Origin of the sequence: Pseudomonas triclosanedens, assembly GCF_026686735.1 — a bacterium.
GTDB lineage: Bacteria > Pseudomonadota > Gammaproteobacteria > Pseudomonadales > Pseudomonadaceae > Pseudomonas > Pseudomonas triclosanedens.
This window is the reverse complement of sequence record NZ_CP113432.1, coordinates 2456957-2572299: the sequence shown is the minus strand read 5'-3', so window position 1 is coordinate 2572299 and position 115343 is coordinate 2456957. Positions and strand designations below refer to the sequence as shown.

Genomic DNA, 115343 nt, shown 5'->3' with positions numbered 1-115343 from the left:
GTCGGTACCTTCCACTCCCGGCGGCTGCCAGACGCAGAACCACCAGTCATCCTCGGCCAGGTTCTGCTGCACGTTGGCCAGGGCGCGGCGGAAGCTCAGTGCCTCGTCGAAGGTTTCCTGGATCAGCGAGCGCCCGGCCGGCCCTTCCATCATCGCCGAAGCCACGTCCAGGGAGGCGATGATGCCGTACTGCGGCGAGGTGGAGATGTGCATCATGAAGGCTTCGTTGAAGCGTGCCCGGTCGAAGCGCCGCGCGCCGCCATCCTGGACATGGATCATCGACGCCTGACTGAACGCGGCCAGCATCTTGTGGGTAGAGTGCGTGGTGAACACCAGCGGGCCATTGTCCTGCCGGCTGGTCGCCATGCCGTAGCGGCCGGCGTAGAAATCGTGGAAGGCCGCATAGGCGTACCACGCCTCGTCGAAGTGCAGCACCTCGACGCTCTCGCCTAGCGCCTGCTTGATCATCTCGGCGTTGTAGCAAAGGCCGTCGTAGGTGGAGTTGGTCACCACCGCCAGCCTGACCTTCGGCTCGCGGCCGTGAGCCAACGGGCTGGCGGCAATCTTCGCGGCGATCGACTCGCGGCTGAATTCGGAGAGCGGGATAGGTCCGATGATGCCCAGCTCGTTGCGCTCCGGTGTGAGGTAGAGCGGAATCGCGCCGGTCATGATGATCGAGTGCAGCACGGACTTGTGGCAGTTGCGGTCCACCAGCACCAGGTCGTCGCGGCAGACCATCGAATGCCAGACGATCTTGTTCGCGGTAGAGGTGCCGTTGATGACGAAGTAGGTATGGTCCGCACCGAAATTGCGCGCGGCGCGTGCTTCCGCCTCGGCCAGCGGGCCGGTGTGGTCCAGCAGCGAACCGAGCTCAGGCACCGACACCGAGAGATCCGAACGCAGGGTGTTCTCGCCGAAGAACTGGTGGAACGCCTGCCCCACCGGGCTCTTGCGGTAGGCGACGCCACCACCGTGGCCGGGCGTATGCCAGGAATAGTTGGATTGCGCGGTGTGCTCCACCAGCGCGCGGAAGAATGGTGGCAGCAAGCCTTCCAGGTATCGTCGCGCTGCGCGGCTTACCTGGCGGGCGAGGAATGGCACGGTATCTTCGAAGAGATAGAGAATGCCGCGCAACTGGTGCAGGTCGGCCATCGATTCAGCCGGCGCGTTCTCGATAGTCATCTGCTCGCCAAGGGCGAAGATAGGCAACTGCGGGGCGCGAACCCGCGCCATCCGGATCAGTTCCACCACGTCCTGCAACAGGCGCTGGTTCTCCCCCGCCCCTTCGGCGGCCACCAGAATGCACGCCAGCCCGTGGTGGGTGGAGGCGACGATTCGTCCTTCGGCGGAACTTGCAGTGGAAAGGATGCTGAAACCGTCCTGCTCCAGCTCCCGGGCGATGTCGCGGACTCGGTCGCCGGCCACGGTATCGGCCTTGATGTCGCGGTGAACGATGAGGATGGGGAACTTGAGGTCTTTATACATTGTGAGCCCCTGAACGGACGAACTGCTGACGTCGATCCTTACCAGAGTATGGACTCACAGAATGTAGGGGAATGCTCTTGACTGACGCCTGTAAGAAAACGTCGCACCGCCGACAGGTCCGGCGCTGCCGCAGAAACGAAGAAGGCCCTTCGCAGGGCCTTCTTCGTCGAGCGGAGCCGATCACTCCTTGGGGGCGTCCATCTGTACCCAAAGCGACGGGCCGCCAGCGGACTTCTCGATCACTGCCAGGCGCGCCATATGGGCCGCCAGTTCTTCCTCGCTGGCACGGATCACCCGGGTCGCCGCGCGACCGGCGGCAAGGCGCCGGATCGCACTGGCCTGCGCGCGACCGCTGCCGTCGACATCCGCACCATTGCCAGCCAGCGACAGGCTGGTCTGGCCACCAGTCATCGCCAGATAGACGTCGGCGAGAATCTCGGCATCGAGCAGTGCGCCGTGCAGGTCGCGGCCGGAGTTATCGACGCCATAGCGCTTGCACAGGGCATCGAGATTGTTGCGCTGGCCCGGATGGCGCTCACGGGCCATCAGCAGGGTATCGAGGATCGAACAGTAGTCGCTGACCTCGGCGCGCTCCGACTGCCCCAGCAGGGCGAATTCGTTGTTGATGAAGCCGACGTCGAACGCCGCGTTGTGGATGATCAACTGGGCGCCGTTGATGAACTCGAAGAAGTCGTCGGCAACCTCGCGGAAACGCGGCTTGTCCTTCAGGAAGTCATTGGTGATGCCGTGGACAGCAATGGCGCCCTCGTCCACTTCGCGGTCCGGCTGCAGGTAAACGTGGAAGTGCCGACCGGTCAGGCGGCGGCCTTCCAGCTCGACGCAGCCGATCTCGATGATCCGGTGGCCATCGGTGACCGGCATGCCGGTCGTTTCGGTATCCAGTACGACGCTGCGCATTGTGTTTGAAACCTTCTTGCGGAAAGTTCGCCCGGCTCAGCCGGACGACTCTGATATCTGGATGGTCAGCGCGGCAGTTCGCTCACGCCACGGTTGGCGAGCATGTCCGCCCGCTCGTTGCCGGGATGGCCGGTATGCCCGCGCACCCAGCTCCACTCGACATTATGCCGGTTCACCTGCTCGTCCAGTGCCTGCCACAGGTCGGCATTCTTCACCGGCTGCTTGGCGGCGGTCTTCCAGCCACGCTTCTTCCAGTTGACCATCCACTCGGTGATACCCTGCATGACGTACTGCGAGTCGGTAACTATGCGCACATCACAACGCCGCTTGAGCGCGGCAAGGGCCATGATGGCTGCCATCAGTTCCATGCGATTGTTGGTGGTTTCCGGCTCGCCGCCCCACAGTTCGCGCTCGGCGCCCTTGTAGAACAGCACGGCTCCCCAGCCTCCGGGGCCAGGATTGCCCTTGCAGGCGCCGTCGGTGTAGATCTCGACTTTCTCTTCGCTCATATCGCTCGTGTTCAGGACTCGGAATCGCGGCGGCTGACCTTGGCCACCGGCAGCGGCACCAGTTGGCCGCGCGGCTCCCGACGGAGCTGGCGCAGCGGCCGCAGGCCTACCACCAGCTTGCGCGCCACAAGAAGATAGAAGCCCGCTCCCGAACCCTGCAGGACCGGCCCCCAGGACTCCATGCGGGCCAGGCGAGCCTGCCAGGCCGCCGACGCAAGCGGCGGACGATAGCACCCGTAGCGGCGTTTCTCCAGCGCGAATCCCAGCAGATTGAGCCAGTCGCAGACCCGCGCCGGCGAGATGCAGCGCGCGCGGCGCAGGGCATCACGGGCGAAGTAATGACGGATGCCCCAGGCGCTCCAGGGATTGACCCCGACCACCAGCAGATGCCCTCCCGGGCGCACGCTGCGCGCCGCTTCGCGCAACAGGCGGTGCGGCGAAAGGCAGAAGTCGAGGCCATGCTGCAGGAGCACGACATCGGCTGCGTGCTCGCCCAGCGGCCAGGCCGCTTCGTCGCAGGCTATCTCGACACCCGGCAATGGTGGTCCGAGGCGCACGCCGCGCTGGATGTTGCCGGTACTGGCCGGCAGTTCGGCGTGGGGGCCGTAGTGCACCAGATAACCACCGAAATAGCGTTCCAGTTCGTCGATCAGCAACTGCTGCTCTTCGGCGAGCATCATTCCGCCGATCGGCCCGGCGAGCCAGTCACGTGCCTGGGCGATCAGCTCAAGCCAATCCGCGTCGGCCTGGGCGAAAGGTTCCTGTTCGATCATCACTACCCCCTGCGGGAGCGCGCGACACAAAAGTACGTAATCGCACTACTATGCGCCAACGCCCACTACTTAGCGACTTTCCGGCCATGATACAGATAGACGCGCTACCCGCCTTTTCCGACAACTACCTCTGGCTGTTGCAGGATGTGACCCGTCTCCAGTGCGCGGTGGTCGACCCGGGCGATGCCGGCCCGGTACTGGCCTGGCTCGAGGCCCATCCTGGCTGGACGCTGACCGATATCCTGGTCACCCATCACCATGCCGATCACGTTGGCGGCGTCGCCCGGCTGAAGGCCGATACCGGCGCGCGGGTGCTCGGCCCGGCTGGCGAGAATATCCCCGCGCGCGATCTCGCCCTGGAAGACGGTGACCGCGTCGAAGTGCTCGGGCTGGGCTTCGAGATTCTCCACGTTCCAGGACATACCCTCGGCCACATTGCCTATTTCCATGACGCCGACCAGCCGCTGCTGTTCTGCGGCGATACCCTGTTCGCCGGAGGCTGCGGCCGCCTGTTCGAAGGAACGCCAGCGCAGATGTACGCGTCACTGAGCCGCCTGGCCGCGCTGCCCGGTCAGACCGGCGTTTACTGCACGCACGAGTACACCCTGAGCAACCTGCGCTTCGCCTGCGCGGTGGAGCCGAACAACCCGGAAGTACAGGCGCGCTTCGAGCAGGTCAGGCAATGGCGCGAACAAGGACGGATCAGCCTGCCCTCTTCCATCGCCCTGGAACGCGCGACAAACCCCTTCCTGCGGGTACAGGAAACATCCGTTAAGAAAATAGCCGACGAGCGGGATGGCCAGGAAATCCGCACTCCCGAAGAGGTTTTTGCGACTATTCGTCGCTGGAAGGATCAGTTCTGACGGTTGGCGAAATCTTGACCAGGGCTGGCGCGATTCCTAGAATCCCCGAAATTTTTGCCCCGGACACAGTCATCAGCCAATGCCGCCAAAGACCAGAAAGACCTCCGATCTAGACGCATTGGCTCGTGCCATCCGAGTCTCCGTGCTGCTGCTGGCAGCCGGTCTCGCCGGCTGCCAGTCGACCAAGCAGGTCGACAATGACGGCCCGGCCCGCAACGCCTCTCGCGCAGTCGATGTGCAGTTCAATCCGGCCTGGTCGGAGTCCCAGAACGACATCTGGGAACGCATGCGCTCCGGTTTCCAGTTGCAGGACCAGATCGACACCAATCCGCGCATCGAGCGCCAGCGCCTCTGGTTCATGAGCAACCAGTCGTTCCTGGAAAACGCCAGCGAGCGCGGCAGCCCTTACATGCACTACATCGTCGAGCGTCTGGAAGAGCGCGACATGCCGCTGGAGCTGGCCCTGCTTCCGGTGATCGAGAGCTCCTACAACCCGATGGCGGTATCCCGCGCCCAGGCTGTCGGCCTCTGGCAGTTCATCCCGAGCACCGGCACGCATTTCAATCTGCGCCAGACCAACCTGTACGATGGTCGTCGCGATATCACCGCATCGACCAACGCCGCCCTGACCTACCTGACCCGCCTGCATGACATGTTCAACGGCGACTGGCTGCTGGCCCTGGCCGCCTACAACGCCGGCGAAGGTACCGTCAGCCGCGCCATCGAGCGCAACCAGAAGCTCGGCCTGCCAACCGACTACTGGAACCTGCCGCTGCCGCAGGAAACCCAGGACTACGTGCCCAAACTGCTGGCTCTGTCGCAACTGGTGATGGCGCCCAATATCTACGGCATCAGCCTCAACCCGATCGCCAACGAGCCGTACTTCACCTCCATTCGAGTGAAACCGGGCCTTGACCTGTCGCGCGTCGCTGCCCTCGCCGACCTGGATGAAGACGAGCTCTACCAGCTCAACCCGGCATTCAAACGCCGTATCACCGTCGATGCCGCGAACCACCTACTCGTGCCGATGGACAAGGCCGACACCCTGCGCGCGAGCATCGCCACGCTCAAGCCCCAGGAAATCGTCGCCTCCCAGCAGTACCGCGTTCGCAAGGGCGACAGCCTGCACAGCATCGCCCAGCGCTACCGCCTGACCGTCGCCGAGCTGAAATCCGCCAACCGCCTGAGTGCAAACCGCCTGCGCAATGGCCAGGTACTGGTCATCCCCGGCCAGCCGGGTCGCCCGGTCATCGAGCCGGAGAGCCCGCGCCAACTGGCGCAGGTCGAGCGCTCTCCCGCACGCACCGCCAGCCGCACCTACACCGTGAAGAGCGGTGATAACCTCTGGCAGATCGCCAAGAAGAACAACGTCGATGTTGCCGATATCAAGCGCTGGAACGACCTGGGCAGCCACGGCGTCAAGCCGGGCCAGGTGCTCAAGCTGCAGGGCGGCACCACCGCGGCGACCCAGGTGGCATCGCGCAGCAAGAGCAAGCAGGACAATGTGACCTACTACAAGGTCAAGCAAGGCGACTCGATGTACCTGATCGCCAAGCGCTTCAACGTCGAAATGCAGCACATCAAGCGCTGGAACCCGCGCAGCGGCAAGGCCCTGAAGCCTGGCCAGACCCTGACGCTCTATCTCGACACCGCCAGCCGCTGATCCTCGCGTGGCGCCGGATGCAAATGATCCGGCGCCATGACTTCTTGCAGCACGGACAAGCTGCTACTGTACGGGACCACTCGCCCCGCCAGCCCAGGATCGGATCCTACGCCTGATGCGTCGCCTGCCCCTCCTGCTCCTCGGCCTCATCTTCGGCCTGCCCGCCTTCGCACAAATCACCGAAAGCCACGGCTATGCGCAATTCGGCGACCTGAAGTATCCCGCCAATTTCGATCACTTCGACTGGGTGGATCCCAGGGCGCCCAAGGGCGGCACGCTGCGGCTGATGGGAATGGGCAGCTTCGATACGCTCAACGCCTACACCTTCAAGGGCAGCCCGCCGATCAGTACCGCGGACTTCCTGCAGTACGGCGTCAACGAGCTGAACGAGCCGTTGATGGTCGGCACCGGCCTGTATGACCCGTCCGGTGACGAGCCGGCCTCCAGCTACGGCCTGATCGCCCGCAGCGTGGAGTACGCCGAGGATCGTAGCTGGGTGGTGTTCAACCTGCGCTCCGAGGCGCGCTTCCACGATGGCAAGCCGATCACCGCCTACGACGTGGCATTCTCCTACCGCACGCTGCTCAAGCGGGGGCACCCGATGTACCGCACGGCGCTGCAGGAAGTGCAGCGGGTCGACATCCTCTCATCCCAGCGCATCCGCTTCGTCTTCAAGCGCCGCAACAATCCGCTGCTGATCCTGCGCCTGGGTGAAATGCCGGTGCTGCCACAGCACTACTGGAAGGATCGAGACTTCCAGGCCACCACCTTCGAGCCGCCCCTGGGCAGCGGACCTTATCGGATCACAGCCGTAACGCCCGGCCGCAGCCTGGTATTCGAGCGGGTCAAGGATTGGTGGGGAGCGGACCTGCCGGTGAACCGTGGCAAGTACAATTTCGATCGCGTCGAAGTGGAGTTCTATCGGGACTCTGGCATTGCCTTCGAAGCCTTCAAGGCCGGCGAGTTCGATTTCTACATCGAGCACCAGGCGAAGAACTGGCGTAACGGCTATAGCTTCCCTGCGGTACGCCGCGGCGCGGTGATCCGCGCGGAAATTCCGCACCGGATTCCAACCCAGACCCAGGCGCTATTCATGAACACCCGTCGCGCCACGTTCGCCGATCGACGGTTGCGCGAGGCGCTGGGCATGATGTTCGATTTCCAGTGGACCAACCGTGCGCTGTTCAACGACGCCTATGTGCGTGCTGCCAGCTATTACCCCAACAGCAGTTTCTCCGCCAACGGCCTGCCGCAGGGCCAGGAGTGGCTGCTGCTCTCGCCCTACCGCAAACAGTTGCCGGAGGCATTGTTCAGCAAGCCCTTCGCGCTGCCGGTTACCGATGGTCGCGGCATTCCCCGTGAAACCCTGCGGCGCGCCCTGGGTCTATTGGCCGATGCCGGCTGGAAGCTCTCCGGCGACCGACTGCTGGACGCTTCGGGCAAGCCGCTACGCTTCGAAATTCTGCTGGTCAACCCCAGCCTGGAACGGATACTTCAGCCGTATCGGGAAAATCTTGCCAGCATTGGCATCGATGCACGCTTGCGCACCGTGGACCGCGCCCAGTACAAACAGCGTCTGGACCAGTTCGACTACGACATGATTCTGATGACCCTGCCCCAGACCCTGAGCCCCGGCCTCGAACAGTGGCAATACTTCCATTCCAGCCAGGTGGCGGTGAAGGGCAGCAAGAACTATGCGGGTATCGCCAATCCCGTGGTGGACGCGATGCTGGAAAAACTTCTCGGCGCTACCGACCGCGACCAGCAGGAAGCCGCCGCCCGCGCCCTCGACCGGGTGCTGCTGTGGCAGCACTACAGCATTCCCAACTGGTACCTGAACCGACATCGACTGGCGTACCGCAACCGCTTCGCCTTCGTCACCACGCCGCCCTACACGCTGGGCCTGCGTGCCTGGTGGCAGAAAAATCAGGAGAACTCCCTATGAAAAGCCCCCGACGCGCCGCGCTGCTCGCCGGCCTGTTGCTGGGACTGCTGGGCAGTGCACAGGCCGCGCCGCAGCACGCTATCACCCTCTACGACGAAGCACCGAAGTACCCCGCCAACTTCAAGCATTTCGACTTCGTCAACCCGGACGCGCCCAAGGGCGGCACTTTGCGGCTTTCCGATTTCGGCGGCTTCGACAGCCTCAACCCGTTCATTGCCAAGGGCAACTCTGCGCCACAGATCAACCTGATCTACGACACACTCACCTTCCACTCCCTCGACGAACCCTTCACCGAGTACGGCCTGCTCGCCGAGAAGATCGAGAAGGACCCGGAGCACCGTTTCGTTCGCTACTACCTCCGCCCCGAAGCGAAATTCCAGGACGGCACGCCGGTCACTGCCGAAGACGTGGTCTTCACCTTCGAGACCCTGATGAAGGACGGTGACCCGATGTACCGCAACTACTACGCGGACGTCGACAAGGTGGTAGCCGAAGACAAGCTGCGCGTGCGCTTCGACTTCAAGCACGGCAACAACCGCGAACTTCCGCTGATCCTCGGCCAGATCGCCATCCTGCCCATGCACTGGTGGGCAACCCGCGACTTCAACAAGACCAACATGGAGCCGCCGTTGGGCAGCGGCCCTTACCGCATCGCACGGGTGGATGCCGGCCGCTCGATCCGCTACGAGCGGGTCAAGGACTGGTGGGGCGACAAACTGGCGGTAAACCGCGGCTTCAATAATTTCGACGCGGTGGTGGTGGACTCCTACCGGGACCTCACCGTGGCGCTGGAAGCCTTCAAGGCCGGCCAGTTCGACTTCAACGACGAGCGCATCGCCAAGAACTGGGCGACCGCCTACGACTCCCCGGCGGTGCGCGACGGCCGCATCGTTCGCGAAGAGCCGGTGAACGGCAACCCCTGGGGGATGCAGGGCTTCGTCTTCAACATCCGTCGCCCGGTGTTCCAGGACCCGCGTGTGCGCGAAGCCATCACCCAGCTGTTCGACTTCGAGTGGACCAACAAGCAGTTGTTCTTCGGCTCCTACCTGCGCGACGGCAGCTACTTCGAGAACTCCGAGATGGCCGCCCACCAGTTGCCGGATGCGGAGGAGCTGAAAATCCTTGAGCCGCTGCGCGAAAAACTGCCGCCGGAAGTCTTCACCCAGGTCTACGTTCCGCCCACCAGCGATGGCAGCGGCATCATCCGGGAACAGAAGCGCAAGGCGTACCAACTGTTGCTGGATGCCGGCTACAAGATCGAGAACGACAAGATGGTCGACCCGGATGGCAAGCCGCTGAGCTTCGAGTTCATGCTCGCCCAGGCAGATTTCGAGCGTGTGCTGCTGCCGTTCAAGCGCAACCTCGCGGAACTGGGTATCGACATGCAGTTGCGCCGGGTGGACGTATCCCAGTACGTCAACCGCCTGCGCTCGCGGGACTACGACATGATCGTCAGCAGTTGGCCGCAGTCCAATTCGCCGGGCAACGAACAACGCGAATTCTGGCACTCCAGCAGCGCCGACAAGCCCGGCAGCCGCAACTTTATCGGCCTGCGCGATCCCGGCATCGACGCCCTGGTGGACTCGCTGATCAACGCCGACTCCCGCGACAGCCTGGTGCGCCACGCCCGTGCCCTGGACCGCGCACTGCTCTGGGGGCACTACGTCGTGCCCAACTGGTACCTGGGCAACTGGCGCATCGCCTACTGGAACCGCATCGCCCACCCGAAAAATCTGCCGCCCTACAGCTACGCGCTGATGACCTGGTGGCAGGCCCGCGACCAGGCAGTGCCGACCAAGACTGACGCCAAGGCCGCCGACACGGCGCCGGCAGACGAAGCCGTCGTCCAAGGGGCCCAGTGATGCTGGCCTACATCCTGCGGCGACTGCTGCTGATCATCCCCACCCTGTTCGGCATCCTGCTGATCAACTTCATCATCATCCAGGCCGCCCCCGGCGGTCCGGTGGAGCAGATGATCGCCAAGCTGGAAGGCTTCGACGCCGCAAGCGGCGGCGCCACCGGGCGCATCTCCGGCGGCGGCGGCGAAGTCGCCTCGGCCGGCACGCACTACCGCGGCGCGCAAGGTCTGGACCCAGAGCTGGTGAAGGAAATCGAGCGCATGTACGGCTTCGACAAGCCGGCGCCCGAACGCTTCTGGATCATGCTCAAGAACTACGTGCACCTGGACTTTGGCCAGAGCTTCTTCCGCGACGCCAAGGTCACCGATCTGATCGTCGAGAAGCTGCCGGTCTCCATCTCTCTCGGGCTATGGAGCACCCTGATCATGTACCTGGTGTCGATTCCGCTGGGCATCGCCAAGGCAGTGCGCCACGGCAGCCACTTCGATGTATGGACCAGTTCGGCAATCATCGTCGGCTACGCCATTCCCGCCTTCCTCTTCGCCATCCTGCTGGTGGTGCTGTTCGCCGGCGGCAGCTACTGGGACTGGTTCCCTTTGCGCGGACTGACATCCAACAACTTCGATGAGCTGTCCGTCGGCGGCAAGATCCGCGACTACTTCTGGCACCTGGCGTTACCGATCACCGCGCTGGTGATCGGCAACTTCGCCACCATCACCCTGCTGACCAAGAACAGCTTCCTCGACGAGATCGGCAAGCAGTACGTGGTCACCGCCCGCGCCAAAGGCCTGACCGAGCGCCGCGTGCTCTACGGCCACGTGTTCCGCAACGCCATGCTGCTGATCATTGCCGGCCTGCCGTCGGCACTGCTGGGGATTTTCTTCACTGGCTCACTGCTGATAGAAGTGATCTTCTCCCTCGACGGCCTCGGCCTGCTCAGCTTTGAAGCAGCGCTGAACCGCGACTACCCGGTGGTGTTCGGCACGCTGTTCATCTTCACCCTGTTCGGCTTGATCATGAAGCTGGTCAGCGATGTCCTCTATACGCTGGTCGATCCGCGCATCGACTTCGAGAACCGGGAGTAATCCGATGCGCCTGTCTCCCATCAATCAGCGCCGCTGGGCGCGCTTCAAGGCCAACAAGCGCGGCTGGTGGTCGCTCTGGCTGTTCCTCATCCTGTTCGTCGTAAGCCTTGGCGCCGAGCTGATCGCCAACGACAAGCCGCTCGCCATCCACTACGACGGCCAGTGGTACTTTCCAGTCGCCAAACGCTACCCCGAAACCACCTTCGGCGGCGAGTTTCCGATGGAGGCGAACTACAAGAGCCCCTACATGCGCGAACTGATCGCCGCGAAGAACGGCTGGACCTTGTGGCCGCCAATCGCCTACAGCTACGACACCATCAACTACGACCTGCGCGTCCCCGCACCGTCACCGCCCAGCGGCGAGAACTGGCTCGGCACCGATGACCAGGCGCGCGACGTACTCGCGCGAGTCATCTATGGCTTCCGCATATCGGTGCTGTTCGCCCTGATCCTCACAGTGCTCAGTTCGATTATCGGTGTCACCGTCGGCGCCCTGCAGGGCTTCTACGGTGGCTGGGTAGACCTGCTCGGCCAGCGCTTCCTGGAAATCTGGTCGGGCCTGCCGGTGCTCTACCTGCTGATCATCCTCGCCAGCTTCGTCCAACCCGGCTTCTGGTGGCTGCTGGGCATCATGTTGCTGTTCTCCTGGATGAGCCTGGTGGATGTAGTGCGTGCCGAATTCCTGCGCGGCCGCAACCTCGAATACGTCCGTGCCGCGCGCGCGCTGGGGATGCGCAATGGCGCGATCATGTTCCGCCACATCCTGCCCAACGCAATGATTTCCACGCTGACCTTCATGCCCTTCATCCTCACAGGAGCCATCGGCACCCTGACCTCGCTGGACTTCCTCGGCTTCGGCCTGCCCGCCGGTGCGCCGTCGCTGGGCGAGCTGGTCGCCCAGGGCAAGTCCAACCTGCAAGCCCCCTGGCTCGGCATCAGCGCCTTCATGGTGCTGGCAGTAATGCTCAGCCTGCTGGTGTTCATCGGCGAAGCCGCCCGTGATGCCTTCGACCCGAGGAAGTGAGATGACCCAAACCGACAACCTCATCGAAGTCCGCGACCTCTCGGTCGACTTCCTCTGCGGCAACGAGACGGTCCACGCGGTCGAGCGCATCAGCTTCGACATCCGCAAGGGCGAAACCCTGGCCCTGGTCGGCGAGAGCGGCTCCGGCAAATCGGTATCGGCCCACTCGATCCTGCGCCTGCTGCCCTACCCCACGGCCAGCCATCCCAGCGGCTGTATCCTGTACGCCGGCAAGGACCTTCTCAAGTTGCCGGAAAGCAAGCTGCGCGGCATCCGCGGCAACCGCATAGCGATGGTGTTCCAGGAGCCGATGACGTCGCTGAACCCGCTGCACACCATCGAGAAGCAGATCGGCGAGGTCCTCGCGCTGCACAAGGGCATGAACGCTGGCCAGGCTCGGGCACGTACCCTGGAATTGCTGGACCTGGTCGGCATACCCAATCCGGCCAGCCGCCTGAAGTCCTACCCCCACGAGCTCTCGGGTGGCCAGCGACAGCGGGTGATGATCGCGATGGCTCTGGCCTGCGAGCCGGAACTGCTGATCGCCGACGAACCGACCACCGCACTGGACGTCACCGTGCAGTTGAAGATCCTCGATCTGCTACGCGACTTGCAGCAGCGTCTGGGCATGGCACTGCTACTGATCACCCACGATCTCAACCTGGTTCGACGCATCGCCCATCGCGTCTGCGTCATGCAGCATGGGCACATCGTCGAACAGGCGGAGTGCGAAACACTGTTCCAGTCGCCACAGCACCCGTACACCCGCGAGCTTCTGGGTGCCGAGCCACGTGGCGGCCCTGCCGACAACCCACCCGGCCCGGTGCTGCTTGACGTGAATGACCTGCGCGTCTGGTTCCCGATCAAGAAAGGCGTATTCCGCCGCACTGTGGACCACATCAAGGCTGTGGACGGCATCGATTTCACCCTGCCCCGCGGGCAGACCCTGGGCATCGTCGGTGAGAGCGGCTCGGGCAAGTCCACTCTAGGCCTCGCTATCCTGCGACTGATCAACAGCCAGGGCGGCATCCGCTTCGAAGGCCAGGCGCTGGAAGACATGAGCCAGGCGGAAGTTCGCCCGCTACGCCGCGAGATGCAGGTGGTCTTCCAGGACCCGTTCGGCAGCCTCAGCCCACGTATGTCAGTCGGCCAGATCGTCGGCGAAGGGCTGGAAATCCACGGCATAGGCAACGCCGAGGAACGAGAGCAGGCGATTATCGACGCACTCCGGGAAGTCGGGCTCGACCCCGAAACCCGCCATCGCTACCCTCACGAGTTCTCGGGCGGTCAACGCCAACGCATCGCTATTGCCAGGGCATTGGTACTCAAACCCGCCCTGATCTTGCTGGATGAACCCACCTCGGCGCTGGATCGCACGGTGCAGCGCCAGGTCGTGGAGCTACTTCGTCACCTGCAGAGCAAGTACAACCTGACCTACCTGTTCATCAGCCACGACCTTGCAGTAGTCAAGGCGCTGAGCCACCAATTGATGGTGATTCGCCAGGGCAAGGTTGTCGAACAGGGCACGGCGGAGCAGGTCTTCTCCGCCCCGCAGCATGCCTATACGCAGCAACTGCTGGAGGCCGCCTTCATGGCTCCCGCAGAAGCTCACTGAGCCACCAGGAAGAGGAAGCGAACATGGGATTTCTCGCAGGCAAGCGCGTATTGATCGTAGGTGTCGCCAGCAAGCTGTCCATCGCCTCGGGCATTGCCGCTGCGATGCACCGCGAGGGAGCGGAACTGGCCTTCACCTACCAGAACGACAAGCTCAAGGGCCGTGTCGAGGAATTCGCCGCCGGCTGGGGCTCCAGCGCCGAGCTGTGCTTCCCCTGCGACGTGGCCAACGACGCGGACATCGCCGCAGTGTTCGCCGCACTGGGCAATAAATGGGACGGGCTGGACTGCATCGTTCACTCTGTTGGTTTCGCCCCGGGGGACCAGCTCGACGGTGACTTCACCGAGGTCACCACCCGCGACGGATTCAGGATCGCCCACGATATCAGCGCCTACAGCTTCATTGCTCTGGCCAAGGCTGGTCGGGAACTGATGCGCGGCCGCAACGGCAGCCTGCTTACCCTCTCCTATCTCGGCGCCGAGCGCACCATACCCAACTACAACGTGATGGGCATGGCCAAGGCCAGCCTTGAGGCCGGCGTGCGCTACCTGGCCGGCAGCCTCGGCCCGGAGGGTACTCGCGTCAACGCAATTTCCGCCGGCCCCATCCGCACCCTGGCCGCCTCGGGCATCAAGAGCTTCCGCAAGATGCTCACCGCCAACGAGCGACAAACACCGCTGCGCCGTAACGTCACTATCGAAGAAGTCGGCAATGCCGGCGCATTCCTCTGCTCGGACCTTGCCAGCGGTATCAGCGGCGAAATCCTGTACGTGGATGGTGGCTTCAATACCACAGCAATGGGGCCGCTGGAGGAAGACTGATCCACTTCCTCCCGGCTCCAATGAAAAAAGGCCGCATTCGCGGCCCTTTTTTTCACTACCCGGAAAGAACAAGGGCCGCTGAAGCGGCCCTGATTCCATTACTTGGCGTTGTCGAATTTCTCGATCTTCGCCTGCTCCTGCAAATGGCGACGGAAGGCAGAGAAATCGTCCTGGCCGCTGCGCGAGGCAAGGAAGCGCTGGTACATTGCTTTCTCTTCCTCGGTCATCTTGGCTTCAGGCTCGCTCACACCGCTCAGGCGAACCAGCACATAGTCGCCGTTAGCCAGAGCGACGCCGGACAACGTCGGCTTTTCGGCAGAGGCCGGATGCGCCATGCGGAACACATCCTGCAGCACAACCGGATCGACTCCCTCCTGGCCACGGGAAGCTGCTTCCACAACCTTCCAGTTCTGGCCATCCTGAGCCTGGTTCAGCGGAGTCTTGCCGTCACGCAGGTCGGCAAGCAGCGCTTCGCCACGAGCCTTGGCATCGGCAGCCGCGTGCTCCTGCTGCAGACGGGTACGGATGGCCGCACTCACCTGCTCCAGGCTTTCCTGTTCAGGCTTGCGATGCTCCTTGACGCGGAGCACGACGACGGTATCCGGGTCCAGTTCGATCGCACCGCTGTTGGCGCCGTCTTCCAGCACCTCGGTGCTGAATGCAGACTGAACCACCTGACGGTTGGCAGTGATGCCATCGCCACCTTCACGGCCGAACGGCTTGCTGGTCTGTACCTTGAGGCCCATGTCCTGAGCTGGCTGGGCCAGATCGGACGCCTCGTAGGCGGCGCTTTCCAGTTGCTTGGTCGCATCGACGAAGCGCTGCTCGACCAGTTGGGTCTTCACTTCCTTCTCGAGCTTGGCCTTCAGGCTGTCGAAGCTCGGGATATCCGGTGCTTCTACGCCCAGCAGCTTGATGAGGTGCCAGCCGTAAGGAGTCTTCACCGGAGCGGAAACTTCGCCCTTCTTCAGCGCGTACAACGCTTCTTCGAAGGCCGGGTCATAGACACCGCGACCGGCATAACCCAGATCGCCACCGCTGGCAGCCGAACCAACGTCGTTGGACTGCTCCTTGGCCAGCTTGGCAAAGTCCTCACCCTTGTCCAGGCGCGCCTTGATCTCGTCGATCTTGGCCTTGGCCTGGGCATCGGTCTGCTTGTCATTCACTTCGATGAGGATGTGCGCGGCGTCACGTTGCTCAGCGAGGCCGGCGATCTCTTTCTGATACAGGGCATCGAGATCTTCCTTCTTGACCTCGACCTGATCGAAGAAGCCCGACTTCTTAAGCTCGATGTAATCGATGACCACCTGCTCCGGAGTCATGAACTCGGTGCTGTGTGCGTCGTAATACGCCTTGATCTGGCTGTCCTCGACCTTGCTCTTGGACGGATCGGCCTTGAGGGTCAGCGTTGCGAAATCACGGGTCTGTTTTTCCAGACGTGCAAACGCCTTCAGCTCTTCATCGGTCACGAAGCCGGTGCCGGCGATACCGGCGCGAAGTTGGCCGATCAGCATTTCCTCCTGGAACATCTGGCGGAACTGCATGCGGCTATAGCCCATCTGGCGAATCACCTGGTCGAAGCGATCGGCGTTGAACTTGCCATCCACCTGGAACTCAGGGGTCTGCAGAATCAGTTGGTCCAGCGACTGCTGGGAAAAGGCGAATTTGTCATTCTGCGCAGCCTGCAGGATCAGCTTGCGCTCAACGAGTGACTTCAGCGCGGAATCCTTGAGCAGCTTGTCGTCCAGCATGGACGAATCGAAGTCCTTGCCCAGACGCTGCATCAGCTGGCGACGTTGCATGTCCACAGCCTGCTGCAACTCGTTCAAGCTGATGTCATCACCGTTGACCTGGGCAGCGACGTTCTCATGATGGGTCGCGCGAATGATCGCATCGAAGCCAGTCAACGCCATGAGCACGACGATGACGCCAATGATGGTCTTGGCGATCCAGCCTTGAGAATTGTCCCTGATGTTTTGCAGCATGCGGCCCCCACAAGCGGCCACGGCCCGCCGTCAATGGCGGCGCGGCGTGGAAGAAAGGCGGATATAAGAAAGGCGCATCCAAGGATGCGCCTTCTCGTAACTGTGGAGCTTGCGGGCCTAGGCCCGTGACCCCTGGCGAACACGGCAGGCTGAACACCTGACTTGCCGCCGCTCCGTAACCGATTCAGCCGAAGCTGAATCGGTACAGGTCAAGTCCAGAAAGACGCTTAGTTGACAGCATCCTTGAGGGCTTTACCGGCCTTGAAGCCCGGGATCTTAGCAGCAGCGATCTTGATCGGCTTGCCGGTTTGCGGGTTGCGACCGGTGCGAGCAGCACGCTCTTTAACGGCGAAGGTGCCGAAGCCTACCAGTACGACGGAGTCACCAGCCTTCAGGGCGCCAGTTACAGACTCGATCACCGCGTCCAGAGCGCGACCGGCAACAGCTTTCGGGATATCAGCAGATGCGGCGATAGCATCGATCAGTTCCGACTTGTTCACTCTAAGTCCCCTTATTTCTGTTGAGTATGTTTCTATGTGTTAGGTGTAAGCAAAAGCAGGTGTTGGTTTGCCAACTGACAAAGCAAGTGCCGCTTTATAACAAGGGCTCAAAAACAGTGTCAAGAAAGCCCCCCAACTAATGCGTGCTGATTCGCTCCTTGGAATCAGACTCGCGTTTCTCATCCTTTGCAACCATCTCGGGAGCCGCATCGGGCAAGGGCTCCGGCGCGTATTGCAGCGCAATTTGCAGGACCTCGTCAATCCATTTAACCGGTTTAATAACGAGATCAGCCTTAATATTATCCGGAATTTCCCTAAGATCCCGTACATTTTCCTCGGGAATGATCACAGTCTTGATTCCACCGCGATGCGCGGCCAGAAGTTTTTCCTTCAGGCCACCGATAGCCAGTACCTGCCCCCTCAGGGTGATCTCGCCAGTCATTGCGACATCTGCGCGCACCGGAATCTGGGTGATGGCGGAAACCAGCGCCGTACACATACCGATGCCAGCACTTGGGCCATCCTTAGGTGTGGCGCCTTCCGGGACGTGAATATGGATGTCGTGCTTCTCATGGAAGTCCGGCGCAATACCCAGACTCTTCGCGCGGCTACGCACCACGGTCAGCGCGGCGGTAATGGACTCCGCCATCACATCGCCCAGCGAGCCTGTCTTGGTCAGGGCACCCTTGCCAGGGACGATAGCCGACTCGATCGTCAACAATTCGCCGCCTACCTGAGTCCAGGCGAGGCCGGTAACCTGGCCGATCTGGTCCTGCTGCTCGGCCAGGCCGTAGCGGAACTTGCGCACACCCAAGTAGTTCTCCAGGGTCTCAGGAGTCACCTTGGCGTCGATTCGCTTGGCCTTGCCACCCTCCTTCACTGCCTTGCGGCAGACCTTGGCAATCTGTCGCTCAAGGCTACGCACACCGGCTTCCCGGGTGTAGTAGCGGATGATGTCACGAGTAGCCGCTTCTTCGAAGGTCAGCTCGCCCTTCTTGAGACCATTGGCGGCAGTCTGTTTCGGTACAAGATATTTCGAGGCAATGTTGACCTTCTCATCCTCGGTGTAGCCCGGCAGGCGAATCACTTCCATACGGTCCAGCAGTGCGGCCGGAATGTTCATGGAGTTCGCCGTGCAGAGGAACATCACGTCGGACAGATCGTAATCGACTTCAAGATAGTGGTCGTTGAAGTTGTGATTCTGCTCCGGATCAAGGACCTCGAGCAGCGCCGACGCGGGGTCGCCACGCATGTCGCTGCCCATCTTGTCGATCTCGTCGAGCAGGAACAGCGGGTTGCGCACGCCGACCTTGGTCATTTTCTGAATCAGACGACCGGGCATGGAACCGATATAGGTACGGCGGTGACCACGAATCTCGGCTTCGTCGCGCACGCCACCCAGCGCCATGCGCACGAACTTGCGATTGGTGGCGCGAGCGATGGACTCCGCCAACGAAGTCTTGCCCACCCCGGGGGGACCGACCAGGCAGAGCACCGGTCCCTTGAGCTTCTTCACGCGCTTCTGCACTGCGAGGTATTCGAGGATACGCTCCTTGACCTCCTCGAGGCCGTAGTGGTCCGCGTCGAGGATGTCCTCGGCCTTTTCCAGGTCGTGGCGTACCTTACTCTCAGCCTTCCACGGCACGTTCACCAACCAGTCAATGTAGGAACGTACGACGGTCGCCTCGGCGGACATGGGCGACATCTGCTTGAGCTTGTTCAGCTCAGCATTGGCCTTGGCCAGAGCTTCCTTGGTGAGACCAGCGGCGTCGATACGCTTTTTCAGCTCCTCGACTTCGTTATGGCCTTCGTCGATATCACCCAGTTCCTTCTGGATGGCCTTCATCTGCTCGTTGAGGTAATACTCACGCTGGCTGCGCTCCATCTGCTTCTTGACGCGGCCACGGATGCGCTTCTCGACCTGCAGCAGGTCGATCTCTGCATCCAGCATCGCCAGGACGTGCTCGACGCGGGCAGACAGCTCGGTGATCTCGAGGATCTCCTGCTTCTGCTCGATCTTCAGCGCCATGTGCGCCGCCATCGTGTCGACCAGGCGGCCCGGTTCATCGATGCTGTTCAGCGAGGACAGCACTTCAGCAGGAACCTTCTTGCCCAACTGCACGTACTGCTCGAACTGGCTCAGCAGGCTGCGGGTAAAGACTTCGGACTCACGCTCACCGACCGATACCTCGTCGATGATCGAAACTTCGGCGCGGCAGTAGGCCTCCTCCTCGATGAAGCGCTCTACCTGACCACGTTGCTCGCCCTCCACCAGCACTTTGACAGTGCCATCAGGCAGCTTGAGCAGTTGCAGGACGGTAGCCACAGTCCCCATGCGGTACAGGCCGTCTTCACCCGGATCGTCGTCAGCCGGATTCTTCTGCGCCAGCAACAGGATCTGCTTGTCGCTGGTCATGGCGGCCTCGAGGGCCTCGATGGATTTCTCACGCCCCACGAACAGCGGGATGACCATGTGCGGATACACCACTACGTCACGCAGGGGGAGCAGGGGCAACTCGACGAGTGTTTTCATGATATTCGGCTCTACAGCGGCACTTGGCCAAAACGATGGGATTGGACCCTTCGGCCTAAGATGGGGTTAGGACTGGGAAAAAACAAGCGCGGTAGATGGGAAGAAAAAAGGGGCCCGAGGGCCCCTTTCACATTCAGGCGTCAGGCGCAGCCTTGGCCGGCTGCTCTGTGTTCTCATAGATCAGCAGGGGCTGGGACGCCCCATCGATGACACTTTCGTCGATCACCACCTTGCTTACGTCAGTCTGCGAAGGAATTTCGTACATGGTGTCGAGCAGGATGCCTTCGAGTATGGAGCGCAGGCCGCGGGCACCAGTCTTGCGCTCCAGAGCCTTGCGAGCTACTGCCTTGAGGGCATCGGGGCGGAATTCTAGATCCACGCCTTCCATTTCGAAGAGCTTGGCATACTGCTTGGTCAAGGCATTCTTCGGTTCGGTGAGAATCTGCATCAGCGCAGCTTCGTCCAGCTCATCCAAGGTCGCAATGATCGGCAGACGACCGACGAACTCCGGAATCAGGCCGAACTTCACCAGATCTTCCGGTTCCACTTCGCGCAGCGCCTCGCCAACTTTCTTGCCCGCTTCCTGACTGCGAACCTCGGCATTGAAGCCGATGCCACCTTTGGTGGATCGGTTCTGGATGACCTTTTCCAGGCCGGCGAACGCACCACCACAGATGAACAGGATGTTACGGGTATCGACCTGCAGGAACTCCTGCTGCGGGTGCTTGCGACCACCCTGCGGCGGCACGGAAGCCACAGTACCCTCGATCAGCTTCAGCAGAGCCTGCTGAACGCCCTCACCGGACACGTCGCGGGTAATCGAAGGGTTATCCGACTTACGCGAGATCTTGTCGATTTCATCGATATAGACGATGCCCATCTGGGCCTTTTCGACGTCGTAATCACACTTCTGCAACAGCTTTTGAATGATGTTCTCGACGTCTTCGCCGACGTAGCCTGCCTCGGTAAGGGTGGTGGCATCGGCGATGGTGAAGGGAACATTGAGCAGGCGAGCCAGAGTCTCGGCGAGCAAGGTCTTGCCCGAGCCAGTCGGCCCGATCAGCAGGATATTGCTCTTGCCCAGCTCGACATCATCCTTGCGCTCGCGCTGATTCAGGCGTTTGTAGTGGTTGTATACCGCTACTGCCAGGGTTTTCTTGGCACGTTCCTGGCCGATCACGTACTGATCGAGGATCGTGCGGATCTCTTTCGGCGCCGGTAGCTTGTGCGCACTGCTCTCCGCCTGTGCTTCCTGCACCTCCTCACGGATGATGTCATTGCACAGGTCGACGCACTCGTCGCAGATAAAGACCGAGGGGCCGGCAATCAACTTGCGCACTTCGTGCTGGCTCTTGCCGCAGAAGGAGCAATACAGCAGCTTGCCGTTGTCCTCGCCGTTGCGGGTGTCAGTCATTCGATCGTTCCAATCGGGGATATACGTGAGGGACAAGATGAAGGCATTCGCGGGCATTTTCAAGCCCGCGAAGCGGCCGGATCACCGGCCGCAGTGTTGCGGAGAGACTCAGCTCGCGGAAGGGCGCTGAGTAAAGACCTGATCGATCAGACCATACTTGACCGCCTCATCGCCGCTCATGAAGCGATCGCGGTCGGTATCACGTGCAATAACGTCCAAGGGCTGGCCGGTGTGGTGTGCCAGCACCTGGTTCAAGCGTTCCTTGATGAAGAGGATTTCCTTGGCGTGGATCTCGATATCCGAAGCCTGGCCCTGGAAGCCGCCCAGCGGCTGGTGAATCATCATGCGCGAGTGCGGCAGGCAGTAGCGCTTGCCAGCGGCGCCGCCAGCCAGCAGCAACGCCCCCATACTGCACGCTTGACCAACGCAGATGGTGGACACGTCGGGCTTGATGAACTGCATGGTGTCATAGATCGACATGCCAGCAGTCACGGAGCCGCCCGGGGAGTTGATGTAGAGATGGATGTCCTTGTCCGGGTTTTCAGCCTCGAGGAACAGCAGCTGGGCAACCACCAGGTTGGCCATGTAATCCTCGACCTGGCCTACCAGGAAGATGATCCGCTCCTTCAGCAGGCGCGAATAGATGTCGTAGGAACGCTCACCGCGGGCGGACTGTTCCACCACCATCGGCACCAGACCACCGGCGGCCTGGATGTTCGGAACTTGCGGCATATATGAATTGTGCATGTCCGACGATCACTCCCTAATAAAAAGTCATGTCTCTATAGACGCACAAGCCAGCCCGAGGGCTGGCTTGTGACAATCGAACGAAGCGATTAATCAGGCCGCTTGCGGAGCTTCTGCAGGCTTGACCGCATCTTCGTAGGAAACCTGCTTGTCAGTCACATTGGCCTTCTGCAGGACAGTATCTACAACTTGTTCTTCCAGTACAACCGAGCGGACTTCGTTCAATTGCTGGTCATTTTTATAATACCAGGCAACGACTTGCTCGGGTTCCTGGTAGGCCGAAGCCATTTCTTCGATCATTTCGCGAACGCGCGCTTCGTCAGCCTTCAGCTCGTGCTGCTTGACCAGCTCGGCAACGATCAGACCCAGCACAACGCGGCGCTTGGCCTGCTCTTCAAACAGCTCTGCCGGCAGTTGGTCCGGCTTGATGTTGCCGCCGAACTGCTGGACAGCCTGTACACGCAGGCGGTTCACTTCGTTGCTGACCAGGGCCTTCGGGACTTCGATCGGATTGGACTCGACCAGACCTTCCATCACCTGATTCTTGACCTTGGACTTGATAGCCTGGCGCAGCTCGCGCTCCATGTTCTTGCGAACCTCGGTACGGAAACCTTCCAGGGTGCTTTCCTTCACGCCGAACAGAGCGAAGAATTCTTCGTTCAGTTCCGGCAGCTTGGGCTCGGCGACACTGTTGACGGTTACGGTGAACTCGGCAGCCTTGCCGGCCAGGTCCAGGTTCTGATAATCCTCGGGGAAGGTCACGTTCAGGACGCGCTCTTCACCGGCCTTGGCGCCGACCAGGCCTTCTTCGAAGCCCGGAATCATACGACCGGAGCCCAGCACCAGCAGTGTGCCCTTGGCGGACCCGCCAGCGAAGGCTTCGCCATCGATTTTGCCAACGAAGTCGATATTCACCTGATCGTCGTTCTGAGCGGCGCGGTCAACAGCCTCGAAACGAGTGTTCTGCTTGCGCAGAATTTCCAGCATGTTGTCGAGGTCGGCATCGGCGACTTCAGCCTGCAGGCGCTCGATCTTGATGCCGTCGAAGCCGGCAACCTGGAACTCGGGGAAGACTTCGAAAGTAGCGACGTACTCGAGGCCCTTCTCCTTTTCGAAGACCTTCGGCTCGACGGAAGGCGCGCCAGCCGGGTTCAGCTTCTGCTCGACCACAGCTTCGTAGAAGGTTTCCTGGATCAGGTCACCAAGGGCTTCCTGACGAGCGGCGGCTTCGTAACGCTGACGGATCACGCTCATCGGCACCTTGCCGGGACGGAAGCCAGGAACCTTGGCACGACGAGCGGTCTGCTGCAGACGCTTGTTGACTTCGGTCTCGATACGCTCGGCCGGCACGCCAACGGTCATGCGGCGCTCAAGAGCGGAGGTGCTTTCAACGGAAACTTGCATGGATATTCCTCGTGGCACAGACGTAAGCCGGTCCTTCCGGCTCCCAGAATCAAGGGCAAGCATTTTAGTAGCTAGAAATGCAGAAGTCACCCAGGCTGAAAGCTGCGAAAATTCACGGATGCGAGAACTAATGGAGAGAAGATGGTGCGGACGGAGAGACTCGAACTCTCACAGCTTGCGCCACTGGAACCTAAATCCAGCGTGTCTACCAATTTCACCACGTCCGCAGGGTACCGCAGAAACGAAAACGCCAGGCTCTGGGCCTGGCGCTTCGGAATATGGGGTGGACGATGGGAATCGAACCCACGACACCAGGAGCCACAATCCTGTGCTCTACCAACTGAGCTACGCCCACCATATTACATGCTTGCACCGAACGCCACTTGGCGCACCCGGCAGGACTCGAACCTGCGACCATCCGCTTAGAAGGCGGATGCTCTATCCAGCTGAGCTACGGGCGCTTTAGTGGCTGCAACCCTTGCTAAGCAGATCAGTGGAACCCACTGAACCGGTTCGCACCGCCTTCTGCTTTTGCTTCAGGCTGTGCTCGGCAAGCGGGGCGCATGTTATCGATGAGCCTCTACCCCGTCAACACCTTTTTCAAAAAAAATTCAAAGAGATAAAGGAGTTACGGCAAATCAGGGGGGCCTGCCTTTGCCTTATGAAGGCAGCATGCGAAAATGCGCGTCCTTTTTTCACCCGCCCCGATGGTTCCCCCCTGACATGACTGCAAAACTGATCGACGGCAAAGCGATCGCCGCCAGCCTCCGCCAGCAGATTGCCCAACGCGTCAACGAACGACGTCAGCAAGGACTGCGCATTCCCGGCCTGGCTGTGATCCTGGTCGGCAGCGATCCCGCCTCTCAGGTCTATGTCGCGCACAAGCGCAAGGACTGTGAAGAGGTCGGCTTCCTCTCCCAGGCGTACGACCTCCCCGCCAGCACCACCCAGGACGAGCTGCTGGCACTGATCGACCGCCTGAACGCCGATCCAGCCATCGACGGCATCCTTGTCCAGCTCCCCCTGCCCGCCCACCTCGATGCCTCGCAGTTACTTGAGCGCATCAGCCCGGACAAGGACGTTGACGGCTTCCACCCCTTCAACATCGGCCGCCTGGCCCAGCGCATCCCGCTGCTGCGCCCCTGCACCCCGAAGGGCATCATGACCCTTCTGCAAAGCACCGGCGTCGACCTGTACGGCATGGACGCAGTCGTCGTTGGCGCGTCCAACATCGTCGGCCGCCCGATGGCACTGGAGCTGCTGCTGGGCGGCTGCACCGTGACCGTGACCCACCGATTCACCCGCGACCTGGCCGATCATGTGCGGCGCGCCGACCTGGTGGTCGTGGCCGCCGGCAAGCCGGGCCTGGTCAAGGGCGAGTGGATCAAGGAAGGCGCCATCGTCATCGACGTGGGCATCAACCGCCAGGCCGACGGCAAGCTGGTGGGCGACGTGGAATACGACGTGGCCGCCGAACGCGCCAGCTGGATCACCCCGGTGCCGGGCGGCGTCGGCCCGATGACCCGCGCCTGCCTGCTGGAAAATACCCTGTACGCCGCCGAACACCTGCACCCCTGAGGTTTTGACGCGCAGGAAAAAGGCCGCTGATCAGCGGCCTTTTTCATTTCCCGGGGACGATTACTCGGCAAGACGCCAGGTAGTACCGCCCTTGCCATCTTCCAGCACTACACCCAGAGCGGTCAGCTCGTCGCGAATGCGGTCGGACTCTGCCCAGTTCTTCGCCGCGCGAGCATCCAGACGCGCCTGGATCAGAGCCTCGACCTGCGCTGCATCGACCTTGCCAGCCGCACCCGCCTGGAGGAACTCGTCGGCATCCAGTTGCAGCACACCCAGCAGAGCACCCAGCTCACGCACTCGCGCCGCCAGCGCGGCAGCCGCCGCCGGATCGCTTTCGCGCAGACGGTTGACCTCGCGGACCATCTCGAATAGTACGGCAACCGCTTCCGGCGTACCGAAGTCGTCGTCCATCGCCGCGCCGAAGCGCTCGACGAACGCTTCTCCGCCTTCGGCAGCCACCTGCGGCAGGCCGCGCAATGCAGTGTAGAAACGCTCCAGCGCGCCCTTGGCCTCCTTCAGGTTGTCTTCCGAATAGTTGATCGGGCTGCGGTAGTGACTGGAAACCAGCAGGAAGCGAACCACCTCCGGGTGGTACTTTTCCAGCACTTCACGAATGGTGAAGAAGTTGCCCAACGACTTGGACATCTTCTCGCCATCCACACGCACTGCGCCAGCGTGCATCCAGTTGGCCGCGTAGAGCTTGCCCGTGGCCGCCTCGCTCTGGGCGATCTCGTTCTCATGGTGCGGGAACACCAGATCAGGGCCGCCGCCGTGGATATCAAAAGTCTCGCCCAGGCAGCAGGTGGACATCACCGAGCACTCGATGTGCCAGCCTGGGCGTCCCGCACCCCAGGGCGACTCCCAGCTCGGCTCGCCCGGCTTGGCACCTTTCCAGAGCACGAAGTCCAGCGGGTCTTCCTTGGATTCGTCGACCTCGATTCGTGCCCCGATACGCAGGTCCTCGATCTTCTTACGCGACAATTTGCCGTAGCCAGCGAACTTGCCGACCCGGTAGTAAACGTCGCCATTGCCCGGCGCATAGGCATAACCCTTGTCGATCAGTGTCTGGATCATCTCATGCATACCGGCGATGTGGCCGGTGGCGCGCGGCTCGATATCCGGACGCAGAACCGACAGCCGCGCCTCATCCTCGTGCATCGCGGCGATCATGCGGGCGGTCAGGTCTTCGAACGATTCGCCGTTCTCCTGTGCGCGACGAATGATCTTGTCGTCGATGTCGGTAATGTTGCGTACGTAGGTCAGGTCATAACCACGATGGCGCAACCAGCGGGCGATGACGTCGAACGCCACCATCACGCGGGCATGCCCGATGTGGCAGAAGTCGTAGACAGTCATGCCGCACACATACATGCGCACCTGGTTGCCCACCAATGGCTTGAAGGCGTTCTTGGTCTTGGACAGCGTGCTGTAGATCTGCAAGTCAGCCATCCCTTACTGCCCCCAGGAATCGCGCAGGGTCACGGTACGATTGAACACCAGCGCGCCAGCCTTGGAGTCCTTGGAGTCGATGCAGAAGTAGCCTTCACGCTCGAACTGGAAGCGGTCGTCGGCACTGGCACTGGCCAGGGACGGCTCGGCGCGGCAACCCTTGAGCACCACCAGGGATTCCGGGTTGATGTTATCGAGGAAACTACCGCCCTCTTCCGCTTTTTCCGGATTGGCGGAACGGAACAGACGATCGTACAGACGCACCTCGCACTCTACGCTCTCGGCGGCCGGCACCCAGTGGATCACGCCCTTGACCTTACGGCCTTCGGGGTTCTTGCCCAGGGTGTTCTCGTCATAGCTGCAGCGCAGTTCGACGATGTTGCCGGCGGCGTCCTTGATCGCCTCGTCGGCGCGGATCACGTAGCTGCCGCGCAGGCGGACTTCGCCCCCCGGGATCAGGCGCTTGTAGCCGACCGGCGGGACTTCTTCGAAGTCGCTGGCGTCGATGTAGATCTCGCGGCTGAACGGCAGCACCCGCACGCCCATGTCCTGCTTGGGATGGCGCGGCAGTTCGAGGTTCTCGACCTGGCCTTCCGGGTAGTTGGTGATCACCACTTTCAGCGGTTTGAGCACGCACATGGCGCGGCCAGCGTTAGCATCCAGATCGTCACGGATGGCGAATTCCAGCATGCCAATGTCGACCACCCCGCCAGCGCGGTTCACGCCGATCATGTCGCAGAAGGCACGGATCGACGCCGGGGTGTAGCCACGGCGACGGTAGCCGGACAGGGTCGACATGCGCGGGTCGTCCCAGCCGCTCACGTGCTTTTCATCGACCAGTTGCTTGAGCTTGCGCTTGCTGGTGATGGTGTAGTTCAGGTTCAAGCGTGCAAATTCGTACTGGCGCGGCTGCGCCGGAACCGGCAGGTTGGCCAGGAACCACTCGTACAGCGGGCGATGATCCTCGAACTCCAGAGTGCAGATGGAGTGAGTGATGCCCTCGATGGCATCCGACTGACCGTGGGTGAAGTCGTAGCTGGGATAGATACACCACTTGTCGCCGGTCTGGTGGTGATGGGCGTGGCGAATGCGGTAGAGGATCGGATCGCGCAGGTTGATGTTCGGCGAGGCCATATCAATCTTCGCGCGCAGCGAGCGGGCGCCATCTGGGAACTCACCGGCCTTCATGCGAGCGAACAGGTCCAGGTTCTCTTCCACCGAGCGGTCGCGGAACGGGCTGTTCTTGCCCGGTTCGGTCAGGGAGCCGCGATAGGCACGCATTTCCTCGGCGTTCAGGTCGCAGACAAAGGCCTTGCCTGCCTTGATCAGATCCACGGCCCAGGCATGCAACTGGTCGAAATAGTTGGACGCATAGCGCACCGGGCCGACCCAGTCGAAGCCCAGCCATTTCACGTCGGCCTCGATGGCGTCGATGTATTCCTGGTCTTCCTTCGCCGGGTTGGTGTCGTCGAAGCGCAGATGGCAGTCACCGCCGAACTCCTTGGCCAGACCGAAGTTCAGACAGATGGACTTGGCGTGGCCGATGTGCAGGTAGCCGTTGGGCTCCGGCGGGAAGCGGGTAACGATTTTCTGGTGCTTGCCACTTTCCAGGTCGGCCGCAACGATCGGGCGCAGGAAGTTGGCGGCAACAGTGGCTTCTTTCGTATCGGCGGTAGGCTTGCTCATGGTGTCCTTGATCATGCTGGTGTTCGGCCAGGGTAGGCCAGCCAAACCAAAGCGCTTATCATAGCCGAAGCTGTCAACCCCCTGACAGGCCTTCGATTTTTCCAAAGAGCGGAATTCCCTGATGACTACCACCGTCAAACTTCAGACCAACTTCGGCGACATCACCCTTGAACTCTTCGACGACAAGGCGCCGGAAACCGTGGCCAACTTCAAGGAATATGTGAAGGCCGGCCACTACGACAACACCGTCTTCCACCGTGTCATCAACAACTTCATGATCCAGGGCGGCGGTTTCGAGCCGGGCATGAAGCAGAAGAGCACCAGAAAGCCGATCAAGAACGAAGCCAACAACGGCGTCGGCAACAAGGTCGGTACCGTCGCGATGGCCCGCACGATGGAACCGCACTCCGCCAGCGCGCAGTTCTTCATCAACGTCGCCGACAATGACTTCCTCAACCACAGCGAGCCGACCGTGCAGGGCTGGGGCTATTGCGTGTTCGGCCAGGTGAGCGATGGCATGGACGTGGTCAACAAGATCAAGGGCGTAGCCACCACCATGCGCTCGGGCCACCAGGACGTGCCGGCCGACGATGTGATCATCGAGAAAGCCGAAATCGTCGGCGAGTGAGTTGATGAGCGTCCTGTTCATCTCGGACCTGCATCTCGAAGTGGAACGCCCGGACATCACCCGGGCGTTCTTGCATTTCCTTGCTACCCGCGCCCGTTCGGCCGAAGCGCTATATATTCTCGGCGACTTCTTTGAAGCCTGGATCGGCGACGACGGCATGGACGAGTTCCAGCACTCCATCGCCCGCTCCTTGCGCGAGCTGGCCGACAGCGGCACACGCATATACCTGATGCACGGCAACCGCGACTTTCTGATCGGCAAGGCGTTCTGCCGCGAGGCCCGCTGCACACTACTGCGCGACCCCAGCCTGATCGACCTCGGCGGCGAGAAGATCCTGCTGATGCACGGCGACAGCTTGTGCACCCTCGATGCAGCCTACATGAAACTGCGACGCTGGCTGCGCAACCCGCTGTCGCTGTTCATCCTGCGCAACCTGCCGCTGGCCACCCGTCGCAAGCTGGCGCGCAAGCTGCGCAAGGAAAGCCGCACCCAGACACGAATGAAGGCCAGCGAGATCGTTGATGTCACGCCAGCCGAAGTCGAACGCATCATGCGCGACAAAGGCGTACGCATTCTGATCCACGGCCATACCCACCGCCCGGCGGTTCATGAGCTGGACATCGACGGCCGCTCGGCCCGTCGCATTGTGCTTGGCGACTGGGACCAGCAAGGCTGGGCGCTGGAAGCCGACGACAGAGGCATGCGGCAGGCACCCTTCCCTCTCTGAATCCCGGCCACCGCACCGGTGGCCTTCTGGTGCTAACCCACCCGCACTACCAGACGCGTCCTATTGACCAATACCGCCTCCTTGCGCAGCATTGCCGGTTTGCTCACTCAAGGAAGAAACATGCTGATCTCAAAGGGAAATCTCATCAAATTCGGCGCTGCCCCGCTGGCGCTGGCAGCTGCCGGCTTCATCCTGTTCAACGGGGTCTTCTTCTATAACGAAGCCGGCTACATGACCCACGTGCGAACCATCTTCGGCGACGAAAAGATCGTCGATGACGTCGGCTATGCCACCAAGTGGTTCGGCCGGGCCACCACTTGGAAGAAAGCCATCAGCGTGCAGTCCGTGCTGGTCATGGACGAGAACGACAACAATCCGGATAACGATGCCCTCGGCGCCACCATCGAAGCATTCCCCATCGTGTTTCTCGGCAACGTCGACGCCAAGGTGGAGTCGTCTGCGCGCTTCCGTCTGCCAGGCGGCGAGCAGTTCCTGAAAATGGCCCAGGAATACCGCAACCCTGACAACTTCATCCGCACAGCACTCGTACCGGCCATCAAGGAAACCCTGCAGGCCACCGCATCCCTGATGACCGCCGACGACTATTACGCCGGCGCCCGCAGCGAGTTCGCCGCCGAGTTCGAGAACCAGCTCAACGACGGCCTGTACCTCATCAAGCGCAAGGAAGTCCGCGGCCCGCGCGGCGCAGTCCCGCATCAGACCGCCATCCTGCAGGCAGGTACCGAACAGGGCAGCTTCGGCGACAACAACGCAAGTCAGTTCGTCACCGAGAAAGTCACCGATACCAAGGGCATCCCGGTGCGCAAGCAGCAGCAATTCCGCAAATTCGGCGTGGAAGTGGTCGAAGCGCGCATCACCAACGTCGACCCCAACCCGCAGTACAAGCAACGCATGGTCAAGGTCCAGCAGGCACTGGCCGAACTGGCCGTGGCGCGGCAGAACCGCCTGAAGGAAGAGGAAGAAAAGCTGCTGGTCACCGCCCGTGGTGAAAAGGAAGTGGAAGCCAAGCGCCAGGAAACCCTGCGCGACCAGATCGAGCGCACCACCCAGGCAGAGACCGATAAGCAATTGGCGGTGATCAACGCCGAGCGCGAGAAACAGCGCGCCGAGATCGAGAAACAGACCGCCGAGCTGCTGCGCGACAAGGCCACCGTCACTGCCCAGGCTACCAAGATAACCGCCGATGCCGAAGCTTACGCCCGCGAAGCGGTAATCAAGGCAGACGGTGCGCTGCAGCCCAAGCTTGACGCGCTGATCGCCATCAACAAGGTATGGGCAGAAGCCGCCGCCCAGGCGCCGGTGCCCAGCGTGATGATGGCCGGCAGCCCGACCGGCGCCAGCAGCCGACAGGACGAAATCGGTCAATTGATGGGCGTGCTGGCCACCAAGGCAGCACGTGATCTGGCACTGGACCTCAAGGTGAAGGACTGAGGCTGGCGAAGAGCAAAATAAAAAGCGCCCGTCAGGGCGCTTTTTCACTCCGGCGAGCGGCTCAGGCCGCCTGCTCCACCGGCACACCACTATGGAAGCGGAATTCACTGTCCGGCGACCGGATCAGGCCAGCCTCCACTTCGCGGATCTCCGCCACGCGTCGATCGATGTCGGCGCCATCGCCGTAGCGCCGCGCCAGGCTCAGATATCCCTGAAAATGCCGCGCCTCGGACTTCAGCAGAGAACCGTAGAACTTTGCCAGATCGGCATCCAGGTGATCCACCAGCGCCGCGAAACGCTCGCAGCTGCGGCATTCGATGAAGGCACCCACGATCAGCGTGTCCACCAGCTTCTGCGGCTCGTGATTACGCACCACCGCGCGCAGGCCGGAAGCATAGCGGCCCGCGGAGATCGGCCGCAGCGGGATACCGCGCTTCTTCAGGATCGTCAGGACCTGCTCGTGATGGCGCAGCTCCTCGCGCGCAAGGCGCGACATGAAGTTCACCAGATCCTCGTGGGCACTGTACTTGGCGATCAGGGCCAAAGCCGTGCTGGCGGCCTTGAACTCGTTGTTCTTGTGGTCGATCAGCATTACCGCCTGATCCCGCAGAGCGGCCTCCACCCACGCATCCGGCGTGGCACAACCGAGGAATTCCCTGATTTCAGACAGCATGTTCCACTCCAACGAAAAGCCACTCGGCGATACTCGCCACACCGGCGTCAGGCTGGCCGGTGTCGTCGAGGCGGAGCATTATACGAATGCCGCCGCGCGGAACCAGCTTCCGGCCTTGATATGCCTCAACGTCATCAAGGCGATATCCCGACTACAGTTGTTCCACATATAACAACGCGCACGAAGGGAGACGATCATGCAAGCCATCCGTAGCATCCTCGTAGTCGTGGACCCCGACCAGCCGGACGGTCTCGCCCTCAAACGGGCCAGACTGATCGCCAGCGTCACACAGTCCCACCTGCACCTGCTGGCCTGCGAGAAGCGCGGCGACTTCAGCGCTCAACTCGAAGAAACCACCGGAGCCCTGCTCCAGGAAGGTTTCAGCGCATCATGCCGGCAAGCCTGGAAAGACAGCCTGCACCACACCATCATTGCCGAGCAGCAAGCCGAGGGCTGCGGCCTGGTGATCAAGCAGCACAGCCCGGACAACCCACTGAAGAAGGCGCTGCTGACCCCGGATGACTGGAAGCTGCTGCGCTACTGCCCCGCCCCTGTGCTGCTGGTAAAGACCGAACAGCCCTGGGCCGGCCGCAACATTCTCGCCGCCGTGGATGTTGGCAACAATGACGCGGAGCACCGCACGCTGCATGCGGGAATCGTCAGCCATGCCTACGACATCGCCGGCCTGGCACATGGCCAGTTGCACGTGATCAGCGCCCACCCCTCGCCGATGCTTTCGGCCGCTGACCCGACCTTCCAGCTCAGCGAGACCATCGAAGCGAAGTACCGCGAGGCCTGCCGCGCCTTCCAGGCGGAATATGGCGTCGACGACGAGCACCTGCACATCGAGGAAGGCCCGGCGGACGTACTCATACCGAGCACCGCCCATCACCTCGACACGGCTGTGACGGTGATCGGCACCGTGGCGCGCACCGGCTTTTCCGGCGCTCTGATCGGCAATACCGCCGAAGTCGTGCTCGACGCGCTGGAAAGCGACATTCTGGTCCTCAAGCCGGACGACATCATCGCCCACCTTGAGGAACTGGTCGCCCAACGCTAGACGCACCTCCAAGAAAAAGCCGCCTCCAGGGCGGCTTTTTCAATGGCGGGTTGCTCAGATGCGCGTTTCCATGCCCTCGGCCAGGAATCGCGGTGCGATATAGCGCTCATAGTGCGCCTCGGAAAGGATGAAGAACTCCTTGTCGATCGCATCGCGCAGGTCCGGCAATGCCCAGCCACGGAATTCCGGCAGCAGCGCCAGGCCATATGCCTCCAGTTGGTTGATCATCCGCGAGCCACGGGCAATCAACTGATAGGCCCAGCAATACGGCGACTGATCGGGGACGAAGCGGATCTGCCGCTGCTCAAGCTGCACGCGCAGACGCTGCGGATCGAAGACCTCGACCTTGGCCATCATCACCTGCCCCAGCAGCAGTTCCAGGCGCGTCCACACCGAACGCTTCTCGTCGTCGCTGTAACCATTCCAGTTCACCACCTCGTGGTGGAAACGCTTGCAGCCACGGCAGACCAGGTCACCGTAGACCGTCGAGCAAAGGCCGACGCAGGGGGTTTTGATACGCTGAGAAGACATGGCGAACAGGTTACGGGCAAAGCCGGCATCTTAGCCCTTTGTCTAGGCAAGATCACCCTTTGAGGTGCGGTAAATCGGCTTACCAACACGGCCTTTTTCCATTAGAATTGCTCCGCCTTTTTGGCGTCATTGTCCGAAAGAAGCTGTTTTCAAAGCGTCACGAAGCACAGATTCCGGCAGCCGCGCGGCCTGGCGCACCCCTCAAGCGTCCAGGCCCACTCGTCCCAGGCCACACCGGCGTAAAACTTTGAAAACAGCTTCTGCCCGGAGATCGCCGGTGCCGTCGTAGGTCCGTGGATTACCGTCCACCATGCCTGACGAATGGATCGGAAGGGTCTCCTGGATACGCGTCCTCCGGGACCACTGATGAGGGAAAAACTGTGCTTGAAGCCTACCGCAAACACGTAGAAGAGCGTGCCGCCCAGGGCGTCGTGCCCCAGCCGCTGAACGCCGAACAGACCGCTGGTCTGGTCGAACTCCTGAAGAACCCGCCGGCCGGCGAAGAAGAATTCCTCCTCGATCTGATCACCAACCGCGTACCGCCGGGCGTCGACGAAGCCGCCTATGTGAAGGCCGGTTTCCTCTCCGCTATCGCCAAGGGCGAAGCCACCTCCCCGCTGCTGAACAAGACCCGCGCCGTCGAGCTGCTGGGCACCATGCAGGGCGGCTACAATATCGCCACGATGGTAGAGCTGCTGGACAGCGCAGAGCTGGCTGAAGTCGCCGCCGAGCAACTGAAGCACACCCTGCTGATGTTCGACGCCTTCCACGACGTCGCCGAACGCGCCAAGAAAGGCAACGCCGCCGCCAAGGCCGTGCTGCAGTCCTGGGCCGATGGCGAATGGTTCAAGGCCCGTCCGGCTGTCGCCGAGAAGCTGACCCTGACCGTGTTCAAGGTCCCCGGCGAAACCAACACCGACGACCTGTCCCCCGCTCCGGACGCCTGGTCGCGCCCCGACATCCCGCTGCACGCCCTGGCCATGCTGAAAATGGCCCGCGACGGCATCGAGCCGGTCCAGCCGGGCGTAGTCGGTCCGCTGAAGCAGATCGAAGCCGTCAAGGCCAAGGGCTTCCCGGTCGCCTACGTCGGTGACGTGGTCGGCACCGGTTCGTCCCGCAAGTCCGCCACCAACTCGGTGCTGTGGTTCTTCGGCGACGACATCCCCTACGTTCCGAACAAGCGTGCCGGCGGCTTCTGCTTCGGCACCAAGATCGCGCCGATCTTCTACAACACCATGGAAGACGCCGGCGCCCTGCCGATCGAATTCGATTGCACCAACCTGGCCATGGGCGACGTCATCGACGTGTACCCGTATGAAGGCAAGGTCGTGCGTCATGACAGCGGCGAAGTGGTCACCACCTTCGAGCTGAAGACCCCGGTTCTGCTGGACGAAGTCCGCGCCGGCGGCCGTATCCCGCTGATCGTTGGCCGTGGCCTGACCGAGAAGGCCCGCGCCGAACTCGGCCTGGGTGCTTCCGACCTGTTCAAGAAGCCGGAAGCGCCGGCCGACAGCGGCAAGGGCTTCACCCTCGCCCAGAAGATGGTTGGCCGCGCCTGCGGTCTGCCGGAAGGCCAGGGCGTGCGTCCGGGCACCTACTGCGAACCGAAGATGACCACCGTCGGTTCCCAGGACACCACCGGCCCGATGACCCGCGACGAGCTGAAAGACCTGGCTTGCCTGGGCTTCTCCGCCGACCTGGTGATGCAGTCCTTCTGCCACACCGCTGCCTATCCGAAGCCGATCGACGTCAAGACCCACCACACCCTGCCGGACTTCATCATGACCCGCGGTGGTGTTTCCCTGCGTCCGGGCGACGGCATCATCCACAGCTGGCTGAACCGCATGCTGCTGCCTGACACCGTCGGCACCGGCGGCGACTCGCACACCCGCTTCCCGATCGGCATCAGCTTCCCGGCCGGTTCCGGCCTGGTGGCCTTCGCCGCTGCCACCGGCGTCATGCCGCTGGACATGCCGGAATCGGTTCTGGTGCGCTTCAAGGGCAAGCTGCAACCGGGCATTACCCTGCGTGACCTGGTCCATGCGATCCCCTACTACGCCATCCAGGCCGGCCTGCTGACCGTCGAGAAGAAAGGCAAGAAGAACATCTTCTCCGGCCGCATTCTCGAGATCGAAGGTCTGAACGACCTGACCGTCGAGCAAGCCTTCGAGCTGTCCGACGCCTCCGCCGAGCGTTCGGCTGCCGGTTGCACCATCAAGCTGCCGGAAGAGGCTATCGCCGAGTACCTGAAGTCCAACATCACCCTGCTGCGCTGGATGATCGGCGAAGGCTACGGCGATGCCCGCACCCTGGAGCGCCGCGCCAAGGCGATGGAAGCCTGGCTGGCCAACCCGCAGTTGCTGGAAGCCGACAAGGATGCCGAATACGCTGCAGTCATCGAGATCGACCTGGCCGACGTCAAGGAGCCGGTACTCTGCGCGCCGAACGACCCGGACGACGCTCGCCTGCTGTCCAGCGTTCAAGGCCGCAAGATCGATGAAGTGTTCATCGGTTCCTGCATGACCAACATCGGTCACTTCCGCGCCGCCGGCAAGCTGCTGGACAAGGTCAAGGGTGGTATCCCGACCCGTCTGTGGCTGGCTCCGCCGACCAAGATGGACGCCCACCAGCTGACCGAGGAAGGCTACTACGGCATCTACGGCAAGGCTGGCGCGCGCATGGAAATGCCAGGCTGCTCGCTGTGCATGGGTAACCAGGCTCGCGTACAGACCGGCTCGACCGTGGTTTCCACCTCGACCCGTAACTTCCCGAACCGCCTGGGCGACGCGACCGATGTGTTCCTGGCATCGGCCGAACTGGCCGCCGTTTCCTCGATCATCGGCAAGCTGCCGACCGTCGAGGAATACATGGCCTACGCGAAGGACATCGACAGCATGTCTGCCGATATCTACCGCTACCTGAGCTTCGACCAGATCGCCGAGTTCCGCGAAGCCGCGGCCAACGCGAAGATCCCGGTCGTTCAGGCCTGAGTCTCCTAGCGTGACGAAAAGCCCCGCCCAGTGCGGGGCTTTTCTTTTCTGCGTTACCTGCAATAGAGCGCCCCACGCCCCACTCACGATGGCGCTAATACTTATTGACCGTTGCGCCACCGGGCCATGCAGCTATGGTGACAACAGGCCCTGCCGATATCCGTGCTCAGGTGCCCTTGATGGAACCCTCCAGAGGTGCGCTCCCTTCCTCTGCGCCCCGCCTTCGAGCGGGGCTTCTTTTTTCTGCCGCGACTGGCACATCCCTTGCTGAGCCCATGATCTCAGGCAGCCCAACGGTGGGCCCCTGACAGACAATGGCGTCGTATCCACCCGTCCACCGACGGTCCGTGGAGCGGCGCCTTTTGCATTCAGAGGTGGAAATGATCGACAGCACAAGCCCGGACAGCCTAGCCTGGGTTGCCGGCTCCGATGCCCCGGAAAGAACCGAGCTCAATCTAGGCTTCATGGCCCTCAGCGACTCTGCCTCGCTGATAGTCGCTGCCACCCAGGGCTTCGCCCAGCCCTACGGGCTGACCCTCAACCTACGGAGGCAAAGCTCCTGGGCCAGCCTGCGCGACCGCCTGCTCAGTGGCGAACTGGACGCCGCCCAGAGCCTTTACGGCATGATCTATGGCATCCAGCTCGGCCTTGGCGGCACACCTGCCACCGACATGGCCGTGCTCATGGGCCTGTGTCAGAACGGCCAGTCGATCAACCTCTCCGCACCGCTGCTGCGCGATGGCGTGACCTCTGTCGAGGCACTCCGGCATCACGTGATCCACAACGGTGCGCGACTCACCCTGGCCCACACCTTCCCCACCGGCACCCACGCACTGTGGTTGAACTACTGGCTGGCCGCCCACGGCATCCACCCACTGCACGACGTGCGCACGCTGGTGGTCCCGCCAGCGCAGATGGTGGAGCACCTCAAGGCCGGTCGTATCGACGGCTTCTGCGCAGGAGGCCCGTGGGGCGCGCTGGCGGTGGACGAGGGAATGGGGTTCACACTGGCGACCAGCCAGCAGATATGGCCGGATCACCCGGAAAAGGTGCTGGGCACCACACGCGGCTTCGTCGAGCAGTACCCCAACACCGCACGCGCGCTGGTGATGGCCATGCTGGATGCCAGCCGATTCATCGAGGCCAGCGAAGACAACCTGCGCAGCACCGCGCAGTTGATCAGCGGCCATGAGTACGTTGACGCGCCGCTCTCCTGCATCGAGCCCCGCCTTTTCGGCCGCTACCAGGACGGGCTCGGCCACGCCTGGCAGGATGCGCACCCGCTGCGCTTCTTCAATCACGGCCTGGCCAACATGCCCTGGCTGTCCGACGGCATGTGGTTCATGACCCAATTCCGTCGCTGGGGCCTGCTGCGCGACGACATCGACTACCTCGGCGTCGCCCGCCAGGTCCAGCAACTGGCGCTGTACCGGCAAGCCGCCGAGGCCGTGGGCGTGGCCGCGCCCGAAGCAGACCTGCGCAGTTCGGCACTGATCGACGGCCGCATCTGGGACGGCAGCGATCCCGCCGGCTATGCCCGCGGTTTCGAACTGAACGCCCTGGTAGAGCGAGGTTGAGCATGCTGCGCGTCCTGCTGATCAACGACACCCCGAAGAAAGTCGGGCGCCTCAAGGCCGCCCTGCTGGAAAGCGGCTTCGAGGTGGTCGATGAGTCCGGCCTGACCATCGACCTGGCGCAACGGGTGGAAGTCCTGCGTCCGGATGTGATCCTCATCGACACCGAGTCCCCCGGTCGCGACGTGATGGAGCAAGTGGTGCTGGTCAGCCGCGACCAGCCACGGCCCATCGTAATGTTCACCGACGAGCACGACCCGCAGGTGATGCGCCAGGCCATCCGCTCCGGGGTCAGCGCCTACATCGTCGAAGGCATCCAGGCGCAGCGCCTGCAGCCGATCCTCGACGTGGCTATGGCGCGCTTCGAGAGCGACCAGGCGCTGCGCGCGCAGCTCCAGGCCCGCGAACAGCAACTGGCCGAGCGCAAGCGGGTCGAGCTGGCCAAGGGACTGCTGATGAAGATGAAGGGCTGCACCGAAGAGGAGGCATATACCCTGATGCGGCGGCAGGCGATGGGACGTCAACAGAAGCTGGTGCAGGTGGCCGAGCAGATCATCGCCATGCACGACATGCTCGGGCAATGACGCGCCGCCGGCCATCTGCCAGCGGCGGCATACCGCGATCAGAACGCCAGTTGCGCTGCTGGCCCCCGCCGCCGAACACGCTGCGTATGCTGCCCGCGCCGCGACGCACCTTGCGCGGTCCCCCTCGCTTCCATTGCACGACCGTGGAAGTCCGCAGTGCGGCCTGCCGGCCAGGAACCCGCCGGCCGCGCCCGAACCCATCGCGAGCGAGACAGCATGATCGACCTATCTACCTGGAACCTCACCATCCCCAGCGAACCCCGCCCCACCGAAGTCCCCACCCAGCAATTGCAGAAGGGTTATCAGAGCCGCTACTTCAAGCGCGACGGCGACAGCATCGTCTTCTGGGTCCCCGTCGGTGGCTCCCACACCCAAGACAGTACCTTCCCGCGCACCGAGCTGCGCGAAACGTCACGCGATGGCAGCCTCTACAACTGGTACTACAGCGGTGGCGACAATGAACTGCGCGCCACCCTCAGCGTCGGCCGTGTGCCATCGCAGAACAAGATCATCATCGGCCAGATCCACAGCAAGTCGCCCACCAGCGGCGATGGCGAGCCACTGGTGAAGCTTCAGTACCACTACTATCCCAGGACCAGGACCGGCAGCATCGAAGCGCTGGTGCGCAACCACCCCGACGACAGCGCTAGCAAGAACATCCCACTGCTCACCGATGTCCGCCTGAACGAGCGCGTTACCTACAGCCTGCGCGTCACATCCTCCGGCCAGCTCGGCCTGCGCGCAGAGAGCGCCGATGGCGAAAAGCAGTATTACCGCCAGGCCCTGAGCAAGACCTGGAGCAAGCAATTGCTCTACTTCAAGGCTGGCGCCTACATCAGCGACAACAAGGGCGCCGACGACGAAGGCGGCCGCGTGACCTTCTATCACCTCAACGCAGCGCACTGAGGCTCCCATTCAGCCCGCCAATGGCACTGCGAAACCGGTGGCGGGCTTCGTACAATGACGCATTCATCGTCATTCGAGATCGCTATGGCCCGCCTGAAACTGGAATTCCCCGACGAACTCTTCATCTACAGCACCAAGCTGACCGTCCGCGTCACCGACATCAACGGCGCCAACCACCTGGGCAACGATTCGATGATCTCGATGATTTCTGAGGCCCGCGCGCGCTTCCTGTTCGATTACGGCATCCGCGAGACCGGCATCATCGTCACTGACCTCGCCACCACATACCGCGCCGAAGCGCACGCCCGCGACCAACTGCTGTTCGAGGTCGGCGTCATGGACTTCAACAAGTACGGCGGCGACATCATCTTCCGCATCACACGCCCAGCGGACGACACCCTCGTGGCAATGGCAAAATCCGGCTTCGTGTTCTTCGACTACAAAGCCGGTCAAGTCACCCCGATTCCCGACGCCTTCCGCGATACCTTCCCCAACGTCAACTGGGTCGCCTGAGCCATCCCGGCAGGCACGCCGACAACGCGCTATACCTCTGGAGCCGTGAACCCGATCGCTATCAGAGGAGATACACACCATGCCGTCCTTCCCTCGGGTGGGCGCGCTGTCCGGTTGTCTGTGCCTGCCACTTATGTCCCTTTCCGCGCCAACACCAGCTGCGGACTCCGATTCCCTGCAACGCGGCCGCTATCTGGTGCAGATCGCCGGCTGCAACGACTGCCACACCGCCGGCTACGCGATGGCGCCGGAGAAAGTCCCGGAGAGCGCCTGGCTCACCGGCGATCAACTGGGCTGGAGCGGCCCCTGGGGCACCACCTATCCCAGCAACCTGCGCCTGTACATGCAGGGCTACAGCGAGGAGCAGTGGCTGGCCAACGCGCGCCAGGCGAGCTTCCGGCCACCCATGCCCTCCCATGTGCTGCGCATCATGAGCGATGACGACCTGCGCGGTATCTACCGCTATCTTCGTCACCTTGGCCCGGCCGGCCAGATCGCCCCTGCCTACCTGCCGCCAGGGACCGTACCGCAAGGGCCGGTGGTGCTCTTTCCCTCCCCACCAACGCTCTGAGCCCACGCCCCAACGCAGCGCACGCGCCCCGCCGCTAGCGCTGCGTTGGGGCATCGCAAAACGGCTGGATCACGGTAATCCACTGAGTCCAAAAGACTTTTTACACTTGGCCCAGCGCTTGCTGTAGTCCAGCCGGTGGTAATCAACGGCGGTTACCCAACTACGACAAAGGCGTCGCATCCGCACCCGCACCTAGTGCGAGGGTGGAGCGACGCCTTTTTCGTTTGCCCCGGCGCAGGGGCCTTGCAGCACCGGCGGATGCCATATGGGCGCCCGACCGGGGTACTCAACCGTTGCTGATGAGGTGTTCCATGCAGACGAGCTTCTGGAAAGCCGGCCACGCGCCGACGCTCTTCGCCGCCTTCCTCTATTTCGACCTGAGCTTCATGGTCTGGTACGTGCTCGGCCCACTGGCCGTGCAGATCGCCACCGACCTCGAACTGTCCACCCAGCAGCGCGCGCTGATGGTGGCCACACCGATTCTTTCAGGCGCCGTACTGCGCTTCCTGATGGGCCTGCTGGCCGATCGCTGGTCGCCCAAGGCCGCCGGCATCCTCGGCCAGGTAGTCGTCATCTGCGCGCTGTCTGGAGCCTGGCAACTGGGAATCCAAACGCTGGAGCATGCCCTTCTGCTGGGCGTACTGCTGGGCATGGCCGGCGCCTCCTTCGCCGTAGCGCTGCCCCTGGCCTCGCAGTGGTACCCGCCGCAGCACCAGGGCAAGGCGATGGGTATCGCTGGCGCGGGAAACTCCGGCACAGTGCTCACCGCACTGTTCGCGCCCGGCATCGCCGCCGCATTCGGCTGGCAGAATGTATTCGGCTTCGCGCTGATCCCCTTGCTGGCGACCCTCCTGGTATTCGCCCTGTTCGCCCGCAATGCGCCGGGGTGCCCAGCGCCCAAATCCCTGGCCGACTATCTGAAGGCCCTTGGTGACCGCGACAGTTGGTGGTTCATGTTCTTCTACAGCGTGACCTTCGGCGGCTTCCTTGGCCTGGCCAGCACACTGCCCGGCTACTTCAACGACCAGTATGGGCTGGACCCGGTCAAGGCGGGCTACTACACCGCCGCCTGCGTGTTCGCCGGCAGCCTCATGCGTCCAATGGGCGGCGCGCTGGCCGATCGCATCGGTGGTATCCGCAGCCTGCTGGTGATGTACACCGTCGCCTCGATCTGCATCGCCGCGGTGGGGTTCCACCTGTCCAGCGCGGTTGCCGCCCTGAGCCTCTTCGTGGCCGCGATGCTCAGCCTTGGCGCGGGCAACGGTGCAGTGTTCCAGCTCGTGCCGCAGCGCTTCCGCCAGACCATCGGGGTGATGACCGGCCTGATCGGCATGGCCGGCGGCATCGGCGGCTTCTGCCTGACCGCGGGCCTGGGTGCGATCAAGCAATCCACTGGTGACTACCAGATCGGCCTCTGGCTGTTCGCCAGCCTCGGCGTGCTGGCCTGGTTCGGCCTGCACGCGGTGAAGGCGCGCTGGCGCACCACCTGGGGCTGCGCGGCCGTGACAGCGGCACGGGTATAGCCATGCGCACCGGCAAGGGACTGGCATGAGCCTGGCGCTGAGCTTCGCCCAGGCCAGTGCCACCGGACCGCGGGACGAGAATCAGGACGCCCTGCGGGTGGTCACTCCGCCCGCAGAGCTGGCGGCCAGCAAGGGCTATCTGTTCGCCATTGCTGACGGCGTAAGCCATTGCGCCGACGGCGGACTCGCCGCACGCCTGACGCTACAGGCGCTGGCCACCGACTACTACGCCACGCCGGAAACCTGGGCCGTCGCCCAGGCCCTGGAGCGCCTGCTGATCTCGCAGAATCGCTGGCTACAGGCCAATGGTGGAGGCCAGCCGCTGTTGACCACACTCAGCGCGTTGGTGCTGCGCGGCCGGCGCTTCACCCTCGCCCATGTCGGAGACTGCCGCCTGTATCGGTGGCATGACGGGCAACTGGATTGCCTGACCCAGGACCACGTGTGGGAACAACCGGGCATGCAGCACGTGCTCAAGCGCGCGCTGGGCCTGGACCAGCACCTGGTGGTGGACTATCGGGACGGCGAGCTGGAGGCAGGGCAAGCCTTCCTGCTGATCAGCGACGGCGTCTGGGCAACGCTCGGCGACGCCGGCATCCGCCGACTCCTGGAGGACGCGCCGACCCTGGAGGCCTGCGCAGAAGCGCTGGTCAGCGCCGCGCACCTGGCCGGCAGTCAGGACAACGCCAGTGCGCTGTTGGTTCGGGTCGACGAATTGCCCGAGGCCAGCCTGGGCGATGCCCTGGCGCAACTGGAGCACTGGCCGGCGCTGCCCACGCTGCGCAATGGCCAGGAGTTCGAGGGCTGGGAGATCGAAAGCCGGCTGGCGCGGTCGCGACAATCGCTGATCTACCGGGTACGCGACCGCCAGGGCCGGCCGTGGCTGTTGAAGACACTACCTCCCGCCTTGCGCGAGGCGCCCGGTGCCGCCCAGGCGCTGCTGCTGGAAGAGTGGTTCCTGCGCCGCGTGCAAGGCCGCTACTTCCCCGAGCTGCACAGCCTGCCGCAACGTCAGCACCTGTATTACGTGATGCGCGACTACCCCGGCCAGACGCTCGCCGAACACCTCTCGCTGAACGGCCCGCTCCCGCTCGGCGACTGGCTGGACCTGGCCCGGCGCCTGTTGCGCGGCCTCGGCCAGTTGCATCGGCGTAACATCCTGCACCGCGACATCAAGCCGGAGAACCTGCACTGGTCCAACGACGGAGAACTGCGCCTGCTGGACTTCGGCCTGGCCTACTGCCCCGGCCTGTCCCACGACGATCCGCATGACCTGCCCGGCACACCGAGCTACCTGGCCCCAGAAGCCTTCCAGGGCGCGCCGCCGGACGTTCGCCAGGATCTCTACGGCGCTGGCGTCACACTGTACCGATTGCTCTGCGCCCAATACCCCTACGGCGAAATCGAAGCCTTCCAGCACCCACGTTTCGGCACGCCGACACCGGCCAGCCGCTACCGACCGGATTTGCCAGCGTGGCTGGACGACTGGCTGGGCCGGTTGCTCGCCAGCCAACCGCAGCAGCGTTTCGAAACCGCGGAAGAGTGCCTGCTGGCCCTGGAGCACGGTGAACGCCAGGCGCCGGCCCGACCAAGGCCGCTGCTGGAGCGCGAACCGCTGCGGGTGTGGCGTGGAGTCGCCCTGACGTCCCTGGCGATCAATCTTGGGTTGACCCTCTGGCTGCTGCATCGCGGCTAGGCATGCACCAGATCGGTTCGAGGCGCCTCAGCGCAGTGCACCGCACAGCCAGGGAATATCGCCGAACACCGCGAAAACGAGCGACGAACAAGTTGGCACATCCCCTGCAAGAGCCTTGGCAACAATCTACAAAAGCGCGTCCCTCAACGAAGAGGCTCGCACCTCCCGATCGAACGGGACTTGGACAAAGGCGTCCTCGCTGGGCAACCAGCGGGACGCCTTTTTTGTTTTCCGTGATTTTTCGTGAGAGCCATACATGAAGAAGCTCAAGCTCGTGTTGATCGGAAACGGCATGGCCGGCGTGCGTACCCTGGAAGAGCTGCTGAAGATTGCCCCGGACCTCTATGACATCACTGTGTTCGGCGCGGAGCCGCACCCCAACTACAACCGCATCCTGCTCTCCCCGGTGCTGGCCGGCGAGCAGACCTTCGAAGACATCGTCCTCAACGACCTCAACTGGTACAGCGACAACGGCATCCGCCTGCTGCTCAACCGCAAGGTCACCCGCATCGACCGCCATTGCCGCCGCGTGATCGCCGAGGACGGCAGCGAGGCTGAGTACGATCGACTGCTGATCGCCACCGGTTCCAACCCGTTCATCCTGCCGGTCCCAGGCAACCGCCTGCGCGGCGTGATCGGCTACCGCGACATCGCCGACACCCAGACCATGATCGACACCGCCGGCAGCCATAGCCACGCGGTAGTCATCGGTGGCGGTCTGCTCGGTCTGGAAGCGGCCAACGGCCTGAAGCTGCGCGGCATGGACGTAACCGTGGTGCACCTCTCCGACTGGCTGCTGGAACGCCAGCTCGACCGCACCGCCGGCAAGCTGCTGCAAGGCGCGCTGGAGTCGCGCGGTATCCACTTCCGCCTGAACACCCAGACCGACGAACTGATCGACGACGGCAACGGCCACGTCTGTGCCATCCGCTTCAAGGACGGCGAAGTGCTCGCAGCCGACCTGGTGGTGATGGCCGCCGGTATCCGCCCCAATACCGAGCTGGCGGAAAAGACCGGCCTGCCCTGCAATCGTGGCATCCTGGTCAACGACACCCTGCAGACCTACGATCCGCGCATCTACGCCCTGGGCGAATGCGCCAGCCATCGAGGCATCGCCTACGGTCTGGTGGCGCCACTGTTCGAGCAGGCCAAGGTCTGCGCCAACCACCTGGCGATGCTCGGCTTCGCCCGCTACCAGGGTTCGGTGACCTCGACCAAGCTCAAGGTGACCGGCATCGATCTGTTCTCCGCCGGCGAATTCATGGGTGGCGAAGGCACCGAGACCATCACCCTCTCCGATCCCATCGGCGGCGTGTACAAGAAGCTGGTGATCAAGGACGACGTACTGGTCGGAGCCTGCCTCTACGGCGATACCGCCGACGGCGGCTGGTACTTCCGGCAGATCCGCGAGAACCACAACGTTGCCGAGATCCGCGACCACCTGATGTTCGGCGAAAGCAGCGTTGGCGACGTCGGCCACCAGGGCCAGAGCAGCGCGGCGAACCTGCCCGATACGGCGGAAGTCTGCGGCTGCAACGGCGTGTGCAAGGGCACCATCGTCAAGGCCATCCAGGAGAACGGCCTGTTCAGCGTCGACGACGTGAAGAAGCACACCAAGGCGGCCAGCTCCTGCGGCTCCTGCGCCGGGCTGGTGGAGCAGATCCTGATCAGCACCGTGGGCGGCGCGGCGGACGTGAAGCCCAAGAGCGAGAAAGCCATCTGCGGCTGCAGCGATCTCAATCACGGCCAGGTACGCCAGGCGATCCGCGACCATCATCTGACTTCTCTCAGCGCCGCCATGCGCTTCATGGACTGGCGCACCCCGGACGGCTGCGCCACCTGCCGCCCGGCACTGAACTACTACCTGATATCCACCTGGCCCGGCGAGGCCAGGGACGACCCGCAGTCACGCCTGATCAACGAGCGCGCCCACGCCAACATCCAGAAGGACGGCACTTACTCGGTGGTGCCACGCATGTGGGGTGGCGTGACCAACGCCGCCGAGTTGCGGCGCATCGCCGACGTCGCCGACAAGTACCAGGTACCGATGGTGAAGGTTACCGGCGGCCAACGCATCGACCTGCTGGGTGTGAAGAAGGAAGACCTGCCGGCGATCTGGAAGGACCTCGACATGCCCTCCGGACACGCCTACGGCAAATCCATCCGCACCGTGAAGACCTGCGTGGGCAGCGAGTTCTGCCGCTTCGGCACGCAGAACTCGACCCAGTTGGGCATCGATCTGGAACACGACCTGTTCAACATGTGGTCGCCGCACAAGGTCAAGCTGGCGGTCTCCGGCTGCCCGCGCAACTGCGCCGAGGCCGGCATCAAGGACATCGGCATCATCGGCGTGGATTCCGGGTGGGAGCTGTACATCGGCGGCAACGGCGGAATCAAGACGGAGGTGGCGGAGTTCTTCGTCAAGCTCAAGACCTCCGATGAAGTACGCGAGTACAGCGGCGCCTTCCTCCAGCTCTACCGCGAGGAAGCCTTCTACCTCGAACGTACCGTGCACTACCTGCAGCGCGTCGGCCTCGAACACGTCCGCAAAGCCGTGCTGGAAGACGCGGAGAAGCGCAAGGCGCTCAACGCACGACTGCGCTTCGCCCTGTCACTGGAGCAGGACCCGTGGCAGGAACGCATCGCCCAGCAGCCGCTGAAGAAGGAATTCGAACGGATTCCCCTGACGCAACTGGAAACCGCCTGAGAGCTCGCCAGGCCCCGCCAGAGGGGCCACTCCCACCCGCTTGCTGGAGACATCCCATGAACTGGTTCGACATCTGCGCCCTCGATGACATCAACCCCCTCGGCTCCCGTGTCGTGGCCGGCCCCAGGGGCGACATCGCGATCTTTCGCAGCGCAGACGACGAGGTCTTCGCCCTCGACGACCGCTGCCCGCACAAAGGCGGCCCGCTGTCTCAGGGCCTGATCTACGGCAAGCGCGTGGCCTGCCCGCTACACAACTGGCAGATCGAGCTGGAAAGCGGCGCAGCAGTAGCACCGGACCACGGCTGCGCCCATCGCCATGACGTGAAGGTCGAAGACGGACGCGTGCTGCTGGCGCTACGCGCCGCTGCGGCCCACTGCGCTTGAGGCGAGCGAGGGAGGCCCGCGCCATGAACCCGAACCGTCGTACCACCGCGTCCACCTGCTGCTACTGCGGAGTGGGTTGCGGCGTACTGATCGAGCACAACGACGAACGCATCCTTGGCGTACAGGGCGACCCAGAACATCCGGCCAACTTCGGCCGCCTGTGCAGCAAAGGCTCCACCCTGCATCTCACCGGCGACGTGGATGCCCGCGCGCAATTCCCTGAGCTACGGCTGGGCAAACAGCTGCCACGTGCCCGTACCGACTGGGACACCGCACTGGAGCATGCCGCCGGAGCCTTCGCCGAGACCATCCGCGAATACGGTCCGGACAGCGTGGCCTTCTATGTTTCCGGCCAACTGCTCACCGAGGACTACTACGCCTTCAATAAACTCGCCCGCGCGCTGGTCGGTACCAACAACATCGACAGCAATTCGCGACTGTGCATGTCCTCGGCGGTGGTCGGCTACAAGCGCAGCCTCGGCGCCGACGCCCCGCCCTGCAGCTACGAAGACATCGAACTGGCCGACTGCGTGATGATCGCCGGTAGCAACATGGCCTACGCCCACCCGGTACTGTTCCGCCGCCTGGAAGAAGCCCGCGCGCGCCGGCCGGAAATGAAGCTGATCGTCATCGACCCGCGCCGCACCGATACCGCCGAACAGGCAGACTTGCACCTGGCGATCCTCCCCGGTACCGACGTGGCGCTGCTTCACGGCATCCTGCACATCCTGCTATGGGAGGGCTGGGTCGACCGGGCATTCATCGACGCGCACACCGAGGGCATGGCTGAGCTCAAGGGGCTGGTGCGCGACTATGGCCCGCTGGCGGTCGCGCAAATCTGCGGCATCGCCGTGGACGACCTGCAACGCTGCGCCGAGTGGATCGGTCAAGCGCCGGCGTTCCTCTCGCTATGGTGCATGGGCCTGAACCAGTCGAGTTCCGGCAGTGCGAAAAACAGCGCGCTGATCAACCTGCACTTGGCCACCGGACAGATCGGCCGCCCCGGAGCCGGCCCGTTCTCGCTCACCGGCCAGCCCAATGCGATGGGTGGGCGCGAGACCGGCAGCCTGGCCAATCTGCTGCCTGGCCACCGCGAAGCTGGCAACCCCGAGCACCGCGCGGAAGTGGCGGCGTACTGGGGAATCGAGCGGCTGCCGGCGAGACCCGGCCTGAGCGCCATCGAACTGTTCGACGCAGTGCGCGAAGGGCGCATCAGGGCACTTTGGATCGCCTGCACCAACCCCGCACAGTCGCTGCCCGACCAGACGCGGGTACGCGAAGCGCTGGCGGCCTGTCCGTTCGTCATCGTGCAGGAAGCCTTCAGCACCAGTGAAACCTGTCAGTTCGCCGACTTGCTGCTGCCCGCCGCCACCTGGGGCGAAAAGGAAGGTACGGTCACCAATTCCGAGCGACGCATCAGCCACGTTCGCGCAGCGGTTCCTGCCATCGCAGAGGCACGTGCCGATTGGGACATTGCCTGCGATTTCGCCCGCCGGCTGGAGCGCAGGCTGCGTCCGGACGCCAGCAGCCTGTTCGACTTCACCTCACCCCACGCGCTGTTCGAAGAGTACAAGGGCCTGACACGCGATCGCGATCTTGATCTTTGCGGGATCGACTACTCGTTGCTGGATCGTCTCGGCCCGCAACAATGGCCGTTCCCCGCTGGCGCGGAACAGGGCACGGCCCGCCTGTACGGCAATGGCATCTTTCCGACAGCTAATGGCCGCGCCCGGCTGATCTCCGAACCCTACTGCGCACCGAAGGAGCGGCGTGAAGCGCGCTATCCATTGATCCTCAACACCGGCCGCCTGCGCGACCAATGGCACGGCATGACCCGCACCGGTACCGCGCCCCAACTGTTCGGCCATGTGGAAGAAGCCGTACTCGGCCTGCCCCCCGACGAACTGCGCCGCCGGCGGCTCACCGACGGTCAACTGGTGAAGCTGCACAGCCGGCGCGGGCAGATTGTCCTGCCGGTACAGGCCGATGACAGGCTGCGGCCAGGCCAGGCTTTCCTGCCGATGCACTGGGGAGAGCGATTCCTCAGAGGATTGGGTGTCAACGTCCTGACCCTGCCGGCAGTGGATCCGCTTTCCATGCAACCGGAACTCAAGCACGCGGCGGTGGAAGTCAGCCGGATCGATCTGCCGTGGCAGTTCTTCGCCCTTGCCGAAGGGCCGGTCCAACATCGCTTCGACTCCCTCCGCCCCCTGTTCGATGGTTTGCAGTACGCCAGCTTCAGCCCGACCGGCCGGGAGCGCCCGGCCCTGTTGATCCGCGCAGCGCACGATGAGGAGCCCAGCGCTGAATGGCTCGACGCCATCGACGCGCATCTAGGCTTGGTCGACGGCCCGGTGATGGCCTACGACGACCCACGCCGCGGGGTCGGCAGGCGGGTCCGTATCGAGCAATCGCGCATCGTGGCCCTGCGCCTGGCGGGAGAAACTGCGGCCAGCACCTGGCTACGGGAGTTATGGAAAGACAGCCGCGCCGACGAGGAGCTGCACCGCTGGCTGCTCGCTCCGCCCGGCGCCGCACCGGGCAAGGCGGTTGGCACGTTTGCCGACAAGACTGTGTGCAACTGCATGAATGTCAGCCAGAGCCGTATCCAGGCCGGTATTGAAAATGGACAGGATCTGGAGCAGCTCAAATGCCAACTCAAATGCGGGACCGCCTGCGGCTCCTGCATACCGGAAATCAAACGTCTGCTGGCCCAGCGCGCTATGGCCGCGAGCGCCTGAGATTCGCCGCATAACCGGCTGCCCGAGGAGAAGAATATGAGTGGAAAAGTCTGGCTGATCGGCGCGGGCCCGGGTGATCCGGAACTGCTGACGCTCAAGGCAGTGCGCGCGCTCGAACAGGCCGACGTGGTGCTGACGGACGACCTGGTTGATCCGGCAGTGCTGGAGCATTGCCCTGGGGCAAGGGTTATTTCCGTCGGCAAGCGCGGTGGCTGTCGCTCCACGCCGCAGGATTTCATCCATAGGTTGATGCAGCGATACGCCCGCCAAGGTCGCCGGGTCGCCCGTCTGAAGGGAGGCGATCCGTGCATATTCGGGCGCGGCGGTGAAGAAGCGGCATGGCTGGGTGCGCGAGGCGTGGCGTACGAGCTGGTCAATGGAATCACTGCAGGGCTGGCAGCCGCCACCCAATGCGGCATTCCGCTCACCCTTCGGGGCGTGAGCCGGGGCGTGACACTCATCACCGCCCACACACAGGATGACAGCGTATTGAACTGGCGCGGCCTGGCTGCGGCCGGTACGACGCTGGTTATCTACATGGGCGTGGCGAAACTGGCGGATATCCGCGACGGACTGCTTGAGGGCGGAATGACCGCGAGCACTCCAGTTGCAATGATCGAGAACGCGTCCCTGCCCAGCCAGCGCGAATGTCGCAGCCATCTTGCCGATATGCTGGAAGCGGCCCAGGGTTTCGCCCTGAAAAGCCCGGCGATCCTGGTTATCGGTGACGTCGCCGCTGCTTCGCAGCAGGTAGAACTGGCTAGAAGCGCCTGAGCGCTACTTTACGCAGGCAAAGAAAAACCCGGCCTAGGCCGGGTTTTTCTCGAAAGCTCAGACCACTTACTGCTTGGCTTGGGCTTCTACTTCGGCTTCTACGCGACGGTTGATGGCGCGGCCTTCGGCAGTTGCGTTGTCAGCAACCGGACGGGACTCACCGTAACCAACAGCGTTCACGCGACCGCCTTCAACACCGTACTCGTTGACCAGTACGTCACGAACGGCGTTTGCACGACGCTCGGACAGTTTCTGGTTGTAGGCGTCGGTACCGACGGAGTCGGTGTGGCCTTCAACGGTGGTGGAGGTGGACGGGTACTGCTTCATGAAGTCAGCCAGGTTCTTGATGTCAGCGTAGCTGTTCTCTTTAACCTTGGACTTGTCGAAGTCGAACTTCACGTCCAGCTGAACGCGAACGACTTCAGCAACGGCCGGGCAGCCATTGGCGTCAACGGTGACGTTGGCCGGGGTGTTCGGGCACTTGTCGACGTTGTCGCAAACGCCGTCGTTGTCAGCGTCGGAGCAAACTTCAGCAACCGGCTCCGGAGCCGGGGCGGCTTTGCCACCACCGAAATTCAGACCAACGCCCAGGCCGGCCATCCACTCGCCCTGGTGACCGTTGTCACGCTTCTCCAGGCCATACTGGCCGTCGAGGCTGGCCTTGGCGAAGAAGTTCTCGGTGAAGTAGTACTTCAGACCGGTACCAACCATAGCCATGGTCAGGTTCTGACGGCTGCCGTTGGCGTCGTGGATGTTGGTCAGGCTCTGATGGCCGATACCAGCCGACACGTACGGACGCAGGTTGCCAGCGCCCGGAGTACCGAAGTGGTAGATGGCATCCAGGGTGCTCAGGTTACCGTGGACCTTCTTGTTGCCGGTCTCGTAGGTGCCGCGAACGTCGTGGTATTCGCCGTAGGACAGAGCCAGCTCGACGTCGTCGGTCAGGAAGTAACCGACCGAGCCGCCGTACAGGTCGGCGTTCTTCATGTCGCGGGTGCTGTCGGTGAAGTAGCGCTTGCCGAAGGCCTCGACCTCGACCGCGCCCTGGCCTTGAGCAAAGGCGTTCACAGCGGTGGCGGCGATTACAGAGCCGACTACGACGCCAAGGGTGTTCTTCAGTTTCATCCGTTAAATCCCCATCTTGGTGGTCAATAAGTTGTCAAACCATAGGCCGTACAACTTGGTTGGCAAGTTTATCAGAACTTCCCAACCAAAGAGACAATATTTCCTGAACTAAGATTCCGTCGTACCGGAAAACTTTTCTCGCAATCGATCGAGTGCACGCTTGTAGCGCATTTTGGTAGCGCTCAGGCCCATGTGCATGATATCCGCAATCTCCTGGAACTCCAGTTCTGCCACAAAGCGCAAAACCAGAATTTCCCGATCGATGGGATTGACATGAACCAGCCAACGGTCTAGTCCGCCGCGCTCCTCAACCTTGGGAGCCTTCTCTTCGGAAGCCTCCTCCACCGGATCCAGACTCAGCGCATCGAGCAATCTGCGTTTGCGCCGTTCCTTCCGATATTGGGTAATGCACTCATTGTAAGTGATGCTGTACAGCCAGGTCTTGAACTTCGACTTTCCTTCGAAGTTCTTCAGACCATACAGAACCTTCAACATCACTTCTTGACACACATCATCGGCGTCCCGGTCGTTGCCCAGATATCGGGCACAGACATTGAACAGCGTGCGCTGATAGCGTCGCATCAGCTCTTCATAGGCCCGGGTCACGTGGAACAATTCCTCGTGAGAACGCTCCACCAGCTCCTCGTCGGTGAGCTGGCGCGGGTCATAGCGCAAGGACAGTGATTGCGGCTTGTTCAAGTCGGGTCGGGCCAGGTCAAGTCAGCTACCGATGCGGCTCCACGGGAGCGGCATCGGCGATCGGTCATCATCTCAGCGACTGGTCACGCGCTGATCGAGCAGGATTCGGTTGGCAATGGACACCAACTCGCCCTCCTCCGTCAGCAGGATAGTCTTGATGGTACCAATTTCTTCGATGATGCCTTCGACATCCGCGACTTTCACTTGTTGCCCAACCTGATACAGCTCACGCACATAAATACCCGCGATAATCTGGCCGGCCACTTCGCGACTGCCTAGGCCGAGTGCCAGCGCCGCCGCCAGACCGATGGTGATCAGCACGATGGCGATGATGTAGTTCAGCAGGTCGGTCTTCACCTCGAGCTGACCGATAGCCACCGAGATACTGATGATGATGACCAGCCACTGCGCCACGCGCCCCAGCCCATTGGCATATTCGAGACCGACGCCGTCGGCGGCACCGCGCACCAGGCTGTTCGCCAGTTGTGCAAGCAATACACCGACGATCAGCACCAGGGCCGCGCCGAATACCTTGGGCAGGTACAGCGCCAGCATGTCCAGTGTCGCGGAAACACGCTGGAGCCCGAGGGACTCGGCCGCGGACACCAGGAATACCAGCAGCACGAACCAGTAGATGATCTTGCCGATCAGGGTCGATACCGGGACCTGGATGCCGGCGCGAGCCAGCAGCTTGGTCAGGCCGGTGCCGGCCATCAGACGGTCCAGGCCGAGCTTGGCCAGGAGTTTGGAAAGCAGGGCATCGAGAAGCTTCGCGACGATGAAGCCGAGCAGCACGACCACCAGCGCGCCGAGCAGGTTCGGAATGAACCCGGCCAGTTTTCCCCACAGGGTATTCATGGCGGTGAGCAGGCTTTGCGTCCAGATGTCGAATTGCATGTTCAATCGGCCTTGTCAGCGGAAGGGGCGGAATTCTGCGCGCGACGCGAGACGGGTGCAAGATGGGCGGAGCCGCGGCTGACACCGATGGTCAGCGCTTCCAGCCAATGGCCCATCAGGCTGAACAGATCGCCCGCACCGACCTGGCGGTTGGCGGTCTTGAGCACGCGGCCCAGGCGCGAATCGTCGCCCGGCTGCTCCGGCGGCATCTTCAGCAGATCACGCAAGGATTCTTCAAATGGGTCGTGCATGCGCGCACCTCGCCTGTGTGAGGTGCTTGACGCCCCCACGAATTCACAAGTCACATCTAGAGCCAACGCAGCCGGCGGAAAATCCACCACTGGAAGGTGGCAATGCCGCCGATCAGCAGGCAGGCCACGGCGAAACCATACGGCGCGCTCGAGCCGGGAATCCCGCCGACATTGATCCCCAGAAGTCCGGTCACGAAGCTCATGGGGAGGAAAAAGCCGGTAATGATACCAAGCAGATACATGGTGCGGTTCATTCGTTCGGTAATTCGACGGTGTTCGGCTTCCTGGATCAGGCTGATGCGCTCGCGGATCAGCTCCAGCTCCTCGAGATTGCGGGTCAGCCGGTTGTACAACTCGTTCCAGTAGTCGGCGTCGTCAGCCAGCGTCCACGACAGCTTGAACTTCACCATCTGCGCGTAAATGTCGCGCTGCGGCGAGAGATACCGGCGCAAGCCGGCGGCACGCCGGCGCAGCATCCTCAACTGATGCTGGTCGGGAATGCTGCGCTCGTCTTCCTCGATGGCCTCTTCCATTGCGTCGAGCTGGTCCGCCAGGCCGCCGATCAGGGTGTCGACGCGGTCGGTCAGGTAATGCGCCAGGTACAGCACCACCTCCGAGGCCGTCTTCGGTCCGTGGCCGGCCTCCAGGTCCGCGCGCAGGTCGGCCACCGCCTTGAGCGGTCGCAGGCGCAAGGAGATCACCCGCTGCGACTCGGCATAGACGCGCAGCGACACCATGTCCTCGGGAACCGCACCGGGATTGAGGTTCACCCCGCGCAGGAACAGCAACAGGCGCTCGCCCCCCAGATCGACCAGTCGAGGCCGGGTCGCCTCCTCCAGCAGCAGGTCGCAGGCGAACTCATTGAGCCCGCTGGACTCGCGCAACCAGCTCTGCGCCTCGGGCACACCGCGGTCCCAATGCACCCAGAGACTCTCCTCCGGCTTAAGATCCAGCAGCGGCAGTTCGCTGCGCGCAACTTGTCGGCCACCACCGCGACCATCGAGCACGAAACCGTCGATCAAGCCACGCTCGGTGCCACTTTCGTACTGCTGCATGCCCTCTCCTGTGCCCCCTGGGAGACGCCCATGAAAAATGCCGGAAGCACTCGCTTCCGGCATTGACTCGAACCGCAGTCGGAGGTTCGCCTTATTCCGGCATTTTCAGCGCCTGGGGCGACACGATGATGCCGTTGTTGTCGGCATACACGAACTCGCCCGGGCGGAAGGTGATGCCGCCAAAAGTCACAGCAACGTTCAGGTCGCCGATGCCGCGCTTGTCGGTCTTCATCGGGTGACTGGCCAGCGCCTGCACGCCCAGGTCAGTCTGCGCGATCACATCGACGTCACGGATACAGCCGTACACCACGATGCCTTCCCAGCCGTTCTTGGCTGCTTTCTCAGCCAGCATGTCGCCCAGCAGCGCGCGACGCAGCGAGCCGCCACCGTCCACGACCAGCACCTTGCCCTTGCCGTCCTGGTCGACCTGTTCCTTGACCAGCGAGTTGTCTTCGAAGCACTTGATGGTGACGATCTCGCCACCGAAGGAGTCCCGCCCGCCGAAGTTGCTGAACATCGGCTCGACGACCTGGACCAGCTCCGGGTAGGCATCGCACAGATCGGGGGTGACGTAATGCATGGAGACGCTCCTCTTGATGAAAACCGGCGGGGCAAACCGGCCTGGATGTGACCGAAAGCCCCAATGGCGTCACAGTCTACTCGTTGCCGCGCCTCCTAGGAACGGCTCAAGCCTGCGCCAGAGCCGCCTGACTGGCCGGCAGGACGCCCTCCTCCAGCGAATGCCGCAGCAGGGGCCATACCTCACGCTGCGCACCTTTGCTGATCAGCATGTCGACATGCCCGAAATCTTCGCTGAAACCCTGCCGACGCCCCAGATGCAGGTACTCGCGCACCTCGGAGCCGAACTGCTGCAGCAGCTTGTTGCAGGCCCACGCCGGATCCTGGCGATCACCGTCCGACGCCACCGCCAGCACGGGTGTATGGACGTTCGCCAAGCCCGCCCACCAGTCGTTATCCTTCTCGCCGAATCGACCGAACAGACCATGCCAGCGCAGCGTTTCCAGTGCGAGGCCGGTTGGTTCGTCTTCCGGGCCACGCTTGAGCCGCGAGCCGGAAAGCCCGCCCATGCGCCGCAGCAGGAAGCGGCCGCTCCACTCGACCGGCGGCAGCTTCAATGGCCAGTAGGTACGGCTAACCTGGCTGCCACAGAGCGCCACACTGGCCGCCTGCTCCGACTCCAGGTAGCCGCCGCCAAGTGCTGCCGCAAGCGTGATGCCGCCCAGGGAGTGGCCGACCCAGTGAGGCGCCTGAACACTCTGCTCGACAACAAAACGGGCGATGGCCGGCAGGTCGAAGCGCGCATAGTCGGCCACGCGATTCAGGTCATAGTGGTGATTGCGTGGCGACAGGCCATGCCCGCGCATCTCCGGAATCCAGACATCGAAACCGGCCCGCGCCAGATAAGGCCCGAGGCCGATACCTCTGGGCGAATACCAGAAGCGCCTGTTGGAGAAGCTGCCGTGCAGCAGGATCACCGGCACGCCACGTGCGCCATCACGACACCCGATGCGAGTCATCGCCAGCTCGACGCTGGAATCGGGGCTGTTGCCAGGCTTGAGCCGGTATACGTCCTCGGTGAGATCGCCGCGGAGTTCTGCGCTCAGGAGCGCAACGGGAAAGAGTTGACTACTGCTTTGCATGGAATCGCTTGCACAAAAAAGGGCGGGTGATTCACCCGCCCTTTTCAGGATGGTAGAGGAACCGTCAGGCCTGACCTTCCGCAAGGAAGAACCAGGTATCGAGTACCGAGTCAGGGTTCAGCGACACGCTCTCGATGCCCTGCTCCATCAGCCACTTGGCCAGATCCGGATGGTCCGACGGGCCCTGGCCGCAGATGCCGATGTACTTGCCGGCGCGGTTGCACGCCTGGATGGCATTGGACAGCAGCTTCTTCACGGCAGGATTACGCTCGTCGAACAGGTGCGCGACGATGCCGGAGTCACGATCAAGACCGAGGGTCAGTTGGGTCAGGTCGTTGGAACCGATGGAGAAACCATCGAAGAATTCGAGGAACTCGTCAGCCAGCAGGGCATTGGACGGCAGTTCGCACATCATGATGACGCGCAGGCCGTTCTCGCCACGCTTCAGGCCGTTGGTGGCCAGCAGGTCGACGACCTGCGACGCCTCGCCCAGGGTACGGACGAAGGGCACCATCAGCTCCACGTTGGTCAGGCCCATTTCATTGCGGACCTTCTTCATCGCGCGGCATTCGAGCTCGAAGCAATCGCGGAACGACTCGCTGATGTAGCGCGAGGCACCACGGAAGCCGAGCATCGGGTTCTCTTCTTCCGGCTCGTACAACTTTCCGCCGATCAGGTTGGCGTATTCATTGGACTTGAAGTCCGACAGACGCACGATGACCTTCTTCGGCCAGAAAGCCGCCGCCAGGGTAGCGACGCCTTCGACCAGCTTCTCGACATAGAAGCCGACCGGATCGTCGTAACCGGCGATTCGCTTCTCGACGCTATCCTTGATGTCCGCCGGCAGGCTGGCGAAGTTCAGCAGCGCCTTGGGATGCACGCCGATCATGCGATTGATGATGAATTCCAGGCGGGCCAGGCCCACGCCTTCGTTCGGCAGTTGGGCAAAGTCGAAGGCGCGGTCCGGGTTGCCGACGTTCATCATGATCTTGAACGGCAGCTCGGGCATGGCGTCGACCGAGTTCTGGCGGATGTCGAAGCCCAGCTCGCCTTCGTAGATCAGGCCGGTGTCGCCTTCGGCGCAGGACACGGTCACACGCTGGCCGTCCTTCAGCGCCGCGGTGGCGTTGCCGCAACCGACGACAGCAGGGATACCCAGCTCACGGGCGATGATCGCGGCATGGCAGGTGCGGCCGCCACGGTTGGTGACGATAGCGCTGGCGCGCTTCATCACCGGCTCCCAGTCCGGGTCGGTCATGTCGGAGACCAGCACGTCGCCCGGCTGCACCTTGTCCATCTCGGAGACATCGTGGATCACCTTCACCGGGCCGGCGCCAATACGCTGGCCGATGGCGCGACCTTCAACCAGGACCTTGCCCTTTTCCTTGAGCAGGTAGCGCTCCATAACGGTGGCGCTGGAGCGGCTCTTCACGGTCTCTGGACGGGCCTGGACGATATACAGCTTGCCGTCGTCGCCGTCTTTGGCCCACTCGATGTCCATAGGACGCTGGTAGTGCTTCTCGATGATCAGCGCCTGCTTGGCCAGCTCGATCACCTCGGCATCGGAGAGTGCGAAGCGGGCGCGATCGGCCTTCTCCACATCGACTACCTTGACCGATTTACCGGCCTTGGCCTCGTCGCCGTAGACCATCTTGATGGCCTTGCTGCCCAGGTTGCGACGCAGGATCGCCGGACGACCGGCTTCCAGGGTCGGCTTGTGTACGTAGAACTCGTCGGGGTTCACCGCACCCTGAACCACGGTCTCGCCGAGGCCATAGGCACCGGTGATGAACACCACGTCACGGAAACCGGACTCGGTGTCCAGGGTGAACATTACGCCGGCGGTGCCGGTTTCCGAGCGAACCATGCGCTGTACGCCAGCGGACAGGGCGACCAGCTTGTGGTCGAACCCCTGATGCACGCGGTAGGCGATCGCACGGTCGTTGAAGAGGGAGGCGAAGACTTCCTTGGCCGCGCGGATCACGTTGTCCACGCCGCGGATGTTCAGGAAGGTCTCCTGCTGGCCGGCGAAGGATGCGTCCGGCAGGTCTTCGGCGGTGGCAGAGGAACGCACGGCGACGGCCATGTTGTCATTGCTGCCGGCCATCTCGGCGAAGGCCTTGCGAATGTCGGCGTCCAGTTGCGCGGGGAACTCGGCGTCCATCACCCACTGGCGGATCTGCGCACCGGTCTTGGCCAGGGCATTCACGTCATCCACATCGAGAGCATCCAGCGCAGCATGGATGCGATCGTTAAGGCCGCTCTGCTCGAGGAAGTCACGGTAGGCCTGGGCGGTGGTGGCGAAACCACCCGGTACGGACACACCAGCACCGGCGAGGTTGCTGATCATTTCGCCCAGGGATGCGTTCTTGCCCCCCACACGTTCGACATCATGGACGCCGAGCTTATCGAGGGAAACTACGTACTCTACCAAGGTGATCTCTCCACTAAGGTGTTGGAAAAGGTCGTACGGGCCGGTGCGGCCCCACTCGTCTGGTCCGGGCCAGAAAAATGAGTGAGAATGCCCCGGCAAAGGGCCTTGCAAACGCGCGGCCCATCATAGCCAAGAAACGTTCCTACCTTAAGGCCCGCAGCGCATATGAAACGAACTGCATTTTTCATTTCCGATGGCACCGGCATCACTGCCGAAACCCTCGGCCAGAGCCTTCTTGCGCAGTTCGAGAACATCAACTTCGTCAAACTGACGCGACCTTACATCGATACCGAAGAAAAAGCGCGCGTCATGGTACAGCAAATCAATACCGCTGCCGAGGCGGACGGGGCGCGCCCAATCATCTTCGACACCATCGTGAACCGTGAAATCCGCTCTGTTCTGGCGCAATCCAACGGTTTCATGATTGACATCTTCTCGACGTTTTTGTCCCCGCTCGAACAGGAATTATCCTCAGACTCGTCGTATTCCGTCGGAAAATCCCACAGCATCGGCCACAATTCCAACTACATGGAGCGTATCGATGCGGTCAACTTCGCCCTGGACAACGACGACGGCGCCCGTACCCACTACTACGACAAGGCCGACCTGATCCTGGTGGGCGTATCGCGCTGCGGCAAGACCCCGACCTGCCTTTATATGGCACTGCAATACGGCATCCGCGCGGCGAACTACCCATTGACCGAAGAGGACATGGAGCGCCTGCAACTGCCCAACGCACTCAAGCCCTACAAGCACAAGCTGTTCGGCTTGACCATCGACCCCGACCGGCTGACCGCGATCCGCAACGAGCGCAAGCCCAACAGCCGCTACGCGAGCTTCGCCCAATGCGAATTCGAAGTCCGCGAGGTGGAAAACCTGTTCCGGCGCGAGAACATCGCCTACATCAACTCGACGCATTTCTCGGTGGAAGAAATCTCCGCCAAGATCCTGGTCGAGAAAGGTGTCGAGCGGCGCCTCAAGTAATCGCGCGCCGACAAACTCTCCGACCGACGGCCAGCATCGCTGGCCGTTCGACTTTCGGCAGCTTTCCGCCAATGTGCCTATCATTCTTCAGACCCATGATTTACTCGTGACGCTTTCCACGGGTCGGGCATTCAACGGCACAGGCACAGGAGAGCGCCATGCGAGAATGTCGGTATCTGGCTCTGATAGCACTGCTGGCCATGTCGGGCTGCGACAAGAGTGAGCCGCCCAAGGCCAAGACCGCCTCCACAGCCCCTCCCGCCGCCAGCCAGCCCACAGCACAGCCGGCAAGCGCCGCGCCCGCTCCGGCTCCCGCGCCGGCGAACTCGACGGTCTCGGTAGCGCCGCCCCAGGCGGTATTCACGACCGAGCAGCTCGACCAGATGCTCGCGCCACTGGCGCTCTACCCCGACTCCCTGCTGGCCCAGGTGCTGATGGCCACTACCTACCCCGGCAACGTGGCCGACGCGGCGGCCTGGTCGAAAGCCAACCCCGGCGTAACGGGCGACAATGCGGTGAAGCAGGTTGCCAACCAGCCGTGGGACCCGAGCGTCCAATCGCTGGTCGCCTTCCCCCTGGTGCTCGCCACGCTCGGGCAGGATCCGGCGTGGGTACAGCGCGTCGGCGACGCCTTCCTGGCGCAACCCGATGCAGTGATGGATTCCATCCAGCGCCTTCGCCGCCAGGCCCAGGCCGCCGGCAACCTGACCTCCAACGAGCAACAGACCGTCACCGTCAAACCAGCCGCCCCTGCGCCCGACCAGAGCGTCTCCGATGGAGGCACATCGGCGCAGCGGGCGGTCCCCACCCAGACCATCATCATCGAGCCGACCAACCCGCAGGTGGTCTACGTTCCCAGCTACAACCCCACGCAGGTCTATGGCGCCTGGGCCTATCCTTCCAGCCCACCGGTGTATTACCCGCCCCCACCCGAATACCCGGTCGCCACTGCGCTGGCCACCGGGCTGGCGTTCGGCGCGGGCGTCGCCATCGTGGGCTCGCTCTGGGGCGACTGCGACTGGGACGACCACGAGATCGACGTCGATGTGGAGCATTACAACAACTTCAACAGCAACCGGAACGTCAATCGCAACGTGAATCGCGAGTTCAACGGCAACGCCAATGGCAACCGCGCCACCTGGCGACACGATCCGACCTACCGCAACGGCGTGCCCTACCGCGATGCGGCCAGCCGCGAGCAGTACAACCGCCGACTGGCGGGCGGCGAACAGCGCGAGGCCATGCGCGGCTTCGACTCGGTTCGCGCCGAGGAGCGTTCAAGGGCGCGGGAGAGCCTCGCCCAGCGAGGCGTCGCGCCGCCGATCAACAACGAGCAGGCTAGGCAGCGCGCGCAGGCGGCAACCCGCGACCTGCGCGACAACCCGCAAGCCCTCCAGCGTCCGCAACAGGGCGGCCGCGAAGCACGCGACAACACCCAGGCCCGCGAGCGCGCTCAGGCAGCCACCCGCGAACTGAACCGGCAGCCCGATGCGCGCGAGCGCGCCGGGAATGTCGCGCAGAATCGCAGCGCCCAGGCGCAGCAGCGTCCACGGGCACAGAACAATCAGCGTGCCCGCGAAGAGGCCCGTCTGCAGCACGCAAGAACCCAGGCCCCGCGCAACAATGCCTTTGCCGGCGCCAACAACCCGAGGCAATCGCGCGAGTTCACCAACCGCGGGCAAGCCAGCCGCGCAGCCGCCAGCCGTCCCCAGGCGGCGCGCGCCGGCCATGCCGTGCAACGCCCTGCCCGCGCGCCCTCCGGCGGCAGACGGAACAGATAGGAGACGGGCCATGAAAGTCGCATCGCGCTTGCTGACATTCACCCTCCTGGGGGCACTGCCTTGCACCCTGCCGGCCCAGGAAACCTTCCCCACTCCCGAGGCCGCCGCCGATGCGTTCATCGCTGCACTCGGCACCGAGAAGGCCGACCCCGAACGGCTGGCCGCGCTGCTCGGCAAGGACTGGCGCAACTACATCCCCGCCGAGAACATCGACCGCAACGAAGTGGACGCCTTCCTCGCCCACTACCGGGACAAGCACCAGATCGCCAAGGACAATCCCCACCAGGCGCACCTGGTGGTCGGCAACGATCCCTGGACGCTGCCCCTGCCCATCCAGCACGAGAAGAACGGCTGGGCGTTCAACACCAAGGCCGGCGCCGAGGAAATCCGCGTCCGCCGTATCGGCCGCAACGAAGAATCGGCGGTAGACGCTGTCCAGGCCTACCACGATGCACAGATGGACTTCGCCGAGGTCGACCGCAATGGCGACGGCGTCCTGGAGTACGCGCAGAAATTTCTCAGCAGTGACGGGCACCACGATGGCCTGTACTGGCCGGAGGAAGACGGCGGCGAGGAAAGCCCGCTCGGCCCGCTGTTCGGCGACGCCCTGCCCGGTGACGGATGGCACGGCTACTACTATCGGATACTGACGGCCCAGGGCCCATCGGCCCCGGGCGGCGCCTACGACTACCTGATCGGCGGCAAGATGACTCGCGGCTTCGCACTGATAGCCTGGCCGGTGCGCTATGGCGACAGCGGAGTGATGAGCTTCATGATCAGCCACGACGGGGAAATCTTCTCGAAGAACCTGGGACCGAACGGCGACAAGATCGCGCGGAAGATGCTCCGGTTCGACCCTGACAGCAGTTGGACCGAAGTGAAGGTGCCGGACACCCCCTGAACCGACACGATGCCACCGGCGCCGCCGAGAAACCCGGCGGCGGCACGCCTGACCGCAGATCGCGCGAAATGGCTGTCACATGCCTCACACAAATACCCTGCCCAGGCGCTAACCGACTGTCGCCATGCAAAAACCGCATGATAGAATTCGCCGCGCCCTTGTCTGGCCATTTCTCGCCACGTCTGGAGCCCATTGCGCCGCCCGCGCATGGCTATGATCGAGGCATCCATTTTCCAAGGCTTTGCGGCCATCCACTCATCAATACCTATGAGACTCACGCCCACTGCCCTGCTGTTCCTCTGTATTGCACTTTTCTCCGGCATCAGCAGCGCTGCCGGCAAGACTGTCTATGGCCTAAACGAATACGCACGCATTGGCGATCTCGACCTGGAGCTGGCCGCCAAGCTCGATACGGGAGCCAAGACCGCATCCCTCAGCGCCCGCGACATCAAGCGTTTCAAGCGCGACGGTGAAACCTGGGTACGCTTCTACCTCGCCACCGACACCGCCGATAGCCAGCCGATCGAAAAGCCGCTGGCACGCATCAGCAAGATCAAACGCCGTCACGGCGACTACGATCCCGACGAAGGCAAGGCCTACACGGCGCGCCCGGTGATCGAACTGGAAGTCTGCATGGGCAAGGCCCTGCGTACCATCGAAGTGAACCTTACCGACCGCAGCGCCTTCCAATACCCGCTTCTGATCGGCTCCGACGCTCTCAAGCGGTTCGGTGCGCTGGTCGACCCGAGCCTGAAATACGCCGCCGGCAAGCCCGGCTGTAAACCCGTCGCGAAAACTGCTGAGTAATCCACATGCGCTCTCTTACCCTGCATCTGAAGGTCCTGATCGCCATCTTGCTGACATTGGGCATCGCGATCACCGCCTACCAGATCTTCATCCTCGGCATCCCCATGACCGAGGCCGAGACCGACGACTTGTGGAATATCGATGCCAAGGTCGAATTCATCGCCACACCGAAAACACCGGTGAAGGTGCAGATGTTCGTACCGCCGCTGTCCCAGGATTACGTCAGCCTCAACGAGAGCTTCGTGTCCAACAACTACGGCGTGGGCATCAACCGCTCCGATGGCAACCGCAAGGTAACCTGGTCCTCGCGCCGCGCCAGCGGCCAGCAGACCCTCTACTACCGCCTGGTACTGACCAAGCGCTACACCGGCGCCAGTGAGAAGCCCAAGGAGAAAGGTCCGATCTTCCGTGACAGCCTGCCCCTGGAAGGCCCGGAAAAGATCGCTGCCGAAGCCCTGATCGCCCCTATCCGCCAGCATTCCGCCGACGTAGAGACCTTCGTAAGCGAAGCCATCAAGCGCGCCAACAACCTCAACGACGACAACGTCAAGCTGCTGCTGGCCGGCGATACCAGCCTGGAGAAACGCTCCCACGTGGTGGAAACCCTGCTGGCAGTCGCCCACGTGCCGATGGAGCGCGTCCACACCATTCGCCTGATCGCCAACCAGCCGCAGAACCCCGAGCTCTGGCTGCGCAGCTTCAATGGCAAGGAGTGGCTATACTTCAACCCGGAAACCGGCGAACGCGGCCTGCCCGCCGACCGTTTGATCTGGTGGCTGGGCGATGAGAGCCTGCTGTCCATCGAGGGCGGCAAGAAGGCCCAGGTCAGCTTCAGCCTGAACAGCAGCGAGATGAACGCCATCCGCCTCGCCAAGCTGTCCGACGAGAACACCGACGCGGCCTTCCTCGAGTACTCCCTGTACGGTCTGCCGCTATCCACCCAGCAGACCTTCCAGATCATGATCATGATCCCGTTCGGCGTGCTGGTGATCCTGGTCCTGCGCAACCTGATCGGCATCCAGACCCTCGGCACCTTCACCCCGGTACTGATCGCCCTCGCCTTCCGCGAGACCGGCCTGCAGTGGGGCATCGGCCTGTTCACCGTAATTACCGCGCTGGGGCTGTCGCTCCGCTCCTATCTCGAACACCTGAAGCTGCAGATGCTGCCGCGCCTGTCGGTGGTGCTGACATTCGTGGTGGTGATGATCGCCGCCATCAGCCTGCTCAGCCACAAGCTCGGCTTCGAGAGCGGCCTGTCGGTCGCCCTGTTCCCGATGGTGATCCTGACCATGAGCATCGAACGCCTGTCGATCACCTGGGAAGAGCGCGGTGCCGCCCACGCCATGAAGGCCGCCATCGGCACCCTGTTCGCCGCGGCGCTCGCGCACATCTTGATGCGCGTACCGGAGCTGGTGTACTTCGTGTTCACCTTCCCGGCCGTGCTGCTGATTCTGGTGGCGTTCATGCTGGCGATGGGTCGCTACCGCGGCTACCGCCTGACCGAACTGTTCCGCTTCAAAGCCTTCCTGAAGGACTGAGCCATGTTCGGCCTGATCAAGCGCTGGAAAGCCCTCAATGCCCTCGGCATCATGGGTATCAACCGCCGTAACGCGGACTATGTGCTCAAGTACAACGAGCGGCACCTGTACCCGATCGTCGATGACAAGATCATCACCAAGCAGCGCGCCATCGAAGCGGGCATCCACGTACCGGAAATGTACGGGATCATCTCCACCGAGAAGGAAATCGAGCGCCTCCCGGAGATCATCGGCGAGCGCAACGACTTCGTGATCAAGCCGGCGCAGGGCGCCGGCGGCGACGGAATTCTGGTGATCGCCGACCGCTTCGAGGAGCGCTACAAGACGGTGTCCGGGCGGATCATCAGTCATGAGGAAATCGAGCATCAGCTTTCGAGCATCCTCACCGGCCTGTACTCCCTGGGTGGCCACCGCGACCGCGCTCTTATCGAGTACCGCGTGACCCCGGACCAGATTTTCAAGAGCATCAGCTACGAAGGCGTGCCGGACATCCGCATCATTGTGCTGATGGGCTACCCGGTGATGGCGATGCTGCGTCTGCCGACTCGCCAGTCCAACGGCAAGGCCAACCTGCACCAGGGTGCCATCGGCGTTGGCGTCGATCTGGCTACCGGCCTGACCCTGCGCGGCACCTGGCTGAACAACAAGATCAGCAAGCACCCGGACACCACCAATGCGGTGGACGGCGTACAACTGCCCTTCTGGGATGGCTTCATGAAACTCGCCGCCGGCTGCTACGAACTCTGCGGCCTGGGCTACATCGGCGTGGACATGGTGCTGGACCAGGACAAGGGCCCGCTGATCCTGGAGCTCAACGCCCGCCCCGGGCTGAACATCCAGATCGCCAACGACTGCGGCCTGACCCTGCGCACCCATGCCATCGAGGCGCACATCGCCGAGCTGGAAGCCCGCGGCGTGAAGGAGACCGTTGAAGAGCGCGTGCGCTTCTCCCAGGGCGTATTCGGCCACGTGAAGCCGAAGGAGCTCTGAGGCGCTCCGCAGCAAGAAAAAGCCCGGCAATCGCCGGGCTTTTTTGTGAGTCTCAAAGGAGGCCCGTATGAGTTCCATGCTCCTCCTTCCGCCTGAAAGGCTCACGGCGAGCCAGGGTCATGGGAGGTAGCAGCTCTCGATCCCGCAGGAACACCCGCCGTATGCGATCCCCTTCAACACCGACACGTGGCTACCGATGAGCCCCCCACACTACGGCCAGCTTTCGCAGCATTGAGCCGCGCAATGGCGAAGCTTGTCAGCGCACCACCGCCAGCTCGAAGCCACCCTGGTCGCTGTGCTCACGCACCTTCATGCCCGCCTCGTTGACCGCCAGGTTCTCCAGCGGGCGCTTGTAGGGCTTGTTGTCGAGGGTCTGCAGGGTACGGTCTTCATCCGTGGTCAACAGCAGCACGTAGCGCTCGCCCTGGTTGGCGCGCACCGGCACGGTGCCTTCGATGAAGGCGTAGCGATACCAGGTTTCAGGATTGAGCTTGTACACCGCGTCACTCACCAGGCGCGTGGGACGCTTGCGCTCGTCGAGGAACAGCAACGAGGGGTACACCACCTGGTGGTTGGCAAAGCTGCGCACGCGCAGACCGTAGACTCGCTGAGAACTGGGCAGCTTCATGGCCACGTAGTAGCTCTTGCCCATCGGGAAGTCGAAGCTTGGCGAGAATTTGTTCAACTCTTCGTAGCGCGGCTCGTCGGATGACAGTTCAGTGAAGTCGCCATCGGCCATCTGCTCGCAGCAGCGGCGCTGCAAGTCCTGGTAGAGATCGTCGAGGGTCTTGCCGCTGCCCTTGAGCAGCGCCTTCATGGCATCGGTCTGCTCGCCGCTGCCATCCAGGCCGGGCAGCGCCGCCGGACGCGACTTGAACTCGATCTGGCGCCCCTCGGTGAAGGCGATCCCACTGCCACCCTGCTCACCTCGGCGAAACGCCTCGGCCCGCTGCTCGGCGCTGATCGGCGAGTTGTGCATGCGGCCCTTCTCGTCGACCCAGGTGTAGTACGGATTGCCGTTCTCGCTACGCACGAAGCCCTTGTCCTCGTAAGACTCGGCATCGATGTACTCGGAGGAATGATCGCCGTTTGGCAGTACGTAGTCGGAGCGCCCCGGCGGCACCTGGCCTGCGGCATAGAAGCTGTTCTGCAGGTTGCCCTGGGCGTCCACCCAGGTGAAGTAGCGCCGCTTGCTCTCCCCGGCCGGCTGGGTGCCTGGCCATTGCGTGCCGGAACTGTCGAGCAGGCGCGCGCGGTCGCTCTGGTCGATGCGCTTGTCAGCCTGGCGCTGCTGCTGGCTGAAGCCGGCATCGACGAAGGTGTTATGCACCTGGCCGCTGTCGTCCACCCAGGACAGGTAACGCCCGTTGCCCGCCTGCGCCGCCTGGGCGGCCAGCCCCGCGGCGATCAGGCAGCTCATCAGGAGGCTTGGCTTGCGCATCTCCACTGTCCTCAGAAAGTCGTCCGGTACGTCATGGCGAAGATATAGGCCTTTACCGTGGTATCGACGTCAAGCCCCGCGTAGGGGTTGTAGACCAGGTTGTCGATGCCGGTGCAGTTCAGGTTGCAACTGGTGCCTTCCTTGATGTGCTGCTTGGAGACAAAGTAGTTGAAGCCCAGGTCGATGACGGTGTCCTTGTCCCATTGATAGCCCAGGCCAAGGCCGTAGAGGTCGGCATCGCCGATCGGCACCAGGGCGTCGGCCTTGTCCTTGGGAATCGCCGAAGGCCGGTACTCGTAGCCGGCGCGCAGTTGCAGGCGATCATTCACGTCGTACTGCACGCCCATCGCGTAGCTCCAGGTGTCCTGGTAGCCGCGGTCGAGGATGATGCTGTGGTCGGTGGCGCCGTTGGGGGCGAAGTTCTTGGCGATGCGCAGCAGGTCGAGTTCCTGGTCGAACTTGATCTCGAACTTGTTCCAGTCGCTGTAGTCGGTCCACTTCAGGTCGAAGTTGAACTGCCACTTGTCGAACGGACGCAGCTTGATGCCGGTGGAGAAGCTGTCCGGGTTGACCAGGTTCATCGTCGCCACGCCGTGCTCTTCGTCGGTGGTGCCGTACGGGAACAGCGGGCTGAGGAAGGCGCCGAAGATCGAGCCCTGCAGGCCGGACCAGAAGCCCTGCCAGTCCTGGCTGTAGTCGACCCGGTACTTGCCCTTGAGGTGCATGCGCGATTCGCTCTGGTAGGTCGCGCCCCAGGCGAACCAGTCGTAGGGCTCCCAGAGGATGCCAAGGTTGTAGCTCGGCGACAGCGTCTGCTGCATGTCCAGCTTGAGGTTCGCCAGCGAATCGTAGGGCCCGATTCGACCGCCGCAGACGTTGAATACCAGCTCGACGATCTCCTGCGCGCCAGGCACGCAGGTGGTGTCGTGCAGAGTCTGCAGCAAGCCGGTCAGCAGGCCGGGGTTGCGGAAGTCGGTATCCAGCGCCATCGCCTGGTGCGAGAAGCCGATCGACATGCCCACCGACAGGTCATCGTTGACCTGGTAGCCCAGCGACGGCGAGAAGTAGGTGATGCGCTGCAACGAGACCCGCCGCCCCTGGTAGCGCGCCGGGTCGCTGTCGGAGTCCCGCGAGTAGCCAAGCGCCTGCGGTGCGTAGACGTTGGTGGCGAAGGTGAACTTGGAACCCGGCGGATTGATCGACAGCCCGGCCAGCGGCGCTACCAGCAGCGGCATATCGGTCATGCCGCCAAGACCCGGCAGGTACATGGTCGGGGTCAGCGTGCGGCTGCTTTCGTTGGCCACCGGATCGTCGGTGATACCGAACGCGGACTGGCCGTAGTTCGCCGGCGCGTTGAAATCGGCGCGGATATCCATCACCCCGGTGATCAGCTTGATCGCGGTCTGCCGCCCCTTGAGCTTGGTCAGCGCCGCCGGGTTATAGTGGACCGCATCGATACCGGTGGAATCGGCGGTGACGGCGTTGGCCATCGCCATCGCCTTGGGGTTGCCGATGGTCAGATCGTTGGCCAGTTGAGCGCTGGCCAGCGATGTCCAGCCAAGACTCACCCCTGCCATCGCCAGCACGAGCGGCGAAATGCGCATAGTCATATGGTTTTCGCTCGTCGGTTACTGGGCTTTGAGGCCTTGGATATCCAGGGGAAGAGACAGCCCCAGCAGTACATCCGGCGAGTCTTCGGTCAGACCGAAACCGGCGTTCACGTTGACGATGTAGTCGGGCGATGTTCGCAAGCCCAGCGAGAAGTTCATGATCGCGCTGGTCTGCTCCGGCGCCTCCACCGATCGGTCGGAGAAGTAGTACTTGTTCTTGAACGAGTAGGCCATCTGGTACGAGGTAGCCAGGGAGACGTCATAGGACAGCGCGTACGCCATGCCCATCGCGAAGTTGATCGTATCGCCCGGGGCCACTTTCTCCAGCTCTTCGCCGTACTGGTTCTGGTGAATGTTGTCCACCTTCATGTTGTAGGTGTAACCGAGGGAGCCGTAGAGCACCACGGGGTCGATCACGTAGGACACGTTGGCGCCGCCGCCCAGGCTGTAGTAACCGTTGCCGGTGGAGACGTCCTTGGCGACGTCCATGTCGTAGGGGCTGTCGCCGGTCGGCAGGCCGAGGGTGGCGTAGAGCGTGGTGACCGGGCGGCCCCGGCGCGACGGCCACGGCTGCCAGCGCAACGTCGCGGAGATATCGCCCAGGCTGTAGGCATGGATATCGCGTTCGGTGTCGTACTTGGCCACGAACGGCAGGCGCATGCTGAAGGTCAGGTTGTCCCAGATGCCGTAGTCGAAGGTGAAGGAGTTGGTGAACGTATGCTGCGCCTCGCTCTGCGCCAGCACGCTGTAGACGTTCTGGCCGGTGCGCACGGCCTGGATGCGGGTATCGCGCATCAGCGAGTAGTCGAAACCGTAGGTGAGCTGACGCTCGCCCTTCTTGAGCAGGGTGTAGCTCTTTTCGGCGGCCTGGAACACTTCCTCCAGTGCCTTGGCGCTGTCGGCATCGGTGTCCTTCTTCGCCAGCGCATCGCGAGCATCGTCGGATGACGCATCATCCGCCACGGCGGCAGAGCTGACCAGCAAGGCCAGAGCGGCAACGCACGCAAACCCCTTCAAATCCATGTTGCAATCCCCTGGTCTTGTTCTTATTCGTACGGGCCGATCACGCAATCATTTGCGGCGTATGTACTGGACATCGCCGTTCGAGGCGGCCTCCCCGATCTGGTTCTGGGTGATTTTGCTCATCTCCGGGAACTCCCGGAACGCCAGCAGGCTGACGGTGCGATCGTCCACCAGGCGCAGGTCGGTGTCCTTGAGAGCCAGGGCATTTTTCGGCTCCTGGCCGCTGGGATAGATCACGAACAGTACGTTCTGGTCCCAGATATCCTCGAAGCGGGCACGGGTGAAACTGATGTTGCCCAAGGCAGGATCGGCAACGAAGACGTGGTCGTTGTAGACATCGCGGACCACGACGAAATGCTTGAAGCCGGCATAGTGGATCGGCACCAGCGCCGGGTGTTCGAGCGAGTCCAGGTCGGAGAACTCGGCACGGAAGCCGCCACTCTTGTAGCCGAGCGCGGCGGCATAGCGCTTCATGTCCAGAAGCGAGAAACCACGGCGCTGGACGATCTTGTCAGCCTCGCCGTACTTGATCAGGCCCTCCATGACCTGGCGCTCTTCCAGATTGCGGCCCAGGTAGTAATCCAGCAGCGTGGTCAGCGCGGCCGAACCACAGCTGTAGTCGTAGGCCTGGCGAATCACATTGCGGAACTGGACCTGGCTCATCGGTTCGAGCTGTACCGATTCGCGAAATGGCCCATTGGGCGTGAGCGACTGCGAGATATTCACTGTGCCTTGCTGTTGCGGCTTGGTATCCACCGCCTGGGTGAAACCGAACAGCCCCAGCAGACTTCCCAGCAGTATCTCGAACATCCACCCCTCCTTGATTGAGAAAAGTCTTGCCGGCTGGACACCGGCAAGACTCGTCAGGAACTACCCGAAGCCGATCAGTGGCCCCAGATGCGAACCTGGGAACCGGCCAGGTTCAGGTTGGAAACGGTCAGCGAACCGATGCTGGCGCCAGTCTCGCCCACACGTACGGCGTCCACTTTCACGTTACCGGTGATGCTGGGCAGGCCCAGTTGCAGTTGTTGAGTAGCGACAGCGGTGCCGCCGCCGCTCGGAGTGATGCTGGTGGTAACCACATCGACGGTCAGCGGAGCGTTGTCGGCGATGGTTACGCTTGGCAGGTGGATGCCGTCGAGCACCAGGGAACCGCCGCTGGCGTCGGTATCCTCATAGGTGATCTTGCCAATCTGGGCGTTGAAGGTACCAGCGATGCTGATGCCGTCCTGGCCGGTCACACCGGACAGTGCAGCGTCATCCAGGGATTTCATGTCGGCATGTGCCAGGAACGGAGTGGCCAGAACTGCGCTTGCAAGAACCAGTTGCTTGATTTTTTTCATTGTTATTTCTCTCCAGTGTTCAGGTGGGTTGCCCCAGGCACTGCAAGGGGCGTCCTGCCCCGCTGCAGGTCGACCGGCTACGCCGGCCCTCCAGACCCTCGGCTTCTTCCCTAGGCGCCGTGGGTATGGATTCGTGAAGCACCATGCTTCGCGTCCTGATCTCCAAGCTACTGACCCATCCCCCACCTGCCAGCCCATCCAAGGGATGGCGCAAAACCAACCCTCTGGCTCAGGCTTCGCTGAGCAATCCCAGGCTCTTGCCCTTGAGCACTGCCTGGGTCCTGCTGCGCACCCCGAGCTTGGCGAAGAGATTGTGCAGATGCCACTTGATGGTGGCCTCCGACAGATGCACTGCCTGCGCGATGTCGCGGTTCGACAAGCCCGCCGCCACCAACCGCAGGATCTCCCGTTCGCGATGACTAACATCCTGATTTTCATCGAAAGTTTCGGGATCAACGGCAAGCCTGCGGCATTGCTCGCGGAGCATTTCCGCCACCCCTTGCCAGGCTGCGGCACGCTTCGGCTCCGCAACTTTCCAGGCTTCCCAGAGCGGCAGCAGCCACAGTGCATCGTCCTGGAACAGCCGGCGATAGCCCAGATTCCACGCCTCTTCCAGCGTCGGCGCGAACAGGGCAAAAGCCTTTTCGCTGTTACCTTTCTGCCAAAACGCCACAGAAAGTAACAACGAAAGACGCAGCCGCCGGTCGCGCTGATAAGGCGAGGTATAACCCGCCAGGCAGGCTTCCAGCCGCTGCTGGGCGCGCTCGGCGTGCCGCTCGGACAGCGCCAGCCGCGCCTCGGCCATCACCAGCGCAGCCTGGGCATCGGCATAGCGCTCGGCGTTTAGCCCGGAGAGATGCCGCGCCAGTTGCAGGCAGACACGTTCCGCCTCGTTGGGCCGGCGCAGCCACAGCAGCAACTGGACCTTGCAGCTCATGGCCAGCGCATAGACGCGCTCGTACCCCGGCGACTGCAGGCCAACCAGCCATTCGTCGAGCTGGGCAAGCCCTTGCTCGGACTCCCCAGCGAAGAAGCGCGCCTTGGCCATCACCAACTGGCCCCGGCTGAGCAGCTCCACCGGCGTTGCGACATCGCGCCAGGTGGTCGCCAGCGGCAGTTCGGCGAGGATCGCGGCATGCCGGTCCTGCTCGTAGAGAATGTCCGCATAGGCCAGCGACAGCGGACCGCCGACCCGGCTGCGGCGGCCGAATACCCGCTCGACGCGGCTACGCGCGCTTTCGGCGATGGTGCGGCCGCGCTCCAACTCGCCGCGCTCCTTGCAGATCAGCGACTCGATCATGCTGACCACCACCTGCAGATACTCGCTGTCGGCCATGCGCAAGCAGTCACGGGCGACGCCGATGGCATTGGCCGCTTCGGCATAGTCGCCTAGCAGTGCGTAAGCCGCCGCCTGGATGCACGACAGGCTGGCACGGAATACCGGCTGGTTGCCCGGCACCAGCGCCAGCCAGTGACGAGCCACCTTCAGGCAGGCTTCGAGCTTGTCCTGATACAGCAGCACCAGCGCCTTGAGCACCTGCGCCACGGCCAGCAGCTCGGCCATGCCGAAGTTGCGAACCTTGCCCTGTCCTTGCAGCAGGCGGACGCTGAGTTCTTCGATCAACGCTTCAGCCTCGGCGAACTTCTGTTCGAAGGCCAACTGCCAGGCGTAGAAAATCTGGAATACCGGATGCTCGCGGATCACCTCGGCGGGAATGCTGCCGAGCATGCCGAGAATGCCATAGACGCGGTTGCCGGCGATCAACTTGGAGCCCTGGCGCTCCAGCAGGTCGGCGGCGAAGCCATAGTCGCGGGCACGTAGCGCATATTTGATCGCCCGGTCGGCCATGTCGCGCCCTTCGCACCAGCGCGCCGCGGCATGCAGCAGCGGCGTTGGGTCGGCGTGACGGGCCAGGCGGCCCTGGAGAAACTCGGCGAACAGGTGGTGATAGCGGAACCATTCGCGCTGGTCGTCCAGCGGGATGATGAACAGTTGCTCGTTCTGCAAGCGCATCAACATGTCCAGGCCGTCGCGGCGGCCGGTCAGAGCGTTGCACAGCTCGGCGCAGAACTCGTCCAGCACCGAGGTCTGGTCGAGGAACTGCTGCAACGACTCGGGCAAGCTGCGCAGCACATCCTCGGCCAGATAGTCGGCCAGGTCCCGCTCGGTGCCGGACAAACCCTTGAGGAACGCCGCCCGGTCCGGGTGACGGGCCAGCGCAAGCGCCGCCAGGTGCAACGCGGTGATCCACCCCTCGGTGCGCTTGTGCAGCAACTTCAGTTCGGCGTCGCTCAACGGCAGGCCCTTGAGCTCGGTGAGGAAGGTGTCGGTTTCCTCGCGGGTGAGTCGCAGGTCGTCGCCGCTCAGGCAGAAGCTCAGCGGCGCGAGCGCCGGCTCGTCCACCAGAAAGCGCGGACGGTAGCGGCTGCTGGTAACCAGCCGAACGTTGTCCGGCAGGTGTTCGATCAGGTAGCGCGCGCCGTGGGCCAGCGCCGGGTGCCGGATCTGGTGGAAGTCATCGAGAAACAGGTACAGCGGGCCGTCCAGCCGACGCAGATCGGACAGGAAGGCATCGATGATGCCCTCCAGCGGCAGCGTCATATCCGACTGCAACAGGTTCGAGGTATTGGCACCGAAGCCTTCCTCGACACTGCGGATACTCGCCACCAGGTACTGCACCAGGCGCTGTGGCTCGCTATCGCCCTCGTCGCAGGACAGCCAGGCGACCCGTGCGCCGTCCTGTTGCAGGCGCTGGCGGAACAGACTGAGCGCTGTACTCTTGCCGAACCCGGCTGGCGCGCTGAGCACCAGCACACGCTGCTGGCGAGCAGCGTAGAGTCGATCGATCAGGGCCCGGCGCGGCAGCAGTGAATCGCTGTCGGTACGCGGTGGGAACAGTTTGGTCCGCAGCAGCGGCAATGGCTGCTGCGGCAGGGATGTCAAGGTCGTCATTCAGAGCAGACTCAGCTCACGGGCGCGGCGAATCGCTTGGGTCCGATTGCGCACCTTCAGCTTCTCGTAGATGTTGTGCAGGTGCCATTTGACGGTGCCCAGCGCCAGCGATAGCTGTCGGCCTATCTCCTCGTTGGAGAGGCCCTGCGCGGCCAGGCATACCACTTCGCGCTCGCGGTCGGTCAGACCTTCCTCCAGCGCTTCCGGCGACCTGCGTGCTTCCTGCCCCGGCCAGACGGTCAGCAGACCGCGGATGAACGCTTGCAAGGCCGGTTGTCGTTCAGTGGATTCAAGCTGCTGCAGCAACTGGCGAATCCCTTCTCCTTCTTCGATGAAAATACTCCGCACCCCTTCCCGCTCGGCACCGACCAGGCATTGTCCGAGCAGGCTGTGGGAGCGCTCCTGATAGCCCAGTCGCTGGTAGCTGAGCGCCGCCAACAGGTCCAGGCGCAGACGCTGCAAGCCATGCCAGCTCGGCTGCAACATGCCGCGTAGCTGGGTGATCTCGTGCAGCGCTTCGCTGAAGTGACCGCGCGCCTGCAACAGGCGTACGCGGCTGATGCCCTGCACCCACAACACCGGATTGAACGGCATCTGCTTGTAGTGGCTGGCGAGTTTCTGCCAGTCGATGGCCTTCAGCCGTTGCTCGGCGCGCTTGCAGCGGTCGGTGGCGGGTTCCTGCAGGATCAGGTTGATCTCCTCGCCCACTGCCATCGCGAAGAAGCGCCAGGAATGGTTGCGCGAGGCAAGGGTCTGCATCAACCCCAGCGTGGCCAGCGCCTCCTTGGTACGCCCCTGCAGGCGCTGAATACGTGCCAGACACTGCATGCCCTGGGCATACAGATCGATCGGGTTGACCACATCGACGCGCCCCAGCGCCCAACGCAGGCGCTCTTCCAGGCCGTCGAGCTCGGTCCGGTAATAGGCGGTCAGCGCCTCGGCAATGGCCGGCAGGGCCAATGCCTGGGAGCGCTTGTCGAACAACGGCATGGCCTGCTGGCGAACACGCTCGATCAGCATCTGCGCCTGCTTGACCTGTCCCTGCTCCAGCGCCAGCACCACTTCGATGGTGCACAACTGCATGTGCAGGTAGCGACCATCGAGGAAGTGATTGCGCTGCTGCGCCAGCCCCATCAGCCGCCGCGCCTGGTCAGCCTGGCCGCGCACCACCTGGGCGAACGCGGCGATAAGCAGGATCGCGCCTTCGAGGAATGCGGAGTTCTGCCCCAACTGGCTTTCCACCTTGCGGGCCAGAGTGATGCACTGTTCCAGATCATCCTTCTGCAAGGCCAGCACGGCCTTCACCGCCAGCGCCGACAGATACTGGTCGCCCATCGGGCCACTACCCTTGTGGTCGCTCCAGAGTGCCAGCAACTCGTCGATCATCCGGTTGGCTTCGGGCAGGCTCAGCTCGGCGGCGCGGGTCCAGACATCGCTGAGCACCAGGATCGGATAGCGCTCGGCGATTTCGTCCGGCACGTGCTTGCGCCAGCGCGAAATCAGGTAGAGCTGGCCGCGGTTGATCAGTTCCAGGCCACATCCATCCACCAGGGCGGCAAGCATCTCCGGATCTTCGGCCAGGCAGGCGTGCTCGATAGCCAGAGTCGGCATATGGTGGTTGGTGAACCACAGGCTGGCATTGAAATGCAGTTGCTTGAAACGCTCCGGATCCCGTTCGCGCAGGCGAGCGCGGAGAAAATCGGCGAACAGTTGGTGGAAGCGATACCACTGGCGGTCACGGTCCAGCGGCAGGAGGAACAACTGCATGCTGTCCAGGTGTTCCAGCAGCTCCTGGCCGTCCTGGCGGCCAGTGAGGGTGTTGGCCAGGTCGCCGCTCAGGCGGTTGGCGATCGCCAGGGCCAGCAACGCATCCTGGATGTCGACGGGCAGGCGCTCGAACACCACGCGCAGCAGGTAGTCACCCACCGCCGCCTTGTCGCTGCTGAGCAGCTTTAGATCTTCCGGCGGCCCCGACTGCTGGCGCAGCCAAAGGCTGACCAGGTGCACTCCGGCCATCCAGCCTTCGGTCTGGCTGTGCAGACTGTGCAGGCAGGCTTCCTGCAGTTGCAGGCCATCGCGCGCAAGGTACTCGCGGGTTTCGTCTTCGCTCAGGCGCAGCTCATCCTGGCCGATTTCCAGGAGCATGCCCTTCGCGCGCCAGGTGGCGAGGTTCAGCGGCGGTTGCGAGCGGCTGCCCAGGGCCAGGGTGAGGCCGGGCGGCGCGTACTGCACGAGGCGATTGAGGCCGGCGAACACATCGGGATGGCCGATCAGGTGCAGGTCGTCCAAGACCAGCAAGACTCGGCACTCGTCGCGCGACAGGTCTATCAGCAGGCTTTCCATCACCGCCACCACCGGCACGCGCATGGTGTTCTGCACATACCCCAGCGCGTCCTCACCGGTGCCGGGCACCGCAGTGGACAGCGCCTGGATCAGCTTCAGGCAGAAACGGCCCGGATCGTCATCCTGGGCTTCGAGAGAAATCCAGGCAACGTCATAGCCTTGCAGTTCACGCGTCCGGGCCAGTGCCGCCAGCGCGGTGGTCTTGCCAAATCCGGCTGGCGCGGTAAAAGACAGGACTGAGGCGTAAGGATGACGATCCAGAGCATTCTGGATCCGGGGACGAATCAAATAATCAGCAGGCACCTGGGGGGGTGTTAATCTGGAGCGCAGAAGGCTGCCGGCTGCGGGTTCGAGCACTACATCCACGGCCTGTATCCCTGTGTCATTATCATTGTGGTACGGGGCACGCTCCCCGCGGGATAATTCAATTCTTAACAGAATGCGTTTCCTACGTAAACTGAAGAAATGGCTCTAGGATCGACGCTTCAGGCGATCCAAAATCTTCCATCCGCCTTGCACGTTCTCACTCATGCCTCACTGTTCCATACACCCTCTTCCCTATCAGGAAGACCCTGGTGACCGCTTCGCTCTGATCCACCGCGCACCCGGCGCCGTTCTGCTGGACGCCGGCCGCCCCGTTGCCACTCGTGGACGCTATGACCTTCTGAGCGCCTGGCCATTGGCAGAACTGGCGCCAACCGCCGACGAATCGGCCAAGAGCTTTTTCGCCCGAGTACGAGGCGCGTTGCAGAGCCTGGGCGAAGTTCAGGCTCCTGAATACCTGGAACTGCCATTCGTCGGAGGAATGATCGGGTATCTCGCCTATGATTTCGGTCGCCGCATCGAGCGCCTGGCCGCGCCCGCTCTCGACGACCTCGACCTGCCCGATGCCTGCCTCGGCCTCTATGCCTGGGCGCTGGTCACGGACCATCAGGTGCGCAGCAGCCAACTGGTCTTCCACCCGGCGCTTGCGCACAGCGAGCGGCAACGCCTGATTACCCTGTTCAGCGAGGCCCCGCAGACCCAGCCGCTAGCGCCTTTTCGTCTCGCCGCGCCGTTCCGCCCCGATCTCGCACACGAGCAATACCGCGACGCGCTGGAGCGCGTGCATCGGTACATCCTCGAAGGCGACTGCTACCAGGTGAACTATACCCAGCGCTTCCGCGCTTCCTGCAGCGGCTCGCCCTGGCTGGCCTACCGGGCACTGCGCAAGGCCTGCCCGACGCCCTTCGCCGGCTACCTGGCGCTGGAGGAAGGCGCGGTGCTGAGTCTGTCGCCGGAACGCTTCCTCCAGCTTCACGGGCGCCAGGTGGAAACCCGGCCGATCAAGGGCACCCGACCGCGCGGCGCCACGCAGGAGGCTGATCGGGCGAACGCCGATGCGCTACTGGCCAGCGAAAAGGACCGCGCCGAGAATCTGATGATCGTCGACCTGCTGCGCAATGACCTCGGTCGCAGTTGTCGCCCTGGCAGTGTGAAGGTGCCGGAACTGTTCGCCCTGGAGACTTACCCCAACGTCCATCACCTGGTCAGCAGCGTCAGCGGCGAGCTGGCGCCGGGCAAGGACGCCCTGGACCTGCTCGAAGGCAGCTTCCCCGGCGGCTCGATCACCGGCGCGCCCAAGGTGCGGGCCATGCAGATCGTCGACGAGCTGGAGCCGACCCGACGCAGCATCTATTGCGGCAGCCTGCTGTACCTGGATGTGCGCGGCGAGATGGACAGCTCAATCACCATCCGCACCCTGCTGGTCAAGGACGGCCAGGTCAGTTGCTGGGGGGGCGGCGGCATCGTCGCCGACTCGGACTGGCAGGAGGAGTACGCAGAGTCGCTGACCAAGGTAGGAGTGCTGCTGCGAACGCTGGAGAGCCTGTAAATCGTGGCAGTGGACGAGACCCGCTCCTGCAAGGCATCGCCTGCCGGAGTTGATCGCCAGCCGCACCCCCGCAATTTAGTCGTGGGGTAACCGCCAGAAAGAAAAAGCCCCGCATCGCGGGGCTCTTTCTTCACAGCCGGTGTTACAGACTGAGCTGACGGTTGGACGCCTTGAGGAATTCCTTCTTCAGATCCTCATAGGTGTGCACGGCCGGGAACTGCGGGAACTCGCGAATCACATTGTCCGGCGCGTGGAACAGAATGCCGGCGTGAGCTTCGGAGAGCATGGTGGTGTCGTTGTACGAGTCGCCCGCGGCGATCACACGGTAGTACAGGCTCTTGAAGGCAATGACCGACTGACGTTTGGGATCTTTCTGACGCAGTTGGTAGCCGACCACGCGGTCGGTTTCGTCTGTGATCAGCTTGTGGCACAGCAGCGTCGGGAAACCGAGCTGGCGCATCAGCGGCTGAGAGAACTCATAGAAAGTATCGGAGAGGATCACCACCTGGAAGCGCTCGCGCAGCCAATCGACGAACTCCACCGCGCCTTCCAGCGGCTTGAGGGTGGCGATCACTTCCTGGATGTCGGACAGCTTCAGACCATGCTCGTCCAGGATGCGCAGGCGCTGTTTCATCAGCACGTCGTAATCCGGAATGTCGCGGGTCGTCGCCTTGAGCGCTTCGATACCGGTTTTTTCAGCGAAGGCGATCCAGATTTCCGGAACCAGAACCCCTTCCAGGTCGAGACAGGCGATTTCCACGAACGATTTCCCCGCAGGATTGACTTGAGAGGCGGCACTCTAGCCGCTCGCTCGGGGCGGTGCAACGCGGCGCTTATATTCAAAGAACACAGTGATGCTTCCTGATGGTTATTTAGGGGCATATCCGCCTCTTTGATACCATCCCGGCCACAGAGCGCCCCGCGCCACTAAAACTAGGAATACCGCCTGATGAGCCATCCGTTCGATGTCGCGGAGATCGCCGCGAGCCTTGCCAGCAAATCCCCCCAGGACGTCCTCAAGCTCGCTTTCGAGCACTTTGGCGACGATCTCTGGATCTCCTTCAGCGGCGCCGAAGACGTGGTGCTGCTGGACATGGCCTGGAAGATCAACAAGAACGTCAAGGTGTTCAGCCTGGATACCGGCCGCCTGCACCCGGAGACCTATCGCTTCATCGAGAAAACCCGCGAGCACTACGGCATCGAAATCGACGTGATGACGCCCGACCCGCGCCTGCTGGAGCCTTTCGTCAAGGAAAAGGGACTGTTCAGCTTCTACAAGGACGGCCACGGTGAATGCTGCGGTATCCGCAAGATCGAACCGCTCAAGCGCAAGCTGTCCACCGTGACGGCCTGGGCCACCGGCCAGCGCAAGGACCAGAGCCCCGGCACCCGTAGCCAGGTGGCCGTGGTTGAGGTCGACGGTGCCTTCTCCACCCCGGAGAAGCCGCTGTACAAGTTCAACCCGCTGGCCAACATGAGCAGCGAGGATGTCTGGGCCTACATCCGCATGCTGGAAATTCCCTATAACAGCCTGCACGAGCGCGGCTTCATCAGCATTGGCTGCGAGCCTTGCACCCGCCCTGTCCTGCCCAACCAGCACGAGCGCGAAGGCCGCTGGTGGTGGGAGGAAGCCACGCAGAAAGAGTGCGGTCTGCACGCTGGCAATTTGATCAGCAAAGGCTGAAGCCGTACCCTCGACTGACGGAAATTTCACTGTCAGCCGCACGCACCGGGAACGGACTCCCGCCTGTCTGCGGGGGAGCCGATCCCATGCGTATCACCCTGGTTAAGAAGGTCCTGGCCGATGGCCAGGATTGCCGCAAATGCCGCGAAGTCCATGAACGTCTCGAAAGAGGCGGCTACCTGGGCCGTATCGACCGCACCCTGGTGGCAGACGAGCGCAACCCTTCAAGCACCGGCTGGCTGGTCGCAGCGCAGTATGGCGTGGACACCGCGCCGTTCTTCATAGTTCGCCACGACGATGGCAGCGAGGTGGTCTACACGGTATTCATGAGCTTCCTCCACGAGGTGCTGGAAGGCCGCGGCGAACTGCCGCTCGATTCCCGCGAAGCCCTGGCCGAACTGGCCCGACGAGACGACCTCGACCGACTCTGAGGCCACGCAGGTGTCTGCTTGACGCTTTCTTGATGGCCAGACTGCCAGACTGACCGCCCCATAGCATCGAACAAGGAAGTCGGACATGTCCGATGGCTCGGAACGCATCCGTCCCCGCATCCCCGGCACCGTCTGGGCGCTGGGCTTCGTCAGCCTGTTCATGGACATATCCTCTGAGCTGCTGCACAGCCTCCTGCCTCTGTTCCTGGTTGGCAGCCTGGGATTGAGCATGGTTACGGTCGGCCTGATCGAAGGTGTCGCCGAAGCCAGCGCGCTGATCGTCAAGGTATTCTCCGGCGCCATCAGCGACTTTCTCGGCAAGCGCAAGGGGCTTGTGCTATTCGGTTACGGCCTTGCCGCGCTGTCCAAGCCACTGTTCCCTCTCGCCACCACCGGTGAAACCATCTTTGCCGCACGCCTGCTCGACCGTATCGGCAAGGGCATCCGTGGCGCACCGCGCGACGCGCTGATCGCCGATGTCTCGCCCCCCGCGATCCGTGGCGCCTGCTTCGGCCTGCGCCAGTCGATGGATACCGTGGGCGCCTTCGCCGGGCCGTTGCTGGCCATCGCCCTGATGCTCTGGCTGGCCAACGACCTGCCCCTGGTGTTCTGGTTCGCCTGCATTCCGGCGCTCATCGCGGTGCTGGCAATCGTCTTCTTCGTCAAGGAGCCGGAACACGACGACAAAGCACGACAGTTCCGCTCCCCGATTCACCGCGATGCGCTGCGCAGCTTCCCAGCCCGCTACTGGTGGGTCGTCGGCGTAGGCGCCGTGTTCACCCTCGCCCGCTTCAGCGAAGCATTCCTCGTGCTGCGAGCCCAGGATGTCGGCCTGCCGATGGCCTGGACGCCACTGGTGATGGTGGTGATGTCGCTGCTGTTCCTGCTGTCGGCCTACCCGGTGGGCTGGTGGTCGGATCGCACCGATCGCGTCACCCTGCTGGGCATGGGAATGATGTTGCTGATCGCGGCGGACCTGGTCCTGGCCTGGGCCGGATCGACCGCCGCCCTGCTCTGCGGTGTCGCGCTCTGGGGACTGCACATGGGCTTCACTCAGGGCCTGCTGGCGACACTGATCGCCGATACCACCCCAGCCGAACTCAAGGGTACCGCCTTCGGTGTGTTCAACCTCGCCAGTGGTGTCGCCATGCTGCTTGCCAGCGTGCTGGCAGGATGGCTTTGGCAGGGCCTGGGGGCAAGCGTGACGTTCTTCGCTGGGGCCGGACTGGCCTTCGCCGCCTTGCTGTTGCTGCGCTGGCGCGTCCGCTGAAATGAAAAGCCCGGCATTCGCCGGGCTCTTTCGTGGGGTGCCGCGATCAGTAGACCGGCAGCTCGATGCCTTCGAAGAGTTCGTCCAGCTCGGTCTTGTTGTGGCACTGAACGGCCTTGGCCAGCAAGTCGCGGGTCAGGTGGGGAGCGAACTTCTCGATGAAGTCGCACATGAAACCACGCAGGAACGTGCCACGACGGAAGCCGATCTTGGTCACGCTGGACTCGAACAGATGGCTGGCATCGAGCATCACCAGGTCGCTGTCGAGCTTCGGATCGACCGCCATGTGAGCGACGATGCCCACGCCCAGGCCCAGGCGAACGTAGGTCTTGATCACGTCGGCGTCAGCGGCGGTGAACACAACTTTCGGCACCAGGCCACGCTGGTTGAAGGCTTCGTCGAGCTTGGAGCGGCCAGTGAAGCCGAATACGTAAGTCACGATGGGTTGTTCGGCCAGCAGCTCCAGGGTCAGCTTCGGCACCTTGGTCAGCGGGTGGCCCTGGGGCACGATCACGCAGCGGTTCCAGCGGTAGCACGGCATCATGATCAGGTCGCCGAACAGTTCCAGCGCCTCGGTGGCGATGGCGAAGTCGACGGTACCATCGGCCGCCATTTCAGCGATCTGCATCGGCGTGCCCTGGTGCATGTGCAGGGATACGTCCGGGTACTGCTTGATGAAGCCGCTGATCACGCCAGGCAACGCGTAACGCGCCTGGGTGTGGGTAGTGGCGATGGACAGGGTGCCCTTCTTCTCGTTGGAGAATTCCTGGGCGATCTGCTTGATGCTCTCTACCTTGCGCAGGATCTCGCCGGCGGTATTGATGATGCGCTCGCCAGCCGGGGTGACGCGAGTAAGATGCTTGCCGCTGCGGGCGAAGACTTCGACGCCCAGCTCGTCTTCGAGCAGGCGGATCTGCTTGCTGATGCCGGGCTGCGAGGTGTAGAGGCTTTGGGCAGTGGCCGAGACGTTCAGATCGTGGTGCGCGACTTCCCAGATATAGCGCAATTGCTGAAGCTTCATGGAATTTCCTCGAAAGAATGTCGCGACCCGCGATCAGGAGCTTATGTTTTATAACCATATTAATGGTTTAAGGAATAAAACTAGACGTTTTTTTTCACCCTGCATGCCATTCGTCTAAAGCCATACGGAAATTCCGGGTTAGTCCGATGTGCTGTCACAATGCTTTCAGCGGTGCTGCAACATCGGAACCAGGTAAACCGGAACCTCGGCCAGTTGCACCAGCCGCCCCGCGGTGCGCCCCAGTGGCGTATTCAGCCCCTCCCCATGGCTGTGGCTGCCGGCAACGATGATGTCCACCCCCAGACGCCGCGCCTCCTCCAGAATCACCATCGGCGGATCCCCCTGAATCACCCGCACCGAACGAATCAGCTCGGCATCCTGGCGCGCTTCCCCCAGCTCGTCGCGAAACCCCTCCATCACCCGCTGCTCGATGCTGCCCATCACGTTGGTCAACCCGTTGCTGCGCATCTCATTCAGCGTTCCATCGTCCAGGTACGTCTGCAACACCGACTCGGCGAACAGCCCCAGCGGCTCGACCGCATGCACCACGTAGAGCTCGGCGCTGTAGGCGCGCGCCAGTGCTAGGGCGTGCTGGAGGATATAGGGGGCGTAGAGGCCAAGGTCGGTGGCGTAAAGAATCGATCGGATCATGCGGCCTCCTCGACTGCCTGCGCGGCGGGCCTACCAGCAGCGTAGCAGCAGAACGCCCGTCGCTCCGCCGGGACCGGATGTCGCGGCTGCTGGCTACCCGGCAGTCTGTTTCTCGTTGCTCACGCCATGAGGCACATGGCCGGTGGCGACAACTTCGCGGGCCTTCTCGCAATGACCTGCCTGATCGTCGAAGAACACATCGGCGGCAAAGGCTTCGAGGAAGGCTGCCTTGTCCAGGCCACCGAGGAACAGCGACTCGTCCAGGCGGATATCCCACTCGCGCAGCGTACGGATCACCCGTTCGTGCGCCGGCGCCGAGCGCGCCGTCACCAGCGCAGTGCGGATCGGACAGGACTCCTGGGGGAATGCCTGCTGGACACGGTTGAGCGCCGCGAGGAAGGGCTTGAACGGGCCGCCACCCAGCGGCTGGCGTGCGGACTCGCGCTCGTGGGTCTGGAAGGCTTCCAGCCCGCCCTGCTGGTAAACCCGCTCGGACGCATCGGAGAACAGTACCGCGTCGCCATCGAAGGCGAAGCGCAGTTCGCCGCTGGCCTCGCGCCGGGTGCCACCGGAAAGGATTGTCGCGGCAGCGAACCCAGCCTCCAACGCGCTTCGTACGTCATCGATGTGAGTGGAAAGGAACAGGTGGCAGTTGAAGGCTTTCAGGTAGGGATAGGGACTGCGGCCACCGACGAACGCGGCCCGGGAGATTCCCAGGCCATAGTGCTGGATCGAGTTGAACACCCGCAGCCCGGTGTCGGCGCTGTTACGCGAGACCAGGATCACCTCCACCGGAGCGCTATCGGAATCGTTATTGAGAGCCAGCAGCTTCTTCACCAGCGCGAAGGCATCGCCCTGCAGCAGGACGTCGTCCTCGCGGGCAATCTGGTACTGACGATAGGCCTCGACTCCTTCGCTCTCATACACCTGGTGGCTCTCACTCAGATCGAACAGTGCCCGCGAAGAAATCGCCACCACCAGTTTGTCGCCCAGCCCCTTCGCCATGTCTCTCTCCAGTAGGTCCGGCTCAGCGAGCCTGGTTGCGCGCGTCGATGAAGCGCAGCGCGCGGTAAAGCGCCTCGATCTTCGGCAACTCGCAGCCGGCCTGACGGGCGGCAGCCAGCGGCGCAGCATAGATCGCGCCAAGCTCCAGCGGACGGTTCTGGGCGAAGTCGTGATACATGCTTGGCAGGTAGTCCGGCATCGCATCGGTCGAGGCCAGCATTGCTTCGGGCAGGTTTGCCGGCAGCGCGTGGCCGCAGGCTGCGGCGCCTGTTACTACTTCCGCCATCAACTCGGCCACCAGAACGCGGCTATCGGGGTTGTCCATGATCGCCCGGGTGCCACTATCCAGCAGTACCGAAAGACCGTTGTAGGGAATGTTCCAGACCAGCTTCTGCCAGCGCGCCTGCTCCAGGTCAGGCATGGCGTTGGAATCCAGCCCGGCGCTGCGGAAAAGCCCGGCGCCTTCTTCGACGATCGCCTGGCGCTCCTCGGCGCTCTGCGCCGGACCGGAGTGATAGCCGATGTTGACCGCACCGAAAGCCTGGTGCTCGATCACCCCCGGTTCCGCGCGATGCACGCAGATGAAGCAGAGGCCACCGAGCAGGTGCAGGTGATCCGGCAACAGAGCCCGCAGCTCGTCTTCCACCGCCAGGCCATTCTGCAGCATCAGCACCTTCGCGCCCTGGGCCGCGGCCTGGGCGATCAGCGGCGCCATGCCGGCATTGCTGGTGGTCTTGGCACCAACCAGCAGCCAGTCGCACCTGGGCATCTGGCTGGCCTCCTCATAGGCATTAACCGGCGACAGGCTCAGGGCACCGTGCACCTGGCTGTTCAAGCGCAATCCGTTCTGCGCCACAGCGGGATACTCGCTGCGCAGCAGGAAATGCACATCGTGGCCGGAGCGGGCCAGCATCAATCCATAGAAACCGCCAATGGCGCCGGTTCCAATGATGCCGATTCGCAGATTCATCAAGGCAACTCCTCAGCAGGGCGCGACAGGCCATCGCGCAGGGCTTCGATCAGAGGTTCGGGGCGCAGGGAGGCATGGACGGCCCCCAGGAATTCACCGTCACGCACCAGGAACAGCGCCGGCAGATGGAACACTTCGTAGCGCTCCACCAGCCCGCCGTTGCGGCCCGCGTCGATCCAGCACAGGCGATCCACCGGGAGCGCCAGCGACGGCAGCCGCGCCCGCGCCCAGCGGCAGGACGAACAGCCCTCTCCGGTAAAAACCATCAGTGACACTCCCGGCAGCGCGAGCAGCCAGTGGTCGGCGTCCAGATCAGTCAGCTCCAGCGCCGGCACTATACTCAAGTTGCCAACACCAAGAAGATTGCAGTCGGAGCACTCCGTCATGCGTCAGTTCCTGCGCCACCCTTGCGACCTTCCGGTCGAACTGGTCATTCGCAAGCAGACCTTCCTGCCGCGCCAGCGGTTGCACAATATCAGCCTCGGCGGCGTGGCGTGCAACTCGCCGCGGGGTTTTCGCCGCGGCACCGCCATCGAGCTGCGTATTCCTCTCTTGGGCGACGCGGCGCGCTATCCGGGCATCGTGGCCTGGAGCCGCAAACAGGCCAGCGACTACCGTGTGGGTATCGCCTTCATCGATGAAGACACGCTGTTCCGCGCCCGCATGGTCGAACAGGCATGCCAGATAGAGAGCTTTCGGCGACAGCGCGAGCAGGAGCTGGGCCGCGCGCAGCCGATAGAAGGCATCGCCCTGGAGTGGATCGCGCACAACGCGGCGGACTTCCCATTGTTTTGCGCGGTCTGACGACACTCTCGCAGAATGTCGCGCAAAAGCCCGTGATCCGGGCATTTTCCTGCGTCAGGCCATTGTCGAGCCGGCGCCGGACCGGTTAAGGTTCGGGTTCCCCTAAGCGACTCCAATGCCTGCGCCCCATCGCACGGGGATTCCTGGCGGCCGGCACCCGTGACCTGATTGAGTACCACGATGGCTGATTTACAGATCGACGACCTTAACGTTGCCTCCAACGAGACCCTGATCACGCCGGAGCAGCTCAAGCGCGAAATCCCCCTGACCGACGCCGCCCTGCGCACCGTCGCCAACGGCCGCCAGGTCGTGCGTGACATTCTCGACGGCAAGGACCACCGCCTGTTCCTAGTGATCGGCCCCTGCTCGATCCACGATATCAAGGCTGCCCATGAATACGCCGAGCGCCTGAAGGTTCTCGCCGCCGAAGTCTCCGACTCGCTGTTCCTGGTGATGCGCGTGTACTTCGAGAAGCCACGCACCACCGTTGGCTGGAAAGGCCTGATCAACGACCCGTACCTGGACGACTCCTTCAAGATCCAGGACGGCTTGCACATCGGCCGTCAATTGCTGCGCGACCTCGCGGAAATGGGCCTGCCCACCGCCACCGAAGCCCTTGACCCGATCTCCCCGCAGTACCTGCAGGACCTGATCAGCTGGTCGGCCATCGGCGCACGCACCACCGAATCCCAGACCCATCGCGAAATGGCCTCCGGCCTGTCCTCGGCGGTGGGTTTCAAGAACGGTACCGATGGCAGCCTGACCGTGGCGATCAACGCCCTGCAATCGGTTTCCAGCCCGCACCGCTTCCTCGGCATCAACCAGTTGGGCGGCGTGTCCATCGTCACCACCAAGGGCAACCGCTATGGCCACGTGGTGCTGCGTGGTGGCAACGGCAAGCCGAACTATGATTCGGTGAGCGTCGCGCTGTGTGAGCAGGAGCTGAACAAGGCGAAGATCCCGCTGAACATCATGGTCGACTGCAGCCACGCCAACTCCAACAAGGACCCCGCCCTGCAGCCGCTGGTGATGGACAACGTCGCCAACCAGATCGCCGAAGGCAACAACTCGATCGTCGGCCTGATGGTGGAAAGCCACCTGGGCTGGGGAGCGCAGCCGATTCCGAAGGACCTCTGCCAACTTCAGTACGGCGTATCCATCACCGACGCCTGCATCGACTGGGAGACCACCGAGAAGGCCGTGCGCAGCATGCACGCCAAGCTCAAGGACGTCCTGCCCAAGCGCCAGCGCGGCTGACATTTTCGGCGGCAATAAAGAGCCGGGCAATCGCCCGGCTTTTTCATGCCCGCATGAACGGCCAGCTCTTGCCAGGCGAGTCGCACATACAAAAAGACCGGGCGGATGCCCGGTCCTTCAGTTCGCATTGGCGTCGCTCAGAGCGCGGTATTGGTATGACGCTGGCGACGCTCCAGGTAGCGCTCCACATAGGAGCACGACGGAATCACACTGTACCCCTTGCGCTCGGCGTACTGCAGCGCGTGCTCGGTGAGCGCCGCGGCGATGCCGCGGCCGCGCAGGCTGTCGGGTACGAAGGTGCGATAGATATCGAGCGTCTGCTTGCCCAGATCCATGTAGGCCAGGTAGGCGCGATGACCATCAACAGTCGTGACGAACTGATGGCTGGACTCATCGTGATGGATGGACAACGACTCACTCACTTGCTCTCTCCTTCTGGGGGCCTCACAACATGACCCGCACCTGATTGATCTTGTTCAGGCGGAGGAACATTTCCGCCGAGCCGGTCCCAAGCAGGACGGTGATATAGGCTCGGCCGTTCTCCACCTTGTGCAGTACACCCTGGTAGTAGGCACCATCGAACGTGATGAACTGCAGGCGCTTGCCGGTGTACTGGGCAAGGCTGTCGACGCTAACGAACTCATATTGCTGCGTTCTAGGCTTCGACTCAACCGTTTCTTCAGCCGAAACCCTTTGAAGATCGTTTTCCGGGGTGATTTTCTTCTTCAGCGGATCAACCCAGGCGAAGCCCAACTGAGGCAACGGTTCCTGGTTGATCATCACGTTCGGGCGCAGCATCGCAATCACGTCCTTGGGCTCGAAGAACTCCAGGCCGCCCCAGGCCATCCCTTCACTGGGCGTCAGCTCGATGCGCAGCGAACGCGGATCGCTCAGATAGCGGCCATAGGCGTCGAGTACAGGCTTGTCCAGAGCGATACGCTGCTGGCGCAGGGCGTTGTCGAACTTCTCCAGCGACAGCGCAAGGTACGCCTTCTGATCGAGACCGAGCTTGCCGCGGCAGAACTCGCTGACCCGGCGCTGGTACTGGTTGTCGTCCATTTCCACGGTGACCTGGGAAACCCGTGGCGGGTTCACGCGCATATCGCCCGGGTTCTCGGACACGTTGATCAGCGACATGGCCACGCGCATGTCCAGCATATCGCGGGTATCGCTGCGCAGATTGAAGGTGAGCTTCTGGGCGCCCGGCTCCATGCGGTAGGAAAACTCGATATCCGACTGCACGGTGCGATAGCCCATCTGCAGCAGCTCGTCGGCACCGATATTACGCACGTTGCCGCACGCTACCTCGCTCATCGCGGTGAATACGCTCTTCTCGGCGGGCACCGCATACAACTGCTGCACGAACGGACCATGCACCTGCAGCTCCACGCCCTGCAGTTCGAGCGCCAATTGCTCCGGCAGCTTGCGCTGTGCCAGGCGCTCCTTGAAGCTCAACAGCGCCCGCAATCCGTCGAACTTCAGTTGCGCGTGGGCCACCTTCAGGCTGTCGCCGACCATCGGCACCCTGATCTCGACGTTCTGCAACCCGACCCGCCCGTCGAAGGAGGAGGAAATCCCGCCATAAGTGATTTCCATCACCGGCGAAAGCGTGGCAATCGCATCGTTGACGATGCTGCGCACGGAAAGCCACAGCGACGCCTTGATGATCAGCGCAACGACGACCACGGCGAGGATGGTCCACTTGAAGAATTTCGACATGAGGCGGCGGTCCTTGCGAGAACGAGGGATGCAGGTGCGGTAGTGGCAGCTTAACAGCACCCTTCGGCCGCCTCCACGGCGGCCTCCCGGAAATGCGTACGACTCCCCACAGATATGAGGGGCCGGGGGGTGACCCACCGGTCAGTCAAAACGCTTTACGCCCAGGCTCCCCGTCAGTATGTTCTGGCCCACTTCCAATCAAGGATTACTGCCATGAGTGAGCTGATCACCTACCAACTCGAAGACGGCATCGCCATCCTGACCCTGAACAACGGCAAGGTGAATGCGATTTCCCCCGCCGTCATCGAGGCCTTCAATCAGGCGCTGGATCAGGCGGAGCAGGATCGGGCAGTGGTCATCGTGACCGGGCAGCCGGGTATTCTCTCCGGTGGCTATGACCTGAAGGTGATGACCTCCGGGCCGGAAAACGCGGTAAACCTGGTCGCCGCCGGCTCCACTCTGGCGCGCCGCATGCTCTCCCACCCCTACCCCGTCATCGTCGCCTGCACCGGCCACGCGGTGGCCAAGGGCGCCTTCATCCTGCTCTCGGCGGACTACCGCATCGGCGTGGACGGCCCGTTCCAGATCGGCCTCAACGAAGTTGCCATCGGCATGACCATGCACCACGTCGGTATCGAACTGGCTCGTGACCGCCTGCGTCGCTCGGCGTTCACCCGCTCGGTAGTCAACGCCGAGATGTTCAGCCCGCGCGATGCCGTGGACGCGGGCTTCCTCGACAAGATCGTGGCGGCCGAGCAACTGCAGGAAGCAGCCCTGGAAGCGGCTCGCCACCTGAAGAAGCTCAACATGACGGCGCACCGCAACACCAAGCTGAAAGTGCGCAAGCAACTGCTGGAAACCCTCGATCGCTCCATCGAGCTGGACCGGAAGCACCTGGGCTGACACCAGCGCAAAAAAAAGCCCGGCTCTCACGCCGGGCTTTTTTTCATCCACGCATTCGATCACGAAGACTTACTATTGCTTTTTTAGCAAAACTGATTAAGCCGAATCGGTATTTTTCAAAAATTATTGCGGATTAACCTATTGATGAACCCAACAGAACCCTATCGGAGGTGTTCATCATGAAACTCAACGTTATCGCCGCAACCATCCTCGCCGCTGCCGCCGCCATCGCTGCCCAGGCCAGCTTCGCCGAAGAGTCCTCGTTGATGCAGAACCGCATGCTCAACCTGACCCACAGCGTCCAGCAGCAACAGACCGAACAGTCCGCAAGCCATCAGGTGAACGTGGAAGCAACCTCGAAGCAGGGCTGAAACTCTCGCACCCCATCAGCCGCCTGCAGCAGGTGACGTCATGCAGTCGAGCCAGAAGCGGAAAGCCCGGCCTCTGGCCGGGCTTTTCGGGGGCGCCGACGCTGCGTCAGGCCAGTGTTTCAGCGGCCGCCACACCCTTGCGGTAGACCTCGTAGACCACCACGGTGGCCCACAGCTCGCCCAGATAGCGTTCCACCAGCGGCTTCACGTCCTTCCAGTCCAGCCCGCCCACTCCCGTCGCCAGACAGGGCAGCGCTACGCTGTTCACTCCCTCGCTCTGCACGTACCTGGCCAGCTCCTTAAGGCAATGCCCCACATTCTCCAGTGTCGCCTTCGCCGGCCGGGCGCTGCGCCCCGAGCCCTGCATGTCCTGGGTCAGCAGGTTGGCGATGCAACGCGTGCTGCCGTCGGCGTCGACACCCGACCAGACCCAGATCGAGCCGGAAGCCGGCGCGTCCGAATGAGCGGCATGTCGGTAGTCCCGTACCATCGACGGCCAGCGCTCGCGCAACGCCAGCGCCAGACCGGTATCGAAATGGTCCTGCGGCGCGATGCCGTGCGCGATGACCTGGGCCTTGCTGAGCAGAATGTCGCCTTCAACGTATCGAATCATGGGAGGTTCCTTGCCTTTGGCATATCCGTGGCAGCCTCGCGCCACCACCTGATTTTTACGTTACGCCCTGCAGCCTCCCCATTTTTGATGCGGGTCAAGCACCCATGAACACCGTACTGCTCCCGAAAGAAGGCGACCTCCCGGCGGCCTTTGCGCGACACCCAGCACCCAGAGCGCCTATCAATTTCCCTGATACTCGAAAGCAACCGGCATCGTTACTCAATCGAAATGGCGAAAGCGACACTGGGCCATCGCTTGCCTCCACCCGAGTCGTCACCATGAATCGCCAGGCCCACCGCTACGTCCGCAACGGCGCCCTCGCCGCCCTGGGGCTCTATGCCATCGTCATCCTGGTGATCATGGCGCTGGCGGCCGGCTACGATCGCGCCAGTCGCGCACCGGTGGACAGCGTCGACCGCAGCGGCCTGTTCTCCCGGATCAACCAGGCGGTGCCAGTGGCCCTGCAAGGGCTTCAGGACGCATTGCGCCCTCACTCCTGAAGCCCCCGGCTGGCGCGCCCGGCCGGCATGTCCAACACTGATCGGTTGATGCGGGCGACCGGCCCGCGTCCAGTCCAGTCACGGGGTGGGTTTGATCATGGGCCGAGTCATCGCATCCGCCGTCTACAGCAAGGGCCGCAAGGTCGCCGACATTCCCCTGGAAGAAGGCTATCGATGGGCGTGCCAGCCCGACCACTTCGTCTGGACGGGCCTGCAGGAGCCCACGCCAGAAGAAATGTTCAACCTGCAACGGCAGTTCAACCTGCACGAACTGGCCGTGTCCGATGCCCTGGAAAAGCACAGCCGGCCGAAGCTGGAGACTTTCGGCGATGCGCTGTTCATCGTCATCTATTCGCCGATCCGCGCCGATAGCCGGCTGATGTTCGTCGAGACACACCTGTTCGCCGGCATCGGCTACATCATCAGCGCCCGCCACGGTTTCTCGCAGTCCTACTCGCAGGTTCGCCAACGCTGTGAAGCACGCCCGCTGCTACTGGCCCACGGCACCGACTTCGTGCTTTACGCCCTGCTCGACTTCGTAATGAGCAATTACGAACCGGTGGTAGAGGCCATCCGCGAAGAGATCGAGGAAGTGGAGCAGCAGGTGCTGCGCAAATCGCTGACCCAGGAGCAGATCGAGAAGATCTATGGCCTGCGCCGCGAAGTGCTCAAACTCAAGCACTACGCCGCCCCGATGGTCGAGATTTGCCAGGAACTGCAGCGCCTGGACTTCCCCTTCATCGACAAGCAGATGCGGCCATATTTCCGCGACGTGGCAATCCACGTGAATCGCCTGCTGGAGGATCTCACCACCCTGCGCGACGTGGCCAGCCAGACCATCGAGGTCGGCCTCGCGCTGGAGTCGTCACGGCAGAGCATCGTGCAGCGCAAGTTCGCCGCCTGGGCTGCCATCCTTGCCTTTCCCACCGCGGTGGCGGGCATCTATGGGATGAACTTCGAGTACATCCCGGAGTTGCACTGGCACTACGGCTACTTCCTGGTCATGGGCTTGCTGGCCCTGGGTTGCGTCGGGCTGTACATCAGTTTCAAGCAGGCGGATTGGCTGTGAGTGCAGGAAGCGTCAGATGTTGCCGGGACGCTCCGCCCATCCTGCAAACACCGTTCGGCCTGGCACCGGCGCACAAACGAAAACGCCGCTCCATCGAGCGGCGTTTTCAGTCAACACGGCAGCAATCAGGCGGCACTCTTCTTCTCGGCTTTCTTCTTCTCGTCACGACCTTGCTGGACGAAGCGCATCATCCACTCCGCCACCGCCGTGCCCTGGTGCGGGCGGCCAAGGCTGTCGATCCCGGACTGGAACACCGGCTCGGTAAAGATGTGCTTGCGCAGCTCCAGAATCGCCTGGGAGTAGTCGCTGATGAACTCCGGGTGGCCCTGGAAGCACAGTACCTGGTCGCCGATGGCGTAGGCGGCATTCGGGCAGAAGTCGCTGGAAGCGATGCGGCGCGCGCCGTGGGGCAGCTCGGTGACCTGGTCCTGGTGGCTGACCAGCAGGGTCAAGTCATCGCCCAGTGAGGGGCTCATCCACTCCGGCTGTTCCTCGATGCGGTACTCATGGGTACCCACCCCCCAGCCCTGGCTGGCACGCTCGGTCTTGCCGCCCAGCACCAGCGCCAGCAGTTGGTGGCCGAAGCACACGCCCAGCAGCTTGTCGCCACGCTCGTAGAGCTTGAGCACGTACTCCTTGAGGGTCTGGATCCAGGGATCAGTGCCAAAGGAGTCCGCCTTGCTGCCGGTCACCAGGTACGCGTCGAACTTCTCATCTTCGGGCGGGTAATGCCCTTCCACCACGTTGTAAACCTTGAACTCGGCCGGAACGGGTTGCTTGGCAAACAGTTGCTGGAACATCCAGCCATAGCCCTTGTACTGGTCGATGAGCTCGGGGCGGAGGATGTCGGTTTCCAGAATGCAGATGTGCAACGACATGCAGTGGTGATTCCTGGGGGGTTGGCGGCTGATAAGAATGGTTTTCCTGACACTGATGAAACGCGCGTGAAAATTACGCTCTATTTTTTCACGACACAAGATGGCAACGCCGTTTCTTGCACGAGAATTTCAGGGGAAATACCGGAAAAGCCCGCTTCCTTCAATTGCACCGGCGCACAAGGGTGACGACCGGTTTGCAACAGATCACTTCATGGACAGCCGGCGGCGTATCTCGTTCGCCTCCAGCACCTGCGCAAACTCGCCCTGGAGGTTGCCCAGCGACATTGCATGAACCTCCTCGGCACTGCGCAAAACCCCATCGAAATCGACCCGCGCGAAGGCGAAACAGGCATCCGCCGCCACCCAGGTACGAAACCCCAGGCTGCCGGCGCTGCGGGCCGTGCTCTCCACCGAGTTGCTGGTACTCACGCCGCAGATCACCAGCGCCTCGATGCCACGCATCCGCAGCCAGCGCTCCAGGCCGCTGTTGATGAAAGCATCCGGGACGTTCTTCTCCATCACATGTTCATGCACCAGAGGCGCCAGCGAGGCCTGGAACTCGGCGCCCGGCTGCCCAGGCCAGAACGGCGAGCCCGGCGTGCGGGAGATATGCCGTATATGCACCAGCGGCGCACCAGCCGCGCGCCAGGCCGCCAGCAACTCGCCGATGCGTTGCTCCGCCTGCGGGTTGTTACGTTGTTCGCGGCTATCGCACATACCTTGCTGCATGTCGATGATCAGCAACGCGGGTAGGCTTTCCAGCGGCATCGGTGCAATCCTGCGCGAGGTCTGAGCTGTCATCCTACGGTTAGCGCGGGCAAGAAAAAACCGGCCACGCAGGCCGGTTTCTTCAGTCAGCGAAGGTGACTCAGAAGGTCTCCCCACGGGAAGCCTTCTCCAGCAGCAGCGCTGGCGGCAGGAAGCGCTCGCCGTACTGCTCGGCCAAGTACTGGGAGCGTGCGATGAAGTCCTTCAGGCCGTACTGGTTGATGAACTGCAGCGCACCGCCGCTCCAGGCTGCGAAACCGATTCCGAAGATCGAGCCGATGTTGGCGTCGGCGGTTGAGGTCAGCACGCCCTCCTCCACGCAGCGCACCGTCTCGATGGCCTGGATGAAGAGGATACGGTCGCGCACGTCCTCGGCGGGTATCTGCGCATCAGCCTTCTCGAAGCGCTGCTTGAGCTCCGGCCACAGGTGCTTCTTGCCGTTGGCGGGATAGTCATAGAACCCGGCGCCGGCGGCCTTGCCCGGACGCTTGTACTCGCTGACCATCAGGTCCACCACGGCGAAAGCCGGGTGGCAGGGCATCTGCTTGCCTTCGGCCTCCAGATCCTTGCGGGTCTGTTCGCGGATATGGGTCATCAGGCTCATCGACACCTCGTCGCTGATTGCCAGCGGCCCCACCGGCATGCCGGCCTGGCGCGCCTGGCTCTCGATCATCGCCGCCGAAACGCCCTCGCCGAGCATGGCCAGCCCTTCATTGGTGAAGGTGCCGAACACACGGGAGGTGAAGAAACCACGGCTGTCGTGCACGACGATCGGGGTCTTCTTGATCTGCAGGACGTAGTCGAAGGCGCGGGCCAGGGTAGCGTCGTCGGTCTTCTCGCCGCGGATGATCTCCACCAGTGGCATCTTGTCCACCGGGCTGAAGAAGTGCAGGCCGATGAACTTCTGCGGCTGCTCCACTGCCTGTGCCAGGCCGGTGATCGGCAGGGTCGAGGTGTTGGAAGCGATCACCGCATCCGGCAGAGCGACAGCTTCGGCGGCGGCGCTGACCTTGGCCTTCAGGCCGCGGTCCTCGAACACGGCTTCGATGATCAGGTCGCAGCCCTCGAATTCCGCATCGCTGGCGGTCGGTTTGATCCGCGCGAGGAAGGCATCGCGCTTGTCGGCGCTCATCTGGCCCCTGCCGACTTTCTTCTCCAGCAGGCCAGCGGAATATGCCTTGCCCTTCTGGGCCGCCTCGATGGAGACGTCCTTGAGCACCACCTCGATGCCGGCGGCCGCCGAAACGTAGGCGATACCCGCGCCCATCATGCCGGCGCCGATCACTCCGACCTTCTTCGTCTGCTGCGCAGCGATGCCCTGCGGGCGGGACTTGCCGGCGTTGATCTCGTTGAGCTGGAACCAGAAGGTACCGATCATGTTCTTCGCCACCTGGCCGGTGGTCAGCTCGGTGAAATAGCGCGCCTCGATCAGTTGCGCGGTGTCGAAATCCACCTGCGCACCTTCGACGGCGGCACACATGATCTTCTCCGGTGCCGGGAAGCAGCCCTTGGTCTTGTCGCGCAGCACCGACGGCGCGATAGCCAGCATCTGCGCCACGTTGGGACTCGAAGGCGTGCCGCCGGGGATCTTGTAGCCGGCGATGTCCCACGGCTGCTTGGCGGCCGGGTTGGCGAGGATCCACTCGCGGGCCTTGGCCAACATTTCTTCACGGCTGGATGCCAATTGGTGCACCAGGCCGGCCTTGAGCGCCTGATCCGGGCGTACCTTCTTGCCTTCGGCCAGGTACGGCAGGGCCTTTTCCAGGCCGAGCAGGCGCACCATGCGCACCACGCCGCCGCCGCCGGGCAGCAGGCCCAGGGTGACTTCCGGCAGGCCGAGCTGGACGTGGCTTTCGTCCAGGGCGATGCGGTGGTGGCAAGCCAGGCAGATTTCCCAGCCGCCGCCCAGGGCTGCGCCGTTGATGGCAGCGACAACGGGCTTGCCGAGGGTCTCAAGACGGCGCAACTGGCCCTTGATGACCAGGATGCCTTCATAGAACGCCTGGGCGTCGGCCTTGCTTACCTTGATCAGCTCGTTGAGATCGCCGCCAGCGAAGAAAGTCTTCTTCGCAGAGGTGATCACCACGCCGGCGATCGAATCCTTCTCGGCCTCCAGGCGCGCCACAGTGGCGGCCATCGCCTCGCGATAGTCACCGTTCATGGTGTTGGCGCTCTGGCCGGGCATATCCATGGTCAGGACGACGATGTTGTCCTGGCCCTTCTCATAACGGATGGCGTCGGTCATTTTTTTGTTCTCCGGCCTCAAACCCTTTCGATAATCGTCGCGATACCCATGCCGCCACCCACGCAGAGAGTGGCCAGGCCGTAGCGCAGATTGCGCCGCTCCAGCTCGTCGAGCAGGGTGCCGAGGATCATGCAGCCGGTAGCGCCCAGCGGGTGCCCCATCGCGATGGAGCCGCCGTTCACGTTGACCTTGCTCTCCGGCACGCCCATGTCCTTCATGAACTTCATCACCACCGAGGCGAAGGCTTCGTTCACCTCGTAGAGGTCAATGTCCTCGGCCTTCAGCCCGGCCTTGGCCAGCGCCTTGCGGGTAGCCGGCGCAGGGCCGGTAAGCATGATGGTCGGGTCGGTGCTGGTCACCGCCGTGGCGACGATCCGCGCGCGGGGCTTCAGGCCCAGCTCGCGGCCCTTGGCCTCGGAGCCGATAAGCATCGCGGTAGCGCCGTCGACGATGCCGGAGCTGTTGCCCGGCGTGTGCACGTGTTCGATGCGCTCGACATGGCTGTACTTGCGCAGGGCGGTGGCGTCGAAGCCCATCTGTCCCATCATTTCGAAGCTGGGCTTGAGCGCGCCAAGACCCTCGAGGGTCGACTCGGCGCGAATGAACTCGTCATGGTCGAGCAGGACGATGCCGTTCTGGTCGGTCACCGGCACCAACGACCTGGCGAACAGCCCTTCGGCGCGGGCCTTGGCCGCCTTCTGCTGGGAGCGCAGGGCGAAAGCGTCGACATCGGCGCGGCTGAAACCCTCCAGGGTGGCGATCAGGTCGGCGCCAATACCCTGCGGGACGAAGCTGGTATGCAGGTTGGTTTCCGGGTCCAGCGCCCAGGCGCCACCATCGGACCCCATCGGCACGCGGGACATGGACTCCACGCCGCCGACCACCACCAGGTCCTCGAAGCCCGAACGCACCTTCATCGCGCCCAGGTTGACCGCTTCCAGGCCCGAAGCGCAGAAGCGGTTGATCTGCACGCCCGCCACCTGCTCGTCCCAATCCGCCACCAGTGCGGCAGTCTTGGCGATGTCCGAGCCCTGGTCACCCACCGGGGTCACGCAGCCCAGAACGATATCGTCGACCTGCGCGGTATCGAGCTGGTTGCGCTGCTGCAGCGCACGCAGCACGCCGGCCATCAGGTTCACAGGCTTCACGCTGTACAGCGCGCCGTCCTTCTTGCCCTTGCCGCGGGGCGTACGCACCGCGTCGTAAATGAATGCTTCGGTCATGGCGTTCTCTCTTGGAATTGTCGTCACGCAGGCGTGGCGTGTCGGTCTACCTTAGCGACGTCGCCGCCACGGGCAATGACCGCAGCGCTCAGCGCAATTGACCGCCACGCTCAACCACCGACCGGCGGCAGGCTGCGCGAAAGCTCTGGAACGCACCTGCCCGAGCAGCCGGACAAACGGTCGATTCGCACGCCAGAGCTGTCACGCCGCGGTCATATAGATGGAATATGCCTGGAGCTGCGGGATTTGTTTCCAGATAGTCTAAGCCCGCGCCGCACTAGGCTTAGACTCCAATTGGCAGATACTGCGAAGAGTGCCGCCGCCGGGTTTTGCCGGGGCGGTCGGAAGCCAACGCACGGGCTCCACAGCCGACAGGCCGTGAGTGCGGACCAGAGCCGTGCCAACAACAAAAAAGGCGGAAGGCCATGATGGACCAACAATCGAGAAAATGGCGTCAGGCAAGCCTGATCGTCTTCGCCACCACGGTGGTGCTGATCATCCCCAATCTCAGTCGTCTGGTAGGCTAGGGCCAATACCCGGAATCCCGCCGCTGCGCACCGCGTGCCGCCATCCGCGAGCCACGGTCAACGCAGCGCGGGAGCCATCACCGAGCGTCCCGCGTTCTGCTATGGTTCCGCCGCCATCCCGCTGACTGGAACCGACCATGCGCGCGTCGCTGCTGATGTTGCTCCTGCTCTGCCCCGCGGCTTTCGCCGCCACGCTCACTCTCGAACTGCCGGCCGGCACACGCAGTCTGACCAGTGAAGAACTGCTGGCCAACCCGCAGGTGCGCGACATCGAAATCCCTGCCGATGTCTCCTACAACCGCACCATGCGCTACCGCGCGCTGCCGTTGGCGGCATTGCTCGACGGCGTGAAGCCGGCCGATCACCTGCAAGCGGTGGCGCTGGATGGCTTCGCCGCCGAGCTGCCGGCTGCGCCGCTGCTGGCAACCGAAGGCTCGCGCGCCTGGCTGGCCATCGAGGAATCCGGCAAGCCCTGGCCGAAGCTGGGCGACGGTAAACCGTCGGCGGGCCCGTTCTACCTGGTCTGGAGCGATCCAAAGGCCGCCGGCATCGGCCCCGAACAGTGGCCGTTCCAGGTCGCCAGCATCCGCTACCTCAAGCCGTTGGCCGAGCGCTTCCCGGCGCTGCTGCCCGCAGGCAACGCACCGCGCCAGGTGCAGGACGGCTTCGCCCAGTTCCAGAAGAACTGCCTGGCCTGCCACCGCCTGAACGGAGCCGGCGATTCGCAGTTCGGCCCGGACCTGAACATCCCGCACAACCCGACCGAATACTTCACCGCCGGCTACCTCAAGCAATACATCCGCGACCCGCAGAGCCTGCGGCACTGGCCGGAAGCGCGGATGAAGGGGTTCGCTGCGGATGTGATCAGCGACGGGGAGCTGGACCAGATCGTCGCCTACCTGAAGCACATGGCGGGTCGCAAGGTGAAGGCTGGCGGGTGAAAGCCTGTCGCTTTCGCAGGCTGGCGTAGAGCGGAACGCTCCCCTCTGCCGTGCTGCGCCCCATCCTGTGGCCGGCCGACGGCAAGAGTCCGGCGGAAAGCACCGCCTCCAAGGGCCGGCGTTCAGTACCAGTAGTCCCCCGGCGGTGCCGGCAGTTCGCTCAATAGCTGGCGCAAACCCGTGCCCCACTGGTTGCGTATGCCCTCGAAGTACGCATCGCCTTCCTGCACGCGGAAGCCTGCCGGCACCTCCAGGCTGCCGGCGCGGTACACCAGCAGGTCCAGCGGCATGCCCACCGAGAGATTGCTGCGGATGGTCGAGTCGAAGCTGATCAGCGCGCAGCGCAACGCCTGCTCCAGCGGAGTCGCATAGCTCATGGCGCGGTCGATGATCGGCTTGCCGTACTTGCTCTCGCCGATCTGGAAATACGGCGTATCGCGGGTGGATTCGATGAAATTGCCCTGCGGGTAGATGTTGAACAGCCGTGGGATCTCCTGGCCGATCTGCCCGCCTACCAGGAACGAGCAGCCCAGGTCCACGCCCTGCCCCTGGCCATTGCCGACGTCGTGCTCCACCACCTCCTGCAACGTCCCGCCCACCAGGCGAGCGGCTTCGAAGAGATTCTCCACCGCACCGAGATTGGCTTCCTCGCTGCCCATGCGGTGCCGCAGCAGACTGATCACCGACTGCGAGGTGGCCAGGTTGCCGGCGCTCTGTACCACTACCAGGCGTTCGCCCGGCGTGCCGAAGATATGCAGCTTGCGAAAGGTGGCGATGTTGTCGACCCCGGCATTGGTGCGCGAGTCGGAGACGAAGACCAGGCCCTGGGCCAGGTTCATGGCGACGCAGTAGGTCATAGGGTTCTCGAAGCGGCGGAAGCTGGCACCGATCTTATGCCGGCGCCAGCGCTTGCACCATGCGCGCCTTGCGCATCGCTCACTGCTGGGCCTGCTGCGCCTGTTGCAGATGCCCCGGCGCCACGGTGACACGGGCGTGCATCTGTTCCCCGCCGCCGCCACGGCGCATGCCGCGTACCGGGCAGGCATCCAGGTAGTCCAGGCCCACCGCCAGCTTCAGGTGCCGTTCGGGACGCTCCAGCACGTTGGTCACGTCGAAGCTGTACCAGGCGTCATCCAGCCAGGCCTCGGCCCAGGCGTGGCTGGCCAGGTGCTCCTCGATATCGGTGTAGAGGTAACCGGAGACATAGCGCGCCGGCACCCCCAGATAACGCAGGCAGGCCAGGAAAGCATGGGCATGGTCCTGACAGACGCCCTGCCCCGCGGCAAAGGCTTCGGCGGCGGTGCTGTCCACCTGGGTCGAGCCGGGCACGTAGGCAATGCGCTCGTTCAGCGCCTGCATCAGGCGGATCATGGCCTTGCGGTCGCGCCGCTCGGCGCACTGCGCGCGGGCGAACTCCTGTAACGCACCATCGGCCTGGGTCAAGCGGGTGCTGCGCAGGAACGGCAGCGGCGAGAGATGATCATGCTCGCGCTCGCTCTCCACATCGATTTCCACATGGCCGTGGGCAGCGATGGCAATGGCTTCGTGGGGTTCGTCCAGGGTCAGCACGTGGAGGATATTGCCGTAGGCGTCGCGCTGCGGATGTGCCGGACGCGGCAGCCGCAGTTGCCAGTCGAGCACGTGCTGACGTTCGCTTTCCTGCGGGGTGAGGCGCAGGTACTGGATGCTGGCGCGCACCTGGTCTTCGTAACGGTAAGTGGTGTCATGGCGAATGGAGAGTTTCATGCAGCCTCCAGGTACGAGCTGTGAATGGCGTTGGCGAGCTGGCGGACCCGCGCGATGTGGTCGGTGATCCAGTCATGCAGGCCGGCATCGAGCACTTCGTCGATGCCGGTGTAGCGCACCCGTGCCTCCAGTTCGGAAGCCAGGCGCTGTGCCGGGCGGCCATTGGCGCCGGGCAAGCTGGCGAGGATCTGGCGCAGTTCCTCGGCGCAGGCCAGCAACGAGCGCGGCACGTCCTCGCGGAGCAACAGCAGCTCGGCGATGTTCCGCGCGTTGAGGGCGTCGCGGTAAAGCTCGGTGTAGCCCTCGAACGCAGACAGCGCCCGCAGCAGCGCGCTCCATTGGTAGTAGCCGCGCGCGGAGCCGTCTGCGGGCCCTTCGCTGCGCTCGCCCAGCACCCGGTTGCGCGCGTCGAGCAGGCGCAGGGTATTGTCGGCCCGCTCGATGTAGGTACCCAGGCGGATGAAGTGGAACGCGTCGTTACGCATGCTGGTGCCGAAGGTGGCGCCACGGAACAGGTGCGAGCGGTCCTTCACCCATTCGCAGAAGTGGCTGATGCCGTAGCGCAGCAGGCCCTGGCTGGCGATGTCGCGCATTTCCAGCCAGGTGGCGTTGATGTTTTCCCACATGTCGGTGGTGATCCGGCCGCGTACCGCATGCGCGCAGGCACGGGCGGTGCCAAGGCAGCAATAGATACTCGCCGGGTTCTGCGCGTCGAGGGCGAAGAAGTTGAGCAGGCGTTCGGCGTGCAGTTCGCCGTGGCGTGCCAGGTAGGCATCCAGCGTACCGGTGATGAGCAGCGGCATGGCCAGTTCTTCGAGGCCATCGCCGCGGCCATCCTGTGGCATCAGCGATAGCGAATAGCTGACGTCGAGCATCCGCGCGAGATTCTCGGCACGCTCCAGGTAACGGGACATCCAGTAGAGGTCGGAAGCGGTTCTGCTGAGCATGGTGCGGTGCATCCTTACAGTTGATGGCGAACCACGTTGGTAATGGGGACCTGCCAGACCAGACGCGGGACACCGGTGATGGCCGCGCCCTCATCCGGTTCCGCGACGACACATGGCAGGCTCACAGCGCCAACCCGCAGGGCTGTACCCGCGCGAGCTGGCAAAACCCCTGTTTCATCGGCATTCATCGCAACCTCCTTCTCCTCCTTGCCTTGCGTCTTTCGGGGCGCAGCGGGTGACGGTGAGGGCGCATCGCTTACTCCACTACCCAGGTGTCCTTGGTGCCGCCGCCCTGGGACGAGTTCACGACCAGCGAACCTTCGCGCAGCGCCACACGTGTCAGCCCGCCCGGCACGAGGCGGGTGTTCTCCGGCGCGGACAGCACAAAGGGGCGCAGGTCGATATGACGCGGGGCGATGCCGCTGTCGACGAAGATCGGGCAGGTGGACAGGCTCAGGGTCGGCTGCGCGATGTAGGCTTCCGGCCGCGCGATCAGGCGGGCGCGAAAGGCCTCGATCTCCGCGGTGGTCGCCGCCGGCCCCACCAGCATGCCGTAACCGCCGGAGCCCTGGGCTTCCTTGACCACCAGTTCCGGCAGGTGCGCCAGTACATGGGACAGGTCCTGCGGCCGGCGGCACTGCCAGGTCGGCACGTTGTGCAGGATGGGCTCCTCGTCCAGGTAGAAGCGGATCATTTCCGGCACATAGGGATACACCGACTTGTCATCGGCCACGCCGGTGCCGATGGCATTGGCCAGCACCACGCTGCCGGCGCGGTATGCCGCCAGCAGGCCGGGCACACCGAGCATGGAGTCGGGGTTGAAGGCCAGCGGGTCGAGGAAGTCGTCGTCGATCCGCCGATAGATCACATCGACCTGCTGCGGCCCGGCGGTGGTGCGCATGTAGACGCGCTCGTCGCGGACGAACAGGTCGGCGCCCTCCACCAGCTCCACGCCCATCTCGCGGGCCAGGAAGGCGTGCTCGAAGTACGCGCTGTTGAAGCGCCCCGGCGTGAGCACCACGACGTTGGGCTGCTCCACCTCGCTGGCCTGGCGCAGAGTGTCGAGCAGCAGGTTCGGATAGTGATCGATGGGCGCCACGCGCTGGCCGCCGAACAGCTCGGGGAACAGGCGCATCATCATCTTGCGGTTCTCCAGCATGTAGGAGACGCCGCTGGGGGTTCGCAGGTTGTCCTCCAGCACGTAGTACGCGCCGTTGCCATCTCGCACCAGGTCGACGCCGGCGATATGCGCGTAGACATTGCCGGGCACGTCCAGCCCCTGCATCGCCAGTTGGTACTGGTCGTTGGCCAGCACCTGCTCGGGCGGGATCAGGCCTTCCTTGAGGATGAGCTGGTCGTGGTAGAGATCGGCGAGGAACAGGTTGAGCGCCTGCACCCGCTGGATGCACCCGGCCTCGATGATCTTCCACTCGCTGGCGGGAATGCTGCGCGGGATGGTGTCGAAGGGAATCAGGCGCTCGGTGCCCTGATCATCGCCGTACAGGGTAAAGGTGATGCCTGCGCGGTAGAACAGCAGGTCGGCCTCTCGGCGGCGCTGTTGCAACTGCTCCGCGGGCATGTCCGCCAGCCAGCGGGCAAAGCCGCTGTAATGGGGTCGGCAGACGCCGGTGGCGTCGTGCATCTCATCATAGAAAACCCGTGCCATCCTGAACTCCTTGCGGCCGCTCGTGCTCGGCAAAGAAGTCGTGGCAAGCCCCGTGCCAGGGGCCTGTTCCCTCATTTTTCAATGGCTTGCGATACGCCACGAAAGACCGCGCACCCGATTGGTGCGCAACGCAAGGCTCGCTCCCGCAGCACGCCCCGTTTGGGGCCGTAAGGCGCCGGGAGGCGTTCTTGTCAGCCACTGGGGCCAGAACTACGCTGCAAGAGCGTGCCCTTCGGAGTTGGGCGCGCTGCTGTCAACTGGGTGCCAACTTTCGGCGCGGTTCGGCCGCAGAGGCTCCAAGAACCTAGAACAACAGGAGTCGTCCCATGTCATCAATGAAATTCGCGGCGCTGGCCTTCGCCAGCGTCAGCCTGCTATGCAGCGCCTCTCTCCAGGCCGCCGAGGCGCTCAAGCAACTGGGCCAACCCGAAGGCGCCCTCGATATCATCGCCTGGCCCGGCTACATCGAACGCGGCGAAAGCGACAAGAATTACGACTGGGTGACCCAGTTCGAGAAGGACACCGGGTGCAAGGTCAACGTGAAGACCGCCGCCACCTCGGACGAAATGGTCAGCCTCATGGCCAAGGGCGGCTACGATCTGGTCACCGCCTCCGGCGACGCCTCGCTGCGGCTGGTCTACGGCAAGCGCGTGCAGCCGATCAACGTCTCGCTGATCCCCAACTGGAAGAACGTCGACAAGCGCTTGCAGGACGCGCCGTGGCACACGGTGGACGGCGCGCACTACGGCACGCCGTACCAGTGGGGGCCGAACGTGCTGATGTACAACACCAAGGTATTCCCCAAGGCTCCGCTCAGTTGGAGCGTGGTGTTCACCGAGCAGAAACTTCCCGACGGCAAGAGCAACAAGGGCCGCGTACAGGCCTACGACGGGCCGATCTACATCGCCGACGCCGCGCTGTACCTGAAGACCACCCAGCCCGCGCTGGGCATCCAGGACCCCTACGAGCTCAACGAGGAACAGTACGCCGCCACGCTGAAGCTGCTGCGCGAGCAGCAGAGGCTGATCCACCGCTACTGGCATGATGCGACGGTGCAGATGAGCGACTTCAAGAACGAAGGCGTGGCCGCCTCCGGCTCGTGGCCCTACCAGGTCAACGCGCTGCTCGGCGAGAAGCAGCCGATCGAATCGACCATCCCGGTGGAAGGCGTTACCGGCTGGGCCGACACCACCATGATGCACGTCGACGCCAAGCACCCGACCTGCGCCTACAAGTGGCTGAACTGGTCGCTGGAACCCAAGGTCCAGGGCGACGTCGCCGCCTGGTTCGGCTCGGTCCCCGCCTCGCCCGCCGGCTGCAGCGGCAGCCAGTTGCTCGGCCCCCAGGGCTGCGCCACCAACGGCTATGACCAGTTCGACCGCATCGCCTTCTGGAAAACCCCGCAGGCCAAGTGCGACCAGGGACAGTGCGTGCCCTACAGCCGATGGACGCAGGACTACATCGCGATCATGGGCGGACGCTGACGCGACATCCGTGCCAGCCGCCTGCGCAGGAGCCAGCACCGTGCTCCTGCGCACGACGCCGATGGATTCAACGGCGCGCCGTGGACGCGCACCAGGCGCCACCGCCCCCATGCGCTACCTTTTCTGATGCGGCCCCGCCACGCAGGTAGCCAGCAGCATGACCACAGCCGTCCAGTTCACCGAGGTGAGCCGCCACTACGGCGACGTGCGCGCCGTCGACCGAGTGTCCATCGAGATCCGTGACGGCGAGTTCTTCTCCATGCTCGGCCCATCCGGCTCGGGCAAGACCACCTGCCTGCGCCTGATCGCCGGTTTCGAACAGCCAACCTCGGGTTCTATCCGCATCCACGGCCACGAAGCCGGCGGGCTGCCGCCCTACGAGCGCGACGTGAACACCGTGTTTCAGGACTACGCGCTGTTCCCCCACATGAACGTGCTGGACAACGTGGCCTACGGGCTGAAGGTGAAAGGCGTCGCCAGGAGCGAACGCTATCACCGCGCCGAAGAAGCCCTCGGCATGGTCGCCCTCACCGGCTACGGCAAGCGCAAGCCGGCGCAGCTCTCCGGCGGCCAGCGCCAGCGCGTGGCACTGGCCCGCGCCTTGGTGAATCGCCCTCGCGTTCTGCTGCTGGACGAACCCCTCGGCGCGCTGGACCTGAAACTGCGCGAGCAGATGCAGGTGGAACTGAAGAAACTGCAGCGGCAGTTGGGCATCACCTTCATCTTCGTCACCCATGACCAGGGCGAAGCGCTATCCATGTCCGACCGCGTGGCGGTGTTCAACAAGGGGCGCATCGAGCAGGTCGATACCCCGCGCAACCTCTACATGAAGCCCGCCACGCGCTTCGTCGCCGAGTTCGTCGGCACCGCCAACGTGCTGCGTGGCGACCTCGCCCAGCGCCTGCTCGGCGAGGCCCGCCCGCACTCGCTGCGCCCCGAGCACGTGCGCTTCGGCCATGCCGGAGAGGGAGAGCTGGAAGTCAGCGGCACGCTGTTCGACGTGCAGTACATGGGCGCCAGCAGCCGCTACGAGATCGAACTGGAGAACGGCGTAAGGCTGGTTGCGGCACTGCCCAACGGCGAGCGGGAGGAGCAGCGCCCCAGGCCGGGCGATGCGGTTACGGCTTGCTGGGCACGCAGCGCGCTGGTGCCGCTTCTGGAGGAGCCGGCAGCGTGAGGGCGATCTCAAGCTTCCTCTACCGGCGCAGCACGCTGTACCTGTTGATGCTGCTGATCCCGCCGTTGCTGTGGTTCGGGGTGATCTACATCGGCTCGCTGTTCGCCCTGCTCTGGCAGAGCTTCTACACCTTCGACGACTTCACCATGACGGTGACGCCGGAGCTGACCCTGGCCAACTACAGGGCGCTGTTCAACCCGGCCAACTACGATATCGTCCTGCGCACCTTCGGCATGGCCATCGCCGTATCGGTGGCCAGCGCCATCCTCGCCTTCCCCATCGCCTACTACATGGCGCGCTACGCGGGGCCGAAGGAGAAAGCCTTCTTCTACATCGCGGTGATGCTGCCGATGTGGGCCAGCTACATCGTCAAGGCGTATGCCTGGACGGTGATCCTGGCCAAGGGCGGCATCCTCTACTGGGTGATCGAACGCCTGCACCTGCTCGGCCTGCTGGACCTGCTGCTGGAGGTGCCGGGCGTGGGCGGCAACACCCTGTCGACCTCACACCTGGGGCGTTTCTGGGTGTTCACCTACGTCTGGCTGCCATTCATGATCCTGCCGATCCAGGCTGCCCTGGAACGCCTGCCACCCTCGCTGCTGCAAGCCTCCGCCGACCTCGGCGCGCACCCGCGGCAGACCTTCTTCCAGGTGATCCTGCCGCTGGCCTTCCCCGGCGTGGTGGCCGGCTCTATCTTCACCTTCAGCCTGACCCTGGGCGACTTCATCATCCCGCAACTGATCGGCCCCAGCGGGTTGTTCATCGGCACGATGGTCTACGTCCAGCAGGGCGCGGTGGGCAATATGCCGCTGGCGGCGGCGTTCACCCTGGTGCCCATCGTGCTGATCGCCGTGTACCTGTCCATCGCCAAGCGGCTGGGGGCCTTCGATGCGCTCTGACGACAACCGCCCGTCCTGGTTCCTGCGCCTGGCCGCGTGGGGCGGGCTGGTGTTCCTGCACTTCCCTATCCTGGTGATCCTGCTCTACGCCTTCAACACCGAAGAGTCGGCCTACAGCTTCCCGCTGCAAGGCTTCACCCTGAAATGGTTCAGCATCGCCGCCCAGCGCAGCGACGTGCTCGAGGCCATCTGGCTGTCGGTGAAAATCGCCTGCATCGCCACGCTGATCGCCATGTTCCTCGGCACCCTCGCCGCCGGCGCGCTGTACCGCCGCGACTTCTTCGGCAAGGAAAGCATCTCGCTGATGCTGATCCTGCCCATCGCCCTGCCCGGCATCATCACCGGCATCGCGCTGCTCTCGGCGTTCAAGACGCTGGGTATCGATCCCGGCTTCCTGACCATCGTGGTCGGCCACGCGACCTTCTGCGTAGTGATCGTCTACAACAACGTCATCGCGCGCTTGCGCCGCACCTCGTTCAGCCTGATCGAAGCCTCGATGGACCTGGGCGCCGACGGCTGGCAGACCTTCCGCTACATCATCCTGCCGAACATCGCCACGGCACTGCTGGCCGGCGGCATGCTGGCATTCGCACTGTCGTTCGACGAAATCATCGTCACCACCTTCACCGCCGGCCACGAACGCACCCTGCCGCTGTGGCTGCTCAACCAGTTGAGCCGCCCGCGCGATGTCCCGGTGACCAACGTGGTCGCCATGCTGGTGATGCTCGCCACCATGCTGCCGATCCTCGGCGCCTACTACCTGACGCGGGGCACCAGCGACGTGGCCGGGAGCGGCAAGTAACCCGCGCGCCCACCAACCGCACCTGCACGGAGGACATGCGATGCAAACCCAACTCCTGATCAACGGCCAGTTCGTCGACGGCGAAGGCGAGAAACTGGACATCCTCAACCCCGCCACCGGCGAAGTCATCGGCCAGATCGCCGAAGCCAGCGAAGCCCAGGTGGACACCGCCGTGCGCGCGGCCGACGCCGCTTTCGATGGCTGGTCGCAGACCGCGCCGAAGGATCGCGCCATGCTCCTGCTGCGCCTGGCCGACCGCATCGAGGAACACGCCGAAGAACTGGCCCGGCTGGAATCGGACAACTGCGGCAAGCCTTATGCCGCCGCGCTGAACGATGAAATCCCGGCCATTGCCGACGTGTTCCGCTTCTTCGCCGGCGCCTGCCGTGTGCTACCCGGCTCCGCCGCCGGTGAATACCTGCCCGGTTTCACCTCGATGATCCGCCGCGACCCGGTCGGCGTGGTTGCCTCCATCGCGCCCTGGAACTACCCGCTGATGATGGCGGCGTGGAAACTCGGCCCGGCGCTGGCCGCCGGCAACTGCGTGGTGCTCAAGCCCTCGGAGCAGACCCCGCTGACCGCGCTGCGGGTGGCCGGATTCATCGCCGAACTGTTCCCCGCCGGCGTAGTCAACCTGGTGTTCGGCCGTGGCCCGAGCGTGGGCGCACCGCTGGTCGGCCACGACCTGGTGCGAATGGTCTCGCTGACCGGTTCGGTGGGAACCGGCAAGGCGATCATCCGGAGCGCCGCCGATAGCGTGAAGCGCCTGCACATGGAGCTGGGCGGCAAGGCGCCGGTGATCGTTTTCGACGATGCCGACCTTGCGGACGTGGTGGCCGGTATCCGCACCTTCGGCTTCTACAATGCAGGCCAGGACTGCACCGCCGCCTGCCGCATCTATGCGGGCAAGAAGATCTACGACAACTTCGTGGCCGACCTGGCCAGCGCGGTATCGAGCCTCAAGACGGGTTTGCAGAACGACCCGGCCACCGAGCTCGGCCCGCTGATCACCGCGGCGCAGCGCGACCGAGTCTCCGGCTTCGTCGAGCGGGCCAAGGCCAGCCCGCACATCAGCATCGCCACAGGCGGCAGCCCGGTCAGCGGCAAGGGCTTCTTCTACGCGCCAACGGTAGTGGCCAACGCCCAGCAGGACGATGAGATCGTCCGCCGCGAGGTGTTCGGCCCGGTGGTGTCGGTGACCCCCTTCAGCGACGCGGACGAAGCGGTGCGCTGGGCCAACGACTCCGACTACGGGCTCGCCTCGTCGGTGTGGACCCGCGATGTCGGCCGCGCCTCACGGGTCGCGGCGCGACTGCAGTATGGCTGCACCTGGGTGAACACCCACTTCATGCTGTGCAGCGAAATGCCCCACGGCGGCTTCAAGCAGTCCGGCTACGGCAAGGACCTGTCGATGTACGGCCTGGAGGACTACACCGTCGCGCGGCATATCATGTTCAAGCATTGAGCCCGGCGGAAGCGGCGTACAACCGGGAAGGGTTGTACGCCCTGTGACTCGGCTTTGCGCCGGTAGCAGCTACAAATGCACCGTCTGCCGGAGTTGAAGCTCCGCCGTAGGATGGGTGGAGCCTGCGATACCCATCAACACCGGTGCACGTCGCCCGATCATGGGCGCGATGCGCACTGCTCGCCCGGTCAGACCAACCCGGCGAGCGTCAGCCAGTGACGGTAGAAACCCTCCGCCACGCGGTTCATCGCCGCCACGCGCTGCGCCAGGTCGGCGAGCATCACGTCCGAACGCTCCTGGCTGGGCTGGCTGGCGTCGAGATACTCGGGGAAGCCATTCACCCAGCCGCTGACCAGCTCCTCGGTCATTTCCGGGTGCCCCTGCAAGCCAAGGATGCGTTCGCCGTAGCTGAACGCCTGGTTCGCGCACCAGGGGCTGGAGAGCAGGTGCGTGGCGCCTTCGGGCAGGTCGAAGGTATCGCCGTGCCACTGGTAGATCGGGAACTCTTCAGGCAGGTGCGCAAGCCACGGGCTCTGCGTTTCCAGGCGGCGCATCGGCTGCCAGCCGATCTCCGAATACGGCATGCGCTGGATGTCCGCGCCCAGCGCCTTGGCCAGCAACTGGCCGCCCAGGCAGTGGCCGATCATAGGCACGTCGCGCTCGATGAAGCGGCGGATCGCCGCGATCTCCTCGCGCAGCCACGGCGTATCGTCGTTGACGCTCATCGGCCCGCCCATGATGGCAACCGCCTTCGGCCGCTCCAGGTCGTAGCCCTGCAGGGCGCCAAGGTCGGCGCGGCGTTCCTCGAACGACAGGCCGGCGCGGTCGAGCACCGCGGCCAGGTGGCCCGGCGGGCAGAAGTCGACGTGAGTAAGAATCAGGATATCGGTCATGGTCACCTCCGCGCGGCAGTCTGCCGCATCGGTGGGCGCCGGGAAACCCGTCGTACCCGCACGGAAATACGCGCCGTCACTGCTGGCGACGACGCGACTCCGGTTTGCGGATTGGCCGTCGGATGACGGCTCGACGACATATTGCCGACACGGACTATGGCCGCAACGTGGTGACCTCCTGGGTCACGCCCCAGCCATCGAGTATGCCGCCCAGGGGGACCACGACTTCCTCAAGGTCGTGTTCGAAATCGCCGATGGCGGCATGGGTAGCGAACATCACCTTGCTGATCTGCAGGTTCCAGCCGCCATCGTCGCGGGCCTCGACCTGCGCTCTCAGCGACTCGCCACGAAACTGCCGGGCGGCCTTACGCGCGTTCTGTTCATCGGGAAAGATGGCGAAAAAATCGATGGGATGAATACGAGCGAAATCGAAACCACCTTCTTTCATCCGGCGCAACACGTTGACGCTGATATCCTCCGAGAGGGGCTTTTCCATGGTACGCACCTCCTGTCGAGACGTTCAGAGTTATTCCCCGCCAACGAACGCACCCTGCCAAAGGCGCGGATGCGTTCCGGGCACTTCGATGTGCCGCAGGAAACGCCAATTGAATCAACGTCCCCCAACTGGTAGCCAACTGCGTCGAACATGCCGGTGAGGCAAGTTCCCACGACGAAATCAACCGGCCACCCTCTTCAGCGTAGCGCCTCCTCTGTCGGGTTGCCGCTACTTCGCCGTACCAGCCTCACTAGCGGCGACGGGCGGCATCCCGCCACGTCGCGTGCCCAACAGCAACGCGGCCAGCACCAGCGCCATGCCAAGCGCATGACCGACACTGAAACGCTCCCCCAGCAGAAACACGCCGGCCAGCGCCGAGCTGACCGGCATCAAGCCGGTGAACAGCCCGGCAATACTGGCCGGCACCCGGGAAATTCCCCGGTACCAGAGCAGGAAGGACAGCACACTGGCGCTCAGCGCGTAGAACAACAGCCAGGCCCAGGTCCCGACACCGGGGGCGCTCCAGCCGAAGGCCAGCGCCTCGGGCAGCGCCAACGGCAGAAACAGCAGAAGACCCGCCAGGTTGACGCCGAACGCCATAGCCCAGGGCCGCACGCTCAGCGCTAGCCGGCGCGAGAACACCGCGAACAGAGCCTCGGCCAGCACCGCGCCGAGCACCAGCAGGTTGCCGGCGACGCTGCCACCGCCAGCCTGCGAATGCTCCAGCAGATTCAGTGCGGCGATGCCGGCCACTGCCAGTGCGATAGCCAGTAACTGTGGCGCGCCAATGTGCTCGCGCAGCCACAGCCAGGCGAGCAGCGCGATCACGCTGGGCGTGGCGCTGGTGATGATCCCCGCACTGGTCGCAGAGGTCAGCAGTACACCATGCAGCATGCACAGGCTGAACAGGAAGCAGCCGAAGAACGCCTGCAGGAAGAGTCCGCCGCAGGCGCGGCGGTCCAGGCCACGTCGCACCTTCGCGATGAACATTCCCGGCAACAGCACCAGACTTGCGATCAGGAAGCGCAACGCGGCGAACAGGTAGACCGGGACTTCGGCCAGGATCAGCTTGCCGATGGCGATGTTGACTCCGACGAGCAGCATCGACAGGGCCAGGCAGGCGAAGGCAAATGGCATGACGGCATCCTTGCATCAGGTTGTGGCGTCCTCGACACGCCGGGCGACTCTCCAGCATCCGGGCATGGGCTCCACGGCGCAAGCCCTGAAGCACTAACCGCCCAGGGCAATGCACAGCCCGGTCATGGCCACACCGAGGGTGGTGAAGCCCAGCGCACCCGGCCACGGCGAGTCGCCAGCCCAGCGCGCCAGCAACCAGCCAAGGCCGAACAGCATGACTACACCGATGCCCTGGGCCAGGCGCAGCGCCAGCAGATCGTCCGACACCAGCCACAACGGCAGGATCATCGGCAGAGTGATGCCGGTGACCAGCAGGACAATCAGCAGCCCGGCGAGCCAGGCCTCGACGCCGCCCCCGCGCGCCTCGCCGGTCCCCAGGTTCGAGGCCAACAGCCGGCGGCGCAGGCGCAGCACCTCCTCCGGTTGCAGCGCCGCCACCAGCCGTGGCGGCAGGAACTCGTCGAGTCCGTCGCGGAAGTCGGCGTCGCTGGACACGCCGCGCAGTGCGCGCAGGCGGCCATGCTGGTGTACCCGCTCGACCCGCAGGCGCACCATCAGCATCAGCGCATCGACCAGGCCCCAGGCGAGATTGCAGCCCAGCGCGGCAACGATCAGGTCCTGGCGCGCAGCCCCGCCGCTGGCGGCAGAAATCACCGAAATGATGGTCAGGGTCATGATCACGCCATAGGTCATCTCGCTCACCCGGTCGAAGGGCGTGGTGATGTCCTGCAGCACGCGCTGCCAGGCGGATGGGTGTTGCTCCGGGTTTTCCTGCATGGGTCGGCCTCCTCCGCCGCCCATGCAGTCTAACCGCTCGTCTTCAGGCGCGGCTGAGCCAGGCCATGACCCAGCGATTTATCGCCGGCGGCAATAGCTGGCCGGACCAGTACATCGCCCGGAACAACGCGCCGATCGGACGATGAACCGCACGGCTCTGCGCCTGTCGCCACGCCGCTTCGGCGATGTCTTCGGCCGTCAGGGTCACGCCCAGGCGGCGCAGTACCGGCGGCTCGACGGTCTGGCTGGCGACCATCGGCGTGCGCACGAAGGGTGGCATCAGGTCGGCGACGCGGATGCCGTGCTCGCGCCATTCCAGCTCCAGCGCCTCGGTCAGGCCGCGCACGGCGAACTTGGACGCGGAATAGCTGGCCATCTGCGGCACGCCATACAGCCCGGATGCCGAGCCCATGTTCAGCACCTGCGCTCCCGGCGTGCCTTTGAGCAAGGGCAGCGCGGCATGGCAGCAGTTCATCACGCCCTGCACGTTGATCTCGATGATGCGATTGTGCTCGGCCAGGCTGATGTCCTCGAAACGCCCGAAACGCAGGATTCCTGCGCAGTTGAACAGCAGACGCAGCGTGCCGCCGCTGACCTGGCCGAACTCGCCCACGGCATCCACCAGGGCCTGCGCATCGGTGACATCCACCGCCCTGCGCCAGACACCGCCCAGTTCGTCCGCCAGCGTCGCCAGCGGCTCGGGATTGAGATCGAGCAGGCCGACACGCCAGCCGCGCCCGTGGAACAGCCTGGCGGTGGCCGCGCCAATTCCCGATGCCGCGCCACTGATGAGAATGTTGTTCATCGGCTGACTCCCTGCTGTTGCTGGTCGATGAACAGCGCAACGTCCTGCAGCGCGCGGTCGGCCACATCGAGCACTCCGGCGTGGGCCTGGAATACGTGCCAGCAGCCCGGATAGCGCTGCAGCTTCACAGTCACACCCTGGCGCCGCGCCGCCTCGGCAAAGCGCAGGCTGTCATTGCGCAGCAGTTCGTCCTCGCCGACCTGAATCAGCAGCGGCGGCAGGCCTTCGAGTTCAGCGTAGAGCGGCGACAGTTGCGCATCATCCCGCGCAAGCCCCTCGGGGCAGAACATTTCCATCGCGCTGTCGATCCAGGCGCGGGTAATCATCGGGTCGCCCGCCGCCGGCACATGCAGGTGCGCAGCAGTGAGGTCGGTCACCGGCGAGAAGGTCACCAGCGCACCGGGCGCGGGCAGGCCGAGAGCCTTCGCCTGTAACGCCAGTTGCAGGGTCAGGTGGCCGCCTGCGGAGTCACCGGCGATGGTAATCGCTTCGGCGGCGATACCTTTGTCCAGCAAGGCCCGATAGGCCGCCACGGCATCGTCGCGCTGGGCCGGGAAGCGGTGCTCTGGCGCCAGCCGGTAGTCCACCACCCAGACTTCCGCCGCACACCGCCGCGCCAGACTGGCGGTGATCGCCCGGTGCGTGGCCGGCGAGCCGATCAGGTAGGCACCGCCATGCAGGTAGAGGATGACCTTCCCTGCCCCGCCGACAGTGGGCCGCCAGACCTCGCAGGGCAGTCCGCCAAGGGTCGCGGCCTCACGGTGAACGCCGCGTGGCGCCAGCGTCGCCGCCGTCAGCGCACGCAACAGCGCGCGCTGTGCCTTGACCGGCAACTGAGGCCCCATCAGACCACGGAACAGCAGGTTAAGTACCCCGCGCAGGCTGGCGGTGAGGATTTTCTGGGCAGCGGACAGCGGCACCACGGGTTCAACGGATGCAGTCATAGTCGGCAAACTCCGGCTGACGGGTCTGTTGGCGGTAACGGAAGGTGAATCCCGGCCAGTTGTTGGTGTTGCGGCCAGCGGCAGTCTTGTACCAGCTATCGCAGCCGCGCTCCCAGATGGTATGGCTGAGGTCGTGCTGCAAGCGCTGGTTGAAGCGCTGCTGTACCTGGGGCTTCACGTCCAGGTACTTGAGGTGTTCGTCGTGGATCAGCCGCAGGCAGGCCAGCACGTAGGGGAACTGGCTCTCCAGCATGTAGATGATCGAGTTGTGCCCCAGGTTGGTGTTCGGCCCGTAGAGGATGAACAGGTTCGGGAAGCCGCTGACGCTGATGCCCTTGTAGGCTTCGGCGCCGTCCCGCCAGGCCTGGTTCAGCTCGCGCCCGCCCAGGCCGCGGACGCTCATCGGCGCGAGGAATTCGGTGGCGGCGAAACCGGTACCGTAGATGATGGTATCCACCGGGTGACGCTGCCCGTCGCGGGTGACGATGGCATCCTCGGTGACCTCGCGGATACCGCTGTCCACCAGCCGCACGTTGCTGCGCGCCAGTGCCGGGTAGTAGTCGTTGCTGATCAGGATACGCTTGCAGCCCATCGGGTAGTCCGGCTGCAGACGTGCGCGCAATTGCGCATCGCCGATGCTCCTGCGCATGTGCAGGTGGAAGTTCAGGCGCATCGCCTTCATCAGCGGCGGGAAAACGGTAAAGGCCAGCGCCCGCGCTTCGTGCTGGATGTACTTCAGGCCGCGGTCCAGGCGTTGCAGCCAGGGCAGACGGGCCTTGAGGCGGCGCTCCCAGTCGGCGTAGGGACGGTCAGGCTTGGGAATCACATAGGGCGCGCTGCGCTGGAATAGCAGCAACTCGGCAACCTTAGGCGCGATCTGCGGGACGAACTGGATGGCGCTGGCACCGGTTCCGATCACCGCGACACGCTGACCATCCAGCGGCGCCCCGGCATCCCACTGCGCGGAATGGAAAGCCTTGCCACGGAAGCGCTCGATGCCTTCCAGACGCGGGATCGCCGGCCGGCTCAACTGTCCCAGGGCGCAGACCAGAGACTGGGCGCGCCATTGCTCACCGTTGGCGCAGGTTATCCGCCACTGCCCGGCGGACTCGTCGAAAACCGCGTCACTGACCTCACGGCCGAAGCGGATGCGTTCGCGGAGCTGGTACTTGTCAGCGCAGTGGCGGGCGTAGTCGAGGATCTCCGCCTGCGGGGCGAATTTTCGCGACCAGTCGGCCTTGGGTTCGAAGGAGAAGGAATACAGGTGCGAAGGCACATCGCAGGCGGCGCCAGGATAGCGGTTCTCGCGCCAGCAACCACCGACATCGTCGGCTTTCTCAAGGATCAGGAAGTCGTCGATACCGGCCTGCTTCAGGCGGATAGCCAACCCCAGGCCGGCAAAGCCGGCACCGATAATCAGCACGCGCACGGCTGCCGATCGACGGGAAGTGTTTGTCATTGTTGTCTCCCGATGGTTCTCCGCGCAGTGGCGGACGGGAACATCCTAGAGCTACATGCGGCGACAGGTTATGGCATAGTCGGACATAAAATTGTGAATTTCGGTCAACGAGAACGCCATGCCCGCCACCACTCCCTGGTCGTCCCGCCGCAGTGCGGTCAGCGTTCAGTTGCTGACGCAGTTCGCCCTCGACCA

Annotated in this window: 102 protein-coding genes and 3 tRNA genes (2 of these 105 running past the window's edge); 48 read left to right on the top strand and 57 right to left on the bottom strand. The window is 63.4% G+C overall.

Annotated features, from left to right (window positions below; translation table 11 throughout):
- From OU419_RS12115 to OU419_RS12100, 4 genes are all read right to left on the bottom strand, one after another.
- Positions 1–1485, bottom strand: partial view of an arginine/lysine/ornithine decarboxylase gene (locus tag OU419_RS12115; protein WP_254473036.1) — the 5' portion only. 768 nt of this gene lie to the left of the window's left edge; 1485 of the gene's 2253 nt are visible here — the first part of the coding sequence; it begins with the start codon at positions 1483–1485; the stop codon falls past the left edge of the window.
- 180 nt (positions 1486–1665) lie between these two features.
- A complete protein-coding gene (gene dnaQ / locus OU419_RS12110; RefSeq protein WP_254473038.1) occupies positions 1666–2403 on the bottom strand; it encodes a DNA polymerase III subunit epsilon in 738 nt (245 codons plus the stop codon).
- 65 nt (positions 2404–2468) lie between these two features.
- On the bottom strand, positions 2469–2912 hold the full coding sequence (gene rnhA, locus OU419_RS12105) for a ribonuclease HI (RefSeq protein ID WP_254473040.1): 444 nt from the start codon (positions 2910–2912) through the stop codon (positions 2469–2471).
- 11 nt (positions 2913–2923) lie between these two features.
- Complete coding sequence (locus OU419_RS12100; RefSeq protein WP_254473042.1) at positions 2924–3685, bottom strand: class I SAM-dependent methyltransferase; 762 nt, start codon at positions 3683–3685, stop codon at positions 2924–2926.
- 86 nt (positions 3686–3771) lie between these two features.
- Here OU419_RS12100 and gloB point away from each other — a divergent pair, with 86 nt between their 5' ends.
- The 8 genes from gloB to fabI all read left to right on the top strand — a co-directional run bounded on the left by gloB (position 3772) and on the right by fabI (position 14560).
- Positions 3772–4548, top strand: coding sequence for a hydroxyacylglutathione hydrolase (gene gloB / locus OU419_RS12095; protein ID WP_254473045.1), 777 nt, complete (start codon positions 3772–3774; stop codon positions 4546–4548).
- Positions 4549–4627: 79 nt separating this feature from the next.
- Positions 4628–6211 (top strand): LysM peptidoglycan-binding domain-containing protein, encoded by a 1584-nt coding sequence (locus OU419_RS12090; protein ID WP_254473047.1) that lies wholly within the window; start codon positions 4628–4630, stop codon positions 6209–6211.
- Positions 6212–6326: 115 nt separating this feature from the next.
- On the top strand, positions 6327–8156 hold the full coding sequence (locus OU419_RS12085) for an extracellular solute-binding protein (protein WP_254473049.1): 1830 nt from the start codon (positions 6327–6329) through the stop codon (positions 8154–8156).
- Positions 8153–10018: an extracellular solute-binding protein gene (locus OU419_RS12080; RefSeq protein WP_254473051.1), complete on the top strand. Its 1866-nt coding sequence runs from the start codon at positions 8153–8155 to the stop codon at positions 10016–10018. The genes OU419_RS12085 and OU419_RS12080 overlap by 4 nt, the downstream gene beginning before the upstream one ends.
- On the top strand, positions 10018–11100 hold the full coding sequence (locus OU419_RS12075; RefSeq protein ID WP_254473053.1) for a microcin C ABC transporter permease YejB: 1083 nt from the start codon (positions 10018–10020) through the stop codon (positions 11098–11100). Before OU419_RS12080 ends, OU419_RS12075 begins: the two co-directional genes overlap by 1 nt.
- 4 nt (positions 11101–11104) lie before the next feature.
- Positions 11105–12124: an ABC transporter permease gene (locus tag OU419_RS12070; protein ID WP_254473055.1), complete on the top strand. Its 1020-nt coding sequence runs from the start codon at positions 11105–11107 to the stop codon at positions 12122–12124.
- A 1-nt stretch (position 12125) separates the two neighbouring features.
- Positions 12126–13739 carry an ABC transporter ATP-binding protein gene (locus OU419_RS12065; protein WP_254473057.1) on the top strand — a complete coding sequence of 538 codons (1614 nt, stop codon included), beginning with the start codon at positions 12126–12128 and terminating at the stop codon, positions 13737–13739.
- A 23-nt stretch (positions 13740–13762) separates the two neighbouring features.
- Positions 13763–14560 (top strand): enoyl-ACP reductase FabI, encoded by a 798-nt coding sequence (gene fabI / locus OU419_RS12060; protein ID WP_254473059.1) that lies wholly within the window; start codon positions 13763–13765, stop codon positions 14558–14560.
- A gap of 98 nt (positions 14561–14658) precedes the next feature.
- Here the strand turns inward: fabI and OU419_RS12055 are convergent, their stop codons facing one another.
- The 9 genes from OU419_RS12055 to OU419_RS12015 all read right to left on the bottom strand — a co-directional run bounded on the left by OU419_RS12055 (position 14659) and on the right by OU419_RS12015 (position 23604).
- Positions 14659–16545 (bottom strand): SurA N-terminal domain-containing protein, encoded by a 1887-nt coding sequence (locus OU419_RS12055; protein WP_254473061.1) that lies wholly within the window; start codon positions 16543–16545, stop codon positions 14659–14661.
- A 227-nt stretch (positions 16546–16772) separates the two neighbouring features.
- On the bottom strand, positions 16773–17045 hold the full coding sequence (gene hupB / locus OU419_RS12050) for a nucleoid-associated protein HU-beta (protein ID WP_003087931.1): 273 nt from the start codon (positions 17043–17045) through the stop codon (positions 16773–16775).
- Positions 17046–17181: 136 nt separating this feature from the next.
- Complete coding sequence (gene lon / locus OU419_RS12045) at positions 17182–19578, bottom strand: endopeptidase La (protein WP_254473063.1); 2397 nt, start codon at positions 19576–19578, stop codon at positions 17182–17184.
- A gap of 133 nt (positions 19579–19711) precedes the next feature.
- Entirely contained in the window at positions 19712–20992 is a 1281-nt protein-coding gene (clpX, locus tag OU419_RS12040; RefSeq protein ID WP_254473065.1) for an ATP-dependent Clp protease ATP-binding subunit ClpX, read from the bottom strand.
- Positions 20993–21100: 108 nt separating this feature from the next.
- Positions 21101–21739 carry an ATP-dependent Clp endopeptidase proteolytic subunit ClpP gene (gene clpP, locus OU419_RS12035; RefSeq protein ID WP_254473067.1) on the bottom strand — a complete coding sequence of 213 codons (639 nt, stop codon included), beginning with the start codon at positions 21737–21739 and terminating at the stop codon, positions 21101–21103.
- A 93-nt stretch (positions 21740–21832) separates the two neighbouring features.
- Positions 21833–23143 (bottom strand): trigger factor, encoded by a 1311-nt coding sequence (tig, locus tag OU419_RS12030; protein WP_254473075.1) that lies wholly within the window; start codon positions 23141–23143, stop codon positions 21833–21835.
- 142 nt (positions 23144–23285) lie between these two features.
- Positions 23286–23370: transfer RNA gene (locus tag OU419_RS12025), tRNA-Leu, on the bottom strand.
- 52 nt (positions 23371–23422) lie between these two features.
- Positions 23423–23498 (bottom strand) — tRNA-His (locus OU419_RS12020).
- A gap of 29 nt (positions 23499–23527) precedes the next feature.
- A tRNA-Arg gene (locus tag OU419_RS12015) sits at positions 23528–23604 on the bottom strand.
- Positions 23605–23866: 262 nt separating this feature from the next.
- Between OU419_RS12015 and folD the strand changes: the two genes are divergently transcribed.
- Positions 23867–24721: a bifunctional methylenetetrahydrofolate dehydrogenase/methenyltetrahydrofolate cyclohydrolase FolD gene (gene folD / locus OU419_RS12010; protein WP_254473077.1), complete on the top strand. Its 855-nt coding sequence runs from the start codon at positions 23867–23869 to the stop codon at positions 24719–24721.
- A gap of 60 nt (positions 24722–24781) precedes the next feature.
- On the opposite strand, the gene cysS is transcribed toward folD, so the two are convergent.
- On the bottom strand, positions 24782–26170 hold the full coding sequence (gene cysS, locus OU419_RS12005) for a cysteine--tRNA ligase (RefSeq protein WP_254473079.1): 1389 nt from the start codon (positions 26168–26170) through the stop codon (positions 24782–24784).
- A 3-nt stretch (positions 26171–26173) separates the two neighbouring features.
- Positions 26174–27856 (bottom strand): glutamine--tRNA ligase/YqeY domain fusion protein, encoded by a 1683-nt coding sequence (locus OU419_RS12000; RefSeq protein ID WP_254473498.1) that lies wholly within the window; start codon positions 27854–27856, stop codon positions 26174–26176.
- Positions 27857–27977: 121 nt separating this feature from the next.
- On the opposite strand from OU419_RS12000, the gene OU419_RS11995 reads away from it, so the two are divergent.
- The 3 genes from OU419_RS11995 to OU419_RS11985 all read left to right on the top strand — a co-directional run bounded on the left by OU419_RS11995 (position 27978) and on the right by OU419_RS11985 (position 30663).
- Positions 27978–28484 (top strand): peptidylprolyl isomerase, encoded by a 507-nt coding sequence (locus tag OU419_RS11995; protein ID WP_254473081.1) that lies wholly within the window; start codon positions 27978–27980, stop codon positions 28482–28484.
- A gap of 4 nt (positions 28485–28488) precedes the next feature.
- Complete coding sequence (lpxH, locus tag OU419_RS11990) at positions 28489–29211, top strand: UDP-2,3-diacylglucosamine diphosphatase (RefSeq protein WP_254473083.1); 723 nt, start codon at positions 28489–28491, stop codon at positions 29209–29211.
- Positions 29212–29331: 120 nt separating this feature from the next.
- Complete coding sequence (locus tag OU419_RS11985; RefSeq protein ID WP_254473085.1) at positions 29332–30663, top strand: SPFH domain-containing protein; 1332 nt, start codon at positions 29332–29334, stop codon at positions 30661–30663.
- A gap of 61 nt (positions 30664–30724) precedes the next feature.
- Here OU419_RS11985 and miaE read toward each other — a convergent pair whose 3' ends face one another.
- The gene (gene miaE / locus OU419_RS11980) at positions 30725–31336 is read right to left on the bottom strand and encodes a tRNA-(ms[2]io[6]A)-hydroxylase (RefSeq protein ID WP_254473087.1); all 612 of its coding nucleotides are present in this window, start codon (positions 31334–31336) and stop codon (positions 30725–30727) included.
- A 196-nt stretch (positions 31337–31532) separates the two neighbouring features.
- Here miaE and OU419_RS11975 point away from each other — a divergent pair, with 196 nt between their 5' ends.
- Positions 31533–32396, top strand: coding sequence for a universal stress protein (locus tag OU419_RS11975; protein WP_254473089.1), 864 nt, complete (start codon positions 31533–31535; stop codon positions 32394–32396).
- A 54-nt stretch (positions 32397–32450) separates the two neighbouring features.
- Here OU419_RS11975 and OU419_RS11970 read toward each other — a convergent pair whose 3' ends face one another.
- A complete protein-coding gene (locus tag OU419_RS11970; RefSeq protein WP_254473091.1) occupies positions 32451–32927 on the bottom strand; it encodes a DUF1289 domain-containing protein in 477 nt (158 codons plus the stop codon).
- Positions 32928–33307: 380 nt separating this feature from the next.
- On the opposite strand from OU419_RS11970, the gene acnB reads away from it, so the two are divergent.
- From acnB to cobA, 12 genes are all read left to right on the top strand, one after another.
- Positions 33308–35917, top strand: coding sequence for a bifunctional aconitate hydratase 2/2-methylisocitrate dehydratase (gene acnB, locus OU419_RS11965; RefSeq protein WP_254473094.1), 2610 nt, complete (start codon positions 33308–33310; stop codon positions 35915–35917).
- A gap of 380 nt (positions 35918–36297) precedes the next feature.
- A complete protein-coding gene (locus OU419_RS11960; RefSeq protein WP_254473095.1) occupies positions 36298–37494 on the top strand; it encodes a CmpA/NrtA family ABC transporter substrate-binding protein in 1197 nt (398 codons plus the stop codon).
- A 2-nt stretch (positions 37495–37496) separates the two neighbouring features.
- Positions 37497–38075: an ANTAR domain-containing response regulator gene (locus tag OU419_RS11955; RefSeq protein WP_254473097.1), complete on the top strand. Its 579-nt coding sequence runs from the start codon at positions 37497–37499 to the stop codon at positions 38073–38075.
- Positions 38076–38291: 216 nt separating this feature from the next.
- Complete coding sequence (locus OU419_RS11950; protein ID WP_254473100.1) at positions 38292–38981, top strand: polysaccharide lyase family 7 protein; 690 nt, start codon at positions 38292–38294, stop codon at positions 38979–38981.
- An 84-nt stretch (positions 38982–39065) separates the two neighbouring features.
- Entirely contained in the window at positions 39066–39494 is a 429-nt protein-coding gene (locus tag OU419_RS11945) for a thioesterase family protein (RefSeq protein WP_254473101.1), read from the top strand.
- A 79-nt stretch (positions 39495–39573) separates the two neighbouring features.
- Positions 39574–40065 carry a c-type cytochrome gene (locus OU419_RS11940; RefSeq protein ID WP_254473103.1) on the top strand — a complete coding sequence of 164 codons (492 nt, stop codon included), beginning with the start codon at positions 39574–39576 and terminating at the stop codon, positions 40063–40065.
- A 311-nt stretch (positions 40066–40376) separates the two neighbouring features.
- Positions 40377–41588 (top strand): nitrate/nitrite transporter, encoded by a 1212-nt coding sequence (locus tag OU419_RS11935; protein ID WP_254473105.1) that lies wholly within the window; start codon positions 40377–40379, stop codon positions 41586–41588.
- A gap of 25 nt (positions 41589–41613) precedes the next feature.
- Positions 41614–43284 carry a bifunctional protein-serine/threonine kinase/phosphatase gene (locus tag OU419_RS11930; RefSeq protein WP_254473107.1) on the top strand — a complete coding sequence of 557 codons (1671 nt, stop codon included), beginning with the start codon at positions 41614–41616 and terminating at the stop codon, positions 43282–43284.
- A 256-nt stretch (positions 43285–43540) separates the two neighbouring features.
- Positions 43541–45991 carry a nitrite reductase large subunit NirB gene (gene nirB / locus OU419_RS11925; RefSeq protein ID WP_254473108.1) on the top strand — a complete coding sequence of 817 codons (2451 nt, stop codon included), beginning with the start codon at positions 43541–43543 and terminating at the stop codon, positions 45989–45991.
- Between the two features lie 56 nt (positions 45992–46047).
- Positions 46048–46377 (top strand): nitrite reductase small subunit NirD, encoded by a 330-nt coding sequence (gene nirD / locus OU419_RS11920; RefSeq protein WP_254473110.1) that lies wholly within the window; start codon positions 46048–46050, stop codon positions 46375–46377.
- Positions 46378–46400: 23 nt separating this feature from the next.
- Positions 46401–49118, top strand: coding sequence for a nitrate reductase (locus OU419_RS11915; RefSeq protein WP_254473112.1), 2718 nt, complete (start codon positions 46401–46403; stop codon positions 49116–49118).
- Positions 49119–49154: 36 nt separating this feature from the next.
- Positions 49155–49892, top strand: a complete 738-nt coding sequence (cobA, locus tag OU419_RS11910) for a uroporphyrinogen-III C-methyltransferase (RefSeq protein ID WP_254473114.1) — start codon at positions 49155–49157, stop codon at positions 49890–49892.
- Positions 49893–49958: 66 nt separating this feature from the next.
- Here the strand turns inward: cobA and OU419_RS11905 are convergent, their stop codons facing one another.
- The 8 genes from OU419_RS11905 to ppsA all read right to left on the bottom strand — a co-directional run bounded on the left by OU419_RS11905 (position 49959) and on the right by ppsA (position 58014).
- A complete protein-coding gene (locus tag OU419_RS11905) occupies positions 49959–51017 on the bottom strand; it encodes an OmpA family protein (protein WP_254473116.1) in 1059 nt (352 codons plus the stop codon).
- A 108-nt stretch (positions 51018–51125) separates the two neighbouring features.
- Positions 51126–51716, bottom strand: coding sequence for an RNA polymerase sigma factor SigX (gene sigX, locus OU419_RS11900; protein WP_254473118.1), 591 nt, complete (start codon positions 51714–51716; stop codon positions 51126–51128).
- 72 nt (positions 51717–51788) lie between these two features.
- A complete protein-coding gene (locus OU419_RS11895; protein WP_254473120.1) occupies positions 51789–52613 on the bottom strand; it encodes a mechanosensitive ion channel family protein in 825 nt (274 codons plus the stop codon).
- A 2-nt stretch (positions 52614–52615) separates the two neighbouring features.
- A complete protein-coding gene (locus OU419_RS11890) occupies positions 52616–52864 on the bottom strand; it encodes a CrfX protein (protein WP_254473121.1) in 249 nt (82 codons plus the stop codon).
- Positions 52865–52920: 56 nt separating this feature from the next.
- Entirely contained in the window at positions 52921–53919 is a 999-nt protein-coding gene (locus OU419_RS11885) for a zinc transporter ZntB (protein WP_254473123.1), read from the bottom strand.
- A gap of 91 nt (positions 53920–54010) precedes the next feature.
- Positions 54011–54499, bottom strand: coding sequence for a ribonuclease E activity regulator RraA (rraA, locus tag OU419_RS11880; RefSeq protein WP_254473125.1), 489 nt, complete (start codon positions 54497–54499; stop codon positions 54011–54013).
- A gap of 106 nt (positions 54500–54605) precedes the next feature.
- Positions 54606–55580: an alpha/beta fold hydrolase gene (locus OU419_RS11875; protein WP_254473135.1), complete on the bottom strand. Its 975-nt coding sequence runs from the start codon at positions 55578–55580 to the stop codon at positions 54606–54608.
- A gap of 64 nt (positions 55581–55644) precedes the next feature.
- Complete coding sequence (gene ppsA / locus OU419_RS11870) at positions 55645–58014, bottom strand: phosphoenolpyruvate synthase (protein ID WP_254473137.1); 2370 nt, start codon at positions 58012–58014, stop codon at positions 55645–55647.
- Between the two features lie 165 nt (positions 58015–58179).
- Here ppsA and ppsR point away from each other — a divergent pair, with 165 nt between their 5' ends.
- From ppsR to OU419_RS11840, 6 genes are all read left to right on the top strand, one after another.
- Positions 58180–58998 carry a posphoenolpyruvate synthetase regulatory kinase/phosphorylase PpsR gene (gene ppsR / locus OU419_RS11865; protein WP_254473139.1) on the top strand — a complete coding sequence of 273 codons (819 nt, stop codon included), beginning with the start codon at positions 58180–58182 and terminating at the stop codon, positions 58996–58998.
- 158 nt (positions 58999–59156) lie between these two features.
- Positions 59157–60779, top strand: a complete 1623-nt coding sequence (locus tag OU419_RS11860; RefSeq protein WP_254473140.1) for a DUF3300 domain-containing protein — start codon at positions 59157–59159, stop codon at positions 60777–60779.
- Positions 60780–60789: 10 nt separating this feature from the next.
- Positions 60790–61680 carry a DUF2950 domain-containing protein gene (locus tag OU419_RS11855; RefSeq protein WP_254473142.1) on the top strand — a complete coding sequence of 297 codons (891 nt, stop codon included), beginning with the start codon at positions 60790–60792 and terminating at the stop codon, positions 61678–61680.
- 267 nt (positions 61681–61947) lie between these two features.
- Positions 61948–62487 carry a retropepsin-like aspartic peptidase RloA gene (rloA, locus tag OU419_RS11850; RefSeq protein ID WP_254473144.1) on the top strand — a complete coding sequence of 180 codons (540 nt, stop codon included), beginning with the start codon at positions 61948–61950 and terminating at the stop codon, positions 62485–62487.
- A gap of 5 nt (positions 62488–62492) precedes the next feature.
- Positions 62493–64025 (top strand): osmotic stress tolerance membrane protein RloB, encoded by a 1533-nt coding sequence (gene rloB, locus OU419_RS11845; RefSeq protein ID WP_254473146.1) that lies wholly within the window; start codon positions 62493–62495, stop codon positions 64023–64025.
- 3 nt (positions 64026–64028) lie between these two features.
- A complete protein-coding gene (locus tag OU419_RS11840; protein ID WP_254473148.1) occupies positions 64029–65015 on the top strand; it encodes an alpha-L-glutamate ligase-like protein in 987 nt (328 codons plus the stop codon).
- A 256-nt stretch (positions 65016–65271) separates the two neighbouring features.
- Here OU419_RS11840 and OU419_RS11835 read toward each other — a convergent pair whose 3' ends face one another.
- The 7 genes from OU419_RS11835 to OU419_RS11805 form a co-directional block, all read right to left on the bottom strand.
- Positions 65272–66435 carry a MalM family protein gene (locus OU419_RS11835; protein ID WP_254473500.1) on the bottom strand — a complete coding sequence of 388 codons (1164 nt, stop codon included), beginning with the start codon at positions 66433–66435 and terminating at the stop codon, positions 65272–65274.
- 32 nt (positions 66436–66467) lie between these two features.
- Positions 66468–68066: an outer membrane protein transport protein gene (locus tag OU419_RS11830; protein ID WP_254473151.1), complete on the bottom strand. Its 1599-nt coding sequence runs from the start codon at positions 68064–68066 to the stop codon at positions 66468–66470.
- A gap of 18 nt (positions 68067–68084) precedes the next feature.
- Positions 68085–69089 carry a transporter gene (locus OU419_RS11825; RefSeq protein ID WP_254473153.1) on the bottom strand — a complete coding sequence of 335 codons (1005 nt, stop codon included), beginning with the start codon at positions 69087–69089 and terminating at the stop codon, positions 68085–68087.
- A gap of 48 nt (positions 69090–69137) precedes the next feature.
- Positions 69138–69899 carry a C39 family peptidase gene (locus tag OU419_RS11820; RefSeq protein WP_254473156.1) on the bottom strand — a complete coding sequence of 254 codons (762 nt, stop codon included), beginning with the start codon at positions 69897–69899 and terminating at the stop codon, positions 69138–69140.
- Positions 69900–69973: 74 nt separating this feature from the next.
- Positions 69974–70432 carry a DUF6160 family protein gene (locus tag OU419_RS11815; protein WP_254473158.1) on the bottom strand — a complete coding sequence of 153 codons (459 nt, stop codon included), beginning with the start codon at positions 70430–70432 and terminating at the stop codon, positions 69974–69976.
- Between the two features lie 229 nt (positions 70433–70661).
- Positions 70662–73385, bottom strand: a complete 2724-nt coding sequence (locus tag OU419_RS11810; RefSeq protein WP_254473160.1) for a helix-turn-helix transcriptional regulator — start codon at positions 73383–73385, stop codon at positions 70662–70664.
- Positions 73386–76094, bottom strand: coding sequence for a LuxR C-terminal-related transcriptional regulator (locus OU419_RS11805; protein WP_254473162.1), 2709 nt, complete (start codon positions 76092–76094; stop codon positions 73386–73388).
- Positions 76095–76257: 163 nt separating this feature from the next.
- On the opposite strand from OU419_RS11805, the gene pabB reads away from it, so the two are divergent.
- A complete protein-coding gene (pabB, locus tag OU419_RS11800; protein ID WP_254473164.1) occupies positions 76258–77601 on the top strand; it encodes an aminodeoxychorismate synthase component I in 1344 nt (447 codons plus the stop codon).
- 142 nt (positions 77602–77743) lie between these two features.
- Here the strand turns inward: pabB and thrH are convergent, their stop codons facing one another.
- On the bottom strand, positions 77744–78361 hold the full coding sequence (gene thrH / locus OU419_RS11795) for a bifunctional phosphoserine phosphatase/homoserine phosphotransferase ThrH (protein WP_152222567.1): 618 nt from the start codon (positions 78359–78361) through the stop codon (positions 77744–77746).
- 189 nt (positions 78362–78550) lie between these two features.
- On the opposite strand from thrH, the gene OU419_RS11790 reads away from it, so the two are divergent.
- From OU419_RS11790 to OU419_RS11780, 3 genes are all read left to right on the top strand, one after another.
- The gene (locus OU419_RS11790) at positions 78551–79285 is read left to right on the top strand and encodes a phosphoadenylyl-sulfate reductase (RefSeq protein ID WP_254473167.1); all 735 of its coding nucleotides are present in this window, start codon (positions 78551–78553) and stop codon (positions 79283–79285) included.
- Between the two features lie 86 nt (positions 79286–79371).
- The gene (locus OU419_RS11785) at positions 79372–79716 is read left to right on the top strand and encodes a hypothetical protein (RefSeq protein WP_254473169.1); all 345 of its coding nucleotides are present in this window, start codon (positions 79372–79374) and stop codon (positions 79714–79716) included.
- 85 nt (positions 79717–79801) lie between these two features.
- Positions 79802–80986: an MFS transporter gene (locus OU419_RS11780; RefSeq protein ID WP_254473171.1), complete on the top strand. Its 1185-nt coding sequence runs from the start codon at positions 79802–79804 to the stop codon at positions 80984–80986.
- 46 nt (positions 80987–81032) lie between these two features.
- On the opposite strand, the gene cysB is transcribed toward OU419_RS11780, so the two are convergent.
- From cysB to OU419_RS11755, 5 genes are all read right to left on the bottom strand, one after another.
- Complete coding sequence (gene cysB, locus OU419_RS11775; RefSeq protein ID WP_015476838.1) at positions 81033–82007, bottom strand: HTH-type transcriptional regulator CysB; 975 nt, start codon at positions 82005–82007, stop codon at positions 81033–81035.
- Positions 82008–82172: 165 nt separating this feature from the next.
- Positions 82173–82658: a universal stress protein gene (locus OU419_RS11770; RefSeq protein ID WP_254473173.1), complete on the bottom strand. Its 486-nt coding sequence runs from the start codon at positions 82656–82658 to the stop codon at positions 82173–82175.
- A gap of 93 nt (positions 82659–82751) precedes the next feature.
- Complete coding sequence (locus tag OU419_RS11765) at positions 82752–83663, bottom strand: 5'-nucleotidase (RefSeq protein WP_254473175.1); 912 nt, start codon at positions 83661–83663, stop codon at positions 82752–82754.
- A gap of 22 nt (positions 83664–83685) precedes the next feature.
- The gene (locus OU419_RS11760; RefSeq protein WP_254473177.1) at positions 83686–84633 is read right to left on the bottom strand and encodes a putative 2-dehydropantoate 2-reductase; all 948 of its coding nucleotides are present in this window, start codon (positions 84631–84633) and stop codon (positions 83686–83688) included.
- Entirely contained in the window at positions 84633–85019 is a 387-nt protein-coding gene (locus tag OU419_RS11755; RefSeq protein WP_254473179.1) for a YbbN family protein, read from the bottom strand. The genes OU419_RS11760 and OU419_RS11755 overlap by 1 nt, the downstream gene beginning before the upstream one ends.
- Between OU419_RS11755 and OU419_RS11750 the strand changes: the two genes are divergently transcribed.
- Positions 85018–85437, top strand: a complete 420-nt coding sequence (locus OU419_RS11750; RefSeq protein WP_254473181.1) for a PilZ domain-containing protein — start codon at positions 85018–85020, stop codon at positions 85435–85437. The two genes, OU419_RS11755 and OU419_RS11750, sit on opposite strands and share 2 nt — an antisense overlap.
- Before the next feature lie 180 nt (positions 85438–85617).
- Positions 85618–86694 carry a 3-deoxy-7-phosphoheptulonate synthase gene (locus OU419_RS11745; RefSeq protein ID WP_254473183.1) on the top strand — a complete coding sequence of 359 codons (1077 nt, stop codon included), beginning with the start codon at positions 85618–85620 and terminating at the stop codon, positions 86692–86694.
- 137 nt (positions 86695–86831) lie between these two features.
- On the opposite strand, the gene OU419_RS11740 is transcribed toward OU419_RS11745, so the two are convergent.
- Positions 86832–87116, bottom strand: a complete 285-nt coding sequence (locus tag OU419_RS11740; protein ID WP_254473185.1) for a GNAT family N-acetyltransferase — start codon at positions 87114–87116, stop codon at positions 86832–86834.
- Between the two features lie 22 nt (positions 87117–87138).
- Positions 87139–88413, bottom strand: a complete 1275-nt coding sequence (locus OU419_RS11735) for a hypothetical protein (protein WP_254473187.1) — start codon at positions 88411–88413, stop codon at positions 87139–87141.
- A gap of 213 nt (positions 88414–88626) precedes the next feature.
- Between OU419_RS11735 and OU419_RS11730 the strand changes: the two genes are divergently transcribed.
- Both OU419_RS11730 and OU419_RS11725 read left to right on the top strand, forming a co-directional pair.
- Positions 88627–89316: a crotonase/enoyl-CoA hydratase family protein gene (locus OU419_RS11730; RefSeq protein WP_254473189.1), complete on the top strand. Its 690-nt coding sequence runs from the start codon at positions 88627–88629 to the stop codon at positions 89314–89316.
- Between the two features lie 179 nt (positions 89317–89495).
- Positions 89496–89687 carry a hypothetical protein gene (locus tag OU419_RS11725; protein WP_254473191.1) on the top strand — a complete coding sequence of 64 codons (192 nt, stop codon included), beginning with the start codon at positions 89496–89498 and terminating at the stop codon, positions 89685–89687.
- 106 nt (positions 89688–89793) lie between these two features.
- Here OU419_RS11725 and OU419_RS11720 read toward each other — a convergent pair whose 3' ends face one another.
- On the bottom strand, positions 89794–90300 hold the full coding sequence (locus OU419_RS11720) for a macro domain-containing protein (RefSeq protein ID WP_254473193.1): 507 nt from the start codon (positions 90298–90300) through the stop codon (positions 89794–89796).
- A 278-nt stretch (positions 90301–90578) separates the two neighbouring features.
- Here OU419_RS11720 and OU419_RS11715 point away from each other — a divergent pair, with 278 nt between their 5' ends.
- Together OU419_RS11715 and OU419_RS11710 are read left to right on the top strand one after the other, a co-directional pair.
- Positions 90579–90800, top strand: a complete 222-nt coding sequence (locus tag OU419_RS11715; RefSeq protein ID WP_254473195.1) for a hypothetical protein — start codon at positions 90579–90581, stop codon at positions 90798–90800.
- 97 nt (positions 90801–90897) lie between these two features.
- Positions 90898–91869 (top strand): magnesium and cobalt transport protein CorA, encoded by a 972-nt coding sequence (locus OU419_RS11710; RefSeq protein ID WP_254473197.1) that lies wholly within the window; start codon positions 90898–90900, stop codon positions 91867–91869.
- Positions 91870–91994: 125 nt separating this feature from the next.
- Here OU419_RS11710 and OU419_RS11705 read toward each other — a convergent pair whose 3' ends face one another.
- The 4 genes from OU419_RS11705 to OU419_RS11690 all read right to left on the bottom strand — a co-directional run bounded on the left by OU419_RS11705 (position 91995) and on the right by OU419_RS11690 (position 96983).
- Positions 91995–92747: an amidotransferase gene (locus tag OU419_RS11705; protein WP_254473199.1), complete on the bottom strand. Its 753-nt coding sequence runs from the start codon at positions 92745–92747 to the stop codon at positions 91995–91997.
- Between the two features lie 204 nt (positions 92748–92951).
- Positions 92952–93515 (bottom strand): cysteine hydrolase family protein, encoded by a 564-nt coding sequence (locus OU419_RS11700; protein WP_254473201.1) that lies wholly within the window; start codon positions 93513–93515, stop codon positions 92952–92954.
- 100 nt (positions 93516–93615) lie between these two features.
- A complete protein-coding gene (locus OU419_RS11695; RefSeq protein ID WP_254473203.1) occupies positions 93616–95760 on the bottom strand; it encodes a 3-hydroxyacyl-CoA dehydrogenase NAD-binding domain-containing protein in 2145 nt (714 codons plus the stop codon).
- Positions 95761–95777: 17 nt separating this feature from the next.
- On the bottom strand, positions 95778–96983 hold the full coding sequence (locus OU419_RS11690; protein WP_254473205.1) for an acetyl-CoA C-acetyltransferase: 1206 nt from the start codon (positions 96981–96983) through the stop codon (positions 95778–95780).
- A 664-nt stretch (positions 96984–97647) separates the two neighbouring features.
- Between OU419_RS11690 and OU419_RS11685 the strand changes: the two genes are divergently transcribed.
- The gene (locus OU419_RS11685; protein ID WP_254473207.1) at positions 97648–98451 is read left to right on the top strand and encodes a c-type cytochrome; all 804 of its coding nucleotides are present in this window, start codon (positions 97648–97650) and stop codon (positions 98449–98451) included.
- A 122-nt stretch (positions 98452–98573) separates the two neighbouring features.
- Here OU419_RS11685 and OU419_RS11680 read toward each other — a convergent pair whose 3' ends face one another.
- The 5 genes from OU419_RS11680 to OU419_RS11660 form a co-directional block, all read right to left on the bottom strand.
- On the bottom strand, positions 98574–99308 hold the full coding sequence (locus tag OU419_RS11680; RefSeq protein WP_254473209.1) for a proteasome-type protease: 735 nt from the start codon (positions 99306–99308) through the stop codon (positions 98574–98576).
- Positions 99309–99387: 79 nt separating this feature from the next.
- Positions 99388–100197 (bottom strand): transglutaminase family protein, encoded by an 810-nt coding sequence (locus tag OU419_RS11675; protein ID WP_254473211.1) that lies wholly within the window; start codon positions 100195–100197, stop codon positions 99388–99390.
- On the bottom strand, positions 100194–101144 hold the full coding sequence (locus OU419_RS11670; protein WP_254473212.1) for an alpha-E domain-containing protein: 951 nt from the start codon (positions 101142–101144) through the stop codon (positions 100194–100196). The genes OU419_RS11675 and OU419_RS11670 overlap by 4 nt, the downstream gene beginning before the upstream one ends.
- 14 nt (positions 101145–101158) lie before the next feature.
- Positions 101159–101332 (bottom strand): hypothetical protein, encoded by a 174-nt coding sequence (locus OU419_RS11665; protein ID WP_254473214.1) that lies wholly within the window; start codon positions 101330–101332, stop codon positions 101159–101161.
- 68 nt (positions 101333–101400) lie between these two features.
- Positions 101401–102810 (bottom strand): circularly permuted type 2 ATP-grasp protein, encoded by a 1410-nt coding sequence (locus tag OU419_RS11660; protein WP_254473216.1) that lies wholly within the window; start codon positions 102808–102810, stop codon positions 101401–101403.
- A 326-nt stretch (positions 102811–103136) separates the two neighbouring features.
- Between OU419_RS11660 and ydcS the strand changes: the two genes are divergently transcribed.
- The 5 genes from ydcS to OU419_RS11635 all read left to right on the top strand — a co-directional run bounded on the left by ydcS (position 103137) and on the right by OU419_RS11635 (position 108637).
- Positions 103137–104294 carry a putative ABC transporter substrate-binding protein YdcS gene (gene ydcS, locus OU419_RS11655; RefSeq protein WP_254473218.1) on the top strand — a complete coding sequence of 386 codons (1158 nt, stop codon included), beginning with the start codon at positions 103137–103139 and terminating at the stop codon, positions 104292–104294.
- 157 nt (positions 104295–104451) lie between these two features.
- Positions 104452–105471 carry an ABC transporter ATP-binding protein gene (locus tag OU419_RS11650; protein ID WP_254473220.1) on the top strand — a complete coding sequence of 340 codons (1020 nt, stop codon included), beginning with the start codon at positions 104452–104454 and terminating at the stop codon, positions 105469–105471.
- A gap of 47 nt (positions 105472–105518) precedes the next feature.
- Positions 105519–106370: an ABC transporter permease gene (locus OU419_RS11645; RefSeq protein WP_254473502.1), complete on the top strand. Its 852-nt coding sequence runs from the start codon at positions 105519–105521 to the stop codon at positions 106368–106370.
- The gene (locus OU419_RS11640; protein ID WP_254473222.1) at positions 106360–107172 is read left to right on the top strand and encodes an ABC transporter permease; all 813 of its coding nucleotides are present in this window, start codon (positions 106360–106362) and stop codon (positions 107170–107172) included. The genes OU419_RS11645 and OU419_RS11640 overlap by 11 nt, the downstream gene beginning before the upstream one ends.
- Positions 107173–107212: 40 nt before the next feature.
- On the top strand, positions 107213–108637 hold the full coding sequence (locus OU419_RS11635; protein ID WP_254473224.1) for a gamma-aminobutyraldehyde dehydrogenase: 1425 nt from the start codon (positions 107213–107215) through the stop codon (positions 108635–108637).
- A gap of 188 nt (positions 108638–108825) precedes the next feature.
- On the opposite strand, the gene OU419_RS11630 is transcribed toward OU419_RS11635, so the two are convergent.
- The 7 genes from OU419_RS11630 to OU419_RS11600 all read right to left on the bottom strand — a co-directional run bounded on the left by OU419_RS11630 (position 108826) and on the right by OU419_RS11600 (position 115148).
- Positions 108826–109530 carry a type 1 glutamine amidotransferase gene (locus OU419_RS11630; RefSeq protein ID WP_254473226.1) on the bottom strand — a complete coding sequence of 235 codons (705 nt, stop codon included), beginning with the start codon at positions 109528–109530 and terminating at the stop codon, positions 108826–108828.
- A 154-nt stretch (positions 109531–109684) separates the two neighbouring features.
- Positions 109685–110026, bottom strand: a complete 342-nt coding sequence (locus OU419_RS11625) for a ribonuclease E inhibitor RraB (RefSeq protein ID WP_254473228.1) — start codon at positions 110024–110026, stop codon at positions 109685–109687.
- A gap of 228 nt (positions 110027–110254) precedes the next feature.
- Positions 110255–111163, bottom strand: coding sequence for a DMT family transporter (locus tag OU419_RS11620; RefSeq protein ID WP_254473230.1), 909 nt, complete (start codon positions 111161–111163; stop codon positions 110255–110257).
- A gap of 93 nt (positions 111164–111256) precedes the next feature.
- The gene (locus OU419_RS11615) at positions 111257–111940 is read right to left on the bottom strand and encodes a hypothetical protein (protein ID WP_254473232.1); all 684 of its coding nucleotides are present in this window, start codon (positions 111938–111940) and stop codon (positions 111257–111259) included.
- A gap of 43 nt (positions 111941–111983) precedes the next feature.
- Positions 111984–112745 (bottom strand): SDR family oxidoreductase, encoded by a 762-nt coding sequence (locus OU419_RS11610; protein ID WP_254473234.1) that lies wholly within the window; start codon positions 112743–112745, stop codon positions 111984–111986.
- Entirely contained in the window at positions 112742–113689 is a 948-nt protein-coding gene (locus OU419_RS11605; protein ID WP_254473236.1) for an alpha/beta hydrolase, read from the bottom strand. Before OU419_RS11605 ends, OU419_RS11610 begins: the two co-directional genes overlap by 4 nt.
- Positions 113673–115148: a flavin-containing monooxygenase gene (locus OU419_RS11600; RefSeq protein WP_254473238.1), complete on the bottom strand. Its 1476-nt coding sequence runs from the start codon at positions 115146–115148 to the stop codon at positions 113673–113675. The genes OU419_RS11605 and OU419_RS11600 overlap by 17 nt, the downstream gene beginning before the upstream one ends.
- 118 nt (positions 115149–115266) lie before the next feature.
- Between OU419_RS11600 and OU419_RS11595 the strand changes: the two genes are divergently transcribed.
- Positions 115267–115343, top strand: partial view of an AraC family transcriptional regulator gene (locus tag OU419_RS11595; protein WP_254473247.1) — the 5' end (the start) only. Its footprint extends 940 nt past the window's final position; 77 of the gene's 1017 nt are visible here — the first part of the coding sequence; the start codon lies at positions 115267–115269; its stop codon lies beyond the right edge, outside the window.

Bases quoted from the DNA above. Each gene is read 5' to 3' on its own strand.
- dnaQ (WP_254473038.1), bottom strand. From the start codon at position 2,403: ATGCGCAGCGTCGTACTGGATACCGAAACGACCGGCATGCCGGTCACC.
- rnhA (WP_254473040.1), bottom strand. From the start codon at position 2,912: ATGAGCGAAGAGAAAGTCGAGATCTACACCGACGGCGCCTGCAAGGGC.
- OU419_RS12100 (WP_254473042.1), bottom strand. From the start codon at position 3,685: ATGATCGAACAGGAACCTTTCGCCCAGGCCGACGCGGATTGGCTTGAG.
- gloB (WP_254473045.1), top strand. From the start codon at position 3,772: ATGATACAGATAGACGCGCTACCCGCCTTTTCCGACAACTACCTCTGG.
- OU419_RS12090 (WP_254473047.1), top strand. From the start codon at position 4,628: ATGCCGCCAAAGACCAGAAAGACCTCCGATCTAGACGCATTGGCTCGT.
- OU419_RS12085 (WP_254473049.1), top strand. From the start codon at position 6,327: ATGCGTCGCCTGCCCCTCCTGCTCCTCGGCCTCATCTTCGGCCTGCCC.
- OU419_RS12080 (WP_254473051.1), top strand. From the start codon at position 8,153: ATGAAAAGCCCCCGACGCGCCGCGCTGCTCGCCGGCCTGTTGCTGGGA.
- OU419_RS12075 (WP_254473053.1), top strand. From the start codon at position 10,018: ATGCTGGCCTACATCCTGCGGCGACTGCTGCTGATCATCCCCACCCTG.
- OU419_RS12070 (WP_254473055.1), top strand. From the start codon at position 11,105: ATGCGCCTGTCTCCCATCAATCAGCGCCGCTGGGCGCGCTTCAAGGCC.
- OU419_RS12065 (WP_254473057.1), top strand. From the start codon at position 12,126: ATGACCCAAACCGACAACCTCATCGAAGTCCGCGACCTCTCGGTCGAC.
- fabI (WP_254473059.1), top strand. From the start codon at position 13,763: ATGGGATTTCTCGCAGGCAAGCGCGTATTGATCGTAGGTGTCGCCAGC.
- OU419_RS12055 (WP_254473061.1), bottom strand. From the start codon at position 16,545: ATGCTGCAAAACATCAGGGACAATTCTCAAGGCTGGATCGCCAAGACC.
- lon (WP_254473063.1), bottom strand. From the start codon at position 19,578: ATGAAAACACTCGTCGAGTTGCCCCTGCTCCCCCTGCGTGACGTAGTG.
- clpX (WP_254473065.1), bottom strand. From the start codon at position 20,992: ATGACTGACACCCGCAACGGCGAGGACAACGGCAAGCTGCTGTATTGC.
- clpP (WP_254473067.1), bottom strand. From the start codon at position 21,739: ATGCACAATTCATATATGCCGCAAGTTCCGAACATCCAGGCCGCCGGT.
- tig (WP_254473075.1), bottom strand. From the start codon at position 23,143: ATGCAAGTTTCCGTTGAAAGCACCTCCGCTCTTGAGCGCCGCATGACC.
- folD (WP_254473077.1), top strand. From the start codon at position 23,867: ATGACTGCAAAACTGATCGACGGCAAAGCGATCGCCGCCAGCCTCCGC.
- cysS (WP_254473079.1), bottom strand. From the start codon at position 26,170: ATGGCTGACTTGCAGATCTACAGCACGCTGTCCAAGACCAAGAACGCC.
- OU419_RS12000 (WP_254473498.1), bottom strand. From the start codon at position 27,856: ATGAGCAAGCCTACCGCCGATACGAAAGAAGCCACTGTTGCCGCCAAC.
- OU419_RS11995 (WP_254473081.1), top strand. From the start codon at position 27,978: ATGACTACCACCGTCAAACTTCAGACCAACTTCGGCGACATCACCCTT.
- lpxH (WP_254473083.1), top strand. From the start codon at position 28,489: ATGAGCGTCCTGTTCATCTCGGACCTGCATCTCGAAGTGGAACGCCCG.
- OU419_RS11985 (WP_254473085.1), top strand. From the start codon at position 29,332: ATGCTGATCTCAAAGGGAAATCTCATCAAATTCGGCGCTGCCCCGCTG.
- miaE (WP_254473087.1), bottom strand. From the start codon at position 31,336: ATGCTGTCTGAAATCAGGGAATTCCTCGGTTGTGCCACGCCGGATGCG.
- OU419_RS11975 (WP_254473089.1), top strand. From the start codon at position 31,533: ATGCAAGCCATCCGTAGCATCCTCGTAGTCGTGGACCCCGACCAGCCG.
- OU419_RS11970 (WP_254473091.1), bottom strand. From the start codon at position 32,927: ATGTCTTCTCAGCGTATCAAAACCCCCTGCGTCGGCCTTTGCTCGACG.
- OU419_RS11960 (WP_254473095.1), top strand. From the start codon at position 36,298: ATGATCGACAGCACAAGCCCGGACAGCCTAGCCTGGGTTGCCGGCTCC.
- OU419_RS11955 (WP_254473097.1), top strand. From the start codon at position 37,497: ATGCTGCGCGTCCTGCTGATCAACGACACCCCGAAGAAAGTCGGGCGC.
- OU419_RS11950 (WP_254473100.1), top strand. From the start codon at position 38,292: ATGATCGACCTATCTACCTGGAACCTCACCATCCCCAGCGAACCCCGC.
- OU419_RS11945 (WP_254473101.1), top strand. From the start codon at position 39,066: ATGGCCCGCCTGAAACTGGAATTCCCCGACGAACTCTTCATCTACAGC.
- OU419_RS11940 (WP_254473103.1), top strand. From the start codon at position 39,574: ATGCCGTCCTTCCCTCGGGTGGGCGCGCTGTCCGGTTGTCTGTGCCTG.
- OU419_RS11935 (WP_254473105.1), top strand. From the start codon at position 40,377: ATGCAGACGAGCTTCTGGAAAGCCGGCCACGCGCCGACGCTCTTCGCC.
- OU419_RS11930 (WP_254473107.1), top strand. From the start codon at position 41,614: ATGAGCCTGGCGCTGAGCTTCGCCCAGGCCAGTGCCACCGGACCGCGG.
- nirB (WP_254473108.1), top strand. From the start codon at position 43,541: ATGAAGAAGCTCAAGCTCGTGTTGATCGGAAACGGCATGGCCGGCGTG.
- nirD (WP_254473110.1), top strand. From the start codon at position 46,048: ATGAACTGGTTCGACATCTGCGCCCTCGATGACATCAACCCCCTCGGC.
- OU419_RS11915 (WP_254473112.1), top strand. From the start codon at position 46,401: ATGAACCCGAACCGTCGTACCACCGCGTCCACCTGCTGCTACTGCGGA.
- cobA (WP_254473114.1), top strand. From the start codon at position 49,155: ATGAGTGGAAAAGTCTGGCTGATCGGCGCGGGCCCGGGTGATCCGGAA.
- OU419_RS11905 (WP_254473116.1), bottom strand. From the start codon at position 51,017: ATGAAACTGAAGAACACCCTTGGCGTCGTAGTCGGCTCTGTAATCGCC.
- OU419_RS11895 (WP_254473120.1), bottom strand. From the start codon at position 52,613: ATGCAATTCGACATCTGGACGCAAAGCCTGCTCACCGCCATGAATACC.
- OU419_RS11890 (WP_254473121.1), bottom strand. From the start codon at position 52,864: ATGCACGACCCATTTGAAGAATCCTTGCGTGATCTGCTGAAGATGCCG.
- OU419_RS11885 (WP_254473123.1), bottom strand. From the start codon at position 53,919: ATGCAGCAGTACGAAAGTGGCACCGAGCGTGGCTTGATCGACGGTTTC.
- rraA (WP_254473125.1), bottom strand. From the start codon at position 54,499: ATGCATTACGTCACCCCCGATCTGTGCGATGCCTACCCGGAGCTGGTC.
- OU419_RS11875 (WP_254473135.1), bottom strand. From the start codon at position 55,580: ATGCAAAGCAGTAGTCAACTCTTTCCCGTTGCGCTCCTGAGCGCAGAA.
- ppsR (WP_254473139.1), top strand. From the start codon at position 58,180: ATGAAACGAACTGCATTTTTCATTTCCGATGGCACCGGCATCACTGCC.
- OU419_RS11860 (WP_254473140.1), top strand. From the start codon at position 59,157: ATGCGAGAATGTCGGTATCTGGCTCTGATAGCACTGCTGGCCATGTCG.
- OU419_RS11855 (WP_254473142.1), top strand. From the start codon at position 60,790: ATGAAAGTCGCATCGCGCTTGCTGACATTCACCCTCCTGGGGGCACTG.
- rloA (WP_254473144.1), top strand. From the start codon at position 61,948: ATGAGACTCACGCCCACTGCCCTGCTGTTCCTCTGTATTGCACTTTTC.
- rloB (WP_254473146.1), top strand. From the start codon at position 62,493: ATGCGCTCTCTTACCCTGCATCTGAAGGTCCTGATCGCCATCTTGCTG.
- OU419_RS11840 (WP_254473148.1), top strand. From the start codon at position 64,029: ATGTTCGGCCTGATCAAGCGCTGGAAAGCCCTCAATGCCCTCGGCATC.
- OU419_RS11835 (WP_254473500.1), bottom strand. From the start codon at position 66,435: ATGAGCTGCCTGATCGCCGCGGGGCTGGCCGCCCAGGCGGCGCAGGCG.
- OU419_RS11830 (WP_254473151.1), bottom strand. From the start codon at position 68,066: ATGACTATGCGCATTTCGCCGCTCGTGCTGGCGATGGCAGGGGTGAGT.
- OU419_RS11825 (WP_254473153.1), bottom strand. From the start codon at position 69,089: ATGGATTTGAAGGGGTTTGCGTGCGTTGCCGCTCTGGCCTTGCTGGTC.
- OU419_RS11820 (WP_254473156.1), bottom strand. From the start codon at position 69,899: ATGTTCGAGATACTGCTGGGAAGTCTGCTGGGGCTGTTCGGTTTCACC.
- OU419_RS11815 (WP_254473158.1), bottom strand. From the start codon at position 70,432: ATGAAAAAAATCAAGCAACTGGTTCTTGCAAGCGCAGTTCTGGCCACT.
- OU419_RS11810 (WP_254473160.1), bottom strand. From the start codon at position 73,385: ATGACGACCTTGACATCCCTGCCGCAGCAGCCATTGCCGCTGCTGCGG.
- pabB (WP_254473164.1), top strand. From the start codon at position 76,258: ATGCCTCACTGTTCCATACACCCTCTTCCCTATCAGGAAGACCCTGGT.
- OU419_RS11790 (WP_254473167.1), top strand. From the start codon at position 78,551: ATGAGCCATCCGTTCGATGTCGCGGAGATCGCCGCGAGCCTTGCCAGC.
- OU419_RS11785 (WP_254473169.1), top strand. From the start codon at position 79,372: ATGCGTATCACCCTGGTTAAGAAGGTCCTGGCCGATGGCCAGGATTGC.
- OU419_RS11780 (WP_254473171.1), top strand. From the start codon at position 79,802: ATGTCCGATGGCTCGGAACGCATCCGTCCCCGCATCCCCGGCACCGTC.
- cysB (WP_015476838.1), bottom strand. From the start codon at position 82,007: ATGAAGCTTCAGCAATTGCGCTATATCTGGGAAGTCGCGCACCACGAT.
- OU419_RS11770 (WP_254473173.1), bottom strand. From the start codon at position 82,658: ATGATCCGATCGATTCTTTACGCCACCGACCTTGGCCTCTACGCCCCC.
- OU419_RS11765 (WP_254473175.1), bottom strand. From the start codon at position 83,663: ATGGCGAAGGGGCTGGGCGACAAACTGGTGGTGGCGATTTCTTCGCGG.
- OU419_RS11760 (WP_254473177.1), bottom strand. From the start codon at position 84,633: ATGAATCTGCGAATCGGCATCATTGGAACCGGCGCCATTGGCGGTTTC.
- OU419_RS11750 (WP_254473181.1), top strand. From the start codon at position 85,018: ATGCGTCAGTTCCTGCGCCACCCTTGCGACCTTCCGGTCGAACTGGTC.
- OU419_RS11755 (WP_254473179.1), bottom strand. From the start codon at position 85,019: ATGACGGAGTGCTCCGACTGCAATCTTCTTGGTGTTGGCAACTTGAGT.
- OU419_RS11745 (WP_254473183.1), top strand. From the start codon at position 85,618: ATGGCTGATTTACAGATCGACGACCTTAACGTTGCCTCCAACGAGACC.
- OU419_RS11735 (WP_254473187.1), bottom strand. From the start codon at position 88,413: ATGTCGAAATTCTTCAAGTGGACCATCCTCGCCGTGGTCGTCGTTGCG.
- OU419_RS11730 (WP_254473189.1), top strand. From the start codon at position 88,627: ATGAGTGAGCTGATCACCTACCAACTCGAAGACGGCATCGCCATCCTG.
- OU419_RS11725 (WP_254473191.1), top strand. From the start codon at position 89,496: ATGAAACTCAACGTTATCGCCGCAACCATCCTCGCCGCTGCCGCCGCC.
- OU419_RS11720 (WP_254473193.1), bottom strand. From the start codon at position 90,300: ATGATTCGATACGTTGAAGGCGACATTCTGCTCAGCAAGGCCCAGGTC.
- OU419_RS11715 (WP_254473195.1), top strand. From the start codon at position 90,579: ATGAATCGCCAGGCCCACCGCTACGTCCGCAACGGCGCCCTCGCCGCC.
- OU419_RS11710 (WP_254473197.1), top strand. From the start codon at position 90,898: ATGGGCCGAGTCATCGCATCCGCCGTCTACAGCAAGGGCCGCAAGGTC.
- OU419_RS11705 (WP_254473199.1), bottom strand. From the start codon at position 92,747: ATGTCGTTGCACATCTGCATTCTGGAAACCGACATCCTCCGCCCCGAG.
- OU419_RS11700 (WP_254473201.1), bottom strand. From the start codon at position 93,515: ATGCCGCTGGAAAGCCTACCCGCGTTGCTGATCATCGACATGCAGCAA.
- OU419_RS11695 (WP_254473203.1), bottom strand. From the start codon at position 95,760: ATGACCGACGCCATCCGTTATGAGAAGGGCCAGGACAACATCGTCGTC.
- OU419_RS11690 (WP_254473205.1), bottom strand. From the start codon at position 96,983: ATGACCGAAGCATTCATTTACGACGCGGTGCGTACGCCCCGCGGCAAG.
- OU419_RS11685 (WP_254473207.1), top strand. From the start codon at position 97,648: ATGCGCGCGTCGCTGCTGATGTTGCTCCTGCTCTGCCCCGCGGCTTTC.
- OU419_RS11680 (WP_254473209.1), bottom strand. From the start codon at position 99,308: ATGACCTACTGCGTCGCCATGAACCTGGCCCAGGGCCTGGTCTTCGTC.
- OU419_RS11675 (WP_254473211.1), bottom strand. From the start codon at position 100,197: ATGAAACTCTCCATTCGCCATGACACCACTTACCGTTACGAAGACCAG.
- OU419_RS11670 (WP_254473212.1), bottom strand. From the start codon at position 101,144: ATGCTCAGCAGAACCGCTTCCGACCTCTACTGGATGTCCCGTTACCTG.
- OU419_RS11665 (WP_254473214.1), bottom strand. From the start codon at position 101,332: ATGAATGCCGATGAAACAGGGGTTTTGCCAGCTCGCGCGGGTACAGCC.
- OU419_RS11660 (WP_254473216.1), bottom strand. From the start codon at position 102,810: ATGGCACGGGTTTTCTATGATGAGATGCACGACGCCACCGGCGTCTGC.
- ydcS (WP_254473218.1), top strand. From the start codon at position 103,137: ATGTCATCAATGAAATTCGCGGCGCTGGCCTTCGCCAGCGTCAGCCTG.
- OU419_RS11650 (WP_254473220.1), top strand. From the start codon at position 104,452: ATGACCACAGCCGTCCAGTTCACCGAGGTGAGCCGCCACTACGGCGAC.
- OU419_RS11645 (WP_254473502.1), top strand. From the start codon at position 105,519: ATGCTGCTGATCCCGCCGTTGCTGTGGTTCGGGGTGATCTACATCGGC.
- OU419_RS11640 (WP_254473222.1), top strand. From the start codon at position 106,360: ATGCGCTCTGACGACAACCGCCCGTCCTGGTTCCTGCGCCTGGCCGCG.
- OU419_RS11635 (WP_254473224.1), top strand. From the start codon at position 107,213: ATGCAAACCCAACTCCTGATCAACGGCCAGTTCGTCGACGGCGAAGGC.
- OU419_RS11630 (WP_254473226.1), bottom strand. From the start codon at position 109,530: ATGACCGATATCCTGATTCTTACTCACGTCGACTTCTGCCCGCCGGGC.
- OU419_RS11625 (WP_254473228.1), bottom strand. From the start codon at position 110,026: ATGGAAAAGCCCCTCTCGGAGGATATCAGCGTCAACGTGTTGCGCCGG.
- OU419_RS11620 (WP_254473230.1), bottom strand. From the start codon at position 111,163: ATGCCATTTGCCTTCGCCTGCCTGGCCCTGTCGATGCTGCTCGTCGGA.
- OU419_RS11615 (WP_254473232.1), bottom strand. From the start codon at position 111,940: ATGCAGGAAAACCCGGAGCAACACCCATCCGCCTGGCAGCGCGTGCTG.
- OU419_RS11610 (WP_254473234.1), bottom strand. From the start codon at position 112,745: ATGAACAACATTCTCATCAGTGGCGCGGCATCGGGAATTGGCGCGGCC.
- OU419_RS11605 (WP_254473236.1), bottom strand. From the start codon at position 113,689: ATGACTGCATCCGTTGAACCCGTGGTGCCGCTGTCCGCTGCCCAGAAA.
- OU419_RS11600 (WP_254473238.1), bottom strand. From the start codon at position 115,148: ATGACAAACACTTCCCGTCGATCGGCAGCCGTGCGCGTGCTGATTATC.